The sequence below is a fragment of the Billgrantia endophytica genome, assembly GCF_002879615.1.
GTDB classification, from domain to species: domain Bacteria; phylum Pseudomonadota; class Gammaproteobacteria; order Pseudomonadales; family Halomonadaceae; genus Halomonas; species Halomonas endophytica.
In genome coordinates this window covers 1-115,343 of the sequence record NZ_PNRF01000019.1, presented here as the reverse complement: position 1 = coordinate 115,343, position 115,343 = coordinate 1, and the positions used below count along the sequence as shown (strand labels likewise).

The window sequence follows — 115,343 nt, the reverse complement described above, 5'->3', positions numbered from 1 at the left end:
GCCGTTGGTCATCAGCAGGATGCGGTCGGCGAGCAGGATCGCCTCATCGACGTCGTGGGTGATCATGAACACCGTCTGCCGATCCCGGGTCCAGATCTTGATCAATTCGTCCTGGATCACTCCCCGGGTCAATGCATCCAACGCGCCAAACGGCTCGTCGAGCAGCAGCAACTTGGGTTTGGTGGCGAAGGCGCGGGCGATGCTGACGCGCTGGCGCATGCCGCCGGAGAGTTGCGCCGGCTTGCGCTCGACCACATCCCTGAGCCCGACCATCTCCAGGTACCTGAGGCTGTGCTCGGTGACCTTGGCCCCATCCCACTGCTGCCAGCGGGCGCGCACCCCGAAGCGCACGTTCTCCAATGCCGAGAGCCACGGCAGCAGGCTGTAGTTCTGGAATACCACGCCACGCTCGAGGCTGGGTCCATCGATCTCCTTGCCCTCCATGACCATGACGCCATCGCTGAATCGGTCGAGCCCGGCCAGCGCGTTCATGATCGTCGATTTGCCGCAGCCGGAATGGCCGATGATGCAGACGAACTCGCCCTTCTCGAGCGTGAAGCTGACGTTCTCGAAGACCGCCAGATCCTCGCCACCCTTGGCACCGGGAAAGCGCTTGGCGGCTTGCTGAACTTCTACGAAGGCGTGACTCATGCGTGTCTCCTCGAGGTTATTCCTGGTACGCGACCAGCTTGGCGACCGCACCCAGTGCCAGGTCGAGCAGCATGCCGACCACACCGATCATCAGGATCGCGAAGATCACGCTGGTCAGGTCGAGGTTGTTCCACTCGTTCCACACGTAGTAACCGATGCCGGTGCCACCGACGAGCATCTCGGCGGCGACGATCACCAGCCAGGCGATGCCGATGGAGATGCGCATCCCGGTGAGGATGGTCGGCGCGGCGGCGGGCAGGATTACCTTGAAGGCGGTTCTGAGCGGTGATAGTTCGTGGGTGCGCGCCACGTTGACCCAGTCCTGTCGGACCCCGGCGACGCCGAAGGCGGTGTTGAGCAGCATCGGCCAGATCGAGCAGATGAAGATCACGAAGATCGCCGAGGCCTGGGCGTCGCGGATGATGAACAGTGCCAGCGGCATCCAGGCCAGCGGCGAGATCGGTCGCAACACCTGGATGAAGGGGTTGAGTGCCTTGTACATCAGCGGCGACATGCCGATCAGGAACCCGATGGGGATGGCCACCAGCGCGGCGGCGAAATAGCCGGTCAGCACCCGGAACAGTGAATGACCGAGCTGGATGCCGATGCCCTTGTCGTTGGGGCCGGCATCATAGAACGGATTGGAAAGCTCGTCCCAGGCGCGCAGCATGATGTCGGAGGGCGGCGGCACCCTGGCGGTTTCGTCGGCGCCGCCCATCATCTGCTCGTATTCGCTGAGCTCGGCGCCGGTGCCGCCGAGGATCGGAGCCCGGTTGAGACCCTCCCATAGCCCCAGAAACAGGGCCAGCAGCAGCATGGCGAGGATACCGGCGCGGACGTTGAGGCTGAATTTCCACTCGGTGGTCGTGCGGTCCATGGCTTAGCTCCTGCGGATATCGAAGCTGTTCACGTAGGCGTCGGGGTCGCTGTAGTCGAAGGTCTTGCCCATGATCTCGTAGTTGCGTGCAGTCTCTTCCGGGGCGTCGTAGCCGAGTTCGCGCATCACTTCCTGGGCTTCGGTCGCCAGGAACACATCGCGGGCGACCCGCTGATAGTCGACATCGCCATCGATGTAACCCCAGCGCTTCATCTGGGTAAGGATCCAGACCGCCATGGAGTGCCAGGGGAAGGGATCGAAGTCGATGCGGTCGGGTACGTCGCGGACCTCGCCCAGGCCGTCGGCGAAGCGCCCGGTAAGCACCTGCTCGATGACATTGACCGGCTGGTTGAGATAGCTGGTCGGGGCGATGGCCTCGGCGATCTCCGAGCGGTTGGCCGGGTCCGATGAATACTGGGTGGCGTCGATGATCGCCCGCAGCAGCGCGCCGTAGGTGTTGGGGTTCTCGCGGGCGAAAGTGGCGCTGGTGGCGAAGGCGCAGCACGGGTGGCCGTCCCAGATATCCTTGGTCAGAAGGTGGATGAAACCGATGCGCTCATAGACCGCGCGCTGGTTGAACGGGTCCGGCGAGAGGAAACCGTCGATATTGCCGGCGCGCAGGTTGGCAACCATCTCGGGCGGTGGGATCACACGGATCTGGATATCCTGGTCGGGATCGAGCCCGTGCTCGGCGACGTAGTAGCGCAGCAGGAAGTTGTGCATCGAATACTCGAACGGCACGCCGAAGGTGAAGCCCCTCCACTGCTCGGGGTCGCGCTTGTCCTGATGGTCGTTGTGCAACACGATCGCCTGGCCGTTGATGTTTTCGATCGCCGGGGCGATGAACGAGCGCTGACTGGAGCCGATGCCCAGGCTCATCGCCAGCGGCATGGGTGACAGCATGTGGGCTGCATCGAAGCGGTCATTGAGCGAGTTGTCGCGGATCAGCGCCCACCCGGCGGTCTTGACCACGTCGACATCCAGGCCATAGCGTTCGTAGAAGCCCATCGGGTGGGCCATGATGATTGGCGTGGCACAGGTAATGGGGATGAAGCCGATCTCGAGGCGGGTCTTCTCCAGTGGCCCCAGGTCCTCCTTGACCGCCGCCTTGATGGCATCCATTGGAAGCAGGCTGGCCAGCGCCGCGGCGACGGTGCCGCCACCCACCAGTTTCATGAACTGGCGGCGATGCATGTCGCTATGGCCGAACATGCCGCGCACCAGGGCACTTTCCACCACCCGGTCCATCATCGCCTCGCTGTTGGCCGCGGTGTCGGCGGTCGCCTTGGCCGCGGCCGGCATGATGCGCGGTGCATCATCGGCCTGACAAGCGTGGCAGTCGCAATGCCGCCCATGGATCAGGGACTGGCGATGGTCGAAAGGATTGCCCAGGCTGTTGTGGTCGTTGTGATCGGTCATGTTGTCATTCACCTCACGGGAGCGGTGGGACGATGTGCTGCGCCGGGGTGGTGCAAGGGAGGAATGCCGGACGCCGCATACCCAGATGAAGCGAATTCGGTGCCAGATTCCCGGCATGGAGGAATAAGGCTTTTTTTTCAATCGTCTGGCAGGTACCCCATGAGTTGTATCCATGGCGCCGGGAAGTGACGAAATATCGTGGTTGACGATATTTCGTTGAAAAAATGACGAATTTTCGTAGATGGCGTGGCTTTTGTATGACAGGAAACAGGTTTCTTATGTAGGGCAAGCTGTGATGAACTCCTCCTCTTCATTCCCATTTTCCTCTCTGCCGGCGCAAGCACCGGGCTCCCCGGTGGCGTCCCCGCTCCACGTCAGGGTATTCGACCGGTCACCCCAGGCGATGCTGGTCGTCGATCCCTTCCGTGACAGCCTGATCGATGCCAATGTGGCGGCCTGCGAACTGCTCGGGGGCGAGGTACAGACGTTGGCGGCACGCCCCTTCAGCCATTTCTTCGGCGCGGCCTTGCCGCTGTGGGTCAGTTTCACCGATGAGGCATTGAACCGGTCGCCGGCATGGTCCGATGACCTGGTGCTGCTCGATCTGTCACGCCAGCCGCACCATGTCGAAACCTTCGCTCAGTCGCTCGAGGCAAGTGGCGAACTGTTGCTGACCCTGATCGATCGTGACAAGGCTGAACAGCGCCGCGCCAAGGCCGACCTGTGCCGGCAGCATCGTCGCGGTCATGTGGGTTGGGAGCGGGTCGAGCAGGTCTTCGAACGGATCGAACGCCAGAATCAGCTGATCCTGGGGGCTGCCGGGGAAGGGATCTATGGCCTCGATGCGGAGGGCAGGACCACCTTCGTCAATCCGGCTGCCGAGCGTATCCTGGGCTGGAGCAGTGACGACATGGTGGGACACGACGCTCATCGGATGTTTCACCATACCCGTGCCGACGGCGGCCATTTCCCGGTGCAACAGTGCCCTATCCATGCGTCCTTCAGCGATGGGCAGGTGCATCGCGTCGACGATGAGGTGTTCTGGCACAAGAATGGTGAGGCGATACCGGTGGAATACACCAGTACCCCGATCTTCGAAATGGGGCGTCTGGTGGGTGCGGTAGTGTTGTTCCGCGATATTCGCGAACGCAAGCGCGCCGAGCAGCAACTGCGCGATGCGCTTTCGGAAGTGGAACTGCTCAAGCAGCGTCTGGAGCTCGAGAATCAATACCTGCAAGAGGAGATCAAGGCTGAACTCAACCACCGTGAGATCGTCGGTGAGAGTCCGGCGGTTGCCCAGCTGATTCGCCAGATCGCGCTGGTGGCGCCCACGGATGCCAATGTATTGATCAGTGGCGAATCGGGGACCGGCAAGGAGCTGATTGCCCGGGCCATTCATGTGGGTAGCGAGCGCAGCGGCCGGCCGCTGATCCGCGTCAACTGTGCGGCGATTCCCCGCGACCTGTTCGAAAGCGAGTTCTTCGGCCATGTGAAGGGAGCGTTCACCGGCGCGGTAAGCGACCGGCCCGGACGCTTCGAGCTCGCCGATGGTGGAACCCTGTTCCTCGACGAGGTTGGTGAGATTCCCCTGGAACTGCAGAGCAAGCTATTGAGAGTGCTGCAGGACCAGCAGTTCGAGCGGGTCGGCGACAACCGTACCCGAGAGGTCGACGTCCGGGTGATCGCCGCGACCAATCGTGAGCTGCGCGGGATGATCGAAGAGGGCGGCTTCCGTGAGGACCTGTACTTCCGTCTCAATGTCTTTCCCATCGACTCCGTACCGCTGCGCAGCCGAATCGAGGACGTGCCCCTGCTGGCACGACATTTCCTGCAGCGTGCCTGCCAGAAGTTCAACAAGCCCGGTGTGCGCATCCCCCCGGCCCAGCTCGAGATACTGCAGCGCTATGCCTGGCCTGGGAACATCCGTGAACTGGAAAATGTCATCGAGCGCCAGGTGATCGTCACCCAGGATGGACGCCTGACCTTCGACGACCTGCTGCTCGCCGAGCCTTCCGCTCCCCGAATCGAGACGTTGAGGGCGGGGGACGATGGAGGACCGCTCCCCGAGCAGGAGCTGTGTCGCCGTCAGCGCGACAACGCCATTGCGGCATTGAAGGAGTGCGCGGGAAAGGTGTCGGGGCAGGGAGGGGCCGCCGAGTTGCTGGGTCTGAAGCCGACTACGCTGTTCTCGCGGTTGAAGACCTGGGGCATCGTTCCCCGGGACTACCGGGACGAAGCCGTGCTGCCTAGCGGGCGGCCAACCCCTTCACCCAGATGACCAGGCGTTGCCACCAGAAGGGCATGGGGTGGCTCTGGTCGGATCGTATCAGTTGCCACCGGGGGCGTGAGAGAAAGTCGGCGATGGGTGCCACCTGGCTGGGTCGGTCCAGCATCGGGGCATGTCCGCAGTTCGCCACCTCCACGGAGACCAGGCCGGGCTGTACTTCGGTCATGCGTGTGACGCTATCGCTGCGCAGCAAGGGCGAGTCGGCGCCCCGGAGGACCATGAGAGGACAGCGGATCGCGGCCCAATCGGCCCAGATGTCGCGAGGCGTATCGTGGATGAATTGCTCGCCGATACGGGGATCGTAATGGTAGGTCCAACTGCCATCGGGCAGGCGGCGGGCACTATCGAGAGCCAGTTGGCGCCAGGCATCGTCGCTATCGATGCCGAACCCGGTGTAGTGACGACGCAGTTCTTCCTCCAACTGACCGAAGGTGCTGAACTGATGCAGCCGGCCGAAGTGGAAACCCAGCTGTGCCAGCCCCTTGGTGTCGAGTTCCGGGCCTACGTCATTGAGTACCAGGCGCTCGATACGATGAGCGGTGTCGGGGTCGGCGGCCAGCAGCATTCCCACCAGGCCGCCCATCGACGTGCCGACCCAGGCGACCTGCTCCAGTCGGAAATGATCCAGCAGCGCGATAGCAACTTTCATGTAGCGGCTGTAGCGATAATCGTGAGCCGGCAGGAGCGACCAGCTCGAGAGGCCTCTGCCCGGCGTGTCCGGGGCCAGCACCCGCCACTGGGGGCCGAGTTCCCTGGCGAAAGCGGCAAAGTCGCCGCCGTGGCGTGCCAAGCCATGCCAGGCGATGACGGTTCTGGGTGCGTCGGGGTGCCAGATACGTACTGCCACTTCCAATCCCTGGATACGAACCAGTTCGAGAGCATCCATATGCAATCATCCGCTCAATAGCCTATGCTGCATAGCAGCATAGCGTAATACCCCATTCCTTGCCGAGGTCTCTATCCCCTCCAGTGCTTGACGCAAGCGCATGAAGACACGCATGTCCCGCTAGAGGCCGTGACGGGAAATGATCAGGCAATACTAGTATACATACATGGTTGTAGCTATAATCGCTCGCATTTGAAAAAGCCGTTTGGCGCGCTCGGTTGAGCAAGCCGCCTCTGACGATGCTAGGCAGTGGAGATCTTTCATGCACTTGTCACCCCGGGGAGCTTGTCTCCCCGTAAAATGGATTCTGACGTTCGGTTTGCTGGCCACGTTTCTAGCCGGCTGTGGACAGGACGATAACGGTGGCGGTGGACCCATGGGTGGCGGAGGCGATCAGCCGCCGCCCCAGGTCAGTGTCTTGAGCGTCGAGCCTCGTTCGGTCGATGTGGTCGTGGAATATGCCGCTCGTGCCCGTGGCTCCCGTGAAGTGGAAGTTCGTGCGCGGGTTCAGGGTATTCTTGAGCAGCGCCTGTACACCGAAGGGCAAGTGGTGGAGGAAGGGGAGCCGCTCTTCCGCATCGATCGTGAACCCTATGAGATCGAACTCCAGAGGGCCCAGGCCGAGCGGGCCAATGCTCAGGCCGACCTTAACCAGGCGCGGCGTGAGTGGCAGCGGATCTCGTCGCTGTTCGACCAGAACGCGGTCAGCGAACGCGAACGCGATTCGGCGCTGTCGGCTCGCGAGCTGGCCGAGGCGCGCTATGCACTGACCGAAGCCGGGGTCGCCAATGCTCAGCTCAACCTCGATTATACGGAAGTCACGGCGCCCGTCGCCGGTGTCACTGGACTCGAAAGTTTTCCCGAAGGTAGCCTGATCGATCGCGGCACTCTGCTGACCAGTGTCACTCAGCAGAATCCGATTCACGTGCGCTTCTCGTTGCCGGAGAATGATGCCGCTCTGCAGCGCGCCGCACGTCGTGCCATGACCGCCAATGGTGAAGACCATACTCGGGATGCGGTGCTGATCCTGCCTGATGGCAGTGAATATGTTGAGTCCGGGGTCGTCGACTTCACCGCCAGCACCATCGATCCGCGCACCGGCAGTGTATCGGCACGGGCGGTATTTCCCAATGCCCAGGGCGACGTGGTGCCGGGGCAGTTCGTGCGGGTACGCGTGGAAGTCCAGCGTCTCGATGACGCTTTCCTGATACCGCCGGCGGCGGTCGGCCAGGGGCCGGAAGGGCCACAGGTCTTCGTCGTCGACGATGAGGAGAAGGTCCGGTCGCGTACCGTGCAACTCGGCCCGGTGCAGCAGGGCCAGCAGATCATCATCGAGGGTCTCGAATCCGGTGACCGGGTGGTGGTCAACGGTCAGGTGGCGCTGCAGGATGGCATGGATGTCTCGGTCAACGAGGTCGAGGATGACGAGGAAGCTGCCGAAGAGGCCGAGGCGTCGGCGATCGAAGCCGAACAGCAAGTTTCCGACGATGAGGAGGCGTGATGTTCAGGTTCTTCATTGATCGGCCGATCTTCGCCTCGGTCATCTCGATCATCATCATGCTGGCGGGTCTGGCATCACTGAGTGCGCTGCCGGTCGAACAATACCCTGACGTGGTACCGCCGCAGGTCGTGGTCAATGCCAATTATCCCGGTGCCAGTGCCGAAGTGCTGGCGGAATCCGTTGCGGCGCCACTGGAGCAGGAGATCAACGGCGTCGACAACATGATCTACATGGAGTCGACGGCGACCGACGCCGGCAGTCTGCAGATCAGTGTCTCCTTCGACATGGGGACCGACCCGGATCAGGCAGCAATCAATGTCAACAATCGCGTGCAGTCGGCGATGTCCCGTCTGCCCCAGCAGGTACGCGATCAGGGGGTGAGGGTCGAGGCACAGTCGACCAATATCCTGATGGTGCCGGTAATGTACTCGCCGGACGGCAGTCAGGACCCGCTGTTCATCTCCAACTATGCACTACTCAACGTGCTCGATGAGCTGGTGCGGGTGCCGGGGGTCGGCGACGCCTCACTGTTTGGGGCCCAGGACTATTCGATGCGGGTGTGGCTGAGCCCGGACAAGTTGTCGCAGTTCGACTTGACGCCATCCGATGTGGCCGGGGCGATCCGCGAACAGAACGCGCAATTCGCCGCTGGCCAGTTGGGAGCCGAGCCATCGGTCGACGACCAGGCCTTTACCTTCACGGTGACCACTCGCGGCCAGCTCTCCGACCCGGAAGAGTTCGAGCATATCATCCTGCGTTCCGACCAGGATGGCAGTACCCTGCGGCTAGGCGATGTGGCTCGTGCTGAGCTGGGGTCGCAGAATTACTCTTTCTCGGCTACCTATAACGGTCAGGCAGCAGTGCCTCTGGGCATTTACTTGCAGCCGGGCGCCAATGCCCTGGATACGGCGGTGGCCGTGCGCGAAGCGCTGGATGAGGCGGCCGAACGCTTTCCGGAAGGGCTCGAGTATACCGTTGCCTACGATACCACCGAGTTCGTCGAGATCTCGATACGGGAAGTGTTCGTCACGCTGATCATTGCCATCGTGCTTCTCGTCGCCGTGACCTTCCTGTTTCTGCAGCACCTGCGCGCCACACTGATTCCGGTGGTGGCGATCCCGGTATCGTTGATCGGTACCTTCGCCGGCATGCTGGCATTGGGCTTTTCAGTCAATCTGCTGACGCTGTTCGGCCTGGTGCTGGCGATCGGCATCGTGGTCGATAACGCCATCATCGTACTGGAAAACGTCGACCGCCTGATCAAGGAGCAGGGCATGCGTGCCCGTGAAGCCTCCATCGAGACCATGAAGCAGGTATCCGGTGCGGTGGTCTCTTCTACCCTGGTGCTGGTGGCGGTGTTCGCGCCGGTGACCTTCCTGGGGGGGCTGAGTGGTGAGCTATATCGTCAGTTCGCAGTGACGATTGCCATCTCGGTGGTGGTTTCCGGTGTCGTTGCATTGACCCTGACGCCAGCGATGTGCGCCTTGCTGCTGGATGGCCAAAAGCATACGGTGTCCAAGCCCTTCCAACTGTTCAATCGCGGCCTCGACAAGCTGACCAACGGTTTCGTTTGGCTGGTCGGCAAGCTGCTGCGGCACGCGGTGATCGGCTGTGCGTTATTCGTAGGGGTGTTGGCCGTGACACTCTTCGCCATGACACGCCTGCCCTCGGGCCTGGTGCCCCAGGAGGATCAGGGGATGGCAATGGTCGTGTACCAACTACCCCCGGTATCCGCGCTGTCGCGTACCGAGCAGGCTCGGGACGATCTCGCGGAGAGGCTGCTCGCTCTCGATGAAATGGAGGACCTGACGGCCCTTGCCGGTTTTGACATCATCGCCGGCTCCCTGCGTACCAATGCCGGGGTCGCGTTCGCCAATCTCAGCGATTGGAGCGAGCGCACGGAGCCTGGTCAGGACGCGATGTCAATCGCGGGCCGGATCATGGGCATCGGAGCGGAAGTTCCCGAAGCCAACATATTGGCCTTCACACCTCCGCCGATTCAGGGTCTGTCGCTGACCGGCGGCGTTGAAGGGTATCTCGAGATTCGTGGCGATGTGACGCCTCAGGAAATCGAAGAGATCGGCCAACGCCTGATGGCGGCGGCAAACGACCGCCCCGAGCTGACCAATGCGCGCATTACCCTGGATACCGGCATCCCTCGCTACAACGCCGAGGTGGACCGCGAAAAAGCGCGTGCGATGGGTGTGCCGATCAACCAGATCTTCGAGACCATGCAGAGTACATTCGGGTCCCTGTACGTCAATGATTTCACCTTGGCCGGGCGTAACTGGCAGGTGAATCTGCAGTCGGAGAGCGAGTTCCGCGGCCAGCCGGAAGATCTCAACAAGGTCTTCGTGCGTTCCGAGTATGGCGAGATGCTGCCACTCAGTACCCTGGTGACCCTGGAACGTGGTTCGGGACCGGATATCATCAATCGCTTCAACGTCAACAGTGCCGCTAATTTCCTTGCCGATGCCGCGCCGGGCTATACCACAGGTCAGGCCAAGGAGGCGATGGAAGCGGTCGCGGCTGACGTGCTTGACGATGGCAACAGCTCGCTGGGCTGGATTGGCGAGGCCTACCAGCTCGATGCTGCTGCCGGTGCGGGGGGGGCGGCATTCGGCCTTGGTCTGGTAATGGTGTTCTTGATTCTCGCGGCTCAGTACGAGCGCTGGACGCTGCCGCTAGCCGTTGTCACGGCGGTGCCTTTTGGCGTGCTGGGGGCGGCGCTGGCCGCGTTGCTGCGTGGCTTTCCCAACGATATCTACTTCCAGGTTGGCTTGCTGGTGCTGATCGGGCTGGCGGCCAAGAACGCTATCCTGATCGTCGAGTTCGCCGCTCAGAACCGACGCAATGGCATGACGGCGTTCGATGCGGCCATGGCCGCCGCTCAGCAGCGCTTTCGCGCTATCATGATGACGGCGTTGACCTTCATCGTTGGTATGTTACCGCTGGTGTTCGCCTCGGGTGCCGGTGCCGCCAGTCGCCAGGAGATCGGCACCGTCGTGGTGGGCGGTATGCTCCTGGCCAGCTCCCTGGCGCTACTGTTCGTGCCGATGTTCTATAAGCTGATGGATGACATTGAGACCTGGCGTCAGCAGCGTCGTTCTCGCCGTCTCGAGCAGGGAGAGCTGAAAGATGCCTAAGCAGATCCACGCTGGTGAGCGTCGTATGGCTCGTCTGGCTGCGCCGCTGGTCTTTGCTGCCCTATTGGCCGGCTGTGCCGTGGGGCCTGACTACCGCAGTCCGGATATCGCCCTGCCCGAGGAGTGGCCCGAACATGTGCTGTTGTCCGATGCGGAGCGAGCCGGTTGGCAGCACTGGTGGCGCCAGTTCGGGGATCCGCGACTCGATGCCCTGGTCGAGCGGGCCACCCGCGAGAACCTGGATCTCCGTCTGCAGTTGGGGCGGATCCAGGAGGCACGCGCCCGGCTCGGTCTGGCGCGGGCCGAGCAGCTTCCCTCTGTAGGCGCCCAGGCCGAGGCGTCGCGGGAGCGTACTCCCGCCACCGCCTCTCCGTTCGGCATGGAGTCCACCGACACCATGCTCTCGGTGGCTGGCAACCTGAGCTACGAGATCGACCTCTGGGGTCGGTTGGCTCGCGAGCGCGAGGCCTCCGAGGCGTTACTCGAGCAGAGCGTGTTCGCTCACGATGCCGTGCAGCTCAATGTCATTACCGAAGTGGTGGCCACCTACTTCGACCTGCGCAATGCCGAGTGGCAACTGCGGATAACCGAGGCCACGGTGGCGTCTCGGGAAGAAACGTATCGGATCGAACGGATCCGCTTTGATTCCGGCGAAACGGGGGAATTGGCCCTGCGCCAGGCCCAGTCGGAGCTGGAAACGACTCGTGCCCAACTGCCTGGACAGAAACAGCGGGTCAGAATGCTGGAAGGGGCGCTGGCCATCCTGGCAGGAATGAGTCCAGCGGAACTGATGGCCGAGCTTGATTTCGGCGATACGCAGCTATCGGATATCGGCCTGCCTGATGGCGTGCCGGCGGTGCTGCCGTCGAGCCTGCTGCAGCGCCGCCCGGATATCCGCTCCGCCGAGGCGGGGCTGATCGCCGCCAATGCGTCCATTGGCGTGGCCGAGGCAAGCCGGCTGCCAACCCTCAATCTCGGTGGGCTGCTGGGCACCGCAGCGGGTGATACCAGTGATCTGTTCACGACCGCCGCGCAGACCTGGGGCCTGTCCGCCACGGTGATGGGGCCGCTGTTCGACTTCGGTCGTTCCCGCTCCCGGATCGAGACAGCCGAAGCACTGGCCGAGCAGGCCGAGGTCCAGTACCGTGCCACGGTGAACCTGGCCTTCAACGAGGTGCGCGATGCCCTGGTGATCTTCGAGACCAGCGGTGAGCGCATCGAGGCAACCCAGGCACAAGTGGAGGCGCTCGAGCGTACGCTGGAGCTGGCGGAAGTCCGCTATCGGGAAGGGTTCGTCGGCTTCATCGAGTTGCTCGATGCCCAGCGGGCGTTGCTCTCGGCGGAACTCTCGCTGTCGGAAGCGATGCGTGACCGTTTGACAGCCACCGCCACATTGTTCAAGGCCTTGGGCGGCGGCTGGGAAGCCGATGCATGAGATTCAGCCCGACTCGCGAGCCAAGAGCTTCAACAGGGTATCGACCAGTTCCATGCCGCGCTGGTGGATCGAGAACTGCTCATGGTTACGCAGCCAGTCATGGAAGAGCCCGCTCAGGCTGGACTGCAGGAGTCGTGCGGCGAGTTCGGGCTGGAGGTCCGTTCGCAATTGCCCGAGACGGGCCGCGCAGCCGAAGTAATCGACCAGGGCCCCAAGGGCTTCTTCCGCCATTTCATTCTGCATGCTCAGCGGATCGATCTCGCCGAAGACTTCGCAGTGGTGGATCAGGATGGCGTGCACACGGCGATAACGGGGTTGCTCCAGTCGTGTAAAGCCCCTTTGACAGGCCTGATGAATGGCTTCGAGTGGGGCCGTGGCAAGATTGGGGTCGCCGATCTCGTCGATCAGCTCCTGAAACGGCATGCGTACACGATCAAGCATGGCCCTGAACAGGTCGGCCTTGTTGCGGAAATGCCAGTAGACCGCACCGCGGGTCATGCCGGCATGGCGAGCGATCTGCTCTAATGAGGTACGGGCAACACCGCGTTCGAGGAATATCTCCTCGGCAGCATCGAGCAGGGCTTCTCGTGTGGCGGCGGCTTCCGCCTTCGTGCGTCGGGCCATGTTGGGGCGTCATTCTCAAACAATGGAGATCTTCCCTTATTCTACGCGAATGAGCGGCTTTTTACATTCATGAGTGTATGGATGTGACCTTGTGACACGCCTCGTCATTTGGAAGTCGTCGGGGTATAACAGGAAGAACACTGTTCTGTTACAGGAAGCCGCTCCATGGCCCGCGCCCCTTTCGAACTCACCGGCATCAAGGTAATGCCAGGCAGCCGCATCCAGATCGACGTCCCGGTAGCCAAGCTCTATACCCATGCTCCGCTGCATATCCCCGTGGAAGTGGTGCATGGCCGGCAGCATGGTCCGGTATTGCTGGTATGCGGCGGCATTCATGGCGATGAGATCAACGGCGTCGAGATCGTGCGCCGGCTGCTGCGCTCACGCCAGATCCAGGGGTTACGGGGCACGCTGGTGGCGGTGCCCATTGTGAATGTCTTCGGCTTCATGCAGCACAGCCGCTATCTACCGGACCGGCGGGACCTGAACCGTTGCTTTCCCGGCAGTGAGACAGGCTCCCTGGGAGGCCGTATTGCCGCGTTGTTTCGTGAGCAGATCGTCGACCACGCTACTCATATCATCGATCTGCATACCGGTGCCATTCATCGTACCAACTTGCCGCAGATCCGTGCCCAGTTGAGTCCCGGCAGCGAGACAGAGCGCATGGCAAATGCCTTTGGCGCGCCGGTGATCCTCAATGCCGAGCTGCGCGAAGGCAGCTTGCGGCACTATGCCCAGAACAAGGGGATACCGGTGCTGACCTACGAGGCGGGTGAAGCGCTGCGTTTCGACGAATGGGCGATTACGCCGGGGGTTCGCGGTGTGCTTCGGGCCATGCGCCGACTGGGAATGCTGACCGGCGAGCATCGTCGTCGGTCACCACCGGCGGCGGAGCTGGCAAATGGTTCGAGCTGGGCACGGGCCCCCATCGATGGCATCCTGCGGCCCAAGGTGCGCCTGGGCGCGCGGGTCGCCAAGGGGGATGTGCTGGGCAAGGTGGCTGACCCTTTCGGCAATGCGGAGGCCGCCGTAACGGCCATTGCCGACGGCATCGTCATCGGCATGAGCCGGCTGCCGCTGGCCAACGAAGGCGAGGCGCTCTTTCATATCGCGCGCTTCGATGTGATCGAAGAAGCCGAAAGTGCCGTGGAAGGGTTCCATTCCAGCCTGGAGCCGCCTCTGGATTCTCTCTACTGATCGTCAGGCGATCTCGGCAACGGGCGTGATTTCGGGCACCAGGCTGAGCGCGTCGTCGAAGATTTTCAGGTCCGCCCCGTCGCGGTGAGCGTACTCGGAAAGATGCCGGCGGAAGCGGCGCCCGCCTTTCTGACCCTGGAACAGGCCCAGCAGGTGACGGGTGATGTGATTGAGCTTGGCGCCTTCCTCCAGCCGTTTGGCAATGTAGGGGCGGAAGGCCCGTGCTGCCGCGTGGCGGCTGATGGCGGGGCCGGGCTCACCGTAGAGGGCCTGGTCCACCCCGGCCAGCAGCCAGGGATTCTGGTAGGCTTCGCGGCCGATCATCACGCTGTCGACCCGTGCCAGGTGGTGCCGACACTCCTCCAGCGTCTTGATACCCCCATTGATGCCGATATGCAGCTCCGGCCGGCTCGCCTTCAGGCGGTGTACGCGAGGGTAGTTGAGCGGTGGGACGTCGCGGTTCTGTTTGGGCGAGAGCCCCTGTAGCCATGCCTTGCGGGCGTGGACAATGAACACCTCGCAGCCGGCGTCGGCCACCTGGGAAATGAAGTGCTCAAGATCGGCATCCTCGTCCTGGTCATCGATACCGATACGACACTTCACCGTCACCGGAATCGATACCGCCTCACGCATGGCGCGTACTGCCGCTGCCACCTTGTCCGGATACCCCATCAGGCAGGCACCGATCAGGTTGTTCTGTACCCGGTCGCTGGGACAGCCTACGTTCAGGTTGACCTCGTCATAACCCCATTCCTCGGCGATGGCCGCACATTCGGCCAACTCGCCGGCATCACTGCCGCCCAACTGCAGCGCCAGAGGATGCTCCACCTCGTTGTAGCCGAGGAAGCGCGACCGCGGGCTACCGTGCAGGATGGCGCCGGTGGTCACCATTTCGGTATACAGCAGCGCACGCCGGGTCAGCGTCCGGGCGAAGGCTCTCTGTTCGCGTGTCGTCCAATCCATCATGGGGGCAACTGCGAACCGTCGAGCCTCTGAAATAGGGTGCTTTACTGTCATATCAACTGCTTACCGTGCGCGATATACTGTAAATTTACACTGTTTAATCCTGTTGAATACCGCTTGAAACCTTCCTTGCTGTACCATCTTTGTACCAAAGTGCGGGCATGGCCCGTTTCCGGCTTAGGGGTGGTACACCATGGCGACATGTCAGAAGCGCGGTACCCGGTGGCGGGCCATTGTACGCAAGAAAGGGTGTCCAGCACAGAGTAAGACATTCAGCACGGATCTCGTCGCCCAGGCGGCCATCAAGGCTTCGATATCAACGAATACGATGCTGCTGGCGTAGGTAAAGGCTATCGACGCTGGCACCGCCATCATGCCGGCTTGGTCGTTGGGCCAGGGGACATATGCCGAACTGGGTGATTTTCCATGAATTCTTTCAATTTGTGGTGAGTCGGTCATGAACCTAGGCTGCAGGGTAGCTCGCAGGGATGCGGGAACAGAGGAAGGTCGGGCACGGAACGCTCGTTGTTGCTAGGGATGCACGACAGGACGGTCGTGAAAAGCAGGAAAAGGAATCCGGTTTTATAGCCCGGCCACAACGCGTCGGGCTTTCTCTTGCCGGCTTGGCAGGGTGTCTACCATGTTTTCACTGTCGCAAACTCTTCTCGTCGTTGCTCCAGCGATGCCTCCGGTTTGCACAGCGCAGATGCCGGGCCGCCTCCGGTTGAATATACCGAGGGGCATGGTGCCACGCCCCGCTTTCTGGATAGGAGAGCTGTCGCATGGCGGACCATCACACGGGAGAGGTTAAAGTATTCATTGCAGCGGCCGATAGCTTGGCTAGAGCCTGCTGCGACAGGTTCGGATCTTGCTGTGCGCCAGCTATCCCGGCTTTGCGTCGATCGCCTACATTCTGTGTAGGAAATATCTTACAAGAATTCATAACCTGAGTTAATTATTTACCCTGCTTAAGCTGTCATTGTGTATTCAACGAGCTACGGATTGCTCGGCAGGGAAGATCAAGCCAGGAAGGCTTTTGTCCAGGGATGCGTGAACAGGATGTTCACGGTGGTAGTAAAAGGATGTTGAGATCGAAGCCCGGCCTTACGGCCGGGCTTTCTTTTTCAGGTTGTGGGTTTTTAAAAAGTCGGGAATGTAATTTATTGAAAAACTTGATCTATGTTAATCAATTCCCTGTTGATCAATGTCATTGTGTATTCCTCGGGCAACGGAGGGCTCGACAGGGAAGACTTGGCCAGGAAGGCTCAAAAGATCCAAGGATGCATGAACAGGATGTTCGTGGTGGGCAGGAGAAGGAGGTAGAATTGAAGCCCGGCCGCAAGGCCGGGCTTCATGCATGTGGCAGCCCATCTCTCGGACGGTTCGACCGGTTGCGGGCCGCAGGCGTGTAAATTTTTCTGGCGGTGCGTCACTGTATAAAGCCGTCGATACAAAAAAATCAATATGATTTAAAATTGTATTTGGAAAGGATGCGTCGCGGAAAGACAGGAGCCCCAGCCAGGAAGGCTGCTTGGACAGGGGTGGCATCTTTATGTCAGGGGTTATATTTCGCAGTTGTTGGTTTCTGGAGTTATAGGTTGTTTCTTGCAGAAAGCCTTGGTCTAAGCAAGTTGTTGAGATGATATAATCCGGCATGGTGGGCGAGAAGTTGATCAGCCACTGGTAGTGCGTCTAATGCCATCTCAATGCAGTAACAGCTTGAAGCTGTCTTCGTTCGCTGGCTGTCATGATAACCAAGGTGATATTCGACCTGTTTGGCGGATGCCGCAAGATAAGGAGTGAAGGCTCCCGCTCGGAGGAGTCGATCTCGTTGATAGTCAATTGGCGTATACAGCGTGTTTTGGAGGTGCGGGACGAAGGTAGAATAAAGGGCTCGTTCAGGGATTGTCTCGATGCTTGGGTGTCGGCGCCCGGTATGAGTGGAGGAGGCATTGAAGAGGACGAGGCCCTTGGGGAAGCATGGCATGGCGTCTGGGCTTGTCGATATATGCAGCGCCATTGGGACGAACCCTCAAGGCCAGTGGTAGTCTAGATGGTCATTGATCGGTCTGGAGGAGTTCATGAAGGTGACGCGTCGACTGTCCTGCATGGGTTTGGTGGTACTGCTGGTGCTTTCGGGGTGCGGGGCCGATGATGAGGACGCGCCCCTCCAGGAGGAGGCGGGTGAATCGAACGTGGAGGCTGAAGCCCCGCCTCGTGCAGAACCCGTCGAAGCGACTACCACGGTAGAGCCTTTCGATGTACCGGTGATGATCACAGCATCGACGACGCTACGCAGTGATCGACGTCTCATGGTCGATGGTGAAACCAATTTGCCGGAGGACGCACGGCTGTTGATCGTAGTGGAGCGGGAGCTCAGTGGGGTGCGCTGGCAGTCACGAACCAGTGTCGAGGAAGGGCGCTTTGTCGCCGGGCCCTTTGGCCCGGGAAGCGGGTTGCCCGATGGCGGTTACACCATCACCGTCAACCTGCCCGAGGCGAGCGTTCAGCCATCGGCAGTGAGAGAGCGGATTGGTGATCAGGGTGAACACCTCACGGGGCCGTTGGTACAACGATCGCGCCACGGGCTTGGGCTGGTTGCCAGCTATTCACAACGTTACCTGATTGGCAGTGAGCCGCGCAGAACCACGGATCAAGTCGAGGTGCTGGAAGTCGAGTAACAGGACCGGGCGAGGGGCAGGGTGCCGTTCAGGCGCCTTCCTGACGCCAGCACATCAACAGCTTTCCGATCAGGCGATCACTTGCCGGCAACGGTGTGGCCTTGGGTGCTGTCTTGGCTTCGCCACTATAAAGCAGTTCGCCACTACCGCCGCGCTCCAGTTGACCTATGAACAGCCCCATTCCCCCTTCAATCAGATAACGACCCGGCATTTCATATGCCGCGGTGGGGCCGACTGCGGCCAGATCACCGAAAGCGAGATAGTCGAAGTGCTCACCCGGCGCGGGTGTGACGAGATAGCATTTACCTTTCCAGTTCGTGCCAGGCAGGTATTCGCCAGGGAGAGCGATGCGATTGGCGGCAGGATCGAGCCATGGTGCAGGCGATTTGCCATAAAGATAGAGCGGGGACGACAAGACGGCGTCATCGCCCTCCAGCAGTCGGCTGAGAGGACAGTTCAGGGCCTCTGCCAGCGCAACGAGACGCTCGTGCCCAATCTGTTTGATGGCGCCAGACTCCCAATAGGAGATCGTGACATCGGAAACGCCAACCTTTCTTGCCAGCGCGGCCTTGTTGAGGCTTGCCTCCAGACGTAACTGTTTGATGCGTGGGCCCAATGAATCCATCTCGTCATCCTGGCGACAGTTAACAAGGAGAGGATAGTCGATGATCCCCGTTGAGTGTGCAAATTTGACGCTTCAACGATACAACAACCCTGGGAGCGAGTCTTGCATCGAATCATGGGTCTCGGTTAGGTGTGTTGATATCCGGTTGCGGCTGCCTGCATTCATTCACCGCAGGTGCGTATAATGTTCGCATGCTCATCCCCCAACGGATAAAGGACGACATGACCGTACGTACCCGTATTGCGCCCTCACCGACCGGTGACCCCCATGTGGGCACCGCCTACATTGCCCTGTTCAACCTCTGCTTCGCCCGTCAGCATGGCGGGCGGTTCATTTTGCGTATCGAGGACACCGATCGGATTCGCTCCACCTCCGAGTCCGAGCAGATGATTCTCGACTCGCTGCGCTGGCTGGGCCTGGAATGGGATGAGGGTCCCGATGTGGGCGGGCCGCACGGTCCTTATCGCCAGAGCGAACGTGGCGATATCTACGCCGAGCATGCGCGTCAGCTGCTCGAGGCGGGACACGCGTTCAAGTGTTATCGGACCAGCGAAGAGCTGGACGAGCTACGTGACGCACGCAAGGCGGCTGGCATGCATCTGGCACTGAAGCCTGCCGATCTGGCGTTACCGGTCGAAGAACAAAGCCGCCGTGAGCGCGAGGGTTGGCCCCATGTGGTGCGTATGAAGGTGCCGTCCAGCGGTACCTGCATGATCGACGACATGCTGCGTGATCCCATTGAGGTCGACTGGGCGCAGGTGGATGCTCAGATCCTGCTCAAGTCGGATGGCATGCCGACCTACCACCTGGCCAATGTGGTGGACGATCACTTGATGGGTATTACCCATGTGTTGCGCGGCGAAGAGTGGATCAATTCCGCACCTAAACACCAGCTCCTCTATGAATACTTCGGCTGGCGGATGCCGGTTTTGTGTCATATGCCGCTGCTGCGCAATCCAGACAAGTCAAAGCTGTCCAAGCGCAAGAATCCTACTTCGATCAATTATTACCGACGCATGGGCTTCCTGCCTCAGGCGGTGACCAATTACCTGGGTCGCATGGGCTGGTCCATGCCCGACGAGCGTGAGAAATTCGGTCTTGACGAAATGATGGCGCATTTCGACATCCAGCGTGTCTCGCTTGGTGGACCGGTTTTCGACCTCGAGAAGCTGACCTGGCTCAATGGGCTCTATATCCGAGAGGACCTGGATGACCGTGCCTTCCTCAAGGCCCTGATGGAATGGTCCTTCAACGAGGAATATGTCAACCAGATACTCCCTCAGGTGCGGACCCGGGTGGAGACGCTTTCCCAGGTGGTGCCATTGGCGGGTCATTTCTTCTCCGGTTTGCCAGAAATCAGCGAAAGTGACTTCGACAGCATCAAGTTGGGTCGAGAGGACCTGGTCAGGCTGCTGCAGTTACTCATATGGCGTTTCGAGGTGGTCCCGACTTGGGACAAGGAGCTTTTGCTGGCCGATATCAAGATGCTGGCCGACCACTTCGAGCTCAAGATGAAGGAGTTCCTGGCGCCGGTGTTCATTGCGATTACCGGCTCTTCGGCAAGCACCTCGGTCATGGATGCCATGGTCATACTGGGTTCGGACATGACGCGGGCACGGCTGCGTCATGCCATCGAGGTGCTGGGCGGGGTTTCCAAGAAGCAGGCCAAGCGATTCGAGAAGGAATACAGGGAGCTGCCGTAATCGGGAGGGCGCGACAGGAAGTTGGCGTTTTTCCTGTTGACGAAGGCGAGGCGGATCAGTATTATACGCCTCGTCTTCACGAGACATTCGGGGCCTTAGCTCAGCTGGGAGAGCGCAACACTGGCAGTGTTGAGGTCAGCGGTTCGATCCCGCTAGGCTCCACCAATTCCTCTTGTGTGCGACGTTGCGTCCCATTCGTCTAGTGGTCTAGGACACCGCCCTTTCACGGCGGGAACAGGGGTTCGAACCCCCTATGGGACGCCATTTCGAATTTGCTTTCTGAACACGATCCTTGTCAATGATCCCCCGAGACGCCTGGTGCGTCTTTTTTCGTCATCCTGTCGCCTCTTACGGTGACGGCTTCCGCTTGCGTGTAAAACGCATTGAAGTGCCGATTTTTCGGTGTTTTAGGGCTTGACTTGTCCACTCGTACAGTCCTGTGGCCTCTCTCGTTCATGCTGTCATGGGTAGCGGGCTGCAGAGCAGGCGTTATGCAATAAATCCTTTTAATTCATGCACTTAAAATTGATCAAAAAGTAGCCAATCTAAGAGCAGCCCCCTGCCCATGCCGATTTGATGATGTTTCCTCGCACTTGTAAACAGGGTTATCCACAGAATGTGTGGAAAACGCTAAGACCTTGGAAAGCGTGGTGCCTAAGGTCCGATAGTGAGGGGGTGTCGAACCTCGAGGCGTAGTTTTCTAATACGTGATGGAGCAGGAGGGCACCGCCTGTGGGGAGGCGCCCCGGAACTGTCAGCCGTCCTTGAATGCCCGTAGACGGCGCAGCAGAGAAGACGTGTCCCATCGCCCACCACCCATCCCTTGCACGTCCCCATAGAACTGGTCGACCAGGGCTGTCACGGGTAGGCGGGCCTGAAGTCGGCGAGCCTGCTCCAGGCAGATGCCAAGGTCCTTGCGCATCCAGTTGACGGCAAAGCCGTGCTCGTACTTGTCGTCGATCATGGTTTTGTGTCGATTCTCCATCTGCCAGGAGCCGGCGGCCCCCTTGGAAATCACATCGACGACGCGCTGTTGGTCAAGCCCGGCCTGTTCGGCGAAGTGCAGGCCCTCAGCCAGCCCCTGCACCAGCCCGGCGATACAGATCTGGTTGACCATCTTGGTCAATTGGCCGCTGCCGGGGGGGCCCATCAGGGTTACGGCCTTGGCGTAGTGTCCAAGTGTGGTTTCGGCCCGTGTGAAGTCGGCCCCGGTTCCGCCGCACATGATGGTGAGGGCGCCGTTCTCCGCCCCCTGCTGGCCACCGGAGACCGGGGCATCGATGAAGCCGATCTGTTTCTCGCGGCAGGCCGTATCGAGCTCTTCGGCCAGGTCGGCGGACGCGGTGGTGTGATCGACCAGCAGGCTGCCCGGTGCCATGCCGTGCAGGACACCTTGTGAGCCGGTCGTGACCTGGCGTACGTCATCATCGTTGCCCACGCAAACCAGTACCAGATCGGCCCCCCGGGCGGCTTCCTCTGGCGTGCTGTGATGGCTGCCGCCATGTTCGGCGACCCAGGCTTCGGCCTTGGCGGGGGTGCGGTTATAGACGCGCACCGGGAATCCCTGGCTGGCAAGGTGCCCGGCCATGGGGTAGCCCATTACACCCAGTCCGATAAAGGCGACGGTGGAAATTGGTTGGCTCATCGGGTATCTCCTGAGAGTGCGATACGAAGAAGGCCGCCCGTGGGCGGCCTTCGGTGCGAAGCGACACGGAGCCGCGACCTGCCGGCTTACTTGGCAGGATAGTCGCGCTTGTCGTGGCCGATATAGAGCTGGCGAGGGCGACCGATCTTGTAGTCGTCGCTCAGCATTTCGTGCCAGTGGGAGATCCAGCCAATGGTGCGGGACACAGCGAAGATCACCGTGAACATATTGGTTGGAATGCCCATGGCCTTGAGGATGATGCCGGAATAGAAGTCGACGTTCGGGTAGAGCTTGCGCTCGACGAAGTACTCGTCTTCCAGGGCGATCTGCTCCAGGCGCTTGGCTATCTTGAGCTGCGGGTCGTCGGCCATGCCCAGTTCGGCCAATACTTCGTCGCAGGTCTCCTTCATGACTTTGGCGCGAGGGTCGAAGTTGCGATAGACGCGGTGGCCGAAGCCCATCAGGCGGAAAGGATCGTCCTTGTCCTTGGCCTTGTCGACGAAGCGCTGGATATTCTCTTCGGAGTCGTCACCGATTTCGTCCAGCATGTTCAGCACGGCCTCGTTGGCGCCGCCATGTGCCGGGCCCCAGAGGGCGGCGATACCGGCGCTGATACAGGCGAACGGGTTGGCGCCGGTGGAGCCAGCCAGGCGTACCGTCGAGGTGGAAGCGTTCTGCTCATGGTCGGCATGGAGCATGAAGATGCGGTCCATGGCCTTGGCGAATACCGGGTTGGTCTTGTACTCCTCGCAAGGGTTGCTGAACATCAGGTAGAGGAAGTTCTCGGCATAGCTCAGGTCGTTGCGCGGATAGTTGAACGGTTGGCCCACGTTGTATTTGTAGGACATGGCCGCAAGGGTCGGCATCTTGGCGACCAGCCGGATCGCGCTGATCACGCGGTCTTCTTCCTGGGAAATATCCATGTGATCGTGGTAGAAGGCCGCCAGGCCGCCAACCACGCCGCACAGGATGGACATCGGATGAGCGTCGCGACGGAAACCCTTGAAGAAGTTGTTGATCTGATCATGGACCATGGTGTGGTTGCGGACTCGCGACTCGAAATCGGCGTACTGCGCATCGGTCGGCAGTTCGCCGAACAGCAGCAGGTAGCACATCTCGACGAAGTTGGACTCCTTGGCCAATTGGTCGATCGGGTAGCCGCGATGCAGCAGGACGCCTTTGGCGCCATCGATGTAAGTAATGGCGGACTGGCACGAGGAGGTTGCCATGAAGCCCGGATCGTAGGTGAACAGACCTTCGGCGCCGAGGCCGCGTACATCGACTACGTCGGGCCCCAGGGAGCCGGAGTAGATCGGCAGTTCGATCGTCTTGTCCAGACCGTCTACCGTCAGTGTCGCTTTCCTGTCAGCCATGCTGGCCTCCTCTCGAAGTCGAATTGGTTCGTTAAGTCGTTATTTCGCAAACAGTGTTTTCTAAAGCTGGGCCCGCGAAAAAAGGTTTGCCCACTATAGAAGCGTTCCCGGGATTGTCAATTGGGCTTAAGCCAGGGTGTTTTTATACATGCTGATGTTTTTTGTATAGCTATCCGTATAATAAATGATGCCATGCACCATGAGTGCCGCGCCGGGTGGCTTGTTCAGGGCATCGCCGCCAATGCTTGCCGCTCGCCTGGGTGCGAGCCGGCTTGAACCATGGTCGAGTTCAACCGGTGTTCATTTGTCACTGGCGCTTCATGTCCTTATAATCCACAGCGCGCGACTGGCAGGTACTCGTTGTCATGCCCGTCCCGGCAGCGGCGAGCCCCCTACCTCAAACCACCGCCCGCTCTAGCCAACGTGCCATTGGCGAGGAGCGAGCCAAGAGAGTGTGTATAGAGCCGTGAATAGCAAACGACCCGTCAACCTCGACCTCACCACGATACAGTTCCCACTTCCCGCCCTGACGTCGATCGCCCATCGTATCACTGGCGTTATCCTCTTCATCGGACTCATCTTTGCCTTCTGGGCCCTCGACAAGTCGCTGTCGTCCCCGGCTGGCTTTGCAGCGGTGAACGATGCCCTGGCGAACAACATCCTGGCGAAATTGATCGCCTGGGGGCTGCTGTCAGCCCTGGCGTTCCACTTCGTGGCCGGCATCAAGCACCTGCTGATGGATGCCGATATCGGCGTGACCCTCGAGGGTGGCGTCAAGAAGGCGCAGATCACCGTGGTGGTGAGTGCCGTTCTGATCATTCTGGCGGGAGTCTGGGTATGGTAACCAACATCACAAGTCTCGGTCGCAGTGGCTTGTCCGACTGGCTCATCCAGCGCGTGTCGGCGGTTATCCTGGCGCTCTATACCCTCTTTATCGTTGCTTACCTGCTGTTCAATCCGGGGCTTGATTACGCCACCTGGAGCGGCCTGTTTGCCCAGACCTGGATGCGCGTCTTCTCCTTGCTGGCCTTCGTCTCGCTTGCCGCTCATGCCTGGATCGGCCTATGGACCGTGACCACCGACTACCTCAAGTCGACCAGCACTCGCGTTGGCGCCCAAATCGCCATCATCCTGGCCATTTTCGTGTTCCTGATTTGGGGCATTCAAGTTCTGTGGGGAGCCTGATTCATGTCAACCATGCGTAGTCTGACCTTCGACGCCATCATCATCGGCGGTGGCGGCGCTGGCCTGCGTGCCGCGCTCGAGCTGGCCAAGTCCGGCAAGAAGACCGCCGTGTTGTCCAAGGTCTTCCCGACCCGCTCCCATACCGTTTCCGCCCAGGGCGGCATCACCTGCGCCATCGCTTCCGCCGATCCCAATGACGACTGGCGCTGGCACATGTACGACACCGTCAAGGGCGGCGACTACATCACCGATCAGGATGCCGCCGAGTACATGTGCTCCGAGGGCCCCAAGGCCGTATTCGAGCTGGAGCACATGGGGTTGCCGTTCTCGCGTTTCGACAACGGTCGCATCTACCAGCGTCCGTTCGGCGGTCAGTCCAAGGCCTTCGGTGAAGGCGGTCAGGCGGCCCGTACCTGTGCCGCGGCAGACCGCACAGGCCACGCGCTGCTGCACACCCTGTATCAGAATAACCTGAAGAACAACACCACCTTCCTCAACGAGTGGTTTGCGGTCGATCTGGTCAAGAACGCCAATGGCGATGTGGTGGGCTGCATCGCCATGTGCATCGAGACCGGTGAAGTGGTGCACATCAAGTCCAAGGCTACCGTCATGGCCACTGGTGGTGCCGGTCGCATCTACGCCTCTACCACCAATGCGCTGATCAATACCGGTGACGGCATCGGCATGGCGCTGCGTGCCGGTTTCCCGATGCAGGACATGGAAATGTGGCAGTTCCATCCCACCGGCATCTATGGTGCCGGGGTGCTGGTCACCGAAGGGTGTCGCGGCGAGGGGGGATACCTGGTCAACAAGGATGGCGAGCGCTTCATGGAGCGTTACGCCCCCAATGCCAAGGATCTGGCCGGCCGCGATGTCGTGGCCCGCTCCATGGTCATGGAAATCCTCGAAGGCCGTGGTTGCGGCGAGAATGGCGATCACGTCTATCTCAAGCTGGATCACCTGGGCGAGGAGGTTCTCAACAAGCGCCTGCCCGGCATCAGCGAGTTGTCCAAGATCTTCGCCCATGCCGACCCGACCGAAGCGCCGATTCCTGTGGTGCCGACCTGTCACTACATGATGGGCGGGATCCCGACCAACGTGCATGGCCAGGCGATCATGCAGGACGCCGATGGCAACGACCGTATCGTCAACGGCCTGTTTGCCTGTGGTGAAGCGGCCTGTGTCTCGGTTCACGGCGCCAACCGCCTGGGCGGCAACTCGCTGCTCGACCTGGTGGTGTTCGGCCGCGCCGCCGGCATGTATATCGAGGGTGCGCTCAACGAGGGCATCGAGTACCTCGACGCCTCGGAATCCGATATCGACAGCGCCATGAAGCGCATCAATCGTTGGAACGAGTCCGGCGGCGGCGAATCGGTGGCCGACCTGAAGACCGAGCTCCAGGGCATCATGCAGAACGCCTTCGGCGTGTTCCGCCAGGAAGACAACATGCAGGAAGGGGTCAAGAAGTTGGCTGACCTGCGCGGCCGTATCGCCGAGGCGCACCTGGTCGACAAATCCGGCGCCTTCAACACGGCGCGTATCGAGGCACTCGAACTCGACAATCTGATGGAAGTGGCCGAAGCCACCGCCATTGCGGCTCTGGAGCGCAAGGAGAGTCGTGGTGCTCACTCCCGCTACGACTATCCGGAGCGCGACGATGTCAACTGGCTGAAGCACTCCATGTACTTCCCGACCGAAAAGAAGGTCGGCAAGCGCGACGTGAACTTCAAGCCGAAGACCGTTGACACCTTCGAGCCGAAAATCCGTACCTACTAAGGGGGAGTCACGATGTCCATGCTTCAGGTATCCATCTACCGCTACAACCCGGAAACCGACTCCGCACCCTACATGCAGGAGTATCGAGTAGACACCCAGGGCCGTGACCTGATGGTTCTCAACGTCCTGGAGATGCTCAAGGCCGAGGACACGACCCTGGCCTACCGTCGCAGCTGCCGTGAAGGCGTGTGTGGCTCCGACGGTATGAACATGAACGGCAAGAATGGCCTGGCCTGCGTCACCTCGCTGTCCCAGGTGGTCAAGAACAACAAGCTGGTATTGCGTCCGCTGCCGGGTCTGCCGGTGGTGCGCGACCTGGCGGTCGACATGGGGCTGTTCTACAAGCAGTACGGGCGCATCCAGCCGTATCTGCAGAACGACGAACCAACTCCGGCCATCGAGCGCCTGCAGTCACCGGAAGAACGCGACAAGCTGGATGGGCTCTACGAGTGCATCCTGTGCGCCTGCTGCTCGACCGCCTGCCCGTCGTTCTGGTGGAACCCGGAGAGGTTCGTTGGACCGGCCGGCCTGCTTCAGGCCTACCGCTTCCTGGCGGACTCCCGCGATACCGCGACTCAGGAACGACTGTCCGAGCTCGAGGATCCGTTCAGCGTGTTTCGCTGCCGTGGCATCATGAATTGCGTGGCGGTTTGCCCCAAGGGGCTCAACCCGACTCGTGCCATCGGCAAGATCCGTGACATGCTGTTGGCCGATGCCACTTAAATCGTGGCCAAGGGCTTGCTATCATGGCGAGCGGAATTCGGCCGCGGCGAGTTGTCGCGGCTGGTTCCCGTAACAGCTGGACAAGAGCCGGTGCCATAGGTGCCGGCTCTTGACCATGGATTTCAAGGATTCCGGCCTGGCGGCCGGAGCCGCCGGATATGAAGACGCCCTTCCGGCAGGGCACCAGCCAAGCCGCCGCGGCTGGCCCGTGACGGCGCCGACAACACCCCATCAGTGTAGGGTGACCGAGAGATGCAACAAGGCATAATGGAGTTGATGTGGAACAGCTCCCACGTGAGCGGCAGCAACGTTCACTATGTGGAAGCGCTCTACGAGCAATACCTCGCCGACCCTGGTTCCGTCCCCGAAGAGTGGCGAACCTACTTCGACCAGCTGCCCGGCACGGAAGGCGGCCCCACCCACGATGTTCCCCTCGGCCCTGTTCGCGACCAGTTCCATCAACTGGCACGAGCGCGTCGCACCACGCAGGTGGCTGGCGCTGCCGATAGCGGTGAGAACAGGAAGCAGGTCAAGGTCCTCCAGCTGATCAACGCCTATCGCTTCCGGGGCCATCAGAAGGCCAATATCGACCCGCTCGATCTGCGCAGTCAGATCCCCGTTCCCGACCTCGACCTTTCTTTCCACCAGCTTTCCCAGGCCGATCTCGATATCGAGTTCCAGACCGGTTCCTTCTTCCTGGGAGTGGACAAGGCGACCCTGCGCGAGATCGTCGAGGCGCTGGAGCAGACCTACTGCCGCTCGATCGGCTGCGAAGTCATGCACATCGTCGATACCGAGGAGAAGCGTTGGCTTCAGCAGCGTTTCGAGTCGGTGCGTTCCGCGCCCAAGTACAGCGACGAGGTGCGTCAGCATCTGCTGGAACGACTCACCGCGGCCGAAGGCCTGGAAAACTACCTGGCCTCCAAGTATCCCGGTACCAAGCGCTTTGGCCTGGAGGGAGGCGAGTCCTTTATCCCGATGATGGACGAGCTGATCCAGCGGGGCGGTGGCTACGGCATCAAGGAGGTGGTCATCGGCATGGCCCACCGCGGTCGTCTCAACCTGCTGGTCAACATCCTCGGCAAGAATCCCTCCGAGCTGATTGACGAATTCGACGGCAAGAAGCTCATCGAGCGGGGCTCCGGCGACGTCAAGTATCATCAGGGCTTCAGCTCCAACGTCATGACGCCGGGCGGCGAAGTCCACCTGGCGCTGGCCTTCAACCCTTCCCACCTGGAGATCGTCTCTCCCGTGGTCGAAGGATCGGTGCGGGCTCGCCAGGATCGTCGTGACGACCTGGAAGGCACCAAGGTACTGCCGATCAACATCCACGGTGACGCGGCCTTTGCCGGCCAGGGCGTGGTCATGGAGACATTCCAGATGTCCCAGACCCGTGCCTACAAGACCGGTGGCACGGTGCATATCGTCATCAACAACCAGGTCGGCTTCACCACGTCGCATCCGCAGGACACGCGTTCCACCGAGTACTGCACCGATATCGCCAAGATGGTCCAGGCGCCGATCTTCCACGTGAACGGCGATGATCCGGACGCCGTGCTGCATGCCACCCAGGTGGCGCTGGACTATCGGCAGCAGTTCAAGAAGGACGTGGTCATCGACCTGGTCTGCTATCGTCGCCGTGGCCACAACGAGGCCGACGAGCCGTCCGGCACCCAGCCGATGATGTATCGCAAGATCAAGGATCATCCCTCGTCGCGGACCCTGTATGCCAGGCGTCTGGTCGAGCAGGGCGTCATCTCCGAGGACGATGCCAAGGCCATGATCGAGACCTACCGTGAGGACTTGACGGCTGGCAACCACGTGGCCAATGCCCTGGTGCAACAGCCCAACACTTCTCTGTTCGTCGACTGGAAGCCTTACCTCGGTCACGAATGGAGCGGTTACGCCGATACCAGCGTGGAGATGAAGCGCCTGCAGCGTCTGGCTGCCAGGATGTGCGAGATTCCCGACGGGGTCGAGGTACAGCGTCAGGTCACCAAGATATATGAAGACCGTCGCAAGATGCAGGCTGGTGGCCTGGGCCTGAACTGGGGCTTCGCCGAGACGCTGGCCTACGCCACGCTGCTCGATGAGGGGCATCCGGTACGTATTACCGGCCAGGACGTAGGCCGCGGCACCTTCTCCCACCGGCATGCGGTGGTGCACAACCAGAAGGACGGCAGCGTCTACGTGCCACTGCAGCACATGGCCGATGGGCAGCCGCGCTTCACTATCCACGACTCCTTCCTTTCCGAGGAAGCGGTTCTGGCGTTCGAGTACGGCTATGCCACCACGGCACCCAACGACCTGGTGATCTGGGAAGCCCAGTTCGGCGACTTCTTCAATGGTGCGCAGGTGGTGGTGGACCAGTTCATCTCTTCCGGTGAGACCAAGTGGGGGCGGCTTTGCGGTTTGACCATGCTGCTTCCGCATGGTTACGAAGGGCAGGGGCCGGAACACTCGTCGGCGCGTCTCGAGCGCTTCCTGCAGATGTGTGCCGAGCACAACATGCAGGTCTGCGTGCCGACCACCCCGGCGCAGATCTTCCACCTGCTGCGTCGCCAGGTGATCCGCCCACTGCGCAAGCCGCTGGTGGTAATGACACCCAAGAGCCTGTTGCGTCACAAGGAGGCGACTTCCAGTCTCGACGATCTGGCCAGCGGTCACTTCCAGATGGTGCTGCCCGACCAGGGCAAGCTCGAGGCCGGGAAGGTCAAGCGTGCCATCCTTTGCGCCGGCAAGGTCTACTATGACCTGGCCGCCAGCCGCGAAGAACAGGAACGCGACGACACCGTCATCCTGCGTATCGAACAGCTGTACCCCTTCCCCAAGGAGGAGCTTTTCGAGGCGCTGAAGGACTATACCAGCCTCGAGACCGTGGTGTGGTGCCAGGAAGAGCCGCTCAACCAGGGTGCGTGGTACTCGAGCCAGCACCATATGCGAGCCGTGGCCGACATGCTCAAGAATGGCCTGGGCGGAGAACTGAAGTTTGCCGGCCGGCCGGCATCGGCGGCACCCGCGGCAGGTTACATGTCCGTGCACACTGAACAGCAGCGCCAGCTGGTGGAAGACGCCTTCAACCTCTAAGGCGACCCACCGGGACGAGAGAGAACATACAAGGGAAACAACATGGCTACCGAGATCAAAGCGCCCACCTTTCCGGAATCCGTTGCCGAAGGCAGTGTGGCTGCCTGGCACAAGAAGCCGGGAGATAGCGTCGAGCGCGATGAACTGATTGTCGAGATCGAAACGGACAAGGTGGTGCTCGAGGTGCTGGCGCCCGAGGCCGGCACCCTGACCGAGATGCTGGCTGAAGAGGGCGATACCGTTCAGTCAGAGCAGGTGCTGGGCAGGCTCGGTGAAGGCAAGGCCGCCGGCGGCGGGAACAAGAGCGACAAGAAGGCTGACCAGAAAGCGGCAGCGCCGAGCGATGCCAAGGCGGAAAATTCCGCCGGTGGTGGCAAGAAGCACCAGGTGAAGGCGCCGACCTTCCCCGAATCGATCCAGGAAGGCACCGTGGCCACCTGGCACAAGCAGGTCGGCGAGGCGGTCAAGCGCGACGAGGTACTGGTCGATATCGAAACCGACAAGGTGGTGCTCGAGGTAGTGGCGCCGGCCGATGGTGCCCTGGCCGACATCAAGGCCGAAGAGGGTAGCCAGGTCGAGTCCGAAGCGGTGCTGGCCATCTTCGTCGAAGGTGCCGGTGGTGATAACGCCGCGCCGGCCGAGACGGCAGCCGCAGACGGTGACGAAAGCATCGACGAGAAGGTTGGCGACAAGATCCTCGCGCCGGCCGCGCGCAAGATGGTGGCAGAGCATGACCTCGACGTGAACGCCATCCAGGGCACTGGCAAGGGTGGCCGCATCCTCAAGGAAGACGTGCAGAAAGCGATCAAGGAAGGCACCGCGAAGAAGTCCGCCGCAAAGCCCGCCAGCGCCCGGCAACAGGCCGCACCTGCGACACCGGTGGTCGAGGGCGAACGCCCCGAGAAGCGGGTGCCCATGAGCCGTCTGCGCAAGACCATCGCCAAGCGCCTGGTCGAGGCGCAACAGACCGCCGCCATGCTGACCACCTACAACGAGGTGGACATGGGCGCGGTAATGGGGTTACGGGCCCAGTACAAGGACACCTTCCTCAAGGCGCATGATGTCAAGCTTGGCTTCATGGGCTTCTTCGTCAAGGCGGCAAGCGAGGCGCTCAAGCGCTTCCCGGATGTCAACGCCTCCATCGACGGCACCGACATCGTCTATCACGGTTATCAGGACATCGGCGTGGCGGTTTCCACCGACCGTGGCCTGGTGGTGCCGGTGCTGCGTGACACCGACAGCATGAAGATCGCCGACGTCGAGAAGGGCATCGTCGACTTCGGCAAGCGGGCCCGCGACGGCAAGCTCGGCATCGACGAGATGCAGGGCGGTACCTTCACCATTACCAATGGGGGCATCTTCGGCTCGCTGATGTCGACGCCCATCATCAACCCGCCGCAAACCGCCATCCTGGGCATGCACAAGATCCAGGAACGTCCCATGGCCGTGAATGGCAAGGTCGAAATCCGTCCGATGATGTACCTGGCGCTCTCCTATGATCACCGCATGATCGATGGCAAGGATGCGGTACAGTTCCTGGTCACCATCAAGGAGCTGCTGGAAGACCCGGCACGCCTGCTGCTGGACGTCTGACCGACGCCCGATTCAACGGACTCAAACGCGAACCGATTTACAGGAAAAGCAAATGGCCGATAAATTTGATGTGATCGTCATCGGTGCGGGCCCCGGGGGCTACGTGGCCGCCATCCGCGCTGCCCAACTGGGGCTGAAGACCGCCTGTGTCGAGAAGTGGGTCGGCAAGGATGGCACCGTCGTCAATGGCGGTACCTGCCTGAACGTCGGCTGCATTCCCTCCAAGGCGCTGCTCGAGGCTTCTCACAAGTTCGTCGAGGCCAAGCACGACTTCGCCGACCTGGGCATCGAGGCCGGTGACGTCACCATGGACGTCAAGAAGATGATGGCCCGCAAGGACAGGATCGTTAAGAACCTGACCGGCGGGATCGCCGGCCTGTTCAAGGCGAATGGCGTGACGTCCATCGCGGGTACCGGCAAGGTGATCGCCTCGAAGCAGGTGGAAGTCACCGACAAGGATGGCAAGGCAACCACTTACGATGCCGACAACATCGTCATCGCGGCTGGCTCGGTGCCGGTGGAGATACCGCCGGCTCCGTTGACCGAAGATATCATCGTCGACTCCACCGGCGCCCTGAAATTCCAGGAGGCCCCGAAGCGTCTGGGCGTGATCGGGGCTGGTGTCATCGGCCTGGAGCTGGGTAGCGTATGGAGCCGGCTGGGCAGTGACGTCACCGTGCTCGAAGCCATGGACAGCTTCCTGCCGATAGTCGATTCCGCCATCGCCAAGGAGACCCAGAAACTGCTCAAGAAGCAGGGCCTGGATATCAAGCTGGGTGCCCGTGTTACCGGCTCCGAGGTCAAGGGAAAGGAAGTGGTCGTCAAGTACACCGATTCCGACGGCGACCAGGAAATGACCTTCGACAAGCTGATCGTCTGTGTCGGTCGGCGTCCCTACACCCAGGGCGTGGTGGCGGATGGCGTCGGCGTCGGCCTGGACGAGCGTGGTTTCATCCACGTCGATGACCAGTGCCGTACCAGCGTGCCGGGCATCTATGCCATCGGCGACTGCGTGCGCGGACAGATGCTGGCCCACAAGGCCTCCGAAGAGGGCATCATGGTTGCCGACATCATCGCCGGCCACAAGGCCGAGATGAACTACGACGCCATTCCCTGTGTCATCTACACCTTCCCCGAGGTGGCCTGGGTCGGCATGACCGAGCAGGATGCCAAGGCCAAGGGAATCGAGGTCAAGACCGGCTCCTTCCCGTTTGCCGCCAGTGGTCGTGCCATGGCCAACAACGCAACGGAAGGCCAGGCCAAGATCATTGCCGATGCCGAAACCGATCGCATCCTGGGTGTGCACATCGTCGGCCAGCATGCTGGCGAGATGATTGCCCAGGGTGTGATTGCCCTGGAATTCGGCTCCAGCGCCGAGGATCTGGCACTGACCTGCTACGCCCACCCGACCATGTCGGAAGCCGTGCACGAAGCCGCCCTGGCGGTGGAGGGGCATGCGATCCACATGGCCAACCGCAAGAAGCGCAAGTAATCCAGCTCGCGTAACGCTACAACAAGCGCCATCCATGTGGATGGCGCGTCGTTCCCGGCCATGTATCGGGTACGAACGGGGGTAGCCCGGAATAGACCGCAACAGGCGGTATTTCGCGGTTGCCGTTCGAGTCACATGCAACCAATGGCATGAATCGATGAACCTTCACGAGTATCAAGGCAAGCAGCTGTTTGCTGATTATGGTCTACCGGTATCCAAGGGCTTCGCGGTCGACACTCCCGAGGAAGCCGCGGAAGCGTGCAAGAAGATTGGCGGTGAGATGTGGGTCGTCAAGGCCCAGGTCCACGCAGGCGGCCGCGGCAAGGCCGGCGGCGTCAAGCTGATCAAGAGCCCGGAAGAGGCCAAGGCCTTTGCCGAGCAGTGGCTGGGCAAGAATCTGGTGACCTACCAGACCGACGAGAACGGTCAGCCGGTTGCCAAGATCCTGGTCGAGAACTGCACCGACATCGCAAGCGAACTCTACCTGGGCGCCGTGGTCGACCGCGCCACCCGCCGCGTGGTCTTCATGGCCTCGACCGAGGGTGGTGTCGAGATCGAGAAGGTCGCCGAGGAAACCCCCGAGAAGATCCTCAAGGCCGAGATCGACCCGTTGGTCGGCGCTCAGCCGTACCAGGCGCGTGAGCTGGCCTTCGCCCTGGGCCTCAAGGGTGACCAGGTCAAGCAGTTCACCAAGATTTTCCTGGGCCTCTCCCGCCTGTTCCACGAAAAGGACCTGGCGTTGCTCGAGATCAACCCGCTGGTGATCACCGACGACGGCAACCTGCACTGCCTGGACGCCAAGCTCAACCTGGACAGCAATGCCCTGTACCGTCACCCGGACCTGCAGGCCATGCGAGACCCGTCCCAGGAAGACGAGCGCGAAGCCGAAGCGGCCGCCTGGGACCTCAACTATGTGGCCCTGGAAGGCAACATCGGCTGCATGGTCAACGGTGCGGGCCTGGCCATGGGCACCATGGACATCATCAAGCTGAACGGCGGCCAGCCGGCCAACTTCCTCGATGTTGGCGGCGGCGCCACCAAGGAGCGCGTGGCGGAAGCCTTCAAGCTCATCCTCTCCGACGATTCCGTCAAGGCCGTTCTGGTCAACATCTTCGGTGGTATCGTGCGTTGCGACATGATCGCCGAGGGTATCATTGGCGCCGTCGAGCAGGTCGGTGTCAACGTGCCGGTGGTGGTGCGTCTGGAAGGTAACAACGCCGAGCTGGGTGCCGAGAAGCTGGCTTCCAGCGGTCTGAACATCATCGCTGCTACCAGTCTGACCGATGCGGCTCAGCAGGTTGTCAAGGCAGCGGAGGGCAAGTAATGAGCATCCTGATCGACAAGAACACCAAGGTCATCTGCCAGGGCTTCACTGGCGGCCAGGGGACCTTCCACTCCGAACAGGCGCTCGCCTACGGCACCAAGATGGTTGGCGGCGTGACCCCGGGCAAGGGTGGCCAGGAGCACCTGGGCCTGCCGGTCTTCAACACCGTCAAGGAAGCCGTGGAGCAGACTGGCGCCGAGGCCAGCGTGATCTACGTCCCGGCCCCGTTCTGCAAGGACTCGATCCTCGAGGCCGCCAACGCCGGTATCAAGCTGATCGTCTGCATCACCGAAGGCATTCCGACCCTGGACATGCTGGACGTCAAGGTGAAGTGCGACGAGTTGGGCGTGCGGCTGATCGGCCCCAACTGCCCCGGCGTGATCACCCCGGGCGAGTGCAAGATCGGCATCATGCCGGGTCATATCCATCAGCCGGGCCGGGTCGGCATCGTATCCCGCTCCGGCACTCTGACCTATGAAGCCGTCAAGCAGACCACCGATCACGGTTTTGGCCAGTCCACCTGTGTGGGCATCGGTGGCGACCCGATCCCGGGCTCCAACTTCATCGATATCCTCGAGCTGTTCGAGAAGGACCCGGCGACCGAAGCGATCGTCATGATCGGTGAGATCGGGGGCACCGCCGAGGAAGAGGCTGCCGCCTACATCAAGGCCAACGTCTCCAAGCCGGTTGTCTCCTATATCGCCGGTGTGACAGCGCCTCCGGGCAAGCGCATGGGCCATGCCGGTGCGATCATTTCCGGTGGCAAGGGCACCGCGGACGAGAAGTTCGCCGCCCTGGAAGACGCCGGCGTGAAAACCGTGCGTTCGCTGGCCCAGATCGGCGATGCATTGAAGGAAGTGACCGGCTGGTAAGCATCGCTTTACCCGCTTCACGGAAAAGGGCACCTTCGGGTGCTCTTTTTTATGGGCATGGGCTAGGCTGGAGGCGTTTTCATCGCCAAGGAGCGTGACATGGCAAAGGTACCCGCCGCCTACCAGGCGACCCGTGGCTCGATTCTCGACGTGGATCGGAATTTCTATACCCGGCTGACCGACCCCGCTGCCCGCGAACGGGTCGAACGGCTGACCGTACCGATACGCGACGGACTGGCGTGGAAGGTGCCGGCGGGGCATGTGCTGCGCCTCTCGACCCTGGAGGGGCCCCAGGTCGGCGATTTGAATCTCTGGAACCTGCACAATCCCCGCGAGCGCTTCTGGGCCTCGCGCACCCGCCAGCTGCAGCGTGCTCATGTCTCGACCTTCGACCGGCTGTGGTCGACGCTGCCCTACCTGCGACCCATGGCGACGATCATCGACGATACCCTGGCCGGCTATGGCGTCGATGGCAGTGGAGTCGACGAGCAGGGCGGCCGTATCCACGACCTGCTGGGCACCCGCTGCGACCCCTACGTCAATCGCCTGCTCACCGGCGAGGACTTCGACCACCATTGCCATTCCAACCTGGTGCGTGCCGTGGCGCCGTTCGGCTTGACCGAGTTCGACGTCCACGACGTGCTCAACGTTTTCCAGTGCACCGGGCTCAACGACGACGACCGGTATTTCATGAAGGCGTGCCCGGCGAAGGAGGGCGACTATCTCGAACTGTTTGCCGAGATCGACCTGCTGTGCGCGCTGTCGTGCTGCCCGGGGGGCGACCTGTCGGTGGACCTGTGGGGCCCCGAAGCCCGCGATCCGCTGACGACCTGTCACCCCATCGGGGTGGAGGTATTCCGCCTGGAGGCAGCGCTACTCGAAGGCTGGCGGCCACCCGAGCCGTCTCCCTATGCCGGCGGCCATGGCCTGCGTGGCCCGGCCATCGACTGGGCGGCGGAGAAGCAGAGGCGTGGCGACTGAGCCGCCCTGACCGACACGCCACACCTCAAACGACCATGCCCCGGTCACGATGACCGGGGCATGGTTTCGTTACGGGGCGAGAGTGGCTCAGGCGCCGGGGCGGGCCACCAGCGAGCGGGTCTCCTCGCGGGCCTCGACCAGCTCCACGCGAATGACGTCGCCGAGCTTGTAGCGCTCTTCGCCTTCCACCTGGATACGGCCTTCCTTGTCGTCGATGGCTACCTTGTCGCGGTCGCTGTGGATCATCGGCGCGGGCACGAAGGCGGTGGCGCCGTTGGCCGTCAGTCGCACGCGCATGCCGCCACGGTTGATGGCGATGATCTCGGCCTCGAAGGCTTCCTGGGCCTTGGCGGCCGGCGTCAGGTAGCGCACGTAGAGCCAGTCCTTGACGTCGCGCTCGGCCATGCGATTGAGACGACGTCGTTCGGTCAGTTGCTCGGTCAGTGCCAGAGTGGCTTCCGCCGGCGCCTGCTCGCCCTTGAGTACCCGCTTGATCAGGCGGTGGTTGACCATGTCGCCATACTTGCGGATCGGCGAGGTCCAGGTGGCGTAGGCGGCCAGGCCCAGGCCGAAGTGCGGGCCGGGACGCGCGGACATGCTGGTGAAACCCTGGAAACGGCGCAGGCGGGCGTCCAGCCAGGCGTCGTCGCGGCTCTCCAGTGCGCGCTTGAGCTCCTTGTAACGGGGCAGCTCGGAAAGCGCCTCGAGCTCGACCTCGATCTCCTGGGCGGTCAGGAACTCGTGCGCGGCTTCGGCCTTCTCCGGCTCGAAGGCCCGGTGTACGTTGAAGATGCCGTGACCGACCTTGTCGGCGAGCAGATCGGCGCAGCAGGCGTTCGCGGCGATCATCGACTCCTCGATCATGCGGTTGGCGATGCGCCGCTGCTCGGTGCGAACGTTGAGTACGTTGCCGGCCCGGTCCAGTTCGAAGACGAAGTCGGGGCGGTCCTTGAACACCAGTGCGTGTTCGGCGCGCCAGGCGCTGCGCGCCTCGGTCATGTCCCGAAGCGCCTTCAACTGAGGGGCGATCTCCGCCGCCGGCGTCCAGTCGCCCTGCTCCTCTAGCCAGTCGGAGACAGTGTCATAGGCCAGTTTGGCGTGGGAGCGCGCGGTGGCGGCGAAGAAACGGTAGTCGCCCAGGCTGCCGTCGGCTTCCACTTCGAGGATACAGGCCAGCACTGGCCGTTCCTTTCCCTCCCACAGCGAGCAGAGATCGTCGGCCAGCTGTTCGGGCAGCATGGTGACGTTCTGCCCCGGCAGGTAGACGGTGAAGGCGCGGGTGCGCGCCTCCAGATCGGTGGCATGGCCCTCTTCCACATAGGCAGTGGGGTCGGCGATTGCCACCGTCAGGCGCCAGCCGCCCTCCGGTCGTGGCTCGATGCGCAGGGCATCGTCCATGTCGCGGGTCTTCTCGCTGTCGATGGTAAAGAACGGTTCGGTGGTCAGGTCCTTGCGCTCCAGGCCTTCATCCAGCAAGGGCCAGTCGCTGCCGGCGTCAGGGCACTCCTGCTCCAGGGCGTGCCTGGCCAGGGTGACCCGCCACGGCACGGCCGGATCGTCGGCCTTGGCAACCAGTTCGTCGATCTGGGCGAAGAAGGCGCGGTCTTCGGGCTTGAGCGGGTGGCGGACCAGACGCGACACGACCCAGTCGCCATCACCGATGCTCGCCTCGTCGAGGCTGTTCTTGATGCGGGCCTTGAGCACGTTCTTGATCGAGGGGTGGTCGGGGACCACTGCCAGACGACCTTCGCGCTTCTGCACCCGGGAGATGAAGCGGGTCAGGCCGGCTTCCACCAGCGTGTCGGGTTCGACCGAGGTCTTGTCGCCATTCTCGTGAATGACGGCCTGGACACGATCACCGTGGACCACCAGTTTCATGGCGGGCGGCGGCACGAAATAGGACTGGCCGTCATCGGTTTCGAGGAAGCCAAAACCCTTGTCGGTGGCCTTGATCACGCCCTCGGCACGAGGCGTGGTCTCACGGATCTGTTGCTTGAGCTGGGCGAGCAGCGGGTTGTTCTGCAGCATGGTCACGAACGTGTGGCGGGATAAGGGAGCTACTATACGGATTCCTGCGGCCGGCGCCAAACGTCGTGACTTGGCCCGGGCGGAATCACCACGCCCCGATAACGATAACGGCTACCTGGGGAGATGACGGGAACGCCTGCACTGCTGCCGGGCCAGAGGCCGCCTCAGCGAACGGTAATGACCGAGCAGGTGGCCGCATGGCCGACCTTGTGGGAAACGCTGCCGACCACGAAGCCTTTCAGGTCGCTGAGCCCGCGGCTACCCAGGACAATGGCTTCCACCCCGCGTTTCTTTGCCTCGCTGACGATGGTGCGGGCAGGGTCTCCGTGGCCAATGATGGTTTCGATCTTGGTGATACCCTGCTCGCGAGCGGCTTCGGCGGCCTTTTCCACCACCTGCTGGCCAATCCCCTCGCGCTCGGAGCGGGAGGCCTCGATAGCGATGGCCCCGATGCCCCATACCAGCGTCGTCTCATGGGAGAGTTCTTCCGGGATATGGAGGATATGCAGAGTGGCATCGGCCTGGTTGGCCAGCAGGCAGGCAACGGAAAGGGCTTTCTTGGCGCCTTCGGAGCCATCGACGGGAACCAGGATGGTGTTGAACATGGCTGTTTTCCTTCTGGGCGGGTGAGGGCGAATCCTTAATGTTAGAGACTAGCGTCTCGTGGCGCCACTGTCATGACCGGGGTCAAGAATCCTTCCGTCCCCGAAGGTCACTCTACTTTCTTCACTTCCAGTCGACGCAGCTGTTGCCAGAGTTCGCTACGCAGGTCGGCCATGCGCGGTGCCTCGCCGCTATCGAAGCCGATTGGCCGGGTCAGTCGCTGGGTTCGCAGGCCGAGCCGGGCGCTGAGCAGGCCCACCCCCATGCCCTGTCCCGCACGGGTCGAGAGCCGTCCGGCCAGGTTCAGCGAGAGAATCTCCATGCCGGCTTCGCTGGCCATTTCGGTCGCCCCGGCGAAGGCCATGTTGTAAAGCACGCTCCTGAGCAGGCGCAGGCGACTGGCGTAGCCCAGCTCCAGGCCGTAGAGGCGGCATATCCGATCGATCATCGCCAGGTTGCGCCAGGCCACCAGTGCCATGTCCACCAGGGTCAACGGACTGACTGCCACCATGATGGCGGTCTCACCGGACATCCGCGAGATCATGCGTCGCGCTTCCCGGTCGCGGGGCGCCAGTAGATGGTAGGCCAGTAGCTGACGCACATCGGCTCCACTGTGATGCGTCTGGTGGGCGGCCAGGAAGGCCTGCCAGTGGGGATGGTCGTCGTCGAGCTTCAATTGCGTCTTGAGTCGTCTGGCCAGGCCCATGGCCTCGTCGGTACCGACTTCCTGCAACGTGCCCAGCCGCGCACGCAGCGTGTCATGCCGACGCAGGCGGCGCAGTCGCCAGGCTTCACGCAGCAGGGCACCGGCGCCCAGGGCGATCGCACCCAGCCCAAGCAGAGCCCAGCCGCCGCTGAGCCAATCGCCGCCGGTCAGCGCCGCGGGCAGGTGCTGGGCGAACTCCACCGTGCCCAGCGTCAGGCCGCCGCCCAGCAGTGTCAGCAGTCCCCAGCGGCGCTTCCGAGGCCGGCCGAGACTGACCGCCAGCGCCTGCTCGGCGGGGCCCTCGGCGGGTTCTTCCAGGGGTCGTGTCGGCAGCTCGGAGGCAAAGTCTTGCCGTGGACGCGGGGTGTCGGTCGTCGGCGTCCGGGCGGGCTCATCCAGGGTGAACTGGCGTCCGGGGCGCGGGTCGACGGGGCGAGGCTCCCCGGGGGAATGGTTGCCGTGGCGTGGATCACTCATCGCAGCTTGTCTCCGATCAGCCAGTCAAGGGCTGCGTCCAATCGAATATGAGGTAGGGCGCCCCCTTCCCGCGGAGCGGGGCGGAAGGCACGGAAATCGAACCCTTGGCGAGCCCAGAACTCGATTCCTGGCAGTTGAGCGGGGACTTCACCAGGAAATACCAACACTTCCTCGCCTTCAAGCGTCGTACCGCGCAGTGCAGGGGAGCGCTGCTTCTGGTGAACCACTTCATGGGTTTCGGTAGCGCGTATCGCCGCCAACGACAGCGCCTTGACCGGCACGTTCGCATAGCGCAGGTCCTTCAGGGGCTCGGCGAGTAACGCTTCCAGCAAGGCGGTGAGGTTGCCGTGTTGCTCCGGGGTGACATGGTCAGCCTTGGTGGCGGCGATCGCCAGGCGGTCGATGCGTGGGGCGAACAGGCGTGACAGCAGGCTGCGCTTGCCATAGTCGAAGCTCTGCATCAGCGTGGAGAGCGCCTGGGAGAGGTCGTCGAAGCGCTCCGGTCCGGCATTCAGGGCACCGAGTACGTCCACCAGCACGATCTGCCGGTCGAAGCGGCGGAAATGGTCGCGGTAGAAGGGGCGCACGATATGCTGCTGATAGTGGCGGAAGCGGGTGGCCAGAGTGGTGTAGACGCTATTCTTGGCCAGTTTTGCCAGGTTGGCGGGCTCGACGTTTCCGAGGGCCGGCAGTGGGAAGAACTGCAGTACCGGTGCGCCATCCAGATCGCCGGGCAACAGGAATCGACCCGGCTGCAGATTGGCGAACCCGGCTTCCCGGGCGGCCTGCAGGCTACGCGCATAGAGGTTGGCGATGTCGGCCAGTTCGGCCTCGTTGGCCTCGGCGGCGGGGTCGAGTGCCGCCGCCACTCTCTCCCATTCGCCGAGCAGGGCACGGCGCTGTTCGCCGGCGCTGGCCAGCATTGCCCGGCTCCAGCTGCGGTAGTCGTGACCCAGGAGCGGCAGGTCCAGCAGCCACTCGCCGGGGTAGTCGAACAGGTCCAGGTTGAGCTCGGCGGTTTCGCCCCGCAGCAGGCCGCGTCGGGCCGGCCGGTAGCGGATCGACAGGCGCAGCTCGCTGATGCCGCGGGTGGGTTCGGGCCAGGAGGGTGGAACGGCATCGAGCGCCGCCATGGCCTGGTCGTAGGGGAAGCGCGGCACGCCGAGGTTCGATTGGCTGACCCGGCGGGCGCCCAGAAGACGGCCTTCGCGGGCGGCCGGCATCAGGTCCAGGCGGGCCTCGAGGCCCGCATGGCGAAGCTGGTTGACCAGCGAGGTGAGAAAGGCGGTCTTGCCGGCGCGCGACAGGCCGGTGACCGCCAGGCGGAGCTGGCGGTCGCGACCGCGTTCGATCAGGTTGGTCAGTTCCCGTGCCAAAGGCTGGCGCATCAGTGAGAATTCCCTTCGCAGCAAGCTCAGCCGCTAATGTGAGGGCGTTGGCCGCGTCTGGCAAGGTGTTGTCAGCTCAATAGGGCATCATGGCGCCGTGGCCAGCATCTTGTAGAACAATGGCAGGGCGGCGATGAGGAAACCGGCGACGGCGAGGGCGTAGCCCGGCCAGCGCTGCGTCATGCGCTGGACCAGGGTCAGGCCAATGAGGCAGATGACCAGCCCTATCAGGTTGAAAGCGAAGGTGGACATTTCGATCAGTTCCTGAGGGGACATGCTGGCTCCTGGGGTCGGGTGACTCTGAGTGCTGGGGGAATCGGGCAATGGCTGCTAATGTCATGTTATCAGGATGTTGAAGCCTGACCGAGCGGCACGCTCCGGCACTTCCGATTGCGAGCGACTCCAGCCTGGAGAATCTGACATGTCCGACATACCTCCCACCGCCGAGCAGGTGATTGCCTTTTGGTTTCAGGAGCTGACCCCCGTGCAGTGGTTCCAAAAGGACCTGGAGCTGGATGCGCGGATCGGCCAGCGCTTCTTCGGCCTTCATCGGTCGGCGGCCCTGGGTGAGCTATGGCCATGGCGCGGGTCGGCAGTGGGGCGCCTGGCTGAAGTCGTGATACTGGATCAGTTCTCCCGCAACCTGTTCCGCGACATGCCGGAGGCCTTTGCCCAGGATCCCATGGCACTGGTGCTGGCCCAGGAGGCCGTATCCCGGGGCCTGGATCAGGAGCTGGCCGTGAACTGGCGTGTGTTCCTGTACATGCCTTATATGCACAGCGAGTCGCTCAAGATTCACGACGAAGCCTTGCGCCTGTTCGACCAGCCTGGCCTGGAAGACAACCTGGACTTCGAACATCGGCACCGCGACATTCTCCTGCGCTTCGGCCGCTACCCCCACCGCAACGCCATCCTGGGGCGCGAATCGACGCCCGCCGAGCTGGACTTCCTTCAGGAGCCCGGTTCGTCGTTCTGAACTACGCTTTCCCAAAGCGCCGTGCTGAGGCACCATGGGACCCGAACACATCGAAATCGACCATAAGGCAAGGAGAGACGATATGGGATTGATCGCTTGGCTGATCATCGGTGGTCTCGCTGGCTGGATCGCCGGCAACATCATGCGTGGCGGTGGCTTTGGCATTCTGGCCAATATCGGCGTGGGAATCGTGGGCGCGGTGATCGGCGGTTTCCTGTTCAGCCTGCTGGGGTTGCAGGCCGGCGGTTTCATCGGCTCGCTGGTGACTGCGACCGTGGGGGCCGTGTTGCTGTTGTGGATCATCTCGAAAGTCAGGCAGGCGTAGCCTGAGCAAGCGCCCCTGATGGGAACACGAACGGCTCGGGTCATCGTGAACTGACCCAATTGTTGGCCGGTTGGCTCTTTCAGCCGGTGGCCATGGCCCGAGTTCTGTACTGCACAGGGCTCGGGCCTTTTTGGTTTCCGTTCGCGCCCTGTGCGCTCGGCTCACTGGTGTACCGGCGATGCGCCGGGGGAGTCGAGGGAGGGATAGGATATGAAGCGAAAAACTTTCAGCGTCATAGTCCCTCTCGATTAGGCCATCTCCATGGGGGCGACTACCTTGTCAAGTGAGACAGTGATTCCGCACCACATGGCATCGTCGGTACCAGGCTCACAGGAAGTCGACATGGCCTGGATGGTGCGGAATACGCAAGGAAGGGTTGAGCGACATCACCGACAAGGAGTGCTTAGAATATGGCGAACAATCCCCATACGGAACCCAACAGCGGCGAGGCCAACGACACGGAGTTCAAGACCACCGAGCAGAGCAAGTCGGAAAACCTGGAAGGCTACCGTAGCGATGCCACGGGACACGACCTGCGTACCAATCATGGCACGCGGATCGCCGACAACCATAATTCGCTGAAGGCGGGCGAACGGGGCCCCACGCTGCTGGAAGATTTCGTCTTCCGCGAAAAACTCAATCACTTCGATAACGAGCGCATACCCGAGCGTATCGTGCATGCTCGTGGTGCGGCGGCCCACGGCTACTTCCAGCCCTACGACGATGCCGCCCAGTATTCCAAGGCCGGGCTGTTCCAGGACTCGGGCAAGAAGACCCCGGTCTTCGTACGCTTTTCCACCGTACAGGGCGCGCGCGGTTCCAACGACACCGTTCGTGACGTACGCGGCTTCGCCACCAAGTTCTATACCGACGAGGGGGTCTGGGATCTGGTCGGCAACGACATGCCGGTCTTCTTCATCCAGGATGCGATCAAGTTTCCCGACTTCGTGCACGCTGTGAAGCCCGAGCCGCACAACGAGATACCCCAGGGCCAGTCAGCCCATGACACCTTCTGGGACTTCGTTTCACTGATGCCGGAGTCCACCCACATGGTGCTTTGGACCATGTCGGATCGGGGCTTCCCGCGGCATTACCGCAACATGGAGGGTTTCGGTGTACACACCTTTCGCATGATCGACAAGCAGGGCAAGTCGCGCTTCGTCAAGTTCCACTGGAAGCCGCTGGCCGGGACCTGCTCGCTGATCTGGGATGAGGCGCAGAAGCTGTGGGGGCGCGATCCCGACTTCAATCGCCGCATGATGTGGGAGGACATCGAGAATGGCGATTACCTCGAGTACGAGCTGGGTATCCAGGTGGTGGAGGAGGAGGACGAGCACAAGTTCGACTTCGATATCCTCGATCCCACCAAGATCATTCCCGAAGAGCAGGTGCCGGTCACGCTGATCGGCAAGATGGTGCTCAACCGCAACCCGGACAACTTCTTTGCCGAGACCGAACAGGTGGCGTTCAACCCCGCCCACGTGGTGCCTGGCATCGACTTCAGCAACGATCCGCTGCTGCAGGGGCGGTTGTTCTCCTACCTCGATACCCAGATGCTGCGTCTCGGTGGGCCGAATTTCCACGAGATTCCCATCAACCAGCCGGTGTGCCCTTTCCACAACAACCAGCGCGACTCGATGCATCGCCAGACGATCAACAAGGGGCAGGCGTCCTACGAGCCGAACTCGATCGATGGTGGCTGGCCGACCGAAACCCCGCCGGCGCCCGAGAATGGTGGGTTCGAGAGCTATCACGAGCGAATCGACGCCAACAAGATCCGCGCCCGCAGCGAGTCGTTCGGCGATCACTATTCCCAGGCCACGCTGTTCTGGAACAGCCAGACCGACGTGGAAAAGGAGCACATCATCGCCGCCTACGCCTTCGAGCTGTCCAAGGTCCAGCGCCCCTGGATTCGCGAGCGGGTGATCCAGGAGATCCTGCCCAACATCGATCTGGAGCTGGCGCGCCGGGTGGGCGAGATGCACGGTGTCGAGACACCGTCCACCAAGCCCGCTCCGCCTGAACAGTTGGGCAGCAGCTCACTCAAGGAGTCGCCTGCGCTGAGCCTGATGGCACGCCTGCCGGACAATATCAAGTACCGCAAGGTCGCCATCCTGGTGGCGGATGGCGTCGATGCCGACCAGGTTGAAGCGGCCAAGGCCAGGCTTGAGGCGGAAGGCGCCGAAGGACTGGTCATCGCACCCAGCATGGCACCGGTCAAGGCCACGAACGGACAGATGGTGGTGCCCGACGCCATGCTCAACGGCATGCCGTCGGTGGCCGTGGATGCGGTGATCGTCGCCGGCGGCGACGACAGTGCCACGGCGCTCTCCCGGTCCGGCCTGGGGCTATACTACGTACAGGAGGCTTATAAGCACCTCAAGGCCATCGCCGCTATCGCCGAGGGAAAGGGCCTGCTGATTGCCGCCAATGTCCCCACGGCAGAGGACGGCATCGTGGTGGGCAGCTCGGTGGATGATATCTTCACGCCCTTCCGTGACGCCATGGGGCAACATCGGGTCTGGTCGCGTGATGCCAAGGCCAACGACATGCCCGCTTGATCGCCGGGAAAGCCAGTCAGCGAGAAGCGCCCCACGGGCTTTCCTGGCCCATGGGGCGCCTCTCGTTCAAGCTGGCCACCTCAATGCTGGGTGGGGTTCGGCATGGCGGGGAATCGTGGCGGATAGGCTTCCATGTAGGCGTGGCTGACCCGCAGTACCCGTGCGTCATCGTACTTGCCGCCAGCGAGCTGAAACCCGACCGGCAGGCCGGCATCGGTGAAACCGCAAGGCACCGATGCGGCAGGCTGTTGACTGAGATTGAAAGGGTAGGAGAAGGGTGCCCACTCCTCCCAATCGCGCATATTGCTTCCTGGCGGTACGTCATGATTGGCCTCGAAGGGTTCGATCGGCACCGTTGGTGTCATCAGCAGGTGGTATTTCTGATTGAAATGTTCGAGCCGCTCGGTCAGTCGTGCACGTTCCTTCAGGGCGCGGAAAAGATCGAGTGCGGTGAATTCCTGGGCCCGGCGCGCCGTTGCCACCATGCCGGGATCGAGTCGCTGGCGCTCGCTGTCGCTGCACCGGTCCCATACCTCCAGGGAGGCGGTGAACCATAGCGTCTGGAAGGTCTTGATGGGCGATTCGAAACCAGGATGTATTTCCACGATTTCCGCGCCCAGCGCTGCCAGGCGCTCCGCGGCCTGGCGAACTCGCCTTGCGATCTGCTTGTCCACGGTGGCATAGCCCAGGTCCTCGGAGTAGGCGATACGCAGGCCACGCAGGCCCAGGTCCATCTCCTCCCCCCAGTCCTTCGGCATGCCATGGGTCATGTAGGGATCGCGATAGTCGTAGCGACCGATCACGTTGAGCATGCGCACCGCATCGCGGACATTGCGTGTCATGGGGCCAATATGGGAGAGGGTGGGTTCCGTCGACGGGGGCCACTGGGGTACCCAGCCGAAGGAGGGCTTGAAGCCGAAGGTGCCGGTAAAGGCGGCCGGAATACGAATGGAGCCACCTGAGTCGCCTCCCTGATGCAGCACCCCCATGTTGAGGGCGGCGGCGACAGCGGCGCCGCCGGAGGAGCCTCCCGGTGTCAGGCGCGTGTCCCAGGGGTTGTAGGTCGTCCCGAATACCCTGTTGTCGGTCAAGGCTTTCCAGCCATATTCCGGGGTATTGGTCTTGCCCAGCAGCACGGCGCCGGCCTCTCGCAGCATCTGCGCCAGGGGGGCGTCCCGTTCGATGTTCGTGTCCGACTCGAGCCGCGAGCCCTTGCGCGCGGGCATGCCCCCCACTTCGGTCAGGTCCTTCAAGGAGACCGGCACGCCGTCGATGTCGCTCAGTGGTTTGCCTTGACCCCAGCGTCGGGCCGAGGCTAGAGCGGCCTTCTCCGCCCCTTCATGGTCGACATGGGTGAAGGCGTTGACCGTGTCATTGAACCGGTCGATGCGCTCCAATGCGGCACGGCTGGCCTCCAGTGGAGATGCCTGCCTGGAGCGAAAGTGTTCAACGAGCTGCCCGGCATCCATCGTTCCCAGATCAGTATCGCTCACGTCACTCTCCTTGTGTGGCTGAAGCGGGGTGGCCGGCCCGGCTGTTTCCAGCCAGGCGGTCGTCGTCTCGGTATCCGTTTGATGCGGTCAGGCTCAGGCGGTGGCGCCAGCCTTGTGGCCGACCAGTTCCTTGAGACACTCCTCGATGATGCCGAAGCCCTCCTCGAGTACGCTATCTTCGATGGTGACGGGCATCAGGAAGCGGATGGTATTGCCGTACATGCCGCAGGAGAGCAGAACCAGCCCCTTCTCGCGAGCCTTCTTGCACAGCGCGCCGGCCAGCTCCGCATCCGGGGTATGGTTGGCCTTGTCCGACACCACATCGAAGGCCGCCATGGCACCCATGTTGCGACTGTTGTCGATGCAGTCGAACTGTTGTTGCCAGCTGGAGAAGCGCTTGGCGAGCTTGTCGCCCAGCGCCTGGCTCTTCTCGAGTATGCCTTCCTGCTCGAACACCTCGAGTACCGCCAAGGTCGCCGCACAGGAGACGGGGCTGCCGGTGTAGGTGCCGCCCAGCGAATTGCCGCCGGAAGCGTCCATGTGCTTGTCGGTGCCGACCACGGCGGAGATCGGCATGCCGTCCGCCATGCTCTTGGCCATGGTCATGATGTCCGGCTCCACGCCGCTATGCTCGATCGCGAACATCTTTCCGGTTCGTCCGAAGCCGCTCTGCACCTCGTCGACGATCATCAGCATGCCGTGTTCGTCGCAGATCTCGCGAATCGCCTTCAGGAAAGTTGCCGGGGCCGGGTAGAAGCCGCCCTCGCCAAGCACCGGCTCGAGAATGATCGCGGCGGTATCCTTGGGGTTGGCATCCGTTCTCAGCGCCATCTTCAGGCCACGAAGGGCCTCGTCTTCGCTGACGCCGTGGTAGGGGACCGGATAGGGCGCGCGGAAGACCGTCCCCGGCATGGGGCCGAAGTCGGCCTGGTAAGGATTGACCTTGCCGTTCATCGCCATGGTCATGAAGGTGCGGCCATGGTAGCCGCCATCGAAGCAGATCACGTTGGTCTTGCCGGTGGCGGCACGAGCCACCTTTACCGCATTTTCCAGGGCCTCGGCACCGGAGTTGGCCAGCATGACCTTGGCGTGACCGCGAACCGGGGCGATCTGGCTCAGTTTCTCCGCCACCTTCACGTAGCCTTCATAGGGCATGACCGTCTGGCAGGTATGCATGACCTTGTCGAGCTGTGCCTTGACCGCTTCCACCACCTTGGGGTGGCAATGTCCGATGTTGAGTACGCCGATGCCACCGGCGAAATCGATGAAGCGCTTGCCGTCGGCATCCCAGATTTCCGCGTTCCTGGCGTGATCGGCAAAATGAGTGGCGGGGCTTGCCGCGCCTTTGGCCACATAGCGCTGCTTGAGTTCATTGAGCTGTGCGTTGTTCATCAAACCTACCTCCATGGAAGACATGCGGGCGATCAAAGGCCGCCGACACAGACATATTTTAGTTCAGTGAATTCATCCAGGCCGTGGTGCGATCCTTCTCGGCCCAGCCCCGACTCCTTGACGCCGCCGAAGGGAGCCAGCTCGGTGGAAAGGATCCCCTCGTTCACCGCCACCATGCCATATTCCAGCCCCTCCATGACACGCCAGATACGCCGATAATCCCGGGCGTAGAAATAGGCGGCCAGGCCGAATTCGGTGGCGTTGGCCATCTCGATCGCCTGTTCATCGCTGTCGAAGCGGAACACCGGCGCCAGCGGACCAAACGTCTCCTCCGTGGCCACACGCATCCGTGATGTCACACCGGCAATCACCGTGGGCTCGAAGAAGGTACCTCCCAGGGCGTGGGGCTTGCCGCCACACACCAGGCGCCCTCCATGAGCCAGGGCATCGTCGATATGGGCCTGGACCTTATCCACCGCGGCCCGGTTGATCAGGGGCCCTTGCACCACGCCATCCTCAAGACCATTGCCGACCTTCATCTGCGTTACCCGGGAGGCCAGCTTGTCGAGGAATGCGTCGTAGACCCCGGCTTGCACCAGCAGGCGGTTGGTGCAGACACAGGTCTGGCCGGAGTTGCGGTACTTGGAGGCAATGGCGCCTTCCACGGCGGCGTCCAGGTCGGCATCGTCGAAGACGATGAAGGGAGCGTTGCCGCCGAGTTCCATGGAGGCTTTCTTGACAGTGCCGGCACACTGCGCCAGTAGCCGCTTGCCGACTGGGGTGGAACCGGTGAAGGAAACCTTGCGTACGCGGGGGTCGGTCGTCAGCACCTGGCCGATCTCGGCGGGGCGGCTGGCGGTTACCACGTTCAATACCCCGGCCGGGAAGCCGGCATCCTCGGCCAGCCAGGCGAGAGCGAGAGCGGTGAGCGGAGTGGCCTCGGCCGGTTTGATGACCACCGGGCAGCCGGCAGCCAGCGCCGGGGCGCACTTGCGGGTGATCATCGCCAGCGGGAAATTCCATGGCGTGATGGCCGCCACCACGCCAATGGGCTCCCGGAAGACCAGGATGCGCTTGTCGGCGCCGTGGCTGGGCAGGGTCTCGCCGGCCATGCGCTTGGCTTCCTCGGCGTAGTACTCCACGAAGGAAGCGCCATAAGCGACTTCACCACGGGACTCGCCCAGTGGCTTGCCCTGCTCCAGCGTCATCAACCGGGCAAGGGCCTCCTGATTCGCCATGATCGACTCGAACCATCGCCGCAGCAAGGACGCTCGCTGCTTGGCGGTCTGCCTGCGCCAGGTTGGCCAGGCGGTATCGGCAGCGGCCACGGCGTCGCGGGCGTCATCGGCATCGAGGTCGGGCACTTCGGCGAGTACCTCGCCAGTGGCGGGGTTGGTCACGGCAAAGCGACGTTCAGCGCCGCGCCACTGGCCGGCAATGAAGGCTTTGTCGATGATGGATTCGGGGAGGAGAGGCATAGGGGCTCCAGGGTGTTGATTATCTTGTCAGCTGAGTGTGCATTATTTAAAACGATGCGCCAAGCATTCAGAAAAATCGGATGTTCCGTAGCGCTTTTTTCGGTCCTGCTACCATCGGCGTGCGCTGCGCTTTCCGCTACACTAGGCGCCGATTTCAATTGGTATGGCTGGTCTGTACCATTTCCGTCGTGGCTGAACATCGAGGTGAGCCTTGGTCGATCCCCTGAACGCCTGGTGGGCGCAACAGCTGGTGCTCTGTGATTGGGCCTTCGAACCTGAACCCATCGCGGTTGAGGCCGATGCGGCAGTTTCCAGGCTGGCGGCCCTGGGGATCGCCGAGCGTGGCGAACTCGGCTGGCGGCTGATCGAGGCATTCGGTATCAAGACTCCCGAGCCGGCAGCGTTGCTGTCAGCGCTCGAGCTCGTGGCGCTGGCGGGCGCCGCCGGCTGGCTGCCCGAGCCAAGGGTCCGTGACTGGGTTCTGCGGCTGGCCGATGAGATCACCCGCGACTACGCCAACCTTGATGCCTGGCTGGAAGCCTTGCGGCAGGCACGTGGTGTCGAAGGCTGGGTGCGCGGTGACGATGGGTTCTGGGAGGCCTGCGAGGCGCTCTCGATACTTGAGCATGACGGAGAGGGCATTGCCTGGGACTTCATTGCCGAATGGGTCGCCCGGCAGCGCAAGGATCTGACACTGTGGCCCAATGAGCCGGGCGAGCGAGCCTGGCGGCTGCGGGCCGCCTTCGCCCCGGTGCTGGCTGTGCCTGCCGTGCCTGGTGACTGGCTCGATGCCGGGCGCTGGTTGCACGAGTTCTGGCAGATCGGGAGCCGTGAGGAGTTGATCCAGAGCCTGCTGTGGCTGGCGGGGCAGGGGGATCGCCAAGGCTGGGATCTCGATGCCTTCCGCTTGTTGTCTGAGGACTCAGCGGCTCATCGGGAGTGGCAAGAGGGGCTGGCCGGCACCGAGCGGGGTTATGGCCAGGTCATGTTGGCCTTTCTCGAGAAGGGGGAGCCTCTGGAGTGGGCAGCATGGGACTGGCTGAGGTTGATCGACCTGGCCTGGGCGGGCGCCTGTGTGGGCTGGCTCGACGACGTGGAAGCGCGGGACTTTGCCACTCATGGGGCCGATCTGATCCAGCGACGTTACAGCGACTGGTCAGCGCTGGTTCGCGCTTATCAGCGGGGTCGCAGCCTGTTCGAGGGTCGTGATCGGCTCGACGAGGTGAAAGCCGACTGGCAGCTGCTCCTGCAGTCGTCGGTGAGCCCCTGGAAAGGGGCGCTTCAGGAGTTGCTGGGTCATGAAGAGCGCGATGCCTCTCGTCAGGCAATCGCCGCCTGGCGCCGCCCGGCCCGGCACTGGGTGTTGGCACTGGCCTCGGTGCGAGAGCCGGAACTCGGTACCCGCCAGGGGCCGATGACGGCAGTGTCCGCCGAGCGGCGTCACGATGCCCTGCGCTATCTGGATGAGACCCTGGGCCTGCATCCCGACGAGGGGGCGGGAGCCCTTGCCCGTTACTGGTTGCCGGCACAGGCCCATCATCTCAACCAGTTGGCGGCCGATGCGGCACATGATGCATTGCCTCGGGCCGAGACTCCCTTCGGGCGCCCGGAAACGGCCGACTTGGCCAGTCTGAAGGCGCTGCGGCAGGGCAGCCGCTATGCCGCCACCATCCATATGGCCGAGAAGTACGCGTTCTACCTGCAGATGGCCATGGATAGCGAAGGATTCGAGGCGGCTGAACTCGATGATCTCGCTGAAGCGCTGCGCGGTGCCCTGTGCCGTTTCTATCCCGATGCGAGGCGGCTGCTCGATGCCTGGGCGCACTGGGAGGCGTTGTTGCCCGAGGGAGAGCAGCCGCCGCTGGTTGCCGAGATCCGCTGGCATCTCGAGGATCCGGGCAGCCCATTCCATTGGCTGGACTGGCATGCCGTCCAATGGAACGAGCCCGGGCCGCGCCCCACGCTGTCGCGATTCACCGCCATGGCATTGGTCGGGCCGCTCAATAGCGCGGCCTGGAGCGAACCCCATGTGGAGAGTGAACGAGAGGCCGCCTCGATCCGGGAGTGGGTTGACGGACACTACAGCCTGCACGGCCGGGCGGAGCTGACCGAATTTCTCGACTTCCTGCTCGAGGCGGGGGACCGCCAGGAATACCAGATCAACTACGCGCCCTATACCCTGAATGCGCAGCGGCTGGCTTCCGAGATTGCCATGCTGGAGTCGGGTGACTGCAGCGAAGAGGATCGCAACCACCTGCTCAGGCTCCAGCGGGTTCGCGACAACGAGGATGGCTGCAACGAACTGGACTTGACCGCCTGGGACCTGGCTCAGGTCGTTGACCTGGCCATTGCAGGGCGACAGCTGGGGTGGCTTGATGCGGGCGCCTTCAGTGCCATCCTGGAACGGGCCCATTCCTTGGCCGCAGCGCACTATGGCGGTTGGGAAGCGTATGCGCAGGGCCTGTATGCCGGCTTTTCGTTCTTCATGGGGGATACACCCGAGCGGGACGGTTTCCTGGCCGGTTTCCGCCAGGCGCTGGTGGCCTGGCTGTCGGGCGCACCGCCCCTGGCGGGTCCATGGGCGAGCCTCGACTTTCCAGGTGCTCGCCCACGGCACTGGGCGCCCATGCACATCGATACCCTGCCGGGAGACACCCGGACCCTGCATTAGATTTCGCCTTGGACTCGCCAGCCAGGAAAATGTGGATTATAGTCAATCGGTTTTAACCCACTGCCCCTCCTTTCCATGGGGCGTTCACCAGACAAGAGAGCCGCCGATAGGCCGTTTTGGCAGTGGTACGGGCAATTTTCCGCCAGGCATCACTACCACAACGATAGCCCTTGGGGTCCACCAGGCACGAGCCGTTGCTCGGCTTGAGGATGGGCGCGGCTCAGGGAACGAGGACGTCGTCAGGATGGTTGCCACGAAATCGAGTCGTATCGTGTTGCTCGGTATGTCGATGGCCTTGCTGGCCGGGTGTGCCGGCCCATCGCAAACGCCGATGACCGCGCCGGAAGACTATTTCGCCCGGCAGCTCCCGGGTCTGCCGACCTCCTGGAACCCTATGATGTCCCCGGTGGACAACCCCATCCTCAAGGCGAGCAGCCTGCATAACCCTCCCCCCGAACGGGTTCGCCAGGCCCTGCTTGCCCAGCATGAACGCTGGGTCGGCACCCCTTATCGGCTTGGCGGCACTTCCGATCGTGGCATCGACTGTTCCGCCCTGGTGCAGAACGTGTTCAGCGACACCTTCCGTCTCGAGCTGCCACGCTCGACCAGCGAGCAGGTGCGGCAGGGGACCCCCATCGCCCGTGACGAACTACAGGTAGGCGACCTCGTGTTCTTCCGCCCCCCGGGCGCCTATGATCATGTGGGCATCTATGTGGGGGAGGGCTATTTCCTGCACGCCTCGACCTCACGGGGTGTGCGACTCTCCAAGCTGAACAACGCCTATTGGCAGCGGCATTACTGGCAGGCTCGCCGAACCCTGGCGCCGGCGACCTTGGCCCAGCGGGTGAACAGCGTCGGTGAAGGCTAGCGTCGGCGCCAATACGAGAAGCCAAGGCCCGGACCCCGTACGCCGGGGCTAAAGTGGGTGGGCGCTGACGAACTCCACGAATGCGGTCTCGGCGCGTGAGAGGTAGGCCCCTTTCCCCCAGGCCAGCGACAGATCGAGCCATGCCGGCGAGTCGAAGGAGACCGCTACCAGGTCAGGCCCGTCGATGACCCGACGCAGGAATGTGGTAATGCCGAAACCCTTGTGCACTATCGCCTTGGTCAGCGGGATCAGGTTCGACTGAAAGGCGACATTGGCCGACAAGCCGTTCTGCCGCGCCAGGGTGTCGACGAACTCGCGGTGAAAATAGCCTTCCTGAAACAGTACCAGCGGTTCGCCGAAGAATTCCTCCGGCGTCACCCCATTGCGACCGGCAAAGGGGTGATCACGCGGCACGCACACGACCATCTCCTCGCGTAACAGGTGGCGTCGTTCCATCTGGCGGCTCTCGTTATCCTCTATCACCACCCCCAGGTCCAGTTCGCCGTCGGTGATCATTCGCTGGAGTTGCCTGGCGCCGGCTTCCACCACGGTCAACTGAATGCCAGGGTGGCGTTCCTTGAACCCCATCAGTAGTGGCGGAAAATAGTAAGAGCCAAGCATCGAGGGAATACCGATGCGGACTTCCCCCTTTACCAACCCATGCAGCTCACGCATGGCGAGGTGAGCGGCATCGGCCCGCTCCAGCAACTCGTGGGCATGAACGTACAGGCTCTGGCCTTCCGCTGTCAGGCTGATGCGTCGTTCATGGCGGTGGAACAGGGTCAGCTCCAGCCGCCGCTCCAGGTTGGCAATGGTCTGGCTGATGGCTGACTGGGCAACGTGCAGCTCGTGTGCCGCGGCGCTGAAACCGCCCCGATTGGCCACCGTCAGGAAGACTCGCAGGGCACGCAGGTCGAAGGGAAGGGCCATCTGTTCACCCGTGGGTCGCGGCTTTCATAAGAAAAAAAGATCGTTATCATCTTTTTATTCTGTTTGTCTTATCATTTTGCACAGGTGATCATGCGCTGCAATGTCTTTCCCATGCAGGAAGCCGAATGATTACCGTACGTTCCCCCGCCTGGTGGCGCGCCACCCTGGCGTTGTGTCTGGGCTCTTTCCTGGTTTTCATCAATCTCTATGCGCCACAGCCGCTGCTACCCGAGCTACGTAACGTGTATGGCGTCTCGACGCTGGGTATCAGCCTCATCATGTCGGTCTCGACCCTGGCATTGGCGGGGGCCCTGCTGGTTTTCGGGCCGCTGTCGGACGCCATCGGGCGCGCGGCCATCATGCGAGTGACGCTGCTGCTGACCGCGCTGTGTTCAGTGGCGCTGGCCTTTGCGCCAACCTTCGAAAGCCTGTTGGCCCTGCGTGCGCTGCAGGGGTTCCTGCTCGGCGGCTTGCCTGCCGTGGCCATCGCCTGGATGGGCGATGAATTCGATCGTCCGGCCCTGCTGTCGGCGGTAGGGCTCTATATCGGTGCCAACTCGCTGGGGGGCATCAGCGGGCGTCTCATTGGTGGCGGTGCCGGCGAACTGGGCGGTGCCATGGCGGGATTCCTGGCCGTCGGGTTGCTGACCCTGGCCGGCGTTGCCCTGTTCTGGAAGCTGTTGCCGCCAGCGAGGGCATTTACGTCACGTCCCTTCGAGCTGCGCGGTGCCCTGGTCGATCTCGCCGGACACTTGCGTCATCCGCTGCTGCTGGCCGCCTACCTGCTCGGTGGCATCAACTTCCTGATATTCATCAACCAATACAGTTACATCACCTTCCGTCTTTCCGACGAACCGTTCGGCCTGGGAGCCAGGCTGCTGGGCATGATTTTCCTGACTTACCTGGGCGGTACCGTGAGCTCCATGCTATCGGGGCGACTGGCTGGACGCCTGGGGCAGCCGGTGTGCATGATTCTGGGTATTCTGATCCTGATGGGCGGAACGCTGGTCACCCTGTCTGGCTCACTGGCCTGGGTCATTGCTGGCCTGACCATTAACGCGTTCGGTTTTTTCCTGGCCCACTCCATGGCCTCTAGTTGGGTCAGCCGACATGCCGAAAAGGCCAGGGGCAGCGCCTCGGCTCTTTATCTCGTGTTTTACTATGTCGGGGCCAGCCTGGGCAGCGCCTGGCTGGAGCCCTTCTGGCAGCTTGGCGGCTGGTCGGGGGTGGTGCTTGGCTCCTGGATGATGCTCGTCGTTACCCTGGCCATCGCCGTCTGGCTATGGCGCCGTGAGTGGTCGGCACAGCGCGTCCAACTGGCCGGAAACTGACAAGGGTCTGGTTCAGGGGAGCCCCAGGCCTCCCGCCTCGTCTCCCCATATTTCCTCCAGACGGCGCTCACGACCACAGGCCGCCTTGTAATACTGGTAGCGCACCGGGTTCCTGAGGTAGTAACCCTGGTGGTAGTCCTCAGCCGGATAGAACGCCTCGAAGGGGCTGAGTTCGGTGGCGATATCACGTCCGAAACGCTCGACGAGCTCGTCACGGGAGGCCTCGGCCAGTTCCCGCTCCTCTTCGCTGCGGAAGAAGATCGCGCTGCGATAGGCGCTGCCCTGGTCGCAGAACTGGCGATCCTCGGCAAAGGGATCGATGTTGCGCCAGAAGACATGCAGCAGTGTCGGATAGTCGACTCGCATCGGCTCATATTCCACCTTGACCACTTCGGCATGGCCGGTAGCGCCGCTTACCACCTGGTTGTAGCTGGGATTCTCGACATGGCCACCGCTGAAGCCGGAGGTGGTCGACACGACTCCCTCGACCTTGTCGAAAGCCTCCTCGACGCACCAGAAGCAGCCTCCACCGAAGATGGCCGTGGCTGTGGCTGCATGGTCATCACCCAGCGCAGGGGCTGCCAGGACCAGCGTGAGCAGTACGCTTGGCGGCTTGGGGAGCCGCAGGGGCATCGTCATGGGGAGGGCGCTCGGCTGTCGGAGGTATCGGGTTGGATGCCATCATGATAGCCAGGTTCCCGACGACGGCCAAACGGGCCGAAACGGCTGGACCGGATGGCGGCGCAGGAGCCTCGTCCGGTCGGTGCAGTATGGCGCAGGGCGACTCGATACAAGAGGAGAGAGGTGTCGGTGACAACGCGACGTGTGGTGCTGATAGCGGTTATCTTGCTGCTGGTGGTGGGGTTCTTCCTCAGCGGGGCGAACGAGTACCTGACACTGGGCAATCTCAAGGCCGAGCAGTCTCGCTTCCAGGCCTGGCTGGCCGACGATCCTGTCACGGTCATTGGCGGATTCTTCGCCATCTACATCGCCATGGCGGCACTCTCGCTGCCAGGGGCCACCCTGATGACGGTGCTGGGCGGTGCCTTGTTTGGCCTTGGCTGGGGGCTGTTGATCATCTCGTTTGCCAGCACCCTGGGTGCCACGCTGGCGGCGCTGATAGCCCGTACCCTGGCCCGCGGTCCGCTGGAGAGGCGCTTTGCATCCCAGCTCGAACGGATCAATGCCGGCATGCGCCGGGAGGGTGCGTTCTACCTGTTTACGCTTCGCCTGATCCCCCTCTTTCCCTTCTTCGTCATCAACCTGGTGATGGGGCTGACGCGTATGCGTCTGGTTACCTTCTACTGGGTCAGCCAACTGGGCATGTTGCCCGGTACCGCGGTGTTCGTGAACGCCGGCAGGGAGCTCGGTAACCTGGAAACGCTCTCCGGTATCCTGTCGCCGGGGCTGATTGGTTCCTTCGTGTTGATCGGCTTCTTTCCGTGGCTGGCACGTGGCCTGGTGGCCATTGCCAAGCGTAAGCGTCTGGCCAGGCGGTACGTCCGGCCCGCCAGCTTCGGTCATGACATCGTGGTGATCGGCGGGGGATCGGCAGGGCTGGTGGCCAGCTATATCGCGGCGGCGGTCAAGGCCCGGGTCGTCCTGGTCGAGCGCGACAAGCTTGGCGGCGATTGTCTGAATACCGGCTGCGTGCCCTCCAAGGCACTGATCCGGGCGGCACGCATCGTCACCGAGATTCGAGGGTCGCAGCGTTATGGCATCGACGCCGGGGAGCCACGGGTCGATTTCCCCACGGTGATGAGGCATGTGCATCGGGCCATCCGCGAGGTGGAGCCCCATGACAGCCGTGATCGCTATGAGGGGCTGGGTGTCGAGGTGGTGGCGGGGGAGGCTCGTCTCGAGGACCCCTGGCGGGTGCGTGTCGTGGGGGAGGATGGTGAGCGCTTGCTGACCACCAGGCATGTGATCATCGCCAGTGGCTCCCGCCCGCGCATGCCCGACTTGCCGGGCCTGGAGCATGTCGAGGTCCTGACCTCGGATACTCTCTGGCAGCTGGCGACCCTGCCGTCGCGACTGGTCGTGCTGGGTGGCGGCTCCATCGGCTGTGAGCTGGGTCAGAGTTTTGCCCGGCTGGGTTCCCAGGTAAGCCTGGTGGAGATGGGTAGCCAGCTCTTGCCTCGAGAGGACGTCGATACGGCGGAGGCGTTGTGCAAGAGGTTCGATGGCGAGGGGTTGACGGTATGGCTCGATACCCGGGCAATACGGGTGGATGCGGACGCCGGAGACGGGGGCGGCCATGTACTGGTGGTCGAACGTCGCAATGCGGTTGGAGAGGCAGTGACCGAGCGAATCGTCTTTGACCGACTTCTGGCGGCAATAGGGCGGCAAGCCAATGTCGCGGGAATGGGCCTCGAGTCGCTGGGGGTGGAAATTTGTCCGGACGGCACTCTGTCCGTGGACGAATCGCTGCAGAGCGTGCTGCCCAATGTCTGGGCCTGTGGCGACGTGGCGGGCCCCTTCCACCTGACCCATGCCGGCGCTCACCAGGCCTGGCATGCCACGGTCAACGCTCTGTTCGGCGAACTCAAGCGCTTCCGGGTCAGCTACAGCGCGCTGCCGGCGGTCACCTACACCGACCCCGAAGTGGCACGGGTGGGGCTCAGCGAGAAGGAGGCGCAAGCGCGTGGGGTGGATGTCGAAGTGACCCGCTATGAACTCTCCGAGCTGGACCGGGCCATCACCGAAGGATTGACGGAAGGTTTCGTCAAGATCCTGACGGTTCCCGGCAAGGATCGCATACTCGGTGCCACGGTAGTGGGGCATGGCGCCGGTGAACTACTGGCCGGGTATACCCTGGCGATGACTCATGGAATCGGGCTTAACAAGCTGCTGGGGACGGTGCACCCTTATCCGACCTGGTCGGAAGCGGTGAAGGCCAGCGCCGGGGTATGGAAGAATGCGCACAAGCCGCAGCGTGTACTGGGGTGGCTGGAGCGATATTTCAGATGGCGGCGGGGCGAGCCGGCGGCGGTACAACCCGACACGCCGAAGAGGGCGGGGCGTGGCAGCCGGGAGAAAAAGGGGAACTGATATGCTGGATCGCTGGACGATGCCGTTGACCCAGGCCCCCTTGGGTCGATTGGCGGCAGGCCTGGCAAAGTGGGGAGCCCGGCCCGATCAGGTGACGCTGGGGGCTTTCCTGATCGGTATGCTGGCGCTGCCGCTACTGATCCTGGAATGGTATGGGCTGGCGCTGGTGGCCATTTTGCTCAATCGTCTGGGCGACGGTGTGGATGGTGCTCTGGCCCGTCTGACCGGACAGGCCACCGATGCCGGTGGGTTTCTCGACATTGGCCTGGATTTCGTCTTCTATGCCGCCGTGGTACTGGGGTTCGCCCTGGCGGATCCGTCAGCCAACGCGCTGGCGGCCGCTTTCCTGTTGTTCGCCTTCATCGGCACCGGCACCTCTTTCCTGGCCTTTGCCATCATGGCGACTCGATACGGACTCGAGCGCCCGCGATTCCAGCAGAAGGCGTTCTACTACCTGCACGGCTTGACCGAAGGCACCGAGACCATACTCGCCTTCATCCTGTTCTGCCTCTTTCCCGCCCACTTCGCCCTGCTGGCCACGCTGTTTGCCGTGGCATGTCTGGTCACCACGGCCACCCGCCTATGGGGCGGTTACCACACCCTTCGTGGCCTGCAGCAGTGACCTGGCCGCCCGTGCAATATCATTGCCGTAATGACGAAGGGGCAGCCATCCGGCTGCCCCTCGATCGGTCGATACTGGCGTGTCAGGCTCAGTGCTCGACGCCACCCTCGCCATGCACGTGGCCGTGTTCGACCTCTTCCTGGCTGGCTTCACGCACTTCGGCGATCTCGACGTCGAAATTGAGTTTCTGGCCGGCCAGCGGATGGTTACCGTCGACGGTGACGGTGTCGCCTTCCACCTTGGTCACGGTGACCATCAGCGGGCCGCCCTGGGTCTGGGCCTGGAACTGCATGCCCGGCTCGACGGCCTCGACACCCTGGAACGCATCACGGGGGACTTCCTGAACCAGCTGCGGCTGGACTTCGCCATAGCCTTCTTCCGGGGAGACGGTGACATTGAGCTTCTCTCCGCTCTCGCGACCTTCCAGCCCCTTTTCCAGGCCCGGAATGATGTTGCCGGCGCCATGGAGATAGGTCAGCGGCTGACGGCCTTCCGAGCTGTCCAGCACTTCACCTGCGTCGTTGGTCAGGGTGTAGTGGAACGCGACAACAGAATTCTGCGCAATCTGCATTGATTAACCTTTCGGTGAGTGCATGTACAAACCATGGTAACGCGCCATTCCGGGACTGTCAGGGGGGCGGGAGAATTTTCAGGTTGTGTCCGGCGATCCTGAGCATCATTCACGCCTTTTGGCGCGGTTGCGCACCCGTGGCCCCACAGTTACCCTAGCGGGATTCCTTTGTCATCCTGCCGTCCACCCTCCCATGGAGCATGCTCAATGATCGAGATCGTGATCTGGCTGATCGCCTTCGCCCTTATCCTGTTCTACTGCATCAAATACTGGGAATCCTCCGTCAGCACCGGGTTGAGCAAGGTCATACCCAGCATCCTGAAAAGCGATGACGAGAACCGCTGGGTATGGGGTCTGGCCCTGGCAGTGCTGGGTGCGACCACCCTGGTACGTCCGGTCGATATGCTGCTGACGGCGATCGTGATTGCGATCGTGGTGCTGGTTGGCAAGAAAATCGCTTGCTGGGCAATGGACCGGGCCAAGTTCCACTGAGACCAACCTCACACCCGGCATGACAGAAAGCCCGCGGCACGTGCCGCGGGCTTTCTGGTCGTTGCCATACGGCAATGACTTCACGACGGTTTGTTTGCTGCCGACAAGTCGAGGTGCATTGCTTGTGTTGGCAGGAGCCTGAGCCGGCCAACGAGGCCGGCTCATGCCTCAGTAGGGAGCCACGCTCAGGTTGGCACCGCTGCCGATCAGGCGTACGCGCTGGCCGGCCTGGAAGTTGCGATCGGCTTTCTGGACCACCACGATGTCCTGGCCATCATCGCGACGAATTTCCATTTCCCAGGCGCGCACCCGGTTCGCAGACTCCTCGATGCCACTGCCTGCCACGGCACCACCGATTGCGCCAGCGGCGGTGGCAAGCTGACGCCCGGAGCCGCCACCGACCTGCCTGCCCAGCAGGCCGCCAAGAACGGCGCCACCGCCTGTGCCGATGATGCCCCCGGCGCGACTGTCAGCCTGGATCTGTACCTGGCGCAGCGCGGTAATGGTCCCGAACGTGACTGTCTGGCCGGTTTGCGCCTGACTGCCGCGGTAGACATCGCCACCATAAGGGGCGGTGTTGGCACAGCCAGCCAAAGTCAGGACACCAATGGCCAGTACGGGAATGAGACGCTTCATGAAAACCTCCTGAGGCATGAACCGATGGCTGGCTGTCTGGCGAGGCGCATCGGGCTGCCGGGTTACGGAACGCTGTTTGCTAACCAGCTTAACCAGTGCTGGGATGTTTGACCAGTCCCGGTCGCTCTAGTGCCCTGCAGTGTAGTGTTCAAGCGTTCAAACAATGTGAAAAATCGTTCTCATGCAAGAGAATGAGGTGGCAAGAACGAAAAAAGGGAGGCGCGAGGCCTCCCAAGGGTTCCAGTCGTTTACCGCAACGCCGCCATCAGCCGAACTGATTCATGGTGTTGTCCTTGCCACCGGCCTTGAGCGCCGCTTCGCCGTGGAAGAACTCCTTGTGGTCGTCACCAATGTTGGAGCCGGCCATGTCCTGGTGCTTGACGGTGGCGATACCCTCGCGGATCTCGCGGCGCTGGACGCCCGCCACGTAGGCCAGCATGCCCTCGTCGCCGAAGTAGCCCTTGGCCAGGCTGTCGGTGGACAGGGCCGCAGTGTGGTAGGTCGGCAGGGTGATCAGGTGGTGGAAGATACCGGCTTCGCGAGCCGCATCGCGCTGGAAGTTGCGAGTCCACTCATCGGCCAGCTTGCCCAGTTCGGTGTCGTCGTACTCGGCACTCATCAGGCCGGCGCGGTCGTAGGCCGACACGTCCTTGCCTTCCTTCTCCCAGGCATCGAATACCTGTTGACGGAAGTTCAGGGTCCAGTTGAAGGACGGCGAGTTGTTGTAGACCAGCTTGGCATCCGGCACTTCTGCACGGATACGGTTGACCATGCTGGCGATCTGGCCGACGTGGGGCTTCTCTGTCTCGATCCACAGCAGGTCGGCGCCATTCTGCAGGCTGGTGATGCAGTCCAGAACCACGCGATCCTCGCCGGTGCCCGGCTTGAACTGGAACAGGCCAGAGGCCAGGCGCTTGACCTTGACCAGCTTGCCGTTCTGCTTGATGACCACGTCGCCATTGTCGATATCCGAGGCGCTTTCGATCTCGTCGCCGTCCAGGAAGCTGTTGTACTGGTCGCCCAGGTCGCCCGGCTCCTTGGTGACCGCGATCTTCTGGGTCAGGCCAGCGCCCAGGGAGTCGGTACGGGCAACGATCACGCCGTCCTCGACGCCGAGTTCCAGGAAGGCATAACGCACGGCGTTGATCTTGGCCAGGAAGTCTTCATGGGGCACGGTGACCTTGCCATCCTGATGACCGCACTGCTTCTCGTCGGACACCTGGTTTTCGATCTGGATGCAGCAGGCGCCGGCTTCGATCATCTGCTTGGCCAGCAGGTAGGTGGCTTCGGCGTTGCCGAAGCCGGCGTCGATGTCGGCGATGATCGGTACCACATGGGTCTCGTGGTTGTCGATCTTGGCGATCAGCTCGTCGGCCTTGGCCGTGTCGCCAGCCTTCTGGGCTTCTTCCAGGTCGCGGAACAGGTGGTTCAGTTCCCAGGCATCCGCCTGACGCAGGAAGGTGTAGAGCTCTTCGATCAGGCCGGAGACCGTGGTCTTCTCGTGCATGGACTGGTCGGGCAGCGGGCCGAACTCGGAGCGCAGGGCGGCGACCATCCAGCCGGAGAGGTACAGGTAGCGTCGCTTGGTGGTGCCGAAGTGCTTCTTGATGGAAATCAGCTTCTGCTGACCGATGAAGCCGTGCCAGCAGCCCAGGGACTGGGTGTACTGCGCGGTATCGGCATCGTAGGCGGCCATGTCCTCACGCATGATCCTGGCGGTATGGCGGGCGATGTCCAGTCCGGTCCTGAAACGGTTCTGGGCACGCATGCGGGCAACGTTCTCTGGACTGATGCTCGCCCACTTGCCTTGCTGAGCTTCACGCAGTTGAGCCAGTGCCTTGATATCGTCTTTGTATGACATGGGGAGCCATCCTTCCGATAAGAGGTGTAGTCGTCGGCTTCGGTCGCCTTGCCGCGGCGCTTCGCTGCCTTGTCGATCGCTCGCTGCATCGTACCGACGGCACGCCGGTCATGCTGCATCTGCGAAGTGATACCAGGTTCCACCAGAGCAAGAGAGAAGTCTCTACGGCCTTGGTCGAACCGATTCCAAAATTAAAAAGGTCGTCGGGTCTACAACTTTTCGTCGAATATCGAACGAGCGTTTTAACCTCGTCTTGGGTCCACTATGACGCATGCAGCCTAAGCATAGCAATTGACACTTGGGGGGAAGGAGGGTTGTAACTCGACTACATGACCAGCCGGGATGGTGGTAATTGTGTAGTCGAATTTCTGATCAGTCGGTCGGCATGAAAAGGGTCATTGGCTTAGGCGAAGGTGCATGTTGCGATGCGGAATACCGGCGTCCAGAAACTCGCCCCCACACGCCATGAAGCCCAGCCGTTCGTAGAAGGCGAGGGCATGCGTCTGGGCCGCCAGCTCCACCCTTTCGTGGCCCAGGCGCCGTGCCGTGTCGATGGCCGCCTGCATCAACGAGGCGCCAATCCCCAGCCCGCGGCCCTCCTGGAGTACGGCGACACGGCCAATGTGGGCATCGGGCAGCAGCCGGGCGGTGCCGATGGGCACGCCATTCAGCAGGGCCAGGAAGTGCCGGCACGCCGGGTCCAGGCCATCCCACTCTTCCTCGATCGGTACGGACTGCTCCTCGATGAACACCACGCGCCGAATCTCGGAGGCCGCTTCGCCAAGCGTGGTCCAGTCCCCTTCGCGAATCTCGATATCCTTCATCGGCTACTCCCTTGGCTGCCATTCTTGCCCATGTTGCCTGCTCACTCTTCTTCGAATTCGCCGGCCCAGCACAGGCTGCCGGCGTCGATCAGAGCCACGAGCAGCCCGGCAGCCCCGGGAAGGCGCAGCAGGTGGGCATCCAGCGCTGTATCCGATGCAACCGACTGGGCCAGTACCTTTGCGCAAACCACGCCATCGCCGTCGACGAAAAGCGTTGCCATGTCATCCGGCAGGGCTCGCCAGGCGAAGCGTGAGCCGGGGCTGCGCATCAATTCCTCTCCTGCTTGTAGTTCAGCGACAAGCTCATCGACCTCGGTCGGTTCGTCTGTCGGTGTCAACTGGTCCACGTACTTGGGCTGCGTCATCACCCGGCCGAACCACTGGGCGAGCTGAGCGGGGTCATCGAGGGTGTCGAGTATCAGAGAGCGCATGCGGGCGATTGCGGCGTCATCGAGTTCCGTCGGATCCTCGGGCGTGGTCATGCCGGCATCGGTATAGCGCCTGGATGGCGGCAGCTGCTCTCCCAGGTAGTCGGCGAACGAGGTGACGGCCTCATCGGCGGAAGGGGCCCGGAAGCCCACCGAGATCGTCATGCAGTCGCTGGATTCGCTGACGCCGTGATGGGCCCAGGACGGCGGCAGGTAGAGCATGTCACCGGGCTCCAGCACCCAGTCCTGGCCCGGTTCGATGTCAAATCGTTCCAGAATACGCAGATCGATGCCCTGGAGTATCGGGGTGTCGTCCGCCACCTTGCCGCCCAGTTGCCAACGTCGCGTGCCGCCGCCCTGAAGCAGGAAGACATCGTATTGGTCCACATGGGGACCGACGCTACCGCCTGGCGGAGCGTAACTGATCATGATGTCGTCAAGCCGCCAGCGGGGCAGGAAGTCGAAATGCTCGAGCAACTCGGCCACCTCGGGTACATAGTGGTCCACCGCTTGTACCAGCAAGGTCCAGCCGCGTTCGGGCAGCTTCGAGAAAGTCGCTTCGTCGAAGGGGCCGTGGCTCACTTGCCAGGGGCCATCGCGACCGTTTTCCTCCACCAGGCGCGCCTCGACACCCTCTTCGCAGGCAAGCCCCGCCAGTTCGTCGGGTTCCAGCGGGCACGCGAAATCGGGAAAGGCGCCGCGTATCAACAGCGGCTTGCGCTGCCAGTAATCGCGCAGGAACTCGGCGGCGGTGAGGCCTCCCAGCAGGAGGCGAGGGGTGTCGGTTTGCATAGTCTCTTGATTTCCAGCAGATGGGCACAACGGCATTCACGAACGTCAGCAGGGTTGGCCGAACACTGCCCTGCAGTTGGAGGGGGTATGGTAGCGCATCCCGCCCAGGCAGGCGTTGCCGTCCGGCTCGAGGCGGCATACGCCAATGCGGGGCGAGGCGATGGCAGGAGAGGACGAGGTCATCGGTTGGCGCCGGGCACCCACAGCACGTCACCCGCCCCGTTGTCGTTGGCCTTGCGTGCGGCGACGAACAGTAGATCGGAAAGGCGGTTCATGTAGCGCAGTACCTCGGGATTCACCTGCTGGCCGACCATCAGGTGCGTGATCAGACGCTCGGCTCGCCTGGCGGTGGTGCGGGCCATATGGAGATGGGCGGCCAGGGGGGTCCCCCCGGGCAGGATGAACGAGCGCAGACTGGCGAGATCCGCATTCCAGGCATCGATCCGCCTCTCCAGGAATTCCACCTGCGACGCCGTGACCCGCAGGGGCGGGTACTCCGGGGCCTCCTGCTCCGGTGTGCAGAGGTCGGCTCCCACATCGAACAGGTCGTTCTGCACCGTGGCCAGTACCTGGCGCAGCTCGCCCTCGGCATGCAGCTGCGCCAGGCCGATGGTGGCGTTGGTCTCGTCCACGGTGCCAAAGGCTTCCACCCGCGGGTCGTGCTTGGCTACGCGGCTGCCGTCGCCGAGCCCGGTGTCGCCCTTGTCCCCGGTACGGGTATAGATCTTGGTGAGTTTGACCATTATTTCTTTCCGTCTGGCGGGTTCTCTCTCGTCTCGGACAGGAGATGCCTATCCTTGGTCAAAGCCTGGACGGTTCTCAAGTAGCTGTCCCGTACCGAGACTTCCTCGAGCAGCTCCGGTCTATCAGACAGGACTTCCAATACCCGGCGCGCGATAAGCGACTGTACATGATAGCGCCGTCGCAGGCGCAGGATTTCAGCGCTATCGCGCCATCGGCTCGACCAGTCGAGATGGTCACTGACGGCATTGTCCAGGGCAGTGATATCCTCCGGCCGATCCCGGGCCACCTTGATGACCGGCGGCAGCCACTTCCCTTCGCCACGATGGTGTTGGACGATGCCGCGCACTTCCGCGGCGGTCCGGGCAGCACCCGTCAGATCCGCCTTGTTGATCACATAGATATCAGCAAGCTCCAGTATGCCGGACTTCATTGCCTGGATGGCATCGCCGGCATTGGGTTGCAATACCATGACCAGCGTGTCCACGGCGTGGCGGACGGCATGCTCCGCCTGTCCGACGCCCACCGTCTCGAGCAGTATCTCGCGAAAGCCATAGCTTTCGACGGCATTGAGCAGGTCCGCGATATTATCTGTCAGTCCGTCATGGGATGCGCGGCTGGAGAGGGAGCGTATATAGAGATCGGACTCGTTGGCGACGTTATCCATGCGAATGCGGTCGCCCAGGATCGATCCGCCGCTGAGCGGGCTAGTTGGGTCGATGCCAATGACAGCCACACCACCCCGTTCCCGGCAAACCGCCAGGCGTCGTTTCGCGAGTCGGCTGATCAGGGTGCTCTTGCCTGCGCCCGGGGCTCCCGTGAAACCGATGCGTGCCGTCTCGAAGGGCATGGGTGCCGGGCCGGGATCCTGACTGACACTCTCTGCCACCGAGGCCGTTGCCAGCCGGCTCAGGGTGCGGCCAAGGGCGCGACGGGCGATTGGGTCGAGCCGTGTCATGTTAGCCTCCGGTCGCGTTGTGGTATCCCTTCACTTCCCACTCCAGGCCCTGCAACTGTTCGGAGTCCTCGCCAAGCAAGGGAGGCGGGCCATAGCGGGCAGGCTGCCCCGGTAGCTTGATCGGGTTGCCAACCATGCGGATCTCGCCGTGGAGGGTAGGCACCGATACCACCATATGTCGTGACTGGGTCAGTTCCGATTCCAGAGCTGCTTCCATGCTCTGGACGCCCGCCACTACTACGCCCAATGGGGAGAGTCGTCCCACCCACATGTCCGTGGTGCCCGTGGAAAGCACTTCCTGAATCGCGGTGATGACCGACTCGCGGTTTGCCGCCCGCGCTTCCATGGTCGAACAGCGAGGTTCCTCGATCCATTCGCTGCAGCCTATTTCGTTGCAGAAGTCGGCCCAGAAGCCATCGTGGGTAATGAACAGGGCCAAGTGCCCGTCCCGGGTGCTGAATATCTGTGCCGGCACGATGTAGGGGTGTCCGCCACCCGGGTAGCGCTGAACCTTCTGGCCGGCGTTCAGGTAGGCGCTGGCCAGGTAGTTCAATTGCGAGAGCATGGTGTCGTAGAGCGAGACGTCGACCTGCCCCCCCTGGCCTTCCACCAGTTTTGCGGCCAGGCCCAATGCCCCCATGATGCCTGCCGAATTGTCGACGACGGAATAGCCCGTTTTCACTGGGGGGCTGTCGGGGTCGCCGGTCATGGCCATGATGCCTGCCAATGCCTGTATCACATAGTCATAGGCGGGCTTGTCAGCGAAAGGCCCTTCCAGGCCAAATCCCGTCAGGGCCAGGCAGACGAGCTTGGGGTTATGCGCGTGCAGAGCGTCGTAGGTCAGGCCGAGCTTGCGGATGGCAGCTGGGCGAATATTGGTCAACAGTGCATGAGAATTCGCGGCCAACTCGCCGAGCCGTTGTTGCCCCTCTCTGCTGGTGAGGTCGAGGCAGATGCTGCGCTTGTTACGGTTCAGGCTGGCGAAGTAGGTATTGTGGGGGCCAATGTAGTTGGGTCCGATCTGGCGGCCGATATCGCCCTTGCCGGGTGCTTCTATCTTGATCACTTCAGCCCCCAGGTCGGCCAGCAGCATGCCGCAGTAGGGACCGGCCAGCATGTGGCTGACCTCGAGGATACGAATGCCGGAGAGGGGGCCTGTGGGCGGGGCATCATTGTTCATGACAGCTGCCTCTCTATGGCGCTCAAGACTTCCTCCAGAGGCATCTCCGAAGTATAGACTCCGCAGACACCCGCCTTCAGCAGGGCCTCGCGGTCCTTCTCGGGAATGGTGCCGCCCACGAAGACCTTGATGTCGCCGGCGTCGTAGGCTTCCAGGCAACGCATCGTCTCGTTCACCAGCTCCATGTGGCTACCGGAGAGCATGCTCAGCCCCACTACATCGACATCCTCATCCACCGCGACCTTGGCAATGTACTCGGAGCTCTTGCGCAGCCCAGTGTAGATGACATCGGCCCCAGCATCGCGCAGGGCCAGGGCGATGACCTTGGCGCCCACATCATGGCCGTCGAGGCCGGGTTTTGCGATCAGTATACGCTTGCCCTTCAAACTCATGGGATCTCTCCATTGACGGTTGCCTGGGGCCACCAAGCCTGCTCACAGGCGAATGGGCTCCTGGAACTCGCCCCATTGAGACGTGAGCGTGGCGACCATCTCGCCCACGGTGGCGTAGGCATGACAGCAGTCGATCAGGTAGGGGAGGATGTTCTCGTCGTCCTTTGCTGCCGCCTTTTCGAGGGACTTGAGGGTGCGGCCGACCTGGGCCTGGTCGCGCTGGCCGAGGAGGCGCTCGTACTTCTCCTGGACCCGCTGTGAGGCCTGCGGATCGATTTTGAACACTTCGCCAAAATCATCCTTCTGGCCTTCGCGGCGGAAATAGTTCTGACCGACTATCACTGTTTCCCCCCGGTCGACCCTCTGCTTGCGCTCATGCGCGCGCTCGGCAATGCGCGCCTGCAGATAGCCATCCTCGATTGCTTTCTCGACGCCACCGTAGTCATCGATCTCCACGATGACCCGACGGGCTTCCTGCTCCATCTGGTCGGTCAGCCACTCCACGTAGTAGCTGCCGCCCAGTGGGTCCACGGTCTTCGAGATACCGCTCTCATAGGCCAGGATCTGCTGGGTGCGCAGGGCGATTTCGGCGCTGAACTCCGTGGGGATCTGGAAGGCCTCGTCATAGGCGCAGGTGAATACCGACTGCGCTCCTCCGAGGGTGGCGGCAAGTGTCTCGATGCCGACCCTCACGATGTTGTTGTACGGCTGGGCGGCCGTGAGCGACGAGCCTCCACACACCACGCCGAAGCGCAGGCGCTGAGCCTTTGGGTCGGTGATGCCGAAGCGCTCCTCGAGCAGCTTGGCCCATAGGCGTCGCGCCGCCCGGAATTTGCAGACTTCCTCGAAAAAGTCCATGTGCACGTAGAAGAAGAAGCTCAGGCGATTGGCAAACTTGGTGGCATCCCCGCCCCGTTTCATCAGCTCTTCCACGTAGGCCAGGCCGTTCGCTAGGGTGTAGCCCAGCTCCTCGACCGCTGTGGCGCCGGCATCGCGGACATGGGCACCGGCAATGCTGATCGGGTTGAAGCGTGGTGTCTCGCGGTTGGAGAACAGGATTGTGTCCGCGATCAGGCGCATGGAGGGGCGCACGGGGAAAATCCAGGTGCCCCGGGCCACATACTCCTTGAGGATGTCGTTCTGGATGGTGCCGGTAAGTTTCTCCCTTGGCACTCCCTGTTTGTCGGCCACGGCACAATACATCGCATAGATGATCGCTGCGGTTCCGTTGATGGTGAAGGAAGTGGAGATGTCCCCCAGGTCGATGCCGTCGAAGAGGATTTCCGCTTCCGCCAGGCTCGAGAGCGAGACGCCGACCTTGCCCACCTCGGAGCGTGCCATCGGGTCGTTGGGGTCGTAGCCGCACTGGGTAGGCAGGTCCAGTGCCACCGACAGGCCGGTTTGTCCGCTTTCGAGCAGGAAACGATAGCGGGCGTTGGTGTTTTCCGCCGTACCGAAGCCCGAGTACTGGCGAAAGGTCCACAGCCGGCCACGATAACCGTTGGGAAAGATGCCTCGCGTATAGGGTGGCTCTCCTGGTGCGCCCGGGTCGGGATGCTTGAGCATGTCAGCCGTGACCAGTTCGGGGATTTCGATACCGGAGGCGGTGCGCGGCTCGGGTATCGGCGGGGTGCGATGACGAGAAGAGGAATCGCTCATTGAGATCTCCTTGCGTTCAGTACCTCGTCGGCGACTGCCCAGTGGTCGTCGTGTATCCAGGTGGAGACGAAGTGGCGGGTCTCGATGTCTTTGAGGACGTCCACTGACGTGTCCTTGTCGTGTGCCGTGGTCAATGCCTTGAAAGCACGTAGAACCTGGGGCGCCTGCTGCAGGATGGGATGGCAGAACTCATGCACACACGCGTCGAGGGATTGATCCGGCGCCGCGGTGCAATCGACCAACCCGATGCGCTCGGCATCGCTGGCGCCCAGTAGCTCGGCCCGGGAAAGGAGGCGCAGAGCCTGCGTCATGCCAATGCGCTGCCGCAGGCGGATGCCACCGCCCCAAGCGGTCGAGATGTTGAGCTTGCCCTGGATGAAGCCGATACGGCTGGTGGAGGCGGCAACGATGAAATCGCAGGCGACGGCCAGTTCGGCGCCCCCTCCCAGCGCATCACCGTTCAGGGCGGCGATGACCGGCACGGGAAATTGCGCGACCGAAGTTAGGCTGCGCCTGGCCTCACGACTCATTGCCAGTGCCTCCGCTTCAGTACGCACATTGGCCAGGTCGTGCAGGTCGCCGCCTGCGGCGAAGCTCTTGTCCCCAGCGCCGGTCAATACCACGGCCTTGATCTGCGGATTGCCGGCATGCTCGGTAAAGGTCGTGGCGATCTCGTTGAGCACCGCCCTGGAGAGTGCGTTGCGCTTCTCGAGACGGTTAATGGTGACCCGCAGCAGGGGGCCATCCGATTCGACGACAAGGTGATCGGCAGCCATCGGGGTTCTCCTGGGTGGTTCTTGTGATTTATTTTACGCCATTTTGAATTGTTATACTTATATGTGAAATTTTTCGTGTCAAGGTCAACAGATACAGACTGGCCAGTGGGGTGCGATAAATAGAAACGAAGAGAGGGCATCCGGCGGTGTCGGGATGTGTGGGTCGGGTCATGCTGGTGGATCGAGTCGGGGCGGCGTCAGGGTGCTGGAGGGCTTGGTGGTGTTGATGGGCTGGCTGTTTCTGGCCCTGAGTCAACGGGGGTTGCGCCTGAGGCCGCGATTATCGTTCAGGGTTTCCTTGGTTTTGGCATGATTCTCTGCAAGAGGCAGGGAAACGGAAGGGCTCTCATAGCGCCAGCAGGCGATCTCCGTAATGCAGCAGGGTTTCCCGGTAACGCTCCTGGTTGCGTGCCATTCGCTCCATGGGGCCAGCGATTGCGAGCCCCAGCATTTCGCCATAGACGGTGCGCGCGATGGCGATGGCCATGACGTCGTCGACGTTCTCGCCGCAGGTGATGAAATAACCGTGATGGCGTCCTTCCTCGATATCGTCCAGTAACTGGGCGCGGTCAGTCAGCGTGCGGTTCGTGGCCGCGGTGAGTGGCAGTTTCTCGAGCAGCGCCTGAAGCCGCTTGGGGGACTCCTGGCCCAGCATGGCCTTGCCGATCGCACTGGAGTGAAGCGGTTTGGCGTCACCGGGGCGAGCGGCGTAGCGCACGGTATGTGTCCCCTCGATGACTTCCAGATAAACGATGCCGCTGGCCTGGCGCTTGCCCAGTATCACCGTTTCTCCAAGGTCGTCGCGAAGCTCGAGCAGGATCGGGGTGACGCTCTCCAGCAAGGGGTCGTGGGTTGCGATAGCCTGGGCGACCTGGAGCAGTCGCTTGGTGGGGTAGACCCGCTTTTTCTGCTCCAGCACATAGACGTACCCCAGAGCCTGGAGGGTCTTGATCAATGCATGGCAGCTACTGATCGGGGCATCGATGCGTCTGGCCAGATCTGTGAGCGAAAGCGGGGCCTGATCCTCGGCGAAGGTCTCGAAAAGACTCAGAGTGCGGGCGGCCGTCTTCACGCTTTCGGGCTTGCCGCGTTCCGATGACTCTCCGGCAGGCCGGGGAGATTGCTTCATCACATTCGCCTCTTTCGGTCCGGTTACCTGATTCGATAGCTTACCTGAGCCAGGCCGCTATCGCAGTCGCAGGTCGGTCCGTTTGACAGTAGGCCATCACTGGGGCTGGTTTTAGCGTGAAGTTTCGCATTTATGAATAATATTACACAAACAGGAAAAAATGATAAGTTTGGACTAATAATAACAACACATCCGGCGTCGGCCGAGGCAGGCTGCCGTCCGGGGGCACGTTGTCCAGGGAAGGAGCCCCTGGGGCATGTCATCAGGAACCCACGAACGCCAGAGAGGTACAACAATAATGCGACTCACGACACTTTGTTCGAACGGCAATTCCATGAAACCCCTCGTCCTGGGTGCGACTGGGGTGGTCATGTGCGGCATGCTGCCACTTTCAGCCGAAGCCCAGGTTCGGCTGGCCATGGGTGGCACGCACAGCGGCTCCTCATTCTACTCCTACCAGGTTGCGGTGGTCTCCGACTGGAATGACAACGTTGAAGGGGTCGGCATGACCATCCAGGAATTGGGCGGGGCAGACGCATCGACCCAGGGTCTGCTCCGCGGTGAGATTGACATGGGTATTGCGGTCACTTCCTCCGATCATCAGGCCGTCGAAGGTGAAGGAGACTTCTCTTCGCCAGCTGAAAACCTGCGCACTCTCTATTTCTTCGCGCCATTGCCGCTGAACTGGGTTGTATCGGCGGATTCCGACATTCAGAGCCTTGACGACCTGAACGGCGCAGAGCTGAACCCGGGTGGGCGCGGCACAGCAACAGAAGGCCAAACGCAGACCGTGCTCGATGTCCTGGGCATTGAACCCGACTACTATCGTGCCGGCGGCGATGACGCACTGGACGCCTATCAGAACCGCAACCTCGATGCCTTCGTCAAGGCAGGCCTTCATCCCGACGGCTATATCCAGCAGGCTCATTCCTCGCGCTCCATTCGGTTGCTATCGATGAACAGCGAGCAAGCCGAGCAGGTGGCTGAGGCATATCCTTACTTCAGCGTCGGCGAGATCGACCCTGGCGACCACTACGGCGAGCAGACGAGCCCGCTAGCGACCGTGCAGACGGGTATCGGTATCAACACTACGTCCGAGCTATCCGAGGAGATCGCTTATGGCATCGTCGAGCGTGCCTTCTCGGAGGAGGGTATCAAAGCCGCCGCCGATGGCTATGTGCCCGCATCCCGTATCGATCCGCTTCAACTGACACTCGATGTCAGTGTGGCGCCGTTACATGCGGGTGTTATCCGTTATCTGAAAGAGCACGGACACGACGTTCCCGAGCACCTGGTGCCTCCGGAATACGCGGAGTAACCCATTCGTCTCGACCGGCGGCGTGGCGAGGGGGTTTCCTTGTCGCGTCGGCCGAGGAGCGGAGCCTTCGGGAGCATTTCGTATGAGTTCTGATGAACGCGTGACGCACCTGCGCCACTTCAGCGGTGTGGCCGGCTGGCTGCTCGGTGGGCTCGCCCTGGCCTGGATCCTGTTTCATATCGTCACGGCCGGGGTGGGGACGCTGCCGAATTATCAACAGCGTGCCGTTCACCTGGGAGGCGCGCTGTTCTTCGTCTTTCTCCTATACAAGGGGCGTACACATGCGCCCCGCCTGCAGCTCTTGCTACTCGACATTCCCTGCGCTCTGGCCTGCGTGGTACTGCTGGGCTATGTCTTCGTCAACTACGACGCCATCGTGACGAGCAGTTGGTATGTCAATGAGTCAGTGGAAAAGGCCTTCGGCGTCACCCTGTTCATTCTGCTGCTCGAGGCGATCCGGCGCACACTCGGCTGGTTCTTCGTCGGACTGATCCTGTCCTTCTGCGCCTATGCCTATTTCGGCCCGTACCTTCCCGGTGCACTGGGGCACCGGGGGCTCACGTTGGACCGGATGATCTATGTCTTCTACATCGGTAATAACGGCATTCTCGGTACCTTGATGGGCATCTCTGCGACGGTGGTGACCCTGTTTCTCATCCTGGGGGCACTACTCAATGCCAGCGGAGCCGGTGACACCTTCATACGCATCGCCATGCGACTCGGTGGGCGCATCCGGGGTGGAGCCGGCATCGTTGCAGTGATCGGTAGCGCTTTCATGGGCATGATCAATGGCAGCACGGTGGCCAATGTCACCAGCACGGGGGTGTTGACTATCCCGCTGATGCGGCGCCTGGGGTTCAATCGCAATCTGGCGGGATCCATCGAGGCGGTTGCCTCCACCGGCGGGCAGATCATGCCTCCCATCATGGGGCCGGGCGCCTTCCTGATGGCGGAACTGCTGGGCGTGGCGTATCTGGACGTGGCCAAGGCCGCCCTCGTTCCCTCGCTCCTTTTCTTCACAGCCCTGCTATTCGGGGTTTACCTGATGGCGCGGCGCTACCAGCTCGAGGCGCTGCCGGCAGAGCTGATCCCCTCGCGCAGAGAGGCCTTCGAGCCGATGGCCATGGCCAATTTGCTGATGCCCATCGGTATCCTGCTGTTTTTCATCCTGCAGCGCTATACGATCCAGACGGCGGTGTTCTGGTCGCTGATGTCGATCATCGGCATGATGCTGGTCAGTGCCCTGGTGAATCCACGCCCCGCCAAGCACACGGCCAGCGAGCAAGCCAGGAGGATGGCTGGCTTGGAAGACAAGAGCGCCGAGGCAGGGCCGGAGCAGGGCAGCAGCGAGGGGAGCACCGCCAGAGAGCGGCTGGGCAACGTTACCCGGGAAACCTATCAAGGCCTGTATAGCGCCGCGGTGAGCGTGGTCTACATCGCCATGATCATCGCTGCTGCCCAGATCATGGTGTCGGTGATCAATCTGACCGGCCTGGGGGTAACGCTGTCACAGATCATCCTGGCCATCGGCGGCGACTTCCTGTTCGTGTCCCTGTTGCTTACCATGGCGCTCGCGATCATCCTGGGGATGGGCATGCCGACTCCAGCCGCCTATGCCGTGGGCGCGGCCGTACTGGCGCCGCCACTGCTCAACCTTGGCTTCGACCGCCTGCCGTCGCATCTCTTCCTCTATTTCTTTGCCAGCTTGTCAGCGATCACGCCGCCCGTTGCGGCGGGCATCTTTGCGGCCATTGCCATCAGCGGCGGTACCTTCTTCGGCACGGCCCGCTACGCGTTGGTATTGGCATGCAGTCTGTTCCTTCTGCCCTTCCTCTTCATCCTCAATCCCGAACTGACGCTAGCGGGCGACCCGCTGACGGTCGTGTTCGCCGTGCTTAGTGCCTTGGTCGGCATCAGTTTCCTGTCGATCGCTGCCATCGGCCAGTTGGGAGAGCGGCTTGGCGTGACATCCAGACTTCTCATTGGCGGGGGCGCCATTGTCATGGCCACGCCTGGCCTGCTTCTGGATTTGCTTGGCGGGTTCTGCATTGCGGCAGGGCTGCTGCTCTATCGCACCCGGTTGATGTCGGGTCGCGGGAGGGGCAAGCAGGTGCGGGGCGTGATGCGCGCCAGGAAGTAGGGCGTGCCTGTGCCCCATTTAGGCCCGGTAGTGGGTCCAGTGGGGCACAGAGAAGCTGGACAGGTTTCAGGAAATGGTCTGGGCCTCAAAGTATTCGGGCCTGCTCCTCGGCGTTGCCGATATAGGTGGCAGGCGTCAGGGCCCTGAGCTCGGTCTTCACCTCGGCCGGCAGCTCGAGGCTGTCGATGAAGGCGGCGAAGCCGGCCTGGTCGATGCGCTTGCCACGGGTCAGCTCCTTGAGTTTCTCGTAGGGCTTCTCGATGCCGTAGCGGCGCATCACCGTCTGGATTGGCTCGGCGAGCACTTCCCAACTGGCATCCAGGTCGCTGGCCAGTCGCTCCGGGTTGGCTTCGAGCTTGGAGATACCCTTCAGCGATGCCTGATAGGCGATCAGGCCGTAGGCCAGGCCCACCCCCAGGTTGCGCAATACCGTGGAGTCGGTGAGATCGCGCTGCCAGCGGGAGATGGGCAGCTTCTGGGCCAGGTGGCCGAGGATGGCGTTGGCCAGCCCCAGGTTGCCTTCGGAATTCTCGAAATCGATGGGGTTGACCTTGTGTGGCATGGTGGATGAGCCGATCTCGCCTTCCACGGTCCTCTGCTTGAAGTAGCCCAGGGAGATGTAGCCCCACACGTCCCGGTCGAAGTCGATGAGAATGGTATTGAAACGGCAGATGGCGTCGAACAGCTCGGCAATGTAGTCGTGGGGCTCGATCTGGGTGGTGTAGGGGTTGAAGGTCAGCCCCAGCCCCTCGACGAATGTGCGGGCGTTGGCTTCCCAGTCGACATTCGGGTAGGTAGCCAGGTGGGCATTGTAGTTGCCTACGGCGCCGTTGATCTTGCCGAGGATCTCGATGCTCTCGATCTGCTTCAGCTGACGACGCAGGCGATAGGCGACGTTGGCCATCTCCTTGCCCAGGGTGGTGGGGCTTGCCGTCTGTCCATGGGTGCGCGAGAGCATCGGCAGGGCGGCATGCTCGTGAGCCAGGCGGGTGATGTCATCGGCAATCTGGTGCATCACCGGCAGCAGGGTCTTCAGCCCATCGGTCAGCATCACGCCATGGGAGAGGTTGTTGATGTCCTCGCTGGTACAGGCGAAATGCACGAATTCGGTAATCGCATGTAGCTCCGGCTGGCCTTCGATCTTCTCCTTGATGAAGTACTCCACCGCCTTGACGTCGTGATTAGTGGTGCGCTCGATCGTCTTGATGCGCTCGGCGTCGGCAAGCGAGAACTCACGGACCAGAGTCTCGAGGAAGGCGGTGGCCTCGGCGGAGAGCGGCGGCACTTCAGTGATGCCGGCCTGTTCGGCCAGGCGCTGGAGCCAGCGGATCTCGACGACGACCCGGGCGCGGATCAGGCCGAATTCGCTGAAGTGCTCGCGTAACGCCTCGGCCTTGCTGCCGTAACGGCCATCGACGGGGGAGAGGGCGGTGAGAGCGGAGAGAGGCAGGGTTGCGGCTTGCATGGTCGATTTTCCGATACGGTGTGGAGAAGAGTGGCCCGGTCAGCGGGGTCAGCCCAGTTGATCCAGGGCTTTCTTGAGGGCGCCGCGCTGGAAGACCAGCTTCCAGCGGCGGCCGCCCTGTTGGTGCCAGAGCAGTGCGAAACGAATGCCGGCGAGCAGGATGGCGCGAACACGCTCGGGCATCATGCGGCTCTGCAGCAGGGAAGGGTCGCCCTGCACCACGATACGTGTCTTCAGGGTGGAGATCGTGTCCTGATAGGCCCCGCCGAGACTGGCGATGACGTTCTCGTGGGTGGCATCGAAGTGTTCGGCCTGCCCTTGAATGCGCGTCAGGTGCTGACCCAGTCCGGCCATCATGTCGTCATCCTGGCGCAGCTTGTTCATCAACAGGAGCAACGAGAAGCCGTAGCGCAGTACGACGGGATTGGCCTGCTTGCGCCCCACCACCGACTCGAGCACCTCGAGGCCGCGGCGCAGGTTATTGGGGTGGCCGCCATAGATGGCCTCGAAGCTTTCGGGGTTGGTGTCGAGCGTGGCACGGATCAGTGTTTCCCAGGCACGCTGGTCGACCTGGCCGGTACGGGCGAGTTCGTCGACAAGGCTGGCCGCCTGGAACACCCCGGCCAGGGCCAGGGCCTGGCGAGCGGTGGGAGAGTCCGGGGTTCGGTGGATCGGGGTCGCAGTCATGCAGCTGGCTCCATGGCATTCCATGTGTCGTGGATCACCCCGCCGCCGAGGCAGATGTCGCCATCGTAAAGGACCAGTGACTGGCCGGGGGTGACGGCGCGCTGAGGATCGTCGAAGCGCACCTCGACACCGCCGTCGTCCCGGGTACGCATGGCACAGGGCACGTCGGCCTGGCGATAACGGGTCTTGGCGGTGAAGCGCCCGGCATCGGCGGGCGCTTCGCCCGCCACCCAGTCCATCGCTTCGGTGGCCAGCGAATCGCTGTAGAGCAGGGGGTGGTGCTTGCCCTGTACGGCGACCAGCACGTTGCGCTCCAGGTCCTTGAAGGCCACGTACCAGGGCTCCTCCGGGTAATCGGCCAGCCCGCCGATCCCGAGCCCCTGTCGCTGGCCCAGGGTGTAGTACATCAGCCCCATATGCTCGCCGATGACGTCACTTTCGGGTGTCTCGATCGTTCCTGGCTGTGCCGGCAGGTATTGTTTCAAGAAATCGCTGAAGCGCCGCTCGCCGATAAAGCAGATGCCGGTGGAGTCTTTCTTCTTGGCGGTGATCAGGTCGTGGCGCTCGGCGATGGCGCGCACCTCGGGTTTTTCCAGTTCACCCACCGGAAACAAGGTGCGAGCGATGGCGGCCTCCGGCACGGCATGCAGGAAGTAGCTCTGGTCCTTGTTGACGTCGATACCCTTGAGCAGCCGGGGGCGCCCATCGCGCACGCCGCCGCGAACGTAGTGGCCGGTAGCGATCTTCTCGGCACCGAGCATCTCGGCGTATTCGAGGAACACCTTGAACTTGATTTCCCGGTTGCACAGGATATCCGGATTCGGTGTGCGCCCGGCCTTGTACTCGGCCAGGAAGTGCTCGAAGACGTTGTCCCAGTATTCGGCGGCAAAATTGGCGGTATGCAGCTTGATGCCGAGTTTCTCGCAGACGGCCCGGGCGTCCGCCAGGTCGGCCTTGGCGGTACAGTACTCGGTGCCGTCGTCCTCGTCCCAGTTCTTCATGAACAGGCCTTCGACCTGGTACCCCTGCTCCAGCAGCAGCAGGGCGGAAACGGAGGAGTCGACGCCGCCGGACATACCGACGATCACCTTGCCTGAGGTGGCGGTCATGGGCGCTCTCGGATTGAGTGGGTCGCAAATGGGCGAGGATTATACCCTATCTTGCTTCGTGGCTTCGACCATCGCGTCAGGGTGGGCAGGGCTGCTGGCGTTATGGTCGAGCGAAGGTGAAAAAATAATTGACCGGCCGACCAGTTAGCATTAGCGTGTCTGCATGACGAATCCAACGACGACCCGAGATCCGGACCTGACCCGCTTGCGCATCATGGATGCCGCGACGGATCTCTTCGTGGCACATGGCTTTTCCAGTGTCACGATGAGTCAGCTGGCGAAAGCGGCTGGCGTGACCAAGAGTCTGATCCACCACCATTTTGGTAGCAAGGAAAAGCTCTGGGAAGCCGTCAAGGAACACGCCTTCGAGCAGTACTTTCGGGCCCAGATGGAGATGCTGCAGGAGGCGGGAGAGCCCGACGCAGCCCTGCTTCGGGAGTCGGTGGTCGCCTATTTTCATTACCTGCAGGCGAATCCCAGCGCGGTAAGGCTGTTTGCCTGGACGCACCTGGAGGGAGACACGAGCTGCGGTGACATGGACGCGCAACTGATGGGTGCCGGAGCCGAGTGGGTACGTCAGGCGCAGAAGCGCGGATTGCTGCGTGCCGACGTCAACCCGGCCCACCTGGTGGCGACCTTTGTCATGACCTGTACCCAATGGTTCGAGGCCAGGTGCCATCACCAGCATTGGCCGGGAATGGGCGATGACGAGGCCTTCCTGGACGATTTTCTGAAGATATTCATGGAAGGGGTCGTGCCCCGCGACTGAGCCCCTTTATATTTGATCCGTTAATTGACTGGTCGGCCAGTTTGTTGATAGGGGAGCAAGAACATGATTCATGGGCGAAAGGGCACAGGGGTGCTGCTGGTCCTCGGGCTTGCGGTGATGCTGGGGGGCTGTGACCCGACGCCCGCCGCGGTGGACGCTGCAAGTGGTGATACACGGGCAGCCGTGCATGTCATGGAGGTTCGCATCGGTGCCCGGGAGGAAAGGCTTCGGTTTCCTGGCACGGTGCGGGCAAAGGAGCGCGTGACACCGGCTTTTCTGCATGCGGGTGTCCTGCGTGAACGACTGGTTGAACGTGGCCAGCGGGTCGAGAAGGGAGACCCCCTGGCGCTGTTGCATAACCCGGCGCTGCCGCCGGCCCTGGCGATTGCCGGGGGGCAAGTGAAGGAGCTCGATGCCCATCTTGTCCGGCTCGGGCGGGATGTTGAGCGGGCCCGCACCCTGCGCGGACGAAACCTGATCGCCGAGGAAGAGCTGGACCGCCTGGTATCGGAGCAGGAGGCGACCGCCCAAGCCAGGGAACAGGCCGTTGCCCGCCGGGCCGATGCACAGGCCCAGGTCGAGGAGATGACACTGAAGGCTCCCTTCGATGCCGCAGTGACGGACCTCTATGTCGAGCCGGGCGACTTCGTGTCGGCGGGCCAGCCGGTGCTCGCGCTCTCCGGAATCAACGGGCTGGAGATCGAGGTTCGTGTGCCCGCCATGCTCGGGGAGAGGCTGTCGGCGGGCATGCCGGTGGATATCATGCCAACCCTGCACGAGACCCGTTTCACTGGGCGAATCGATACCGTAGGGCGGGCCGACTCCGCCCTGGCGCCGGTCATCGTCTCCCTCGATACCGATGCCGACGCCTACCTGGCACCGGGGGAGTCGGTACAAGTGCACCTGGCCGTGCCTGCCGCGGAGTCGCTGCAGGTGCCCCTTTCCTCCGTGCTAGACCCCGGCGGGCACGCACCTTATGTGCTCACTCTGTCCGAGGACGATGTCGTTCGGCGGGTGCCGGTGGTGCCGGGCCGCCTGGTCGACGATTGGGTAGCCGTGGCGGCGACGCTCACCCCCCGCGACCGGGTGGTGACGGCCGGCCAGGGACGCCTGGAAGAGGGCGATCGGGTGCGGGTGCTGCCATGAACTGGGTACTGTCGACCCTGCAGCATCGTCGCCTGGTATTGACCGTCACGGCCCTGCTCGCCTCGCTGGGGCTGGCAGCCTGGCTGGCCATGGACCGTCAGGAGGACCCCTTCTTTCCCTACCGCTTCGGGCAGGTCATGGTCCCCTATCCCGGGGCGGAACCGGAGCAGGTGGAAAGACTGGTGCTCAATCCCCTGGAAGAGGAGCTGGCCCAGGTCGAGGAGGTCAACGAGATCATCGGCACCGCCCGGCTGGGCCTGGCCCATGTGCAGATCGAGATGCACGAGCATGTCTATGATACCGTGCCGCTGGGAGAACTGGCCGACATCCACATCATGGCACGGGAGCCTGCCGTGGAGCGTCTCTGGCATGACGGAAAGCCGGCCGTGGCCCTCGGGATCATCCTGTCCCAGGATCGGGTCAATGCGGTTCGCTTTGGCGAAACGTTGCGCACGCTGCTCGACGACCTGCGTCCCGGCTACGCACCACTCGAGATAGAGGAGATGTTCTACCAGCCGCGCTGGGTCGAGCAGCGTCTGGCCGAGCTTGGCTTCTCGCTATTGCTGGGGATCACGATTCTTGGGGTTCTGCTGTTCCTGGCCATGGGGCTGAGGCTGGGGCTGTCCGTGATGTTGATCGTCCCGCTGGTGACCTTTTCCTCCCTGGCCATCTATGCCATGGGAGGTGGAGTCCTTCATCAGATTGCCGTGGCCGGCATGGTGATCGCGCTGGGCATGCTGGTGGACAACGCCATCGTCATGGTGGAAAACATCCAGTGGCATCGTGACCAAGGCGCGTCGGCCTCGGAAGCGGCGACACGCTCGGTATCGGAGCTGGCCAAGCCGCTGCTGGCCGCTACCGGAACGACCCTGGCGGCCTTCGTGCCGCTGCTGCTGTCCAGTGGCAATACCGCCGATTTCACGCGGGCCATCCCGGTGATGGTGATGCTGACCCTGGTCATCAGCTATCTCTATGCCGTCTTCGTCACGCCCGTCTTTGCGGCCGGCCTCCTGAAGCCCCGGGGCACCCCGGGACGTCGTGGCCTGCAGCATATGGGAACCTGCATCGCCCGGTGCGCCGTCCGCTGGCCGGCCTGGATCCTCGTGGGTGCCGTGGGGCTGCTGGCCGGTGCGCTGGCCATGTTACCGCTGCTCAACCACGATTTCTTTCCCGATACCGACCGCAACCAGCTGGTCGTCGATCTGCACTTTGCCGAGGGCACCCATCTCGACTACACCGCCCATCACGCCGGTGTACTGGCTTCCGATTTCCGTACCCGGCCGGGAGTGCTGCGAGTGCACCGGTTCGTCGGCTCCAGTGGTCCCCGCTTCTACTACAACCTGGCCGAACAGCCGCGTCAGCCGCACCTGGCCCGCCTGGTCGTCGAGGCGGAAAGTGCCGACGACCTGGCCGGCCTGATGGAGTGGGCGAGGGCTGTCGCACCAGAGCAGTTGCCGGAGGCCGACGTGGTGGCCCGACGGCTGGGGCAGGGGCCCCCCGTGAATGCGCCGATCGAGATTCGCGTATTCGGCGAGGACAGGGCAAGGCTCGCGGAAGCGGCCAGTCGCATCCTGAGCGTGGTGCGCACGGCCGAGGGCTCACGTGATGCGCGACATCTGCTGGGCGAAGGGCTGGCCACGCTGCGAGTCACGGTGGATGATGCGCGCGCCGCGCAATTCGGGCTGGCGCGACAGGACGTCGCCATGGCGGTGGCGGGAGCCAGCCGTGGTGTCGAGGTCAGCACCTGGCGTGCCGGTCGCGATCCGGCTCCCTTGCTGGTCCGTTCGCCGGAAGGCGAGCGCTTCCCGGCGGCCGGCCTCGAGGGGCTGCGTCTGGCCACCGACAATGGCGAGTCGGTCCCTCTCGGTGAGGTGGCGGCCCTGCACACGGTCTGGCAGCCGGCGGTCATCCAGCACCGCAGCCTGCAGCGAATGACCGCGGTACTGGCCGAGGTGGGGGAAGGGTACACCTATGCCGGTGTGCTGGACGTGATCCTGCCCCGGCTGGCCGAGCTCGAACTGCCGGAGGGCGTGAGCTATACCGTGGGCGGCGCGGCGGAATCGGCCGACGACGCCAATACGGCCCTGTTCCGAACCTTGCCGTTCGGCGCGCTGTTGCTGGTCGTCTTCCTGTTGGCACAATTCAATTCCTTCCGTCAACTGGGCATCGTGCTGACCACCGTACCGCTGGCCGCCATCGGCGTGATCCCCGGCCTATGGCTGACCGGCCAGCCGTTCGGTTTCACCGCCATGCTGGGCGTCGTGGCCCTGGTGGGCATCGTGGTCAACAACGCCATCGTGCTGATCGACGTGATGAACGCCAATCGCAGGCAGGGCATGGAACTGAACGAGGCGGTGGTCGGCGCAGTGGCAAGACGAACCCGGCCGGTGCTGCTCACTACCGCGACGACGGTTGCCGGGATGATTCCCCTGACCCTGACCCAGTCGACGCTATGGCCGCCGATGGCCTGGGCCATCATCTCGGGGCTGATGGTATCGACACTGCTGACGCTGTTCGTGATCCCGGCACTCTATCGCCTGGTCATGAAACCTCAACGCTCGTGGATGGTATCCATGGGGTAGAAACGACCCGCCATGGCATCACGGATGCGGCGCATCACCAAGGGGCTCCTCATGCGGCCCTGGCGCTCCAGCTCCTCGATCTCATCCAGCGTCAGCCAGTGGACGGCCAGGATGCCCGAGTCCAGGTCATTGCCCAGGTGGGCAAGGGCCATGCCGAAGAAGCCATGACTATGGAAGGTAAGGCCATTGGGGGCCTCATGGACATACATGCCGAGATAATCGGTGATGCCGACTTGCCAGGCACTCTCTTCGCGCAGCTCCCGCAGTGCGGCATCACGAATGCGCTCGCCGGGCTCGAGGTGGCCGGCCGGCTGGTTGAACAGGGACGGGTTGCGGGGACCATCGGGAGCTTCTTCCACCAACAGGAAGCGTCCGGCGCGTTCCACGACGGTGGCTACGGTAACGTGCGGTTGCCAGCGATTCATCGGCGCTCTCCTGTGTGGCGCCTCGAGCGCCTGGGTGCGTTGGGGCGAGGGGCGTGCAATGTTTCCTGGCGCCACTGCCCCGGAGCCAGGCCGTCGAGCCGCCAGGGACCGATGGCCACGCGCACCAGTCGCAAGGTGGGGTGGCCCACATGGGCGGTCATCCGTCTCACCTGGCGGTTGCGGCCTTCACTGATGGTCAACTCCAGCCAGGTGGTGACCGGATGGCGCTTCGTGTCCAGAGGCGGGTTGCGCTCGGGCAGGCCGCTTGTCCCAAGGCGTCTCGCCTTGGCCGGTCGCGTGGTGCCATCCTTCAATTTTACTCCATTGCGCAGTGCCTGCAGGGCGGCATCGCTCGGTTGGCCTTCCACCTGTACCCGATAGGTCTTGGGCTGTTTGTGGCGAGGGTCACTGATGCGGTGTATCAACGCACCGTCGTCGGTCAGCAGCAGCAGGCCTTCGGAATCGTAGTCGAGCCGGCCGGCGGCATAGATACCGGGCACGGGGATGACATCGGCCAGGGTGGCGCGTCGGTCCCCGCCGCCCTCCGTATCAGCGTCGGCCGGCCGGTCGGTGAACTGGGAAAGCATGCGGTAAGGCTTGTGCAGGAGATAGAGAATGCTCATTCGACCAAGGTCTTGCTACCATAGATTGTCGACAAATGTGGGGGCAAGCCTACTCCGACTGTCCGGGTGAATGCTATACTCCGCGCTCCACTGAACAGACCAGACAGGGGAGTTCTCAATGGGGTTCCAGAAAATTGTCGTACCTGAAGGCGGCGAAAAGATCACCGTCAACGCTGACAACACCCTGAACGTGCCGAACGAGCCGATCATCCCTTTCATCGAAGGTGATGGCATTGGCGTCGACGTGACGCCGGCAATGAAGATTGCCATCGATTCAGCCGTGCAGCACGCTTACAACGGTGAGCGCAAGATCCACTGGATGGAAGTCTACGCCGGTGAGAAGGCCACTCAGGTCTATGATGCCGACACCTGGCTCCCGGAAGAGACCCTGGAAGCCGTCAAGGATTACGTCGTTTCCATCAAGGGCCCGCTGACCACCCCCGTGGGTGGTGGCATTCGCTCCCTGAACGTGGCCCTGCGCCAGAAGCTCGATCTTTACGTCTGCCAGCGTCCGGTTCGCTGGTTCGAAGGCGTGCCGAGCCCGGTGAAGAAGCCCGGTGATGTCGACATGGTCATCTTCCGCGAGAACTCCGAAGATATCTATGCCGGTATCGAATGGAAGGCCGGTTCTCCCGAAGCCGACAAGGTCATCAAGTTCTTCCGCGAGGAAATGGGTGTCACCAACATCCGCTTCCCGGAAAACTGCGGTATCGGCGTCAAGCCGGTCTCCGTGGAAGGCACCAAGCGCCTTGTGCGTCAGGCCCTGCAGTACACCGTCGACAACGACCGCGAGTCGCTGACCCTGGTGCACAAGGGCAACATCATGAAGTTCACCGAAGGTGCCTTCAAGGACTGGGGCTACGAGATTGCCAGGGACGAGTTCGGCGCCGAGCTGCTCGACGGCGGCCCCTGGATGCAGTTCAAGAACCCCAAGACCGGCAAGGACATCGTGGTCAAGGACGTCATCGCCGACGCCATGCTGCAGCAGATTCTGCTGCGTCCGGCAGAGTACGACGTCATTGCTACGTTGAACCTCAACGGTGATTATCTGTCTGATGCTCTTGCGGCAGAAGTCGGCGGCATCGGTATTGCACCGGGCGCCAACCTCTCCGACAACGTGGCCATGTTCGAGGCGACCCACGGTACTGCGCCGAAGTACGCCGGCCAGGACAAGGTCAACCCGGGCTCGCTGATTCTCTCCGCCGAGATGATGCTGCGTCACATGGGCTGGGTCGAGGCTGCCGATCTGGTGCTCAAGGGCATGGAAAAGGCCATTTCCAAGGGCGAGGTCACTTATGACTTCCATCGCCTGATGGACGATGCCAAGCTACTGAAATGCTCCGAGTTCGGCCAGGCCGTCGCTGACAACATGTAATTGGTCCGGCGTCCTGACGGGGCCCTCGTCCGCCATGCGGACGAGGGCCCTTTGCGTCCGAACCATGAACCCTGTCGGTTTCTCGGCGTCCAAGGAAAGTTGGGGCGCCTGAGACATCCGGCTTGTCGAGATGGTGTGTGGCTTTTATGTTCTATAGAGAAGACCCGAACGCGTGGAGGCTTGCCGGTGTGATCGCAGGTATGACGCAGCCGCCGCATCCTGACGAGGAAGGCGACGGTGATCTGGCCGTCCAGTCGTCGGACCCTGACGTGGCACGCCCACCGATGTACAAGGTGGTGCTGCACAACGACGACTTCACTCCCATGGAGTTCGTGGTGGAAGTGCTGCAGAGCTTCTTTCACATGGATAGCGAGACCGCCGTTCAGGTGATGCTCACGGTCCATACCCGGGGCAAGGCCACCTGTGGCATCTTCACCCGCGACATCGCGGAAACCAAAAGCCATCAGGTCAATCAATATGCAAGAGAATGTCAGCACCCGCTGCTCTGCGATATCGAAGCGGCTGACTGACCTCCCGGACATGGTCGAGACGGGATCTAAATGGCAGTCGTTGAGGATAGAGACTTGCAACGGCGGCGTTTGTGCCCGATGTTGATGATGCCGGACCACGAAAGATCCGATGCAAGCCCTAAGCGGCGAGAAGGGGACTGCCATGCTGAGCAAAGAACTTGAACTGACCCTGAACACGGCCTTTACCGTGGCCCGCTCCAAGCGGCACGAGTTCATGACCGTGGAGCACCTGCTGCTGGCCTTGCTTGATAACGCCTCCGCGGCAGACGTGCTGAGAGCCTGTGGGGCCAACCTCGACAAGCTGCGGTCCGATCTGCAGGATTTCATCAATTCCACCACCCCTCTGATTCCCGAGGATCAGAGTGACCGCGAAACCCAGCCGACTCTGGGCTTCCAGCGTGTACTGCAGCGGGCGGTATTCCACGTGCAGTCATCGGGCAAGAGCGAAGTCACCGGTGCCAACGTCCTGGTGGCGATCTTCTCCGAGCAGGAGAGCCAGGCGGTCTACTTCCTCAAGCAGCAGAACGTGGCACGGGTCGATGCCGTCAACTACATCGCTCACGGGATCTCCAAGGTGGCCGGCCATGGCCACAACCCGTCATCTCCCTCGCCGGATTCGGAAGAGGCGGAAGAGGGCGGTGTCGAGACCAGCACCAATCCGCTTACCGGGTACGCCACCAACCTCAATGAGCAGGCGCGACTGGGCAAGATCGATCCCCTGATCGGGCGTGAGCATGAGCTCGAACGGGTGATCCAGATTCTCGCTCGCCGGCGCAAGAACAATCCGCTGCTGGTCGGGGAGGCCGGGGTGGGCAAGACCGCCATTGCCGAAGGACTGGCCAAGCGGATCGTCGAGGAGGACGTGCCCGACGTCATCAGCGATGCGGTCGTATACTCGCTGGACATGGGCGCACTGCTGGCCGGTACCAAGTACCGGGGGGACTTCGAGAAGCGGCTGAAGGGGCTTCTGGCCGAACTCAAGAAGCAGCCCAATGCCATTCTCTTCATCGACGAGATCCATACGGTGATCGGCGCCGGGGCGGCGTCGGGCGGTGTGATGGACGCCTCGAACCTGCTCAAGCCGCTGCTCTCTTCCGGTGAGCTGCGCTGCATCGGGTCCACGACCTTCCAGGAGTTCCGTGGCATCTTCGAGAAGGATCGGGCGCTTGCGCGTCGATTCCAGAAAGTCGATGTCATGGCGCCCTCGGTGGACGACACCATCCGTATCCTCAAGGGGCTGCGTTCACGCTTCGAGGAGCATCATCGCCTAAAGTACACCGATGCGGCACTGGAGAGCGCGGCCAGGCTGGCGGATCGCTATATCAATGATCGCCACCTGCCGGACAAGGCCATCGACGTGATCGACGAGGCCGGTGCCCACCAGCGCCTGCTGCCGCCGGAGGTGCGGGTCGAGACCATCGACGTCGACCAGGTCGAGGCGGTGGTCGCCTCCATCGCGCGGATTCCTCCAAAGAGCGTGTCCAGTTCCGACCGCAAGCTGCTCGAAAACCTCGACCGCGACCTCAAGATGCTGGTGTTTGGCCAGGATGAGGCCATCGACAGCCTGTCGGCAGCGATCAAGCTGTCGCGTGCGGGCCTCAAGTCACCGGACAAGCCGGTGGGCAGCTTCCTCTTTGCAGGCCCCACCGGGGTGGGCAAGACCGAAGTGGCTCGTCAACTGGCGCGCATCATGGGCATCGAGCTGGTTCGCTTCGACATGTCCGAATACATGGAGCGCCATACGGTGTCCCGTCTGATCGGCGCCCCCCCGGGCTATGTGGGATATGACCAGGGTGGGTTGCTGACCGAGGCGATCACCAAGCAGCCGCACTGCGTGTTGCTGCTCGACGAGGTCGAGAAGGCACATCCGGAGGTCTTCAACCTGTTGCTGCAGGTGATGGATCACGGTCGCCTGACCGACAACAATGGCCGCGAGGCGGACTTCCGTCATGTGATCGTGGTCATGACCTCGAACGCTGGCGCGGAGCAGCAGGCGCGTCGATCCATCGGCTTCCAGACCCAGGATCATTCCACCGATGCCATGGAGGTCATTCGCAAGACCTTCTCGCCGGAGTTCCGCAACCGCCTGGATGGCATCATCCAGTTCCATTCCCTGCCCACCTCGGTGGTGCGCAGCGTCGTGGACAAGTTCCTGGTGGAGCTACAGGCACAGCTCGACGAGAAGCGGGTCCAACTGGATGTGGACATGGACGCTCGTGACTGGCTGGCCGAAAAGGGCTACGACCCGAGCATGGGGGCTCGTCCGATGGCCCGTATCATCCAGGAGAAGCTGAAGAAGCCGTTGGCCGAGATGATCCTGTTCGGCGAACTGGCCGAGCATGGCGGAGTGGTGCATGTCAGCGTGGAAGATGGCGAACTGCATCTTTCCACCGAGGCGGAGCTGGCCGACGCTCCCTGAGGGGCTGCGCCAGTACCCGCACGACACAGCGCCCTGCCTTCCGGACGGGGCGTTGTCTTGTGTGCAGGGCGGCGATTGCGAGGCGATCAGTATGCGGGCGCGGAGTCGCGTTCAGCGGGAGCGGTAGACGATGCGGCCCTTGGTGAGGTCGTACGGGGTCAGTTCGACCTTGACCTTGTCACCGGTCAGAATGCGGATGTAGTTCTTGCGCATCTTGCCCGAGATGTGGGCAGTCACGACGTGGCCGTTCTCCAGCTCGACGCGGAAAGTCGTGTTGGGAAGGGTATCGACGACGACGCCTTCCATTTCGATATGGTCTTCGCGTGCCATATAGGCGGTTCCTCGCTGGTGATGACAAAGGACTAGAGACGATGCTTGAGCCGTTCATGGCGACCGGCGCGTCTCATCGGCAACAGAGTAAACCACTGTCCATGCCGACAGGATAGCGCGGTATTGTGCCGCAAGCTGGGCGTCAAGGCAAAGGAGGCCTCACTTAAAGAAGTGATTTTCGATACGAATGGCCCGCCTCCAGTGCCGTCCATCGAGTATCTCCAGCGGTTGATAGGCCTCCTTGTAAGCCATCTTGCGGCATTCGCGGATCCAGTAACCCAGGTAGACATGGGGGAGGCCCCGCTCGCGTGCCTCCTGCACCAGGCTGAGCACGGCAAAGGTGCCCAGCGAACGGCGCTCCCACTCCAGTGCCGGTTCGAAGAAGGTATAAATGGCCGAAAGGCCATGCTCCAGCTGGTCGAAAGCGGCCACGGCCAGCAGGCGATCGTCGAGGCGGCACTCCAGCAGCCTGGAGTAAGGCTCATCCAGGGTCAGGAAGGTGCGGTATTGCTCCCGGCTCGGTGGATACATGTCGCCATCGTGGTGGCGGGCATGGATGTAGCGTTCGTAAAGCGCATAGTGTTCCGCATTGAACAGGGCCGGGCGTTCGATCAGCCGCAAGTCCGCATTTCGCCGGGCGGTGCGGCGCTGGCTGCGATTGGGTTGAAAGTCGGCGACCGGGATGCGAACGGAAAGGCAAGCGCTGCATCCCTCGCAATGGGGCCGATAGAGGTGCTTTCCACTGCGGCGAAAACCCAGCAGAGCAAGGGTATCGTAGACCCCTTGGCTATGTGACTCCTGGGGATCGAGAAAAAGCGTGGTGGCTTCCTGATCCTCCAGGTAGCTGCACGCGTGAGGCACCGTGAGGAAGAATCGAAGATCTCGTACCGGGTGATGAGGCGCGTTGCTGCTCACGTCGGCCGCCTCCTATGAGATAGCGGATGGTGTCTCGGCGAGCGAGGCATCATTGGGTAGTGGCCAGTCGGGTAGGGGGTAGATGCCGCCCGGTGATGAAGGAGTCGTCAGGTCTTTTTCAAGATAGCCGATGAACTCGCTACGGGCGATATCACGCGCCCCTAGATTGGCCAGGTGTCGGGTATGCATCTGGCAATCGATCAAGTGTCCGTTGCTGGCCTGCATGGCGCGTCCCAGATGCACCAGAGCCACCTTGGAGGCATCACGCTCCCGCGAGAACATCGACTCGCCGAAGAACACCGGGCCCATGGCGACGCCGTAGAGGCCGCCGACCAGCCGGTCTTCCCGCCAGACCTCCACTGAACGGGCGTAGCCCAGGTCATGAAGGGCGGAATAGGCCCGGTGCATCTCGTGGGTGATCCAGGTGCCCGGTTGTCCTTCCCGGGGGGCTGCGCAGGCTTCGACGACGGCATCGAAGGCGCGGTTGTAGGTAACCTGGAACGCGCCATTGCGCAGCCGCTTGGCAAGGCTGCGACTGATGCGAAGCTCGTCAAGGAAAAGCACCATTCGCGGGTTGGGGCTCCACCACAGAATGGGCTGGCCATCGCTGTACCAGGGGAAGATCCCGCGTCGATAGGCCGCCAGCAACCAATCCGGCGTCAGGTCACCGCCAGCTGCCAGCAAGCCGTCGGGGTCACGCAGGGCTTGCGACACGGGTGGAAAGGTCACCGGTTGTTCAGGCAGCCAGGGCAGCATGGAAGCGGCGCTCCTTGATCGGCGAGGAGCTCCTAGTCTGACCTTGCTGCCGCTCTGGCTCAAGCCGCCGCTGACGCCACTGTGCCAAGACCTGCTGTCCCGGTATGATGGCGGCTGAAACGAGTTCTGCATGTGAATGCTTCTGCAAGGCGCCGCCCGGTGCGGCGCGAGGGGGTTGGCGAGTTGAGTGCAAAGGAAAAGAGCGCGCCTCGGCGCGCGACGGCGGAAAATGCCCGGCACACCGCGCGGCGCATGGGGCTCCGCCTGCACGGTGCAGCCCGCGAAGGTGTCGTCATCATACTGCTGGCGGCATGCGTCTTCCTGCTGCTGGCACTGTTCAGTTATCAAGCGGCGGATCCCGGCTGGTCCCGTCGTGGCCCTGAAACCGATGTCGACAATTGGATGGGGCCCATCGGGGCATGGATTTCCGACGTGCTCTATTCACTGTTCGGGGCCAGCGCGCTGTGGTGGCCCGGCATGCTGGGCCTCGCCGGCTGGTGGCTGATCCGTTCGCGCCAGGTTCGCCTCGAGTGGGACGCCACGGCGGTGGCGGTGCGCCTGGGTGGGCTGGTCCTGCTGCTGCTGGGTACCACGACACTGGGTGCGCTGCATTTCTACAATCCGGACAGCATACTGCCTTACTCGTCTGGCGGGATCCTCGGCGAAGGCCTGGTGGGCGCCTTGGTGCCCCTGGTGGATTCGGGCGGCGCTGGGTTACTGGCCCTTGCCGCCGTCCTGTGCGGCTTCCCGCTGTTCAGCGGGGTATCGTGGCTGGCCGTGATGGACGAGTTGGGGCATCGTGCCCTGCGGCTGTGGCGGTGGGCGGCGATACCGTTCGGTCTGGCTCGCGAACGCCAGGAAGCCAGGCGTGCTGAAGCGGACGAGCAAGCAGAAGAGCATGACGAAGAGCGTCTTGACGACCCTGACGTCTACGATGGGAAAAGCCCGGGGGCGCGTCGTGGTTGGCGCCGGCTGATGTTCTGGCGTGGCCGTGAGGCGGAACCGGCCTTCGATTCCCCTGCCCTGCGTGAACCGAGCCTGTCGTCCGGCTTCGGCGACGATGGCGACACGGACATCCCCTGGGAAGTCCCCGAACGTACCCCTTCGGCAAAGCGTCCGGAAGCGGCCTATACCGCCCGTGAGGCGACCTCTCGCCCGGACCGGATGCCGTCCGGTATCGGTGGTTCGCCGTCTGGGTCGACTGTCGGAAGGCCAGACGCGGCGGCCTCTGGGCTGGCCGCTGGCGCGGCCGGAATTGCCGCCGCATCGACGGCCTACCCGCTGAGTGCGAACCGTCACGATGAGCCGGTCCAGGCCTCCTCCATGCCGCTGCGGGCCACCAAGTCCGAAGAGGGAGCGAAAGACGGCTCCAGCGCGGGAGAGAGCCAGAGGCCACTCCGGGCGGATGAGGCTGCTGTCCTTCAGCCCGGCGAACCGGAGCCTCCGGTGGATTCGCTTCCCCCGGCCGAACCCACCATGGTGGGGCGCCGCGAACCGGGTCTGAGCGACTGGCAGCCGGTAGAGCCGATCGACGAGCCGAAACAGGAGCCTCGGCTGGGCTGGGACGATTACGATGAAGAGGGTGCCGGCGTTGCCGAGCGCGCCGAGAAAACCGAAGAGACCGACAGCGACGCGATCCGGCACGTCGAGCGGCAGTCGGGTTCTGCCGTGCAGAACCGGGAGTCGATGGGAAGTCAGGACCAGGCGGCCGGCTTGAGGGCGCGACAGGCGCCAACCGTGGAGGTGCGGGAGGAGGCACCGCAAGGGCGCATGGCGACGGCCGAGCAGGGGCGTGCGGCGGCGGAAGAGCCCGAAGGGCCCACCCTGTGGACGGTGGAGCACCTGCAGAGCCAGCGGCCCCAGTTCGACATGCTGGAAGAACCGGATGGTGACCTGCCCAGCCTGCGCCTGCTGACGCCGCCGGAACCGCATCAGCAGAACTATACCGAACAGCAGTTGATCGACATGGCCGAACTGCTCGAGACCCGGCTGCGCGAATATGGGGTCAAGGCCGAGGTCGTCAATACCTGGCCCGGGCCCGTGATCACCCGTTTCGAAATCAAGCCCGCTGCGGGGGTGAAGGTTTCGAAGATCAGCAACCTGGCCAAGGACCTGGCACGTTCACTGATGGTCAAGAGCGTGCGGGTGGTGGAGGTGATACCCGGACGGCCGACGGTCGGCATCGAGATTCCCAACCCGCATCGGGCCATGATTCGCCTGCGCGAGGTGATCGACTCGGATCGCTATCAGCAGGAAGCATCGGCGCTGACCCTGGCGCTGGGTCAGGATATCGGCGGTGCCCCCGTTGTTGCCAACCTGGGCAAGATGCCTCACCTGCTGGTGGCCGGTACGACCGGTTCGGGCAAGTCGGTCGGGGTCAACGCCATGTTGATCTCCATGTTGCTCAAGGCCACTCCCCAGGAGCTGCGGCTGATCATGGTCGACCCCAAGATGCTCGAACTGTCGGTTTACGACGGTATCCCGCATCTGCTGGCGCCGGTGGTCACCGATATGAAGGAAGCCGCCAACTCGCTGCGCTGGTGTGTGGCCGAGATGGAGCGCCGCTACAAGTTGATGGCGGCCATGGGGGTGCGCAACATTACCGGCTTCAACGGCAAGCTGGACGAGGCCGAGCAGGCGGGCGCTCAGGTGGCCGACCCGCTGTGGGACCCCCAGCCCTGGGAGATGCATGAGTCGCCGCCGGTGCTGGAGAAGCTGCCCTACATCGTGGTGGTGATCGACGAATTCGCCGATATGTTCATGATCGTCGGCAAGAAGGTCGAGGAACTGATCGCTCGCCTGGCCCAGAAGGCCCGGGCCGCCGGCATCCATCTGATACTGGCCACCCAGCGCCCGTCGGTGGATGTGGTCACCGGCCTGATCAAGGCCAACATCCCCACCCGCATGGCCTTCCAGGTTTCTTCTCGGGTCGACTCTCGCACCATCCTGGACCAGGGCGGTGCCGAAAACCTGCTGGGGCACGGTGACATGCTCTATCTGCCGGCGGGCTCCGGCCTGCCGACCCGGGTCCATGGCGCCTTCGTCGACGATGATGAGGTGCACCGGATCGTGGAGGACTGGAAGCGCCGTGGCGAGCCGGAATACATCGACGAGATCCTCTCCGGCGGGGTGTCGGCCGAAGCGCTGACCGGCCTGGAGGCGGAAGGCGGCGATGGCGGCGATGCCGAGCAGGACGCGCTCTACGACGAGGCGGTACAGTTCGTCACCGAGAGCCGCCGTGCCTCCATCTCGGCGGTGCAGCGTCGCTTCAAGATCGGCTACAACCGAGCCGCGCGGCTGGTCGAAGCCATGGAAATGGCCGGGGTGGTCTCCACCATGGGTACCAACGGCGCTCGCGAAGTGCTGGCACCACCGCCGGTAGGTGGCTGACCCGCATGACGTCGGCACTCAACCATGCAGCAATCGTGGAAGCGGCGGCGGGGAATGCAACCCGCGGGCCCTTCCCGGGTCCGATCAGCAGGATTCCAATGTGGACGCCGTCCAGGGAGACAGCAACGATGACAGTAAAGAAGACCCTCGCCGCCCTTGCCATGGCGATTGCCGTACCGGTCACCGCTCTGGCCAGCGAAGGCGCTGAACGCCTGACCCGGATGCTGGAGCCCCTGCAGACCTACGAAGCGAGCTTCGCACAGCAGATCCTCGACGGCAGCGGCCAGCGCCTGCAGGAAGCCAGCGGTCGCATGTGGCTGTCGCGCCCCGGCAAGTTCCGCTGGGAAGTGGATGCACCCTATCAGCAGGAGGTGATCTCCGACGGAGAAGAGGTCTATCTCTACGATCCCGACCTGGAACAGGTGACGGTGCAGGCGCTGGACCAGCGGGTCACGCATACGCCGGCGCTGCTGCTTTCCGGCAGCGTCGGTGAGTTGACCGGCAGTTACGAGGTCACCCGGCAGCAACAGGGCAGTAACGAGACCTTCACGCTGGTGCCGAAGTCCCCCGACACCTTGTTCGAAGAGTTGGAGATGACCTTCCGCGGCAACGAACTGCGGGGTCTGCAGATGACCGACAGTACCGGGCAGCGGACCGCCATCGAGTTTCGTGACGTCAGCATGAATGCGTCCATCGACGAGAGCCGATTTGCCTTCGAGATTCCCGACGGCACCGACGTGATTCGCGATACGCACTAAGCCTGCGGCTCCCACCTGAATGACGACCGCGCCGCCCCGAGGCGGCGCGGTCGGTTTCACTATCCATCCTCACCCATCCTCATCCGCCCTGGCGTCCAGCTCTGCCCGCCAGGCCATCAGCTGTGCATAGCGTTTCTCCTGGCCGTGCTCGGTGGGCTGGTAGAAGGGCTTGCGGGGCAATGCCTCGGGCCAGCAGTCGTGTTCACTGCCCGCCGGATAACCATCGGGTTCGTTGTGGGCATAGCGATACCCCTGGCCATGGCCGAGGGACTCCATCAGCTTGGTCGGCGCATTGCGCAGGTAGGTGGGCACCTCCAGGCTCGGCTGGGCGGCGACGAAGGACCTGGCCGCGTTCCAGGCCCGGTCGATGGCGTTGCTCTTGGGCGCTATTGCCAGGTGAATGGCCACATGGGCGATGGCGCGCTGGCCTTCGTAGTCGCCCAGGCGCAGATAGGCGTCCCAGGCGGCCATGACCAGGGGCAGAGCGCGCGGATCGGCGTTGCCCACGTCCTCGGAAGCGATGGCGGCAAGGCGTCTGATGACATCCAGCGGGTCGCCGCCGCCCTGAAGGAAACGGGCGATATAGAGCAGGGCGGCATCCTGGCGGGAGGAGCGCACCGACTTGTGGATCGCCGAAAGCAGGTCGTAATAGTAGTCGCCCTGCTTGTCGAAGGCGCTGGTCTGGTGACCCATCGCCGCCTCCAGCGCCTCGCGGGGCAGCCGTTCCCCGTCCCCTTCGTCAACCGTGAAGTCGCAGGCGGTCTCCAGCAGGCCCAGCGCGCGGCGGGCATCGCCGGCGGCAGCTCGGGCCAATAGCATCAGTATGTCGTCCGCTACCGCAATGCGACGGCTCCCCAGGCCGTGCTCCTCGTCCTCCAGGGCCTTGCGCAACACGACGACCAGTTCGGCCTCCTCCAGGGGCTTGAGCACGTGAACGCGGGCCCGGGACAGCAGGGCCGAATTGACCTCGAAGGAGGGGTTTTCCGTCGTGGCGCCGATCAGGGTCAGCAGCCCCGATTCCACATGGGGCAGCAGGGCGTCCTGCTGGCTCTTGTTGAGCCGATGAAGCTCATCGAGAAACATCAGCGTCTGCTGCCCCTGGTCCCGGGCAATCTGCGCCCGGGAGACGGCTTCACGGATATCCTTGACGCCTGCCATGACCGCGGAAAGCCGTTCCAGTCGGGCGCCAGACTCCGCTGCGAGGATTTCGGCCAGCGTGGTCTTGCCCACGCCCGGAGGGCCCCACAGGATCATGGAGCGAACCATTCCGGTTTCAGCCATGCGTCGCAGGGGCTTGCCTGGCCCCACCAGGGCTTGTTGCCCCACATAGTCATTCAGGCGGCGGGGGCGCATTCGATAGGCCAGCGGGGCCGCATCGTCAGAGGCCTGACCGAACAGGTCCATAGTCATCTCCTTGTGACGTGAGACGGATTGTCGATGCCATCTCGATAATCTGTCATTATGCAATACGACCTTGGGTGGTATGCGGTATCGGGCCAAAGGCGCTAGGGTGATACAGCACCTTGCCCATTCGGACCGCCATCGATAACGCGGTCCAATAATGAACCTGCACCTGTCCCGCGTATCAAATCCATATGCCCGCTCATCCGATGGTAGAGGAGGCTTCGCATGCCAATGCTGACCCAACTGCGTCAGGATCATGCCAATATGGCGCGCATGTTGCACGTCCTTCAGTTGAAGCAGAAGGCCCTTGCAGCCGGCGAACGGCCCAACTTCAAGCTGGTCCGGGAGGTCGTCGACTATATACTCGACTATATGGAGGGTTTCACCGTTCCCCTGGAACGGATCTGCACCGAGCGGCTCAGAGCCCTGGCTCCAGAAAGCCATGAGCTGACCGAGCGTCTTTCCAATGACTACCAGGCATTGCGGCAGCGCCTGTTGCGGCTATCCAATGATATCGACATGATCCTGATGGATGCGGTGGTACCCATGGATCGCTTTGCAGAGGATCTCAGAGCGTATCTCGACGCTCACCGGGGCTATCTCCGTGACGAGCGGGAGCTGCTCTTCCCTCTGCTGCGTGAGCGTTTCGATGACAAGGAGCTGGAACTGCTGGCAGCGGAGCTGCCGGAAGGGGCGGCGGAGCAGCTGCTGCGCCTACAGGAAGCCTATCCTGAACTCTATGCCGAGCTCAGGGAGGCCGCACCGGAACCCACCACCTGACGGAACCCGGCCGGGCATGGGCTTACCGTTGCTCGTCTTGCTGCTAGAATGAGCGACTCACTGCAGCAGAGCAATTCAGCATGATCGTCTCTTTCCCATGCCCGGCCCGGTCCTGATCTTCGATTCCGGCGTCGGCGGTCTGTCGGTCATCGAACCGCTGCGCCGCCGATTGCCCGATGCTGCGCTGGCCTATGCCTGTGACAATGCCATGATGCCCTACGGCACGCGGCCCGATGGCTGGCTGGTCGAGCGCATCCTGGCGGTCTGCGAGGCCGCGGTGGCCGCCAGCGGCTGTTGTGTCCTGGTGGTGGCCTGCAACACGGCCAGTACCCTGGCGCTGGATGCCTTGCGGTCTCGCCTGGCCGTGCCGGTGATCGGTACCGTGCCGGCCATCAAGCCGGCAGCCGAGCTGAGCCGCACCCGCCATATCGGCTTGCTGGCCACCAGTGCGACCGTGGCGAGGCCCTATACCGATCGCCTGATCCACGACTTTGCCGCTGATTGCAGGGTGACTCGTGTCGCCGCCGACCCTCTGGTTCGTCAGGCCGAGCGATTGCTGGCGGGCGAGGAGCCGGACAGCCGGATCATCCAGGAGGCCACTGCACCACTCTGGGGGGCGCCCGACCTGGATGTCGTTGTGCTGGGTTGCACCCATTTCCCCCTGCTGAGCCCCTGCATTGCCGCTGCGGCGCCTCGTCCCGTATCCCTGGTGGATTCCAGCGAGGCCATTGCCCGCCGCACCGCCCAGATAGCGGTCGACCCCTCACCGCGCTGCGGCCAGGACAAGAGCTATGCCACGGCTCCCGATGCCCGCCTGGCCAGGGCGGTGGCTGGCTTCGGTTTCGCCGAGCCGGGCCTGCTGACCCTCGACTGACGTGATTCACGCCTTCTTTCCAACCAAGCAAACGCCAGGAGATGCCTTGTCCATTCCCGTTGTCGACCTCGCGCGCTACGATCAGCAGCTCGAGGCCAAGCGCGAGCGCCTGACCCGGCAATTCACGCGCTTCATGCCGCCGCCCCTGGAAGTCTACCCTTCGCCGCCGAGCCATTATCGTCAACGTTGCGAATTCCGGCTCTGGCACGAAGGCGACGACCTTTTCTACGCCATGTTCGAGGTGACGGGTTCCGATGACGATCCGGACGACCCGAAGCAGAAGAACATCGTCCGTCTTGATGACTATCCGGTAGCCAGCCGGCGGATCAACGAGTTGATGCCCCGCTTGCGCGAGGCGCTGAAGGCCAGTCGCGTGCTTCGCCATCGCCTCTTTCAGGTGGAGTTCCTGACCACCCTGTCCGGCGAGGCGCTGGTGACGCTGATCTATCATCGCCCGCTGGACGAGGCCTGGGAGGCCGACGCGCGCGAGCTGCAGTCCCGGCTGGGCATTTTCATCATCGGGCGTTCCAGAAAGCAGCGTCTCGTGCTCGAGCGCGACCATGTCTGGGAGCGTCTGGAGGTGGAGGGGCGTACCTTCGTCTACCAGCAGGTGGAGAACAGCTTCACGCAGCCCAATGCCGAGATCTGCCGCTCAATGCTGGCCTGGGCCCGGGAGGCAACCCGTGGCAGCCAGGATCAGGACCTGGTCGAACTCTATTGTGGCAACGGCAATTTCACGATTGCACTCGCCGAGAATTTCCGGCGCGTACTGGCCACCGAGATCTCGCGCACCTCCGTGGCCAGCGCCCGTGAGAACCTGGCGGCCAACGGTATCGATAATGCGGTGGTCGGGCGCATGTCCGCCGAAGAGTTTGCCGCAGCCCTGAAAGGCGAGAAAGGCGGACGCCGTGTGGCGGATATGGCATTGGAAGAGTACGAATTTTCTACCGTTCTGGTCGATCCGCCACGGGCTGGCCTCGATGAGGCGAGTTGCCGGCAACTGAGCGAGTATCCGCGTATCGTCTATATTTCATGCAGCCCCGATACGCTGGAGCGTAATCTGAAAATCCTGTGCCGCACCCATCGGATCGCGCGTTTCGCGTTGTTCGATCAGTTTCCCTGGACCCATCATTGCGAATGCGGTGTGCTGTTGGAAAAGCGGGCTCCCTGAGCATGCCTTGTGCCTTGAGGAAGGATGAATCGTCGGAAAGTCAAGTGGCGAAACCTCAAATGGCGATGCGCAACCAACATGCTCCATGAAAAGGCTGGCATGTCAGTAGGATGCGGGCCGGGGCTGCAGTAAGCTTGGCACCACACGGCCAGCAGGCCGAGGTGAATCTTTCCCAGGGCCGTCGAAACCGCGGTCCCAGGCAGCCGAGGTGAGGGATGCAATACGAGACGATCGAAGCGGGCAGGCTGGATATTCTGAAACAGTTGCGTGAGCGCCTGGATAGCCGCCTGGATCAGGAGCGGGCCGAGGCAGTGGATGCCTTCGCCCGCTATTTTTATGCCACCATGCCCCTGGAGGACCTGATAGATCGCCGTCTGGATGACCTCTATGGTGCCACGGTATCGGTCTGGCACTTCATTCAGCATCATGACCCGGCCGCACCCAAGGTTCGTGTCTTCAATCCCGATTTCGAGGAGCATGGCTGGCAGTCGTCGCATACCTTCGTGGCGGTACTGCACGAGGACATGCCGTTTCTGGTCGACTCCGTGCGTATCGAGCTCAATCGCCGTGGTCTCACCGTGCATGCCATCCACAACTCCGTCCTGGCGGTGGAACGAGACAGTGGTCATGACCTGAAATGGGTCGGCTCACCGCGAGCCGAGAATGCACCCGATAACCGGGAATCCCTGATCGCCATCGAGATCAATCGGCACTCCAGTCCGGCGGTGCTGGCCGATATCGAGAATGCCTTGCACGATGTCCTGGAGGACGTGCGCATCTCGGTCGGCGATTACGAGGCAATGTGTGAACGGGCGAGCCAGGCGGTCGTCGAGCTCAGGAAGGGGTGTCCCGAGCAGATAGATGCCGGCGACCATGAAGAAGCCGTTGCCTTCATCGAATGGCTGATACGGGACAACTTCACCTTCCTCGGTTACGACGAATACACCATCGAATCTCAAGCCGATGGCGATCACCTGGCCAAGGTGCCGGATAGTGAACTGGGCGTGTTCCGACTGAATCTGCCGCGCTATCAGGAGCGCATTCGTACCGAGCAGGGTGTCGAGGGCAATCGTTTCGTGCTGGTGCCGCAGCTGCTGTCGTTTGCCAAGAGCGCGCATCATGCGCGTGTCCACCGCCCTACCTATCCCGACTATATCTCCATCGACCGGTATGACGAACGGGGCAGGGTCGTCGGAGAGCATCGTTTTCTGGGGCTGTTCACCTCCGCCGTCTACAATGAGTCGCCGCGGAACATTCCATTGCTGCGCCGCAAGCTCAAGGCGGTGATGGAGATCGCGGGCTTCAATCCCAAGGGACACAACGGCAAGCAGCTACTGCAGATCCTGGAAGTCTATCCCCGTGACGACCTGTTCCAGATCGATACGCATGAGCTGGCCAGGACGGCGCTGGGCATCCTCGACATTCGCGAACGGCGGCGCGTTCGCCTGTTCGTGAGAACCGACCATTCCGGACGCTTCCACTCCTGTCTGGTATTCGTCCCACGAGACGTGTTTTCCACCGACCTTCGCCTGCGCATCCAGAACCTGCTGTGTGAGGAGCTCGATGCTACCTTTGGCGACTTCAATACCTATCTCTCCGAGTCGGTACTGGCCCGAATCCAGTTCATTCTGCGCTTCAACGACGCTCCCCCCCGGGACATCAATCTCAAGCGACTCGAGGCCAAGGTGGCACGGCTGGCCCGTAGCTGGCGAGACGAGCTGCAAGAGGCCCTGGTCGAAGGCTTTGGCGAGGAGCAGGCCAACCATCTGCTGGATCGCTTCCGCGATGCCTTTCCGGCCAGTTACCGTGATGACTTCGGTTCACGTACCGCGGTATACGACCTGCAGCACCTGAGCGAACTGGACGATGGCAAACCCTTGGCGCTATCGCTGTACCGGTTGGTGGAAGAAGAGGGGAGCGGGGTCAATCTCAAGCTGTTCCGGCGTGACCGGCCGATCCCGCTCTCCGATGTCCTGCCGGTCATGGAGAACCTGGGGTTGCGTGTCATCGGCGAGCGGCCCTACGAGATCGTGACGCCGGAGTGCCGATATTGGCTCCACGACTTCGACCTGGAACACCACACCAGCATCGACGTGAGTCTCCAACAGATGCGAGAGCCCTTCATCGAGGCGTTCCGTCGCATCTGGGTAGGCGAGGCGGATAACGACGCCTTCAACCGCCTGGTGATCGTGGCCAACCTGGATTGGCGCGAAGTGGCCATGTTGCGCACCTACGCACGCTATCTGAAGCAGATCCGCTTCGGCATGTCCCAGGATTATATCGCGACCACCCTGGCCAACCACCCGGAGATCACCCGAGAACTGGTCAAGCTGTTCACGCTTCGCTTCGACCCGCAGCACCGTCCCGGCGAGGATAAGACGAGCGGTTGCGTGGAACGTATCACGCGGCATCTGGACGGCGTGGCCAGCCTCAATGACGATCAACTGCTGCGGCGTTACATGGAGCTGATCCAGGCCACGCTGCGCACCAACTACTACCAGCGTGATGCGGAGGGACGGACCAAGGACTATATCGCCTGCAAGCTGGATCCCAGGCAGGTGACCGGGATGCCGAGGCCCTGCCCGGCTTTCGAAATCTTTGTCTGTTCGCCAAGGGTGGAGGGCGTGCATCTGCGCGGTGGCAAGGTGGCCCGTGGCGGGCTTCGCTGGTCCGACCGACAGGAGGACTACCGCACCGAGGTGCTCGGCCTGGTGAAGGCCCAGCAGGTCAAGAACGCAGTCATCGTGCCGGTGGGTGCCAAAGGCGGCTTCATCTGCAAGCGTATGCCCGAGGGCGCCGATCGCGACACGATCCAGCAGGAGGGTGTTGCCTGCTACAAGACCTTCATCCGGGCGCTGCTCGACGTCACCGATAATCTGGTGGGAGGAGAGGTGGTACCGCCGAGCAATGTCGTGCGCCACGATGACGACGATGCCTATCTGGTGGTGGCAGCGGACAAGGGCACAGCGACATTCTCCGATATCGCCAACGAAATTTCAGCCGAATACGGGCACTGGTTGGGCGATGCCTTTGCCTCGGGCGGGGCCAACGGATATGACCACAAGAAGATGGGCATCACCGCACGCGGTGCCTGGGAGTCGGTGAAGCGTCACTTTCGCAACCTGGGCCTGGACACCCAGCGCGAAGAGTTCAGTGTGCTGGGCATCGGCGACATGGCCGGAGACGTCTTCGGCAACGGCATGCTGCTTTCCGACAAGATTCGTCTGGTGGGTGCCTTCAACCACCTGCATATCTTTGTTGACCCGACTCCGGATGCCGCTTCCACCTTCACCGAGAGGCAGAGGCTCTTCGCATTGCCGCGCTCCAGCTGGGAAGACTTCGAGAGTGCGCTGATTTCCGAGGGCGGTGGCATTTTCAAGCGTAGTGCCAAGTCGATCCCCATTTCGCCGCAAATGAAGGAAGTCTTCGGTATCGAGGAGGACCGGCTGCCCCCCAACGAGCTGATTCGCGCCATGCTCCGTTCGGAGGTGGACTTGATCTGGAACGGCGGCATCGGTACCTACGTGAAGAGCAGTGACGAGACCGACGCCGAGGTTGGCGACAAGGCCAATGATGCGCTGCGGGTCAACGGTCGTGAGTTGAACTGCCGGGTGGTCGGCGAAGGCGGCAATCTGGGCTTGACCCAGCGAGGTCGCATGGAAGCCGCCGCCAGTGGGGTTCGTGTCTTCACGGACTTCATCGATAACGCCGGCGGCGTGAACTGTTCCGACCATGAGGTCAACATCAAGATTCTGATCGACGAAGTGGTCAAGCGTGGTGACCTGACGGACAAGCAGCGTAACCAACTGCTGGCCGACATGACCGAGGAAGTGGCGGACCTGGTCATTCTCGACAATTATCGCCAGACCCAGGCGCTGGACCTGTCGCAGATTCTTTCCCAATATGGCATCGGACCCTATCGACGCTTCATCAGCGAGCTCGAGACGACGGGACAATTGGACCGGGAGCTGGAATTCCTGCCTTCGGACGAGGAGATCCAGGAGCGGGGCAACAATGAGCAGGGCATGACGTTGCCGGAGCTCGCGGTGCTGATCTCCTATTCCAAGAGCGTGCTCAAGGGAGACATCCTCGGCTCTGACCTGCCGGACGACCCCTATGTCCAGCAATACCTGGAGCGTATATTTCCGCCAGTGCTGGTCGAGCGCTTCCGGAACGAGATGTACGATCATCGACTGAAGCGCGAGATCGTCACGACCCAGGTGGCCAACGACCTGGTCGATCACATGGGCGTGGTCTTCGTGCGTCGCCTCATCGATTCCACCGGAGCCAGTCGAGCCGAGATCGCCCGCGCCTATATCGTGGCGCGGGACAGTTTCCAGCTGGCCGACATCTGGGAGCAGATCGAGGCGCTGGACAACAAGGTCCCGAGCGAGGTCCAGTACTCGATGATGCTCGGCCTCATGCACCTGATTCGCCGCACCACGCGTTGGTTCCTGCGCCAGAGGCTAGGCATTTCCACTCGGGATGCCATCGAGTATTTTGCCCCTCGCGTGGCGCAGCTGCAGGAAGGCATCGGCGATCTGTTGCGTGGCGAGGAGCGTGAAACCTGGGAGGCGAAGCGGGACGAACTGCTCGAGGCCGGCGTACCGGAAGAGCTCGCTGCCAAGGTGGCGTCGGCGGGAAGTCTCTATGGCATTCTGGGCATCATACAGGCTGCGCGCCAGTCCGATGAGAGGCCGCAGCGTGTCGCCGAGATCTTCTACGAGATCGGCCACCGCCTGGAACTGCCCTGGATGATCCACCAGGTTACCAACCTCAAGGTGCGTGACAGCTGGCAGGCCCGGGCTCGCGAAACCTTCCGCGACGACATCGATCGGCAGCAACTCGCACTGACGGTCAGCGTGCTCAAGACGGAAGATGGGCGTGAGCCCGACGAGCGAGTCAATAACTGGCTGGAAATGCATGGCGTCCTGCATGAGCGCTGGTGTCGCCTTGTCGCCGAAGTGCGTAGCGGCAGCAGTCAGGCCAGCTTCCCGCTTTATGCCGTGGCGGTGCGTGAACTGGTGGATCTCGCCGAGAGCAATGGCGAGAGTTGAGACTCGGCGGGGTGCGTCGTCATGGGCCAATTGCGCTGTTATAATCGCGCCCGCTTGACGCCCCCCGTTTACGCCGCCCTGTGGAGATGCCATGTACTCGCTTGCCCGCTCGATCTTGTTTCGTCTCGATGCCGAAACGGCGCACGGGTATGCGCTCTCCGCTCTGGACCTGGCGCATCGGCTGAAATTGGCGTCTCGGCTGGGCGGAACGCGGGTTGACGATCCGGTGGAACTCATGGGGCTGCGGTTTCCGAATCGCGTGGGGCTGGCGGCGGGGCTGGACAAGAATGCCGATCACCTGGATGCCCTGGGAGCGCTGGGCTTCGGCTTCGTCGAGGTCGGCACCGTGACGCCGAAGCCCCAGGACGGCAACCCCAGGCCGCGACTGTTTCGACTGCCGGAGCGGGGTGCGATCATCAATCGCATGGGTTTCAACAACGCCGGCGTCGATCATCTGATCACCCGGGTAAGGAAAAGCCGCTACGACGGCATCATCGGCATCAATATCGGCAAGAACCTCACCACGCCAGTGGAGCAGGCGGTCGACGACTACCTGGCCTGCCTGGTCAAGGTTCATGCGTATGCCGACTACGTGACCGTGAATATCTCTTCTCCCAATACACCGGGGCTGCGCAACCTGCAATTCGGCGAACACCTGGATGCGTTATTGGCCGCCTTGCGTGAGGCGGGCAGCCGGCTCGACCATGAAACCGGGCGCCGTGTGCCGCTGGCAGTGAAGATCGCCCCCGACATGAGCGACGAGGAAGTGGGACTGGTTGCCGGCAGCATTGCCGCCAACCGGATCGATGCGGTCATAGCGACCAACACGACCCTATCCCGGGAAGCCGTGGTGGGCCTGCTCCATGCCGAGGAGCAGGGCGGATTGTCCGGCAAGCCGGTATTCGAGGCCTCGAACAGGGTGATACGCGAATTGCGCCGTCATCTGCCTGGCGTGCCGATCATTGGCGTGGGTGGCATCGACAGCGGCGAGGCGGCACTCGCCAAGGTGGAAGCTGGCGCCGACCTGGTGCAGCTCTATTCGGGGTTCATCTATCGCGGGCCTGGGCTGGTCGGGGAGTGTGCCAGGGCTCTTCGGGCCGCGCGTTCCCGAAGGCGCGTTCCTGGGAGTGAAAGAAAGCCCGCGACATGAGTCACGGGCTTGGATCGTGGCCGCCACGGGGTGTGGCGGCAAGGACAGTCGATTGGGTGGGTAAAAGCGTTACAACACCATCGGGTTTTTGTGAATGCCGGAGACGCCGGTCATGCCGGCCCACTGATCCCCGCGGCCTTCACGCCAACCGCTCATCCAGTATTCTCGTATATTGACATCCTGACTGGGACAGTCGTCGCGGGAGCGCCCTGAAATACCTGCCTTGTAGCCGTGAAGGTAGGCGCGCTGAAAGCGATCACGTTTCTGTCTTTTCATCGGATGACCTCATGTAAAGGTACCAATTTGGGACGCACGACATGTGCGACCCGACGTTCCACCGCCCGCAGAGCCGTGTAATACGGCAGAGCGAATGGGTGCGAGACCCGAGAGGGCCCGCTGAATGAACGCATGCGTCTTTACAGTAGCTACTACCCTTAGTCTTAGCTCATCATGGGTGCCGTTGTCGACCCATGTTTCGTCATAAGACGGACGTTAATTTGTAACGAAAGGAATATACCCGGCCGCAAGGGCGGGAACGACAAACATGACCGAGTCATCCCGTAACGATACCCTGGCGTTTCTCGCTACCTGCCCGAAGGGGCTGGAAGAGCTACTGGCCGATGAGCTGCGTGCCCTTGGGGCAGAGCCGATCAAGACCACCGTGGCGGGTGTGCACTTCCAGGCTGAGCTGACGGATGCCTACCGTGCCTGCCTGTGGTCTCGCCTGGCCAACCGAGTCGTACTCAGCCTGGCGCGTGTCGAGGGCATGGAGGGTCCCGAATCGCTGCACCAGGCCGTGACCACCGTGGACTGGTCGCTGCACCTGTCCGCCGAGACCACGTTGGCCGTCGACTTCCATGGTCGCTCGGAGCAGATCCTCCATACCCGCTTTGGCGCCCAGACCGTCAAGGACGGTGTGGTCGATGCGCTCCAGGCAGCGGGCCGACCGAGGCCGGTTGTCGACCTGCAGAACCCGGACCTGCGCCTTTATGCGCACCTTCATCGTGGACGCCTGACCCTGGGCGTGGACCTCTCCGGCGACAGCCTGCACCGTCGCGGCTATCGCCGGGACGTAGGCCATGCGCCGCTCAAGGAAAATCTCGCGGCGGCACTCCTGATCCGCGCCGGCTGGCCCGAGCGGCTGCGTGGCGGTGAGGCACTGGTGGACCCCCTGTGCGGTGCCGGTACCCTGCTGATCGAAGCGGCGCTGATGGCCGCCGACATGGCGCCCAACCTGGCGCGGAAGCGATTTGGCTTCCATGGCTGGGCCGGCCACGACGAAGCCTTGTGGCGGGAGCTCACGCGCGAGGCCGAAGCCCGTGCCAGCATCGGCCGCAAGCGCTGCCGTTCCCGGCTGTTCGGCTTCGACCAGAGCCCTCCCGCGTTGGCCGCCGCCAAGGCCAATGCCATGCGGGCGGGTATCCCCGCGATGATCGACTTCCAGGGGGCATCCCTGGCACGTCTGCAGCGGCCTGCGGAACTGGAGGAATCCGCCCGTGGCCTGGTGATCACCAATCCGCCCTATGGCGAGCGCCTGGGCGAGCTGCCGGAACTGGTCGCCCTGTATGCCGACCTGGGTGACGGGGTGCGCCGGGCCTTTCCCGGCTGGCGACTGGCGGTCTTCACCGGCAACCCGGACCTCGGCCACCGCATTGGTCTGCGTGCCGACAAGCAGTACTCGCTCAAGAACGGGCCCTTGGATGCCAAGCTGTTGCTGATGCAGGTGACCGAAGTGGCCACCGTCACCCCGTCGTCTACCGAAGCCAGCGGTTCGGTGCGTGGTGACGGGGCGCAAATGTTCGCCAACCGACTGGAGAAGAACCGCAAGCGGCTGAAGAAGTGGCTGAAGCAGTCCGGCGAGCCGTGTTACCGGCTCTATGACGCCGACATGCCGGAATATTCTCTGGCCATCGATGTCTATGGCGACCGTGTGCACGTCCAGGAGTACGCGCCGCCACGTTCGGTGAATGCCGCCCAGGCACAGAAGCGGCTCTATGATGCCCTGCAGGTGATTCCGGAGGTGCTGGGTGTCGATTCGACCCGCGTGGTGATCAAGCGTCGCGAGCGCCAGAGCGGCAAGGAGCAGTATCGCAAGCAGGGTGCCAGCGGTGAGCGCTTCGAGGTTCGCGAGGGGCGCGCCCGGCTATGGATCAACCTGCGCGACTATCTCGATACGGGACTCTTTCTCGATCATCGCCCCGTACGGCGAATGCTGGGGGAGATGGCCGCCGGCAAGCGTTTCCTCAACCTGTTCTGTTATACCGCAGCGGCCACGGTGCAGGCTGCGCTCGGCACGGAGGCGTCCGGCGGGGCCAGCGAAAGCGTCAGCGTCGACCTCTCCAACACCTACCTGGAGTGGGCGCGTGACAACTTCGCCTTGAACAAGCTCGATCAGTCGCGTCATCGCGTGGTACGGGACGACTGCCTGCGCTGGCTGGAAACCGCCAGAGCGCAATTCGATCTGATCTTCCTCGACCCGCCCACCTTCTCGAATTCCAAGAAGATGGAGGGTACCCTGGACGTGCAGCGGGACCATGTGCACCTGGTCGAGCTCGCCATGGCACGCCTGGCGCCTGGTGGCACCCTGGTATTCTCCAACAACCAGCGTCGCTTCCAGCTCGACCCGCAGCTGTCCGAGCGCTATGCGGTGCAGGACATCTCGAGCAAGACCTTCGATCCGGACTTTTCCCGCCGTCCGGACCTGCACCATTGCTTCCTGATCCACCATAGGGAAAAGGCATGATCGACCTGACGCTCTACACCACCCTGGGCTGCCACCTCTGCGAGCGGCAGGAAGCATTGCTGGCGGCCCTGATTCGGGGTGCCTACCGGCTGGAGAAAGTCGAGATCAGCGAGGACGACACTCTTGCCGAGCGCTACGGGGTACGCATACCGGTACTGAGGGATGTCGGCGGTTCGGAACTGGATCGCGGCTTCGAGCCGCAGCGGCTGGCGGACTGGCTGGCCGCACGCGGCTGGCTTGACGAAACCGCGTGGCAGACGCTGCGGGCGGGAGAAGCCCCGGCGCCACAAGCGGGAGCGCCCCGTGTTGAAGTGCGTCACGGCAGGCGGTATCTCGGCTGAACCGGCCACGCTTCGTTGGCGGGCGTTGAAAGCCGGGCCATTCGGTTTCCCCGCACCAGGAAGAGGCGTCAAGCGTTATCCAGCAGCGATAGCTGGCGTACGACCTCCTGACCCGCCACGCTCCCGGCTTCCACTTCCAGCACCTTGTGCAGCCCCCGCGAGGACTGGATGGTGGTTTCGTCGCCCAGCCACATCATGGCCTGCTCACAATCGTCGGCCAGTTGATGCTTCAGCCCCCCGAACTGGGTACCGATCTGTCCCCAGGCGCGGCTGAAGATCCAGTCGCCGAACATGTCCTGGTGGATATGCACCAGGACATAGTCATGGTCACTTTCCCAGCGGACGATCACGTGCTCTCCCGGTTTGCGGTATCAAGATACCTGTCATTTTGCCAATATTGTAAAGACTTGGCGGCATCGAACAAGCGGGAGTGAGTATGCGAATCGTCGTGGATGACAACGTGCCCGCCGCCGAGGCCTGTTTCGGTGAACTGGGCAGGCTGGTGCGCCTGCCGGGGCGCGAGATCGGTCTGGATGCGCTGTGCAACGCGGATGCGCTGGTAGTGCGCTCCATCACCCGGCTCGACGAGACGCTCATCGACGAGGCCATGGCGGCTGGTGCCCGGTTGCGCTTCGTCGGTACCTGCACGATAGGTACCGACCATGTCGACCAGGAGGCCCTCGCCCGTCATGGGATCGGTTTTGCCAGCGCACCGGGCTGCAACGCCGCCGCGGTGGTGGACTACGTTCTCAGCAGCCTGCTGACCCTGGCCGAGTACCAGGGCTGGCGGCTGACCGACCGCCGTGTCGGCATCGTCGGTGTCGGCAATGTGGGAGGGCGGCTGCTGGCGCGCCTGTCGGCCATGGGCATCGAGTGCCTTGCCTGCGATCCGCCGAGAGTCGATCGAGCCGGTAGCACCGGCATCGAAGGTATGGGCGTGGAGAGCACGAAAGGCTTCACCGATCTGGATACCCTGATCGACCAATGCGATGTGCTCTGCCTGCACACCCCGCTGGTAAGCGACGGCCCGCATCCGACCCATCATCTGCTGGATGCCCAGCGTATTGCCCAACTGGTGCCAGGCACCGTGCTGCTCAATGCAGGCCGTGGCGACTGCGTGGACGGATTGGCGCTGCGCAGCCGCCTGGCCGGGCCGGGCGACATCAGCGCGGTGCTGGATGTCTGGGAAACGGAGCCGGGCATCGACGGTGCCCTGCGCGACCTGGTCAATCTCGGCACCCCGCATATCGCCGGCTATAGCCTGGACGGCAAGCTTCGTGGCACCCATCAGGTCTATGCGGCCATGTCGCGCCACCTGGGCCTGCCGGTACGCCACTCCCTGGAGTCGCTGCTGGCAGAGCCCCCGGTAGCCGGGCTGACGCTCGATGGCGGGCTGGAGCCAGAAGATGCCCTGAGGCTGTGTCTGCGGACGGTCTATGACGTGCGCCGCGATCATGTCGCGCTGTACCGGGAGTCGCGCCGGCAGGGAATGACATCCGGTTTCGATTCCTGCCGGGCCCAGTACCCCCTGCGCCGTGAATTCGGCACCCTTCGTGTCGAGCTGCGTGCCGGGGCGAACGAGCTGGCGCCGATGCTGGAAGGGGCCGGTTTCCGGGTGGCGCGCGGATAGGGTCCCAGCGGTGGGCGCGTGGTTCGGCTGACCACGGCTCACGACACGACTATTCGGCAATCGGCCGGTTCGAGGCCAGACCGATCGTGGCGATGCGCTTGCCTACCATCTCTCGAACATACAGGGTCACGTCATTCATGACGATGTTGTCATCGACGGAAGGCTCGCTGGCCAATTCCCGGCGCAAGATCTGGTCGAGGGTTTCGTGGCCGTTTGAGGCTCCCAGGCTGATGCCGTAGGAGTTCTGGATGTCATTCGCGGTGCTCGCTCCTCTTACGCGAAGCTCGGCATTGGGGAATTCTTCCCCTGAATCGGATATTTGAGAGAAAACACGATCAACGAAAACCCTGGTCTCGGGCCGCAATACGATGAAAAGGTGGTCATGGGCCCGGAGTACCGTCGATCCTCGCGGCGGGATGACGGAACTATTGCGTGTGATCATGGCAACCACGGTGCTGTCTGGGAGGGCCATCTGGGAAAGCCGTTTTCCGGCGGCGCGTGAATCCTCCCCCAGGGTGTACTCAACGATTTCGGCGTCGATATCCCCGAGAGCGGTGATTTCGAGGGTGGCGGCCGGGGTGGCTGGTGGCTGCTCGGCAAGCCCCAGCTTGCGCGCAACGATGGGCAGGGTAGAGCCCTGTGTGACCGCCGATATCAGCACGACGAAGAAAACGACATTGAAAATCAATGCGGCACCGGGAAGCCCGAAAAGAAGGGGGAAAATGGCCAGGATGATAGGTACCGATCCTCTGAGTCCAACCCAGGAAACCAGTGTGATCTCACGTCGGTTGAAGCCGAACAGCATCAGGATCGGTATGACAGCAAGCGGGCGTGCCAGGAAGATCAGCACGAAAGCGATGATGAGGCCTTCGAACCACACGTCCAGCAGTGCCCTGGGGTCGATGAGGAGGCCCAGCACAACGAACATGGTGATCTGGCTGAGCCAGGCAAGGCCATCGTGGAACAGAAAGGTGCTTCGCTGGAATACGAACTGGCTGTTGCCGACGATGACGCCCGCAAGGAAAATGGCCAGGAAACCACTGCCACCCAGGTTCGCCGCCAGACCAAAGGCAAGGAGCCCGCAGGCCGCCACCAACACCGGATACAATCCAGCAGAAACCAGGTGGATGCGATTGATTACCCGCACGGCTGCCCATCCAACGCCCAGGCCGATGACCGCGCCAACCCCCATCTGCTGCAGGAACAGGGTGCCCAGGCCGACACCAAGCTTCATGTCGTTGACCAGCACTTCGAGCAAACCGATGGTCAGGAAGATTGCCATCGGATCGTTGGAGGCACTCTCGATCTCCAGAGTGGCCTTGATGCGCGGCTTGATGTGGATACCCGCGTTGCGAAGCAATGAGAAAACCGCGGCAGCGTCGGTCGAGCCAACGATGGCACCTATCAGCATCCCCTCCAGCAGGGGTAAGCCAAAGACATAGGATGCTGCCAGACCGGTAACGAGGGCAGTCACCAATACCCCCACCGTTGCGAGCAGGGCAGAGGGTTTCCAAACCTTCTTGATCGAGGCGGAGGGAGTCTGCAGCCCACCGTCATACAGAATTATCGCCAACGCCAGGGTGCCCAGTGCGTGGGCTGCACTTGGGCTGTCGAAAACGATACCGCCGATACCCCCCTCACCGGCCAGCATCCCGATGATCAGGAAGAGCACCAGGACGGGTAGCCCTAATCGAGCCGAGATCTTGCTTGAAATAATGCCGATTAGAATCAGGATGGCAGCGAGCAGAAGGACCTGGTCGATCAGGAACATGGTGGGCGATACATCCTTGTTAAGCAGGTATCAAATTGCTGTTTTTACGGGAAACGGAGCCCGCCGGTTGGCGGGCCCTGCCGTTCGGGATGGAGCTAGCGGTAACCCGCCTCCTTCAATGCGCGGATTCGATCGTCCAGCGGCGGGTGGCTGGCGAACAGGCGTTCCATGATCTTGCGGGTCTGGCCGGTGGTGATGGCGAAGGCCGTCAGGGTCTCCGGCATCTGGTCGGGCATCTCGGTTTCCGCCTTGAGCCGAGACAGGGCGCCGATCATGGCGCTGGTGCCGGCGAGCTGGGCACCCGCTGCGTCGGCGCGGTATTCACGGAAACGCGAGAACCAGGCGACGATGGCCGAGGCGATGATGCCGAACACGATCTCGGCGACGATCACCACCGCAAAATAACCCATGAAGCCGAGGCCGGCGCCGTCGTTGCGGGCGCGCAGGAAATTATCCACCAGATGAGCGATCGCCCGGGCGAAGAACATCACGAAGGTGTTCACGACACCCTGGATCAATGCCAGGGTGACCATGTCGCCGTTTGCCACGTGGCCGATCTCGTGGGCCAGTACCGCACGTACCTCCTCGGGCCGCATGCGATTGAGCAGGCCGGCCGATACGGCCACCAGGGCGTCGTTCCTGTTCCAGCCGGTGGCGAAGGCATTGGATTGCTGGGCCGGGAAAATGCCCACTTCCGGTGTCTTGATGCCGGCCTCGCGGGACAGCTCCTCGACGGTATCCAGCAGCCACTTCTCGGTGGCGTTGCCCGGCGTCTCGATCACTACCGTGCCGGTGGAGCGCTTGGCCATCCACTTCGAGATGAACAGCGAGATCATCGAGCCGGCCATGCCGACGATGAAGCAGAAGATCAGCAGTGCGTTGAAGTTCAGGCCCTGGCCGCGCAGGTAACCCTCCACCCCCAGCAGGCGCAGGGTGATGCTGGCGACCAGGATCACCGCCAGGTTGGTGCCCAGGAAGAGCAGAATTCTCATCATCGTCCAAAACTCCGGTGGTCATTCAAGTTGGGCTGCCATCACAACAGCCTCAAGAAGCTGCTGATTAGATACGGCCAGTTACCCCAGGTTTCAAGCCTGGTGAAAAATTCTCGCGCCTGGCGCCGCCTTCATTGGCGATAGCGCGACAGGAACTGCGCGAAGCGATCCAGGGCATCGCCCAGCTGATCGGCCCAGGGCAGGGTGACGATGCGGACATGATCCGGCTCCGGCCAGTTGAAGGCGGTGCCCTGCACCAGCAGGATCTTCTCCTGAAGCAGAAGGTCCAGTACCAGCTTCTGGTCGTCCTGAATGTTGAATACCTTGGGATCGAGCCGCGGGAAAGCGTAGAGGGCTCCCTTGGGCTTCGTGCACGAGACCCCGGGAATGGCGTTGAGCTTCTCAATGGTGATATCGCGCTGGGCCAGAAGGCGCCCACCGGGCAGTATCAGGTCGTTGATCGACTGGTAGCCGCCAAGTGCCGTCTGGATGGCGTGCTGGGCCGGAACGTTGGCACACAGGCGCATCGAGGCCAGCATGGTCAGGCCCTGGATGTAGTCGGCCGCGCGCTGCTTGGCGAGAGTGCCCGAAAGGACCATCCAGCCGGAGCGGAAACCGGCGCAGCGGTAGCTCTTGGACAGGCCGTTCATGGTCACCACCAGCTGATCCTCGCCCGCCAGTGCGCCGGTGGAGACGTGTTCGGCCTCATCGTAGAGGATCTTGTCGTAGATCTCGTCGGAGAAGACCACCAGGTCGTGCTGGCGTGCGATCTCCAGCAGCTCGCGGATGACCTCCGGCGGGTAGACGGCGCCGGTGGGGTTGTTGGGGTTGATGACGACGATGGCCCGGGTGTGGCTGGTCACCTTGGCACGCACATCGTCCATGTCCGGCGCCCAGTCGGCCTGTTCATCGCACCGATAGTGCACGGCCCGGCCCCCGGAGAGATTGGCCGCGGCGGTCCACAGCGGGTAGTCCGGCGCCGGGATCAGGACTTCGTCACCATCGTTGAGCAGCGCCTGCATGGCCATCACGATCAGCTCGGACACACCGTTGCCGATGGTAATGTCCTCGATGCCGACGCCGGGAATCTCCTTGCGCTGGCACTCCTGCATGATGGCCTTGCGTGCCGAGTACAGCCCCTTGGAGTCGCAGTAGCCCTGGGCGGTCGGCAGGTTGCGCATCACGTCCTGGAGGATCTCTTCCGGCGCTTCGAAGCCGAACGGTGCGGGGTTGCCGATATTGAGCTTGAGGATGCGCTGGCCTTCGTCTTCCAGCCGCTTGGCGTGCTCGAGCACGGGGCCGCGGATGTCGTAGCAGACGTTGTCGAGCTTGTGCGATTTCCTGAACGGGGTGGGCGTGTCCATTGAGGTGTCCGAGATTCCAGTGGTGTCCGGTGGTTCCGGTCAGCCAGGCTGCCGGAACTCGGTGATTATGCGGAGTTGTGAGCGCCGCCGCCATCGTTGTTCGCTGCTTCGGCGGCGGTGTCTTCCTCCTCCGGGGGGGCGGGGATGTCGGCCGGGGTTTCCAGGGTGAGACGGCCCAACTTGCCGTCGCGCAGTTCATGGAGCAGGACCTCCGCGCCACGGTGCAGGTCGACTTCGCCGCCGGGGCGCAGCCCTCCGCGGCGGCTGGCGATGTCGCGCAGGATGGCATGGCCATCGAAGCCGGCCAGGGCCAGCAGATCGACCCGTGCGGGGCCATCGGCCTCGACCTGCGCCGCGTCGGGGTTGGGTGCATAGGTCGGCAGCGACTCGAGCTTGTAGCGAGCCTTGAGTGCCTCGGGGTAGCGCCTGGCGAGTTCGGCGGCGGTGACGATAGCCACGTCGATGTAGTCGATGGCGGTATCACGGATGGCGCCGGTCGCGGCCAGCCGATAGGCGCTGGCCTGATCCTCGATCTTGGGCCACAGCACGCCGGGGGTGTCGGTCAATGCCACACGCCCCTGGATACGAACTTTCTGCTGGCGCTTGGTGACGGCCGGTTCGTTGCCGGTCCTGGCGATGCTTCTACCGGCCAGACCGTTGATCAGGGTCGACTTTCCCACGTTGGGAATGCCCATCACCATGACCCGTACGTCCCGATCGGCGCGGACCTGTCCGGCCAGATCGTGACACAGCCCGGGAATGCGCTTGAGCTCCCGGACATTGGTCGTGGTCACGGCCAGGGCGCGCATGTCGGGCTGGGCATCGAAATGGGCGACCCATTCGCGGGTGCGTTCGGGGTCGGCCAGGTCGGCCCGCGAAAGGATCTTCAGCACCGGTTTGTGGCGGGTGAGTCCGGCAAGCATGGGATTGGCGCTGGAGTAGGGCAGACGGGCGTCCAGCACTTCGATCGCCACGTCGACTTCAGGCAGTGCCTCCTGAATCTGGCGGCGTGCCTTGTTCATGTGTCCCGGATACCAGCCGAGCATGTCGCCACTCCTGCAAACCAATGGAAAAGGCCGCCTATCATAGCAGAAAGGCGGCCTTTTCAGGGCGGTATGCCGGTGTGATTCACTCGCCCGGGTGGAAACTGATCGCAACGGAGTTGATGCAGTAGCGCAAGCCGGTGGTGTCGGGCGGGCCATCGGGAAAGACGTGGCCCAGATGGGCGTCGCAGTGGGAACAGACGACTTCGGTACGCTGCATGCCGTGGGTGTCGTCGTGCTGTTCCTCTACGGCCGCCTTGCCCAGGGGGCGATCGAAGCTTGGCCAGCCGCAGCCGGCATCGAACTTATGCTCGTTCTCGAACAGCGGGGCGTTACAGCAGACGCAGTGATAGATACCGTGCTCGTCGGTGACCTGGTAATGACCGGTAAAGGGACGCTCGGTGCCTTTCTCCCGGGTTACCTGGTACTGCTCCGGGGTGAGTTGCGCGCGCCATTCGGCATCGCTCTTCTCGATTTTCTTGCGCATCGCGTCTCTCCTTCTGGGTCGGGGCTATCCAAATCTGTCGTCAGTCTCTTGTCGTTATTCTCTTTCTAGCATGGTTTTCCATGAGACATCGAGTGGTCGGCTCTATTTCCCGGACCCCGAGGCGCAAGAGCGACGGTTGACAGCATGGGGGGGCTTGAGTAACATTTGCGCCACCTCGTTGAGGCGAGACGGCTGCGTCCCATTCGTCTAGTGGTCCAGGACACCGCCCTTTCACGGCGGGAACAGGGGTTCGAACCCCCTATGGGACGCCACTCGTTTTCATCAAGGTACCGGAGTGCGGGAATAGCTCAGTGGTAGAGCATCGCCTTGCCAAGGCGAGGGTCGGGAGTTCGAATCTCCTTTCCCGCTCCAGTTATTTGTTCACCCTCGAATGTGCCAAGGCTCGGGCCGCGA

At 62.6% G+C, this 115,343-nt stretch carries 91 protein-coding genes and 4 tRNA genes (1 of these 95 running past the window's edge); 48 read left to right on the top strand and 47 right to left on the bottom strand.

Annotated features, from left to right (window positions below; all coding sequences use genetic code 11):
- The 3 genes in view from C1H69_RS09895 to C1H69_RS09885 are tightly spaced (at most 16 nt apart) and all read right to left on the bottom strand, a layout consistent with a single transcriptional unit that may run on beyond the window.
- Positions 1 to 651, bottom strand: partial view of an ABC transporter ATP-binding protein gene (locus C1H69_RS09895; RefSeq protein ID WP_102653238.1) — the 5' portion only. The gene continues 312 nt to the left of window position 1, outside the view; 651 of the gene's 963 nt are visible here — the first part of the coding sequence; it begins with the start codon at positions 649 to 651; its stop codon lies off the left edge, out of view.
- Between the two features lie 16 nt (positions 652 to 667).
- Positions 668 to 1,528: a nitrate ABC transporter permease gene (gene ntrB / locus C1H69_RS09890; RefSeq protein ID WP_102653237.1), complete on the bottom strand. Its 861-nt coding sequence runs from the start codon at positions 1,526 to 1,528 to the stop codon at positions 668 to 670.
- Between the two features lie 3 nt (positions 1,529 to 1,531).
- On the bottom strand, positions 1,532 to 2,947 hold the full coding sequence (locus tag C1H69_RS09885; RefSeq protein ID WP_102653236.1) for a CmpA/NrtA family ABC transporter substrate-binding protein: 1,416 nt from the start codon (positions 2,945 to 2,947) through the stop codon (positions 1,532 to 1,534).
- Positions 2,948 to 3,350: 403 nt separating this feature from the next.
- Here C1H69_RS09885 and C1H69_RS09880 point away from each other — a divergent pair, with 403 nt between their 5' ends.
- Positions 3,351 to 5,225: a sigma 54-interacting transcriptional regulator gene (locus C1H69_RS09880; protein WP_102653235.1), complete on the top strand. Its 1,875-nt coding sequence runs from the start codon at positions 3,351 to 3,353 to the stop codon at positions 5,223 to 5,225.
- Here the strand turns inward: C1H69_RS09880 and C1H69_RS09875 are convergent.
- Entirely contained in the window at positions 5,194 to 6,120 is a 927-nt protein-coding gene (locus C1H69_RS09875) for an alpha/beta fold hydrolase (protein WP_102653234.1), read from the bottom strand. The genes C1H69_RS09880 and C1H69_RS09875 overlap by 32 nt on opposite strands.
- Before the next feature lie 262 nt (positions 6,121 to 6,382).
- On the opposite strand from C1H69_RS09875, the gene C1H69_RS09870 reads away from it, so the two are divergent.
- The 3 genes from C1H69_RS09870 to C1H69_RS09860 are packed head-to-tail and all read left to right on the top strand — an operon-like array spanning position 6,383 to position 12,202.
- Positions 6,383 to 7,621, top strand: coding sequence for an efflux RND transporter periplasmic adaptor subunit (locus C1H69_RS09870; RefSeq protein ID WP_102653233.1), 1,239 nt, complete (start codon positions 6,383 to 6,385; stop codon positions 7,619 to 7,621).
- Positions 7,621 to 10,767, top strand: coding sequence for an efflux RND transporter permease subunit (locus tag C1H69_RS09865; protein WP_102653232.1), 3,147 nt, complete (start codon positions 7,621 to 7,623; stop codon positions 10,765 to 10,767). The genes C1H69_RS09870 and C1H69_RS09865 overlap by 1 nt, the downstream gene beginning before the upstream one ends.
- A complete protein-coding gene (locus C1H69_RS09860) occupies positions 10,760 to 12,202 on the top strand; it encodes an efflux transporter outer membrane subunit (RefSeq protein WP_102653231.1) in 1,443 nt (480 codons plus the stop codon). Before C1H69_RS09865 ends, C1H69_RS09860 begins: the two co-directional genes overlap by 8 nt.
- 3 nt (positions 12,203 to 12,205) lie before the next feature.
- On the opposite strand, the gene C1H69_RS09855 is transcribed toward C1H69_RS09860, so the two are convergent.
- Positions 12,206 to 12,826 carry a TetR family transcriptional regulator gene (locus C1H69_RS09855; RefSeq protein WP_102653230.1) on the bottom strand — a complete coding sequence of 207 codons (621 nt, stop codon included), beginning with the start codon at positions 12,824 to 12,826 and terminating at the stop codon, positions 12,206 to 12,208.
- Positions 12,827 to 12,991: 165 nt separating this feature from the next.
- On the opposite strand from C1H69_RS09855, the gene C1H69_RS09850 reads away from it, so the two are divergent.
- Entirely contained in the window at positions 12,992 to 14,023 is a 1,032-nt protein-coding gene (locus tag C1H69_RS09850) for a succinylglutamate desuccinylase/aspartoacylase family protein (RefSeq protein ID WP_102653229.1), read from the top strand.
- A gap of 3 nt (positions 14,024 to 14,026) precedes the next feature.
- On the opposite strand, the gene dusA is transcribed toward C1H69_RS09850, so the two are convergent.
- Complete coding sequence (gene dusA, locus C1H69_RS09845) at positions 14,027 to 15,040, bottom strand: tRNA dihydrouridine(20/20a) synthase DusA (protein ID WP_102653228.1); 1,014 nt, start codon at positions 15,038 to 15,040, stop codon at positions 14,027 to 14,029.
- A gap of 2,027 nt (positions 15,041 to 17,067) precedes the next feature.
- Here dusA and C1H69_RS09840 point away from each other — a divergent pair.
- Positions 17,068 to 17,667 carry a hypothetical protein gene (locus tag C1H69_RS09840; protein WP_102653227.1) on the top strand — a complete coding sequence of 200 codons (600 nt, stop codon included), beginning with the start codon at positions 17,068 to 17,070 and terminating at the stop codon, positions 17,665 to 17,667.
- Between the two features lie 28 nt (positions 17,668 to 17,695).
- Here the strand turns inward: C1H69_RS09840 and C1H69_RS09835 are convergent, their stop codons facing one another.
- Positions 17,696 to 18,292 (bottom strand): helix-turn-helix domain-containing protein, encoded by a 597-nt coding sequence (locus C1H69_RS09835; protein WP_102653226.1) that lies wholly within the window; start codon positions 18,290 to 18,292, stop codon positions 17,696 to 17,698.
- Positions 18,293 to 18,513: 221 nt separating this feature from the next.
- Here C1H69_RS09835 and gltX point away from each other — a divergent pair, with 221 nt between their 5' ends.
- The 3 genes from gltX to C1H69_RS09820 all read left to right on the top strand — a co-directional run bounded on the left by gltX (position 18,514) and on the right by C1H69_RS09820 (position 20,259).
- Positions 18,514 to 19,995 carry a glutamate--tRNA ligase gene (gene gltX, locus C1H69_RS09830; protein ID WP_102653225.1) on the top strand — a complete coding sequence of 494 codons (1,482 nt, stop codon included), beginning with the start codon at positions 18,514 to 18,516 and terminating at the stop codon, positions 19,993 to 19,995.
- A gap of 89 nt (positions 19,996 to 20,084) precedes the next feature.
- Positions 20,085 to 20,160 (top strand) — tRNA-Ala (locus C1H69_RS09825).
- A 23-nt stretch (positions 20,161 to 20,183) separates the two neighbouring features.
- Positions 20,184 to 20,259 (top strand) — tRNA-Glu (locus C1H69_RS09820).
- Between the two features lie 490 nt (positions 20,260 to 20,749).
- Here the strand turns inward: C1H69_RS09820 and C1H69_RS09815 are convergent.
- Complete coding sequence (locus C1H69_RS09815) at positions 20,750 to 21,640, bottom strand: NAD(P)-dependent oxidoreductase (RefSeq protein WP_102653224.1); 891 nt, start codon at positions 21,638 to 21,640, stop codon at positions 20,750 to 20,752.
- Positions 21,641 to 21,726: 86 nt separating this feature from the next.
- Positions 21,727 to 23,013: a citrate synthase gene (gltA, locus tag C1H69_RS09810; RefSeq protein WP_102653223.1), complete on the bottom strand. Its 1,287-nt coding sequence runs from the start codon at positions 23,011 to 23,013 to the stop codon at positions 21,727 to 21,729.
- Positions 23,014 to 23,479: 466 nt separating this feature from the next.
- Between gltA and sdhC the strand changes: the two genes are divergently transcribed.
- The 10 genes from sdhC (at position 23,480) to C1H69_RS09760 (ending at position 36,046) form a co-directional block, all read left to right on the top strand.
- On the top strand, positions 23,480 to 23,857 hold the full coding sequence (gene sdhC, locus C1H69_RS09805; protein WP_205738449.1) for a succinate dehydrogenase, cytochrome b556 subunit: 378 nt from the start codon (positions 23,480 to 23,482) through the stop codon (positions 23,855 to 23,857).
- Positions 23,851 to 24,198: a succinate dehydrogenase, hydrophobic membrane anchor protein gene (gene sdhD / locus C1H69_RS09800; RefSeq protein ID WP_102653221.1), complete on the top strand. Its 348-nt coding sequence runs from the start codon at positions 23,851 to 23,853 to the stop codon at positions 24,196 to 24,198. The genes sdhC and sdhD overlap by 7 nt, the downstream gene beginning before the upstream one ends.
- A 3-nt stretch (positions 24,199 to 24,201) precedes the next feature.
- A complete protein-coding gene (gene sdhA, locus C1H69_RS09795) occupies positions 24,202 to 25,974 on the top strand; it encodes a succinate dehydrogenase flavoprotein subunit (RefSeq protein ID WP_102653220.1) in 1,773 nt (590 codons plus the stop codon).
- 12 nt (positions 25,975 to 25,986) lie between these two features.
- On the top strand, positions 25,987 to 26,697 hold the full coding sequence (locus C1H69_RS09790) for a succinate dehydrogenase iron-sulfur subunit (protein WP_102653219.1): 711 nt from the start codon (positions 25,987 to 25,989) through the stop codon (positions 26,695 to 26,697).
- Between the two features lie 252 nt (positions 26,698 to 26,949).
- The gene (locus C1H69_RS09785; protein ID WP_102653218.1) at positions 26,950 to 29,784 is read left to right on the top strand and encodes a 2-oxoglutarate dehydrogenase E1 component; all 2,835 of its coding nucleotides are present in this window, start codon (positions 26,950 to 26,952) and stop codon (positions 29,782 to 29,784) included.
- A gap of 42 nt (positions 29,785 to 29,826) precedes the next feature.
- Complete coding sequence (gene odhB / locus C1H69_RS09780) at positions 29,827 to 31,377, top strand: 2-oxoglutarate dehydrogenase complex dihydrolipoyllysine-residue succinyltransferase (RefSeq protein ID WP_102653217.1); 1,551 nt, start codon at positions 29,827 to 29,829, stop codon at positions 31,375 to 31,377.
- 52 nt (positions 31,378 to 31,429) lie between these two features.
- Positions 31,430 to 32,869, top strand: coding sequence for a dihydrolipoyl dehydrogenase (gene lpdA, locus C1H69_RS09775; protein WP_102653216.1), 1,440 nt, complete (start codon positions 31,430 to 31,432; stop codon positions 32,867 to 32,869).
- Positions 32,870 to 33,026: 157 nt separating this feature from the next.
- A complete protein-coding gene (gene sucC, locus C1H69_RS09770; protein ID WP_102653215.1) occupies positions 33,027 to 34,193 on the top strand; it encodes an ADP-forming succinate--CoA ligase subunit beta in 1,167 nt (388 codons plus the stop codon).
- Positions 34,193 to 35,065, top strand: a complete 873-nt coding sequence (gene sucD / locus C1H69_RS09765; RefSeq protein ID WP_102653214.1) for a succinate--CoA ligase subunit alpha — start codon at positions 34,193 to 34,195, stop codon at positions 35,063 to 35,065. Before sucC ends, sucD begins: the two co-directional genes overlap by 1 nt.
- A 99-nt stretch (positions 35,066 to 35,164) precedes the next feature.
- Positions 35,165 to 36,046 (top strand): urea carboxylase-associated family protein, encoded by an 882-nt coding sequence (locus tag C1H69_RS09760; protein ID WP_102653213.1) that lies wholly within the window; start codon positions 35,165 to 35,167, stop codon positions 36,044 to 36,046.
- Positions 36,047 to 36,133: 87 nt separating this feature from the next.
- Here the strand turns inward: C1H69_RS09760 and C1H69_RS09755 are convergent, their stop codons facing one another.
- The 5 genes from C1H69_RS09755 to C1H69_RS09735 all read right to left on the bottom strand — a co-directional run bounded on the left by C1H69_RS09755 (position 36,134) and on the right by C1H69_RS09735 (position 41,524).
- Complete coding sequence (locus C1H69_RS09755) at positions 36,134 to 38,074, bottom strand: exoribonuclease II (RefSeq protein ID WP_102653212.1); 1,941 nt, start codon at positions 38,072 to 38,074, stop codon at positions 36,134 to 36,136.
- Between the two features lie 164 nt (positions 38,075 to 38,238).
- Positions 38,239 to 38,679, bottom strand: a complete 441-nt coding sequence (locus C1H69_RS09750; protein WP_102653211.1) for a universal stress protein — start codon at positions 38,677 to 38,679, stop codon at positions 38,239 to 38,241.
- A gap of 107 nt (positions 38,680 to 38,786) precedes the next feature.
- Positions 38,787 to 39,860: a YcjF family protein gene (locus tag C1H69_RS09745; RefSeq protein WP_102653210.1), complete on the bottom strand. Its 1,074-nt coding sequence runs from the start codon at positions 39,858 to 39,860 to the stop codon at positions 38,787 to 38,789.
- Positions 39,857 to 41,248, bottom strand: coding sequence for a YcjX family GTP-binding protein (locus tag C1H69_RS09740; protein ID WP_102653209.1), 1,392 nt, complete (start codon positions 41,246 to 41,248; stop codon positions 39,857 to 39,859). The genes C1H69_RS09745 and C1H69_RS09740 overlap by 4 nt, the downstream gene beginning before the upstream one ends.
- Positions 41,249 to 41,335: 87 nt before the next feature.
- Positions 41,336 to 41,524, bottom strand: a complete 189-nt coding sequence (locus C1H69_RS09735) for a hypothetical protein (protein ID WP_102653208.1) — start codon at positions 41,522 to 41,524, stop codon at positions 41,336 to 41,338.
- A 145-nt stretch (positions 41,525 to 41,669) separates the two neighbouring features.
- On the opposite strand from C1H69_RS09735, the gene C1H69_RS09730 reads away from it, so the two are divergent.
- The 3 genes from C1H69_RS09730 (at position 41,670) to katE (ending at position 45,110) form a co-directional block, all read left to right on the top strand.
- Positions 41,670 to 42,224, top strand: a complete 555-nt coding sequence (locus C1H69_RS09730; RefSeq protein WP_205738448.1) for a DUF924 family protein — start codon at positions 41,670 to 41,672, stop codon at positions 42,222 to 42,224.
- Positions 42,225 to 42,306: 82 nt separating this feature from the next.
- Entirely contained in the window at positions 42,307 to 42,549 is a 243-nt protein-coding gene (locus C1H69_RS09725) for a GlsB/YeaQ/YmgE family stress response membrane protein (RefSeq protein ID WP_102653207.1), read from the top strand.
- A 410-nt stretch (positions 42,550 to 42,959) separates the two neighbouring features.
- On the top strand, positions 42,960 to 45,110 hold the full coding sequence (gene katE, locus C1H69_RS09720; protein ID WP_102653206.1) for a catalase HPII: 2,151 nt from the start codon (positions 42,960 to 42,962) through the stop codon (positions 45,108 to 45,110).
- An 80-nt stretch (positions 45,111 to 45,190) separates the two neighbouring features.
- On the opposite strand, the gene C1H69_RS09715 is transcribed toward katE, so the two are convergent.
- The 3 genes from C1H69_RS09715 to C1H69_RS09705 all read right to left on the bottom strand — a co-directional run bounded on the left by C1H69_RS09715 (position 45,191) and on the right by C1H69_RS09705 (position 49,473).
- Entirely contained in the window at positions 45,191 to 46,603 is a 1,413-nt protein-coding gene (locus tag C1H69_RS09715) for an amidase (RefSeq protein WP_102653205.1), read from the bottom strand.
- Between the two features lie 93 nt (positions 46,604 to 46,696).
- On the bottom strand, positions 46,697 to 47,995 hold the full coding sequence (gene gabT / locus C1H69_RS09710; RefSeq protein WP_102653204.1) for a 4-aminobutyrate--2-oxoglutarate transaminase: 1,299 nt from the start codon (positions 47,993 to 47,995) through the stop codon (positions 46,697 to 46,699).
- A 32-nt stretch (positions 47,996 to 48,027) separates the two neighbouring features.
- On the bottom strand, positions 48,028 to 49,473 hold the full coding sequence (locus C1H69_RS09705) for an NAD-dependent succinate-semialdehyde dehydrogenase (RefSeq protein WP_102653203.1): 1,446 nt from the start codon (positions 49,471 to 49,473) through the stop codon (positions 48,028 to 48,030).
- 211 nt (positions 49,474 to 49,684) lie between these two features.
- Here C1H69_RS09705 and C1H69_RS09700 point away from each other — a divergent pair, with 211 nt between their 5' ends.
- Together C1H69_RS09700 and C1H69_RS09695 are read left to right on the top strand one after the other, a co-directional pair.
- The gene (locus C1H69_RS09700) at positions 49,685 to 52,144 is read left to right on the top strand and encodes a DUF1266 domain-containing protein (protein WP_102653202.1); all 2,460 of its coding nucleotides are present in this window, start codon (positions 49,685 to 49,687) and stop codon (positions 52,142 to 52,144) included.
- A gap of 331 nt (positions 52,145 to 52,475) precedes the next feature.
- Entirely contained in the window at positions 52,476 to 53,012 is a 537-nt protein-coding gene (locus C1H69_RS09695; protein ID WP_102653276.1) for a C40 family peptidase, read from the top strand.
- A gap of 48 nt (positions 53,013 to 53,060) precedes the next feature.
- Here the strand turns inward: C1H69_RS09695 and C1H69_RS09690 are convergent, their stop codons facing one another.
- Entirely contained in the window at positions 53,061 to 53,942 is an 882-nt protein-coding gene (locus C1H69_RS09690) for a LysR family transcriptional regulator (protein ID WP_102653201.1), read from the bottom strand.
- 125 nt (positions 53,943 to 54,067) lie between these two features.
- Here C1H69_RS09690 and C1H69_RS09685 point away from each other — a divergent pair, with 125 nt between their 5' ends.
- Positions 54,068 to 55,273, top strand: a complete 1,206-nt coding sequence (locus C1H69_RS09685; RefSeq protein WP_102653200.1) for an MFS transporter — start codon at positions 54,068 to 54,070, stop codon at positions 55,271 to 55,273.
- Positions 55,274 to 55,285: 12 nt separating this feature from the next.
- Here C1H69_RS09685 and msrA read toward each other — a convergent pair whose 3' ends face one another.
- Complete coding sequence (gene msrA, locus C1H69_RS09680) at positions 55,286 to 55,912, bottom strand: peptide-methionine (S)-S-oxide reductase MsrA (protein ID WP_102653199.1); 627 nt, start codon at positions 55,910 to 55,912, stop codon at positions 55,286 to 55,288.
- A gap of 171 nt (positions 55,913 to 56,083) precedes the next feature.
- Between msrA and C1H69_RS09675 the strand changes: the two genes are divergently transcribed.
- Together C1H69_RS09675 and C1H69_RS09670 are read left to right on the top strand one after the other, a co-directional pair.
- The gene (locus C1H69_RS09675) at positions 56,084 to 58,324 is read left to right on the top strand and encodes an FAD-dependent oxidoreductase (RefSeq protein ID WP_102653275.1); all 2,241 of its coding nucleotides are present in this window, start codon (positions 56,084 to 56,086) and stop codon (positions 58,322 to 58,324) included.
- 1 nt (position 58,325) lies between these two features.
- Positions 58,326 to 58,946, top strand: coding sequence for a CDP-alcohol phosphatidyltransferase family protein (locus C1H69_RS09670; protein WP_102653198.1), 621 nt, complete (start codon positions 58,326 to 58,328; stop codon positions 58,944 to 58,946).
- An 88-nt stretch (positions 58,947 to 59,034) separates the two neighbouring features.
- On the opposite strand, the gene C1H69_RS09665 is transcribed toward C1H69_RS09670, so the two are convergent.
- Complete coding sequence (locus tag C1H69_RS09665; RefSeq protein ID WP_102653197.1) at positions 59,035 to 59,517, bottom strand: FKBP-type peptidyl-prolyl cis-trans isomerase; 483 nt, start codon at positions 59,515 to 59,517, stop codon at positions 59,035 to 59,037.
- A 207-nt stretch (positions 59,518 to 59,724) separates the two neighbouring features.
- Between C1H69_RS09665 and C1H69_RS09660 the strand changes: the two genes are divergently transcribed.
- Positions 59,725 to 60,009, top strand: a complete 285-nt coding sequence (locus tag C1H69_RS09660; RefSeq protein ID WP_102653196.1) for a hypothetical protein — start codon at positions 59,725 to 59,727, stop codon at positions 60,007 to 60,009.
- Positions 60,010 to 60,177: 168 nt separating this feature from the next.
- Here the strand turns inward: C1H69_RS09660 and C1H69_RS09655 are convergent, their stop codons facing one another.
- The 11 genes from C1H69_RS09655 to C1H69_RS09605 all read right to left on the bottom strand — a co-directional run bounded on the left by C1H69_RS09655 (position 60,178) and on the right by C1H69_RS09605 (position 71,385).
- The gene (locus tag C1H69_RS09655) at positions 60,178 to 60,645 is read right to left on the bottom strand and encodes an outer membrane lipoprotein (protein ID WP_102653195.1); all 468 of its coding nucleotides are present in this window, start codon (positions 60,643 to 60,645) and stop codon (positions 60,178 to 60,180) included.
- A 265-nt stretch (positions 60,646 to 60,910) separates the two neighbouring features.
- Positions 60,911 to 62,506 (bottom strand): isocitrate lyase, encoded by a 1,596-nt coding sequence (locus C1H69_RS09650; protein WP_102653194.1) that lies wholly within the window; start codon positions 62,504 to 62,506, stop codon positions 60,911 to 60,913.
- A gap of 395 nt (positions 62,507 to 62,901) precedes the next feature.
- Positions 62,902 to 63,330: a GNAT family N-acetyltransferase gene (locus C1H69_RS09645; protein ID WP_102653193.1), complete on the bottom strand. Its 429-nt coding sequence runs from the start codon at positions 63,328 to 63,330 to the stop codon at positions 62,902 to 62,904.
- 41 nt (positions 63,331 to 63,371) lie between these two features.
- Positions 63,372 to 64,550 (bottom strand): cupin domain-containing protein, encoded by a 1,179-nt coding sequence (locus C1H69_RS09640; RefSeq protein ID WP_102653192.1) that lies wholly within the window; start codon positions 64,548 to 64,550, stop codon positions 63,372 to 63,374.
- A 179-nt stretch (positions 64,551 to 64,729) separates the two neighbouring features.
- Positions 64,730 to 65,293 (bottom strand): cob(I)yrinic acid a,c-diamide adenosyltransferase, encoded by a 564-nt coding sequence (locus C1H69_RS09635; RefSeq protein ID WP_102653191.1) that lies wholly within the window; start codon positions 65,291 to 65,293, stop codon positions 64,730 to 64,732.
- Positions 65,293 to 66,249, bottom strand: coding sequence for an ArgK/MeaB family GTPase (locus C1H69_RS09630; protein WP_102653190.1), 957 nt, complete (start codon positions 66,247 to 66,249; stop codon positions 65,293 to 65,295). Before C1H69_RS09630 ends, C1H69_RS09635 begins: the two co-directional genes overlap by 1 nt.
- Before the next feature lies 1 nt (position 66,250).
- Positions 66,251 to 67,429: a CaiB/BaiF CoA transferase family protein gene (locus C1H69_RS09625; protein ID WP_102653189.1), complete on the bottom strand. Its 1,179-nt coding sequence runs from the start codon at positions 67,427 to 67,429 to the stop codon at positions 66,251 to 66,253.
- On the bottom strand, positions 67,426 to 67,821 hold the full coding sequence (locus C1H69_RS09620; RefSeq protein WP_102653188.1) for a cobalamin-dependent protein: 396 nt from the start codon (positions 67,819 to 67,821) through the stop codon (positions 67,426 to 67,428). The genes C1H69_RS09625 and C1H69_RS09620 overlap by 4 nt, the downstream gene beginning before the upstream one ends.
- A 42-nt stretch (positions 67,822 to 67,863) precedes the next feature.
- Complete coding sequence (locus tag C1H69_RS09615) at positions 67,864 to 69,480, bottom strand: acyl-CoA mutase large subunit family protein (RefSeq protein ID WP_102653187.1); 1,617 nt, start codon at positions 69,478 to 69,480, stop codon at positions 67,864 to 67,866.
- Positions 69,477 to 70,256 carry an enoyl-CoA hydratase/isomerase family protein gene (locus tag C1H69_RS09610; protein WP_102653186.1) on the bottom strand — a complete coding sequence of 260 codons (780 nt, stop codon included), beginning with the start codon at positions 70,254 to 70,256 and terminating at the stop codon, positions 69,477 to 69,479. The genes C1H69_RS09615 and C1H69_RS09610 overlap by 4 nt, the downstream gene beginning before the upstream one ends.
- Before the next feature lie 346 nt (positions 70,257 to 70,602).
- Complete coding sequence (locus tag C1H69_RS09605) at positions 70,603 to 71,385, bottom strand: IclR family transcriptional regulator (protein WP_102653185.1); 783 nt, start codon at positions 71,383 to 71,385, stop codon at positions 70,603 to 70,605.
- Between the two features lie 298 nt (positions 71,386 to 71,683).
- On the opposite strand from C1H69_RS09605, the gene C1H69_RS09600 reads away from it, so the two are divergent.
- Together C1H69_RS09600 and C1H69_RS09595 are read left to right on the top strand one after the other, a co-directional pair.
- The gene (locus C1H69_RS09600) at positions 71,684 to 72,703 is read left to right on the top strand and encodes a TAXI family TRAP transporter solute-binding subunit (protein WP_165789453.1); all 1,020 of its coding nucleotides are present in this window, start codon (positions 71,684 to 71,686) and stop codon (positions 72,701 to 72,703) included.
- Positions 72,704 to 72,785: 82 nt separating this feature from the next.
- Positions 72,786 to 74,843 carry a TRAP transporter permease gene (locus C1H69_RS09595; protein ID WP_102653183.1) on the top strand — a complete coding sequence of 686 codons (2,058 nt, stop codon included), beginning with the start codon at positions 72,786 to 72,788 and terminating at the stop codon, positions 74,841 to 74,843.
- A gap of 85 nt (positions 74,844 to 74,928) precedes the next feature.
- Here the strand turns inward: C1H69_RS09595 and purB are convergent, their stop codons facing one another.
- From purB to mnmA, 3 genes are all read right to left on the bottom strand, one after another.
- Complete coding sequence (gene purB, locus C1H69_RS09590; protein WP_102653274.1) at positions 74,929 to 76,293, bottom strand: adenylosuccinate lyase; 1,365 nt, start codon at positions 76,291 to 76,293, stop codon at positions 74,929 to 74,931.
- 63 nt (positions 76,294 to 76,356) lie between these two features.
- Positions 76,357 to 76,995 (bottom strand): high frequency lysogenization protein HflD, encoded by a 639-nt coding sequence (gene hflD, locus C1H69_RS09585; protein WP_102653182.1) that lies wholly within the window; start codon positions 76,993 to 76,995, stop codon positions 76,357 to 76,359.
- Complete coding sequence (gene mnmA, locus C1H69_RS09580; RefSeq protein WP_102653181.1) at positions 76,992 to 78,104, bottom strand: tRNA 2-thiouridine(34) synthase MnmA; 1,113 nt, start codon at positions 78,102 to 78,104, stop codon at positions 76,992 to 76,994. The genes hflD and mnmA overlap by 4 nt, the downstream gene beginning before the upstream one ends.
- A gap of 163 nt (positions 78,105 to 78,267) precedes the next feature.
- Between mnmA and C1H69_RS09575 the strand changes: the two genes are divergently transcribed.
- The 3 genes from C1H69_RS09575 to C1H69_RS09565 all read left to right on the top strand — a co-directional run bounded on the left by C1H69_RS09575 (position 78,268) and on the right by C1H69_RS09565 (position 82,601).
- Positions 78,268 to 78,873: a TetR/AcrR family transcriptional regulator gene (locus C1H69_RS09575; protein ID WP_102653180.1), complete on the top strand. Its 606-nt coding sequence runs from the start codon at positions 78,268 to 78,270 to the stop codon at positions 78,871 to 78,873.
- A 63-nt stretch (positions 78,874 to 78,936) separates the two neighbouring features.
- Positions 78,937 to 80,019, top strand: coding sequence for an efflux RND transporter periplasmic adaptor subunit (locus C1H69_RS09570; protein ID WP_102653179.1), 1,083 nt, complete (start codon positions 78,937 to 78,939; stop codon positions 80,017 to 80,019).
- Positions 80,016 to 82,601: an efflux RND transporter permease subunit gene (locus tag C1H69_RS09565; protein ID WP_102653178.1), complete on the top strand. Its 2,586-nt coding sequence runs from the start codon at positions 80,016 to 80,018 to the stop codon at positions 82,599 to 82,601. The genes C1H69_RS09570 and C1H69_RS09565 overlap by 4 nt, the downstream gene beginning before the upstream one ends.
- On the opposite strand, the gene C1H69_RS09560 is transcribed toward C1H69_RS09565, so the two are convergent.
- Positions 82,571 to 83,026 (bottom strand): NUDIX domain-containing protein, encoded by a 456-nt coding sequence (locus tag C1H69_RS09560; RefSeq protein WP_102653177.1) that lies wholly within the window; start codon positions 83,024 to 83,026, stop codon positions 82,571 to 82,573. The genes C1H69_RS09565 and C1H69_RS09560 overlap by 31 nt on opposite strands.
- Positions 83,023 to 83,649, bottom strand: coding sequence for a pseudouridine synthase (locus C1H69_RS09555; protein WP_102653176.1), 627 nt, complete (start codon positions 83,647 to 83,649; stop codon positions 83,023 to 83,025). Before C1H69_RS09555 ends, C1H69_RS09560 begins: the two co-directional genes overlap by 4 nt.
- A gap of 118 nt (positions 83,650 to 83,767) precedes the next feature.
- Here C1H69_RS09555 and icd point away from each other — a divergent pair, with 118 nt between their 5' ends.
- The 3 genes from icd (at position 83,768) to clpA (ending at position 87,973) form a co-directional block, all read left to right on the top strand.
- A complete protein-coding gene (icd, locus tag C1H69_RS09550; protein ID WP_102653175.1) occupies positions 83,768 to 85,024 on the top strand; it encodes an NADP-dependent isocitrate dehydrogenase in 1,257 nt (418 codons plus the stop codon).
- Positions 85,025 to 85,224: 200 nt separating this feature from the next.
- Positions 85,225 to 85,554, top strand: a complete 330-nt coding sequence (gene clpS / locus C1H69_RS09545; RefSeq protein WP_102653174.1) for an ATP-dependent Clp protease adapter ClpS — start codon at positions 85,225 to 85,227, stop codon at positions 85,552 to 85,554.
- Between the two features lie 142 nt (positions 85,555 to 85,696).
- The gene (gene clpA / locus C1H69_RS09540; RefSeq protein WP_102653273.1) at positions 85,697 to 87,973 is read left to right on the top strand and encodes an ATP-dependent Clp protease ATP-binding subunit ClpA; all 2,277 of its coding nucleotides are present in this window, start codon (positions 85,697 to 85,699) and stop codon (positions 87,971 to 87,973) included.
- 111 nt (positions 87,974 to 88,084) lie between these two features.
- Here clpA and infA read toward each other — a convergent pair whose 3' ends face one another.
- The 3 genes from infA to aat all read right to left on the bottom strand — a co-directional run bounded on the left by infA (position 88,085) and on the right by aat (position 89,974).
- Positions 88,085 to 88,303, bottom strand: coding sequence for a translation initiation factor IF-1 (infA, locus tag C1H69_RS09535; protein ID WP_010627817.1), 219 nt, complete (start codon positions 88,301 to 88,303; stop codon positions 88,085 to 88,087).
- A gap of 159 nt (positions 88,304 to 88,462) precedes the next feature.
- Positions 88,463 to 89,218 (bottom strand): arginyltransferase, encoded by a 756-nt coding sequence (locus tag C1H69_RS09530; RefSeq protein WP_102653173.1) that lies wholly within the window; start codon positions 89,216 to 89,218, stop codon positions 88,463 to 88,465.
- Between the two features lie 12 nt (positions 89,219 to 89,230).
- Positions 89,231 to 89,974 carry a leucyl/phenylalanyl-tRNA--protein transferase gene (gene aat / locus C1H69_RS09525; protein WP_102653172.1) on the bottom strand — a complete coding sequence of 248 codons (744 nt, stop codon included), beginning with the start codon at positions 89,972 to 89,974 and terminating at the stop codon, positions 89,231 to 89,233.
- A gap of 252 nt (positions 89,975 to 90,226) precedes the next feature.
- Between aat and C1H69_RS09520 the strand changes: the two genes are divergently transcribed.
- Together C1H69_RS09520 and lolA are read left to right on the top strand one after the other, a co-directional pair.
- The gene (locus tag C1H69_RS09520) at positions 90,227 to 93,364 is read left to right on the top strand and encodes a DNA translocase FtsK (RefSeq protein ID WP_102653171.1); all 3,138 of its coding nucleotides are present in this window, start codon (positions 90,227 to 90,229) and stop codon (positions 93,362 to 93,364) included.
- Positions 93,365 to 93,492: 128 nt separating this feature from the next.
- Entirely contained in the window at positions 93,493 to 94,122 is a 630-nt protein-coding gene (lolA, locus tag C1H69_RS09515) for an outer membrane lipoprotein periplasmic chaperone LolA (protein WP_102653170.1), read from the top strand.
- Between the two features lie 69 nt (positions 94,123 to 94,191).
- Here lolA and C1H69_RS09510 read toward each other — a convergent pair whose 3' ends face one another.
- Positions 94,192 to 95,526 carry a replication-associated recombination protein A gene (locus C1H69_RS09510; protein WP_102653169.1) on the bottom strand — a complete coding sequence of 445 codons (1,335 nt, stop codon included), beginning with the start codon at positions 95,524 to 95,526 and terminating at the stop codon, positions 94,192 to 94,194.
- A gap of 231 nt (positions 95,527 to 95,757) precedes the next feature.
- Here C1H69_RS09510 and C1H69_RS09505 point away from each other — a divergent pair, with 231 nt between their 5' ends.
- The 5 genes from C1H69_RS09505 (at position 95,758) to C1H69_RS09485 (ending at position 104,558) form a co-directional block, all read left to right on the top strand.
- Positions 95,758 to 96,306: a hemerythrin domain-containing protein gene (locus C1H69_RS09505; RefSeq protein ID WP_102653272.1), complete on the top strand. Its 549-nt coding sequence runs from the start codon at positions 95,758 to 95,760 to the stop codon at positions 96,304 to 96,306.
- 97 nt (positions 96,307 to 96,403) lie between these two features.
- Entirely contained in the window at positions 96,404 to 97,180 is a 777-nt protein-coding gene (gene murI, locus C1H69_RS09500) for a glutamate racemase (RefSeq protein WP_102653168.1), read from the top strand.
- A gap of 46 nt (positions 97,181 to 97,226) precedes the next feature.
- Positions 97,227 to 98,351 carry a tRNA (uridine(54)-C5)-methyltransferase TrmA gene (gene trmA, locus C1H69_RS09495; RefSeq protein ID WP_102653167.1) on the top strand — a complete coding sequence of 375 codons (1,125 nt, stop codon included), beginning with the start codon at positions 97,227 to 97,229 and terminating at the stop codon, positions 98,349 to 98,351.
- 215 nt (positions 98,352 to 98,566) lie between these two features.
- Complete coding sequence (locus C1H69_RS09490) at positions 98,567 to 103,408, top strand: NAD-glutamate dehydrogenase (protein ID WP_102653166.1); 4,842 nt, start codon at positions 98,567 to 98,569, stop codon at positions 103,406 to 103,408.
- Between the two features lie 91 nt (positions 103,409 to 103,499).
- Positions 103,500 to 104,558, top strand: a complete 1,059-nt coding sequence (locus C1H69_RS09485; RefSeq protein ID WP_102653165.1) for a quinone-dependent dihydroorotate dehydrogenase — start codon at positions 103,500 to 103,502, stop codon at positions 104,556 to 104,558.
- A gap of 69 nt (positions 104,559 to 104,627) precedes the next feature.
- Here C1H69_RS09485 and rmf read toward each other — a convergent pair whose 3' ends face one another.
- Positions 104,628 to 104,834 (bottom strand): ribosome modulation factor, encoded by a 207-nt coding sequence (rmf, locus tag C1H69_RS09480; RefSeq protein ID WP_043516906.1) that lies wholly within the window; start codon positions 104,832 to 104,834, stop codon positions 104,628 to 104,630.
- Between the two features lie 268 nt (positions 104,835 to 105,102).
- Between rmf and rlmKL the strand changes: the two genes are divergently transcribed.
- Positions 105,103 to 107,301, top strand: coding sequence for a bifunctional 23S rRNA (guanine(2069)-N(7))-methyltransferase RlmK/23S rRNA (guanine(2445)-N(2))-methyltransferase RlmL (gene rlmKL, locus C1H69_RS09475; RefSeq protein ID WP_102653164.1), 2,199 nt, complete (start codon positions 105,103 to 105,105; stop codon positions 107,299 to 107,301).
- On the top strand, positions 107,298 to 107,642 hold the full coding sequence (locus C1H69_RS09470) for a glutaredoxin family protein (protein ID WP_102653163.1): 345 nt from the start codon (positions 107,298 to 107,300) through the stop codon (positions 107,640 to 107,642). Before rlmKL ends, C1H69_RS09470 begins: the two co-directional genes overlap by 4 nt.
- A gap of 68 nt (positions 107,643 to 107,710) precedes the next feature.
- Here C1H69_RS09470 and C1H69_RS09465 read toward each other — a convergent pair whose 3' ends face one another.
- Entirely contained in the window at positions 107,711 to 107,992 is a 282-nt protein-coding gene (locus C1H69_RS09465; RefSeq protein WP_102653162.1) for a hypothetical protein, read from the bottom strand.
- An 86-nt stretch (positions 107,993 to 108,078) separates the two neighbouring features.
- Here C1H69_RS09465 and pdxB point away from each other — a divergent pair, with 86 nt between their 5' ends.
- Positions 108,079 to 109,272 (top strand): 4-phosphoerythronate dehydrogenase PdxB, encoded by a 1,194-nt coding sequence (pdxB, locus tag C1H69_RS09460; protein WP_102653161.1) that lies wholly within the window; start codon positions 108,079 to 108,081, stop codon positions 109,270 to 109,272.
- Between the two features lie 49 nt (positions 109,273 to 109,321).
- Here the strand turns inward: pdxB and C1H69_RS09455 are convergent, their stop codons facing one another.
- From C1H69_RS09455 to msrB, 5 genes are all read right to left on the bottom strand, one after another.
- On the bottom strand, positions 109,322 to 111,043 hold the full coding sequence (locus tag C1H69_RS09455) for a potassium/proton antiporter (protein WP_102653160.1): 1,722 nt from the start codon (positions 111,041 to 111,043) through the stop codon (positions 109,322 to 109,324).
- 95 nt (positions 111,044 to 111,138) lie between these two features.
- Entirely contained in the window at positions 111,139 to 112,038 is a 900-nt protein-coding gene (gene htpX / locus C1H69_RS09450; protein ID WP_102653159.1) for a protease HtpX, read from the bottom strand.
- Between the two features lie 128 nt (positions 112,039 to 112,166).
- Positions 112,167 to 113,399, bottom strand: a complete 1,233-nt coding sequence (locus C1H69_RS09445) for a pyridoxal phosphate-dependent aminotransferase (RefSeq protein ID WP_102653158.1) — start codon at positions 113,397 to 113,399, stop codon at positions 112,167 to 112,169.
- A 65-nt stretch (positions 113,400 to 113,464) separates the two neighbouring features.
- Positions 113,465 to 114,445 (bottom strand): ribosome biogenesis GTPase YlqF, encoded by a 981-nt coding sequence (gene ylqF, locus C1H69_RS09440; protein ID WP_102653157.1) that lies wholly within the window; start codon positions 114,443 to 114,445, stop codon positions 113,465 to 113,467.
- An 82-nt stretch (positions 114,446 to 114,527) separates the two neighbouring features.
- A complete protein-coding gene (gene msrB, locus C1H69_RS09435) occupies positions 114,528 to 114,929 on the bottom strand; it encodes a peptide-methionine (R)-S-oxide reductase MsrB (RefSeq protein ID WP_102653156.1) in 402 nt (133 codons plus the stop codon).
- A gap of 196 nt (positions 114,930 to 115,125) precedes the next feature.
- On the opposite strand from msrB, the gene C1H69_RS09430 reads away from it, so the two are divergent.
- Positions 115,126 to 115,201, top strand: a tRNA-Glu gene (locus C1H69_RS09430).
- Positions 115,202 to 115,226: 25 nt separating this feature from the next.
- A tRNA-Gly gene (locus C1H69_RS09425) sits at positions 115,227 to 115,301 on the top strand.
- The last annotated feature ends 42 nt before the right edge of the window (positions 115,302 to 115,343 follow it).

Coding starts and splice junctions, on each gene's coding strand:
- ntrB (WP_102653237.1), bottom strand. CDS start 1,528: ATGGACCGCACGACCACCGAGTGGAAATTCAGCCTCAACGTCCGCGCC.
- C1H69_RS09885 (WP_102653236.1), bottom strand. CDS start 2,947: ATGACCGATCACAACGACCACAACAGCCTGGGCAATCCTTTCGACCAT.
- C1H69_RS09880 (WP_102653235.1), top strand. CDS start 3,351: ATGCTGGTCGTCGATCCCTTCCGTGACAGCCTGATCGATGCCAATGTG.
- C1H69_RS09875 (WP_102653234.1), bottom strand. CDS start 6,120: ATGGATGCTCTCGAACTGGTTCGTATCCAGGGATTGGAAGTGGCAGTA.
- C1H69_RS09870 (WP_102653233.1), top strand. CDS start 6,383: ATGCACTTGTCACCCCGGGGAGCTTGTCTCCCCGTAAAATGGATTCTG.
- C1H69_RS09865 (WP_102653232.1), top strand. CDS start 7,621: ATGTTCAGGTTCTTCATTGATCGGCCGATCTTCGCCTCGGTCATCTCG.
- C1H69_RS09860 (WP_102653231.1), top strand. CDS start 10,760: ATGCCTAAGCAGATCCACGCTGGTGAGCGTCGTATGGCTCGTCTGGCT.
- C1H69_RS09855 (WP_102653230.1), bottom strand. CDS start 12,826: ATGGCCCGACGCACGAAGGCGGAAGCCGCCGCCACACGAGAAGCCCTG.
- C1H69_RS09850 (WP_102653229.1), top strand. CDS start 12,992: ATGGCCCGCGCCCCTTTCGAACTCACCGGCATCAAGGTAATGCCAGGC.
- dusA (WP_102653228.1), bottom strand. CDS start 15,040: ATGACAGTAAAGCACCCTATTTCAGAGGCTCGACGGTTCGCAGTTGCC.
- C1H69_RS09840 (WP_102653227.1), top strand. CDS start 17,068: ATGAAGGTGACGCGTCGACTGTCCTGCATGGGTTTGGTGGTACTGCTG.
- C1H69_RS09835 (WP_102653226.1), bottom strand. CDS start 18,292: ATGGATTCATTGGGCCCACGCATCAAACAGTTACGTCTGGAGGCAAGC.
- gltX (WP_102653225.1), top strand. CDS start 18,514: ATGACCGTACGTACCCGTATTGCGCCCTCACCGACCGGTGACCCCCAT.
- C1H69_RS09815 (WP_102653224.1), bottom strand. CDS start 21,640: ATGAGCCAACCAATTTCCACCGTCGCCTTTATCGGACTGGGTGTAATG.
- gltA (WP_102653223.1), bottom strand. CDS start 23,013: ATGGCTGACAGGAAAGCGACACTGACGGTAGACGGTCTGGACAAGACG.
- sdhD (WP_102653221.1), top strand. CDS start 23,851: ATGGTAACCAACATCACAAGTCTCGGTCGCAGTGGCTTGTCCGACTGG.
- sdhA (WP_102653220.1), top strand. CDS start 24,202: ATGTCAACCATGCGTAGTCTGACCTTCGACGCCATCATCATCGGCGGT.
- C1H69_RS09790 (WP_102653219.1), top strand. CDS start 25,987: ATGTCCATGCTTCAGGTATCCATCTACCGCTACAACCCGGAAACCGAC.
- C1H69_RS09785 (WP_102653218.1), top strand. CDS start 26,950: ATGCAACAAGGCATAATGGAGTTGATGTGGAACAGCTCCCACGTGAGC.
- odhB (WP_102653217.1), top strand. CDS start 29,827: ATGGCTACCGAGATCAAAGCGCCCACCTTTCCGGAATCCGTTGCCGAA.
- lpdA (WP_102653216.1), top strand. CDS start 31,430: ATGGCCGATAAATTTGATGTGATCGTCATCGGTGCGGGCCCCGGGGGC.
- sucC (WP_102653215.1), top strand. CDS start 33,027: ATGAACCTTCACGAGTATCAAGGCAAGCAGCTGTTTGCTGATTATGGT.
- sucD (WP_102653214.1), top strand. CDS start 34,193: ATGAGCATCCTGATCGACAAGAACACCAAGGTCATCTGCCAGGGCTTC.
- C1H69_RS09760 (WP_102653213.1), top strand. CDS start 35,165: ATGGCAAAGGTACCCGCCGCCTACCAGGCGACCCGTGGCTCGATTCTC.
- C1H69_RS09755 (WP_102653212.1), bottom strand. CDS start 38,074: ATGCTGCAGAACAACCCGCTGCTCGCCCAGCTCAAGCAACAGATCCGT.
- C1H69_RS09750 (WP_102653211.1), bottom strand. CDS start 38,679: ATGTTCAACACCATCCTGGTTCCCGTCGATGGCTCCGAAGGCGCCAAG.
- C1H69_RS09745 (WP_102653210.1), bottom strand. CDS start 39,860: ATGAGTGATCCACGCCACGGCAACCATTCCCCCGGGGAGCCTCGCCCC.
- C1H69_RS09740 (WP_102653209.1), bottom strand. CDS start 41,248: ATGCGCCAGCCTTTGGCACGGGAACTGACCAACCTGATCGAACGCGGT.
- C1H69_RS09735 (WP_102653208.1), bottom strand. CDS start 41,524: ATGTCCCCTCAGGAACTGATCGAAATGTCCACCTTCGCTTTCAACCTG.
- C1H69_RS09730 (WP_205738448.1), top strand. CDS start 41,670: ATGTCCGACATACCTCCCACCGCCGAGCAGGTGATTGCCTTTTGGTTT.
- C1H69_RS09725 (WP_102653207.1), top strand. CDS start 42,307: ATGGGATTGATCGCTTGGCTGATCATCGGTGGTCTCGCTGGCTGGATC.
- katE (WP_102653206.1), top strand. CDS start 42,960: ATGGCGAACAATCCCCATACGGAACCCAACAGCGGCGAGGCCAACGAC.
- gabT (WP_102653204.1), bottom strand. CDS start 47,995: ATGAACAACGCACAGCTCAATGAACTCAAGCAGCGCTATGTGGCCAAA.
- C1H69_RS09705 (WP_102653203.1), bottom strand. CDS start 49,473: ATGCCTCTCCTCCCCGAATCCATCATCGACAAAGCCTTCATTGCCGGC.
- C1H69_RS09695 (WP_102653276.1), top strand. CDS start 52,476: ATGACCGCGCCGGAAGACTATTTCGCCCGGCAGCTCCCGGGTCTGCCG.
- C1H69_RS09690 (WP_102653201.1), bottom strand. CDS start 53,942: ATGGCCCTTCCCTTCGACCTGCGTGCCCTGCGAGTCTTCCTGACGGTG.
- C1H69_RS09685 (WP_102653200.1), top strand. CDS start 54,068: ATGATTACCGTACGTTCCCCCGCCTGGTGGCGCGCCACCCTGGCGTTG.
- msrA (WP_102653199.1), bottom strand. CDS start 55,912: ATGACGATGCCCCTGCGGCTCCCCAAGCCGCCAAGCGTACTGCTCACG.
- C1H69_RS09670 (WP_102653198.1), top strand. CDS start 58,326: ATGCTGGATCGCTGGACGATGCCGTTGACCCAGGCCCCCTTGGGTCGA.
- C1H69_RS09665 (WP_102653197.1), bottom strand. CDS start 59,517: ATGCAGATTGCGCAGAATTCTGTTGTCGCGTTCCACTACACCCTGACC.
- C1H69_RS09660 (WP_102653196.1), top strand. CDS start 59,725: ATGATCGAGATCGTGATCTGGCTGATCGCCTTCGCCCTTATCCTGTTC.
- C1H69_RS09655 (WP_102653195.1), bottom strand. CDS start 60,645: ATGAAGCGTCTCATTCCCGTACTGGCCATTGGTGTCCTGACTTTGGCT.
- C1H69_RS09650 (WP_102653194.1), bottom strand. CDS start 62,506: ATGTCATACAAAGACGATATCAAGGCACTGGCTCAACTGCGTGAAGCT.
- C1H69_RS09645 (WP_102653193.1), bottom strand. CDS start 63,330: ATGAAGGATATCGAGATTCGCGAAGGGGACTGGACCACGCTTGGCGAA.
- C1H69_RS09640 (WP_102653192.1), bottom strand. CDS start 64,550: ATGCAAACCGACACCCCTCGCCTCCTGCTGGGAGGCCTCACCGCCGCC.
- C1H69_RS09635 (WP_102653191.1), bottom strand. CDS start 65,293: ATGGTCAAACTCACCAAGATCTATACCCGTACCGGGGACAAGGGCGAC.
- C1H69_RS09630 (WP_102653190.1), bottom strand. CDS start 66,249: ATGACACGGCTCGACCCAATCGCCCGTCGCGCCCTTGGCCGCACCCTG.
- C1H69_RS09625 (WP_102653189.1), bottom strand. CDS start 67,429: ATGAACAATGATGCCCCGCCCACAGGCCCCCTCTCCGGCATTCGTATC.
- C1H69_RS09620 (WP_102653188.1), bottom strand. CDS start 67,821: ATGAGTTTGAAGGGCAAGCGTATACTGATCGCAAAACCCGGCCTCGAC.
- C1H69_RS09615 (WP_102653187.1), bottom strand. CDS start 69,480: ATGAGCGATTCCTCTTCTCGTCATCGCACCCCGCCGATACCCGAGCCG.
- C1H69_RS09610 (WP_102653186.1), bottom strand. CDS start 70,256: ATGGCTGCCGATCACCTTGTCGTCGAATCGGATGGCCCCCTGCTGCGG.
- C1H69_RS09605 (WP_102653185.1), bottom strand. CDS start 71,385: ATGAAGCAATCTCCCCGGCCTGCCGGAGAGTCATCGGAACGCGGCAAG.
- C1H69_RS09600 (WP_165789453.1), top strand. CDS start 71,684: ATGCGACTCACGACACTTTGTTCGAACGGCAATTCCATGAAACCCCTC.
- C1H69_RS09595 (WP_102653183.1), top strand. CDS start 72,786: ATGAGTTCTGATGAACGCGTGACGCACCTGCGCCACTTCAGCGGTGTG.
- hflD (WP_102653182.1), bottom strand. CDS start 76,995: ATGACTGCGACCCCGATCCACCGAACCCCGGACTCTCCCACCGCTCGC.
- mnmA (WP_102653181.1), bottom strand. CDS start 78,104: ATGACCGCCACCTCAGGCAAGGTGATCGTCGGTATGTCCGGCGGCGTC.
- C1H69_RS09575 (WP_102653180.1), top strand. CDS start 78,268: ATGACGAATCCAACGACGACCCGAGATCCGGACCTGACCCGCTTGCGC.
- C1H69_RS09570 (WP_102653179.1), top strand. CDS start 78,937: ATGATTCATGGGCGAAAGGGCACAGGGGTGCTGCTGGTCCTCGGGCTT.
- C1H69_RS09565 (WP_102653178.1), top strand. CDS start 80,016: ATGAACTGGGTACTGTCGACCCTGCAGCATCGTCGCCTGGTATTGACC.
- C1H69_RS09560 (WP_102653177.1), bottom strand. CDS start 83,026: ATGAATCGCTGGCAACCGCACGTTACCGTAGCCACCGTCGTGGAACGC.
- C1H69_RS09555 (WP_102653176.1), bottom strand. CDS start 83,649: ATGAGCATTCTCTATCTCCTGCACAAGCCTTACCGCATGCTTTCCCAG.
- icd (WP_102653175.1), top strand. CDS start 83,768: ATGGGGTTCCAGAAAATTGTCGTACCTGAAGGCGGCGAAAAGATCACC.
- clpS (WP_102653174.1), top strand. CDS start 85,225: ATGACGCAGCCGCCGCATCCTGACGAGGAAGGCGACGGTGATCTGGCC.
- clpA (WP_102653273.1), top strand. CDS start 85,697: ATGCTGAGCAAAGAACTTGAACTGACCCTGAACACGGCCTTTACCGTG.
- infA (WP_010627817.1), bottom strand. CDS start 88,303: ATGGCACGCGAAGACCATATCGAAATGGAAGGCGTCGTCGTCGATACC.
- aat (WP_102653172.1), bottom strand. CDS start 89,974: ATGCTGCCCTGGCTGCCTGAACAACCGGTGACCTTTCCACCCGTGTCG.
- C1H69_RS09520 (WP_102653171.1), top strand. CDS start 90,227: ATGGGGCTCCGCCTGCACGGTGCAGCCCGCGAAGGTGTCGTCATCATA.
- lolA (WP_102653170.1), top strand. CDS start 93,493: ATGACAGTAAAGAAGACCCTCGCCGCCCTTGCCATGGCGATTGCCGTA.
- C1H69_RS09510 (WP_102653169.1), bottom strand. CDS start 95,526: ATGGACCTGTTCGGTCAGGCCTCTGACGATGCGGCCCCGCTGGCCTAT.
- C1H69_RS09505 (WP_102653272.1), top strand. CDS start 95,758: ATGCTGACCCAACTGCGTCAGGATCATGCCAATATGGCGCGCATGTTG.
- murI (WP_102653168.1), top strand. CDS start 96,404: ATGCCCGGCCCGGTCCTGATCTTCGATTCCGGCGTCGGCGGTCTGTCG.
- C1H69_RS09490 (WP_102653166.1), top strand. CDS start 98,567: ATGCAATACGAGACGATCGAAGCGGGCAGGCTGGATATTCTGAAACAG.
- C1H69_RS09485 (WP_102653165.1), top strand. CDS start 103,500: ATGTACTCGCTTGCCCGCTCGATCTTGTTTCGTCTCGATGCCGAAACG.
- rmf (WP_043516906.1), bottom strand. CDS start 104,834: ATGAAAAGACAGAAACGTGATCGCTTTCAGCGCGCCTACCTTCACGGC.
- rlmKL (WP_102653164.1), top strand. CDS start 105,103: ATGACCGAGTCATCCCGTAACGATACCCTGGCGTTTCTCGCTACCTGC.
- C1H69_RS09470 (WP_102653163.1), top strand. CDS start 107,298: ATGATCGACCTGACGCTCTACACCACCCTGGGCTGCCACCTCTGCGAG.
- pdxB (WP_102653161.1), top strand. CDS start 108,079: ATGCGAATCGTCGTGGATGACAACGTGCCCGCCGCCGAGGCCTGTTTC.
- C1H69_RS09455 (WP_102653160.1), bottom strand. CDS start 111,043: ATGTTCCTGATCGACCAGGTCCTTCTGCTCGCTGCCATCCTGATTCTA.
- htpX (WP_102653159.1), bottom strand. CDS start 112,038: ATGATGAGAATTCTGCTCTTCCTGGGCACCAACCTGGCGGTGATCCTG.
- C1H69_RS09445 (WP_102653158.1), bottom strand. CDS start 113,399: ATGGACACGCCCACCCCGTTCAGGAAATCGCACAAGCTCGACAACGTC.
- ylqF (WP_102653157.1), bottom strand. CDS start 114,445: ATGCTCGGCTGGTATCCGGGACACATGAACAAGGCACGCCGCCAGATT.
- msrB (WP_102653156.1), bottom strand. CDS start 114,929: ATGCGCAAGAAAATCGAGAAGAGCGATGCCGAATGGCGCGCGCAACTC.